Origin of the sequence: Arsukibacterium sp. UBA3155 (assembly GCA_002364615.1) — a bacterium.
Classification (GTDB): Bacteria; Pseudomonadota; Gammaproteobacteria; order Enterobacterales; family Alteromonadaceae; genus Alishewanella.
Genome location: DEYP01000015.1, coordinates 56,684 through 172,026, shown reverse-complemented (window position 1 = coordinate 172,026; position 115,343 = coordinate 56,684). Strand labels below are relative to the sequence as shown.

Annotated in this window: 103 protein-coding genes, 4 tRNA genes, 1 other RNA gene and 1 pseudogene (2 of these 109 running past the window's edge); 69 read left to right on the top strand and 40 right to left on the bottom strand. The window is 47.9% G+C overall.

Annotation, left to right across the window (positions count from 1 at the left end; all coding sequences use genetic code 11):
• From B2X65_RS05950 to queF, 9 genes are all read right to left on the bottom strand, one after another.
• Positions 1-728, bottom strand: partial view of a S8 family serine peptidase gene (locus B2X65_RS05950; RefSeq protein ID WP_290611276.1) — the 5' portion only. Its footprint begins 2,491 nt before the window's first position; the window shows 728 of its 3,219 coding nt (coding positions 1-728); the start codon lies at positions 726-728; its stop codon lies beyond the left edge, outside the window.
• A gap of 472 nt (positions 729-1,200) precedes the next feature.
• Positions 1,201-1,437, bottom strand: coding sequence for a VF530 family protein (locus tag B2X65_RS05945; protein ID WP_290611275.1), 237 nt, complete (start codon positions 1,435-1,437; stop codon positions 1,201-1,203).
• 69 nt (positions 1,438-1,506) lie between these two features.
• Positions 1,507-2,514, bottom strand: coding sequence for an isocitrate dehydrogenase (locus tag B2X65_RS05940; RefSeq protein ID WP_290611274.1), 1,008 nt, complete (start codon positions 2,512-2,514; stop codon positions 1,507-1,509).
• Between the two features lie 159 nt (positions 2,515-2,673).
• On the bottom strand, positions 2,674-4,359 hold the full coding sequence (locus tag B2X65_RS05935) for a hypothetical protein (RefSeq protein WP_290611272.1): 1,686 nt from the start codon (positions 4,357-4,359) through the stop codon (positions 2,674-2,676).
• Positions 4,346-4,744 carry a DUF3192 domain-containing protein gene (locus B2X65_RS05930; RefSeq protein ID WP_290611270.1) on the bottom strand — a complete coding sequence of 133 codons (399 nt, stop codon included), beginning with the start codon at positions 4,742-4,744 and terminating at the stop codon, positions 4,346-4,348. The genes B2X65_RS05935 and B2X65_RS05930 overlap by 14 nt, the downstream gene beginning before the upstream one ends.
• Complete coding sequence (xni, locus tag B2X65_RS05925; RefSeq protein WP_290611268.1) at positions 4,741-5,559, bottom strand: flap endonuclease Xni; 819 nt, start codon at positions 5,557-5,559, stop codon at positions 4,741-4,743. The genes B2X65_RS05930 and xni overlap by 4 nt, the downstream gene beginning before the upstream one ends.
• Before the next feature lies 1 nt (position 5,560).
• Positions 5,561-6,919 carry a nucleotide 5'-monophosphate nucleosidase PpnN gene (gene ppnN / locus B2X65_RS05920; RefSeq protein ID WP_290611266.1) on the bottom strand — a complete coding sequence of 453 codons (1,359 nt, stop codon included), beginning with the start codon at positions 6,917-6,919 and terminating at the stop codon, positions 5,561-5,563.
• Positions 6,920-6,955: 36 nt separating this feature from the next.
• Positions 6,956-8,509, bottom strand: coding sequence for a GGDEF domain-containing protein (locus B2X65_RS05915; RefSeq protein ID WP_290611387.1), 1,554 nt, complete (start codon positions 8,507-8,509; stop codon positions 6,956-6,958).
• Between the two features lie 438 nt (positions 8,510-8,947).
• Positions 8,948-9,793, bottom strand: a complete 846-nt coding sequence (gene queF / locus B2X65_RS05910) for an NADPH-dependent 7-cyano-7-deazaguanine reductase QueF (RefSeq protein ID WP_290611265.1) — start codon at positions 9,791-9,793, stop codon at positions 8,948-8,950.
• A 62-nt stretch (positions 9,794-9,855) separates the two neighbouring features.
• On the opposite strand from queF, the gene syd reads away from it, so the two are divergent.
• Positions 9,856-10,419 (top strand): SecY-interacting protein, encoded by a 564-nt coding sequence (gene syd / locus B2X65_RS05905; protein ID WP_290611263.1) that lies wholly within the window; start codon positions 9,856-9,858, stop codon positions 10,417-10,419.
• Here syd and B2X65_RS05900 read toward each other — a convergent pair.
• Both B2X65_RS05900 and B2X65_RS05895 read right to left on the bottom strand, forming a co-directional pair.
• Positions 10,407-11,183, bottom strand: a complete 777-nt coding sequence (locus B2X65_RS05900; RefSeq protein ID WP_290611262.1) for a DUF2310 family Zn-ribbon-containing protein — start codon at positions 11,181-11,183, stop codon at positions 10,407-10,409. The genes syd and B2X65_RS05900 overlap by 13 nt on opposite strands.
• Positions 11,170-11,487, bottom strand: a complete 318-nt coding sequence (locus B2X65_RS05895) for a hypothetical protein (RefSeq protein WP_290611260.1) — start codon at positions 11,485-11,487, stop codon at positions 11,170-11,172. The genes B2X65_RS05900 and B2X65_RS05895 overlap by 14 nt, the downstream gene beginning before the upstream one ends.
• Positions 11,488-11,678: 191 nt before the next feature.
• On the opposite strand from B2X65_RS05895, the gene B2X65_RS05890 reads away from it, so the two are divergent.
• Positions 11,679-12,047 carry a DUF3192 domain-containing protein gene (locus B2X65_RS05890; protein WP_290611259.1) on the top strand — a complete coding sequence of 123 codons (369 nt, stop codon included), beginning with the start codon at positions 11,679-11,681 and terminating at the stop codon, positions 12,045-12,047.
• Positions 12,048-12,110: 63 nt separating this feature from the next.
• Here the strand turns inward: B2X65_RS05890 and B2X65_RS05885 are convergent, their stop codons facing one another.
• Positions 12,111-12,341 carry a DUF2789 domain-containing protein gene (locus B2X65_RS05885; protein WP_290611257.1) on the bottom strand — a complete coding sequence of 77 codons (231 nt, stop codon included), beginning with the start codon at positions 12,339-12,341 and terminating at the stop codon, positions 12,111-12,113.
• Between the two features lie 155 nt (positions 12,342-12,496).
• Between B2X65_RS05885 and B2X65_RS05880 the strand changes: the two genes are divergently transcribed.
• The gene (locus B2X65_RS05880) at positions 12,497-13,186 is read left to right on the top strand and encodes a GNAT family N-acetyltransferase (protein ID WP_290611255.1); all 690 of its coding nucleotides are present in this window, start codon (positions 12,497-12,499) and stop codon (positions 13,184-13,186) included.
• Entirely contained in the window at positions 13,173-13,490 is a 318-nt protein-coding gene (locus B2X65_RS05875) for a DUF962 domain-containing protein (RefSeq protein WP_290611254.1), read from the top strand. The genes B2X65_RS05880 and B2X65_RS05875 overlap by 14 nt, the downstream gene beginning before the upstream one ends.
• A gap of 9 nt (positions 13,491-13,499) precedes the next feature.
• On the opposite strand, the gene B2X65_RS05870 is transcribed toward B2X65_RS05875, so the two are convergent.
• Positions 13,500-13,796, bottom strand: a complete 297-nt coding sequence (locus tag B2X65_RS05870) for a DUF3301 domain-containing protein (RefSeq protein ID WP_290611252.1) — start codon at positions 13,794-13,796, stop codon at positions 13,500-13,502.
• Between the two features lie 109 nt (positions 13,797-13,905).
• Here B2X65_RS05870 and B2X65_RS05865 point away from each other — a divergent pair, with 109 nt between their 5' ends.
• The 3 genes from B2X65_RS05865 to B2X65_RS05855 are packed head-to-tail and all read left to right on the top strand — an operon-like array spanning position 13,906 to position 15,463.
• Positions 13,906-14,226 carry a YqcC family protein gene (locus B2X65_RS05865; protein ID WP_290611250.1) on the top strand — a complete coding sequence of 107 codons (321 nt, stop codon included), beginning with the start codon at positions 13,906-13,908 and terminating at the stop codon, positions 14,224-14,226.
• Complete coding sequence (gene truC, locus B2X65_RS05860) at positions 14,223-15,035, top strand: tRNA pseudouridine(65) synthase TruC (protein ID WP_290611248.1); 813 nt, start codon at positions 14,223-14,225, stop codon at positions 15,033-15,035. Before B2X65_RS05865 ends, truC begins: the two co-directional genes overlap by 4 nt.
• Positions 15,017-15,463, top strand: a complete 447-nt coding sequence (locus tag B2X65_RS05855; protein ID WP_290611247.1) for a flavodoxin — start codon at positions 15,017-15,019, stop codon at positions 15,461-15,463. Before truC ends, B2X65_RS05855 begins: the two co-directional genes overlap by 19 nt.
• Here the strand turns inward: B2X65_RS05855 and B2X65_RS05850 are convergent.
• Both B2X65_RS05850 and cysZ read right to left on the bottom strand, forming a co-directional pair.
• On the bottom strand, positions 15,450-16,739 hold the full coding sequence (locus B2X65_RS05850) for an MgtC/SapB family protein (RefSeq protein ID WP_290611246.1): 1,290 nt from the start codon (positions 16,737-16,739) through the stop codon (positions 15,450-15,452). The genes B2X65_RS05855 and B2X65_RS05850 overlap by 14 nt on opposite strands.
• A gap of 14 nt (positions 16,740-16,753) precedes the next feature.
• Positions 16,754-17,515, bottom strand: coding sequence for a sulfate transporter CysZ (gene cysZ / locus B2X65_RS05845; protein ID WP_290611245.1), 762 nt, complete (start codon positions 17,513-17,515; stop codon positions 16,754-16,756).
• 228 nt (positions 17,516-17,743) lie between these two features.
• Between cysZ and B2X65_RS05840 the strand changes: the two genes are divergently transcribed.
• Positions 17,744-17,938, top strand: coding sequence for a hypothetical protein (locus B2X65_RS05840; protein ID WP_290611243.1), 195 nt, complete (start codon positions 17,744-17,746; stop codon positions 17,936-17,938).
• Between the two features lie 59 nt (positions 17,939-17,997).
• Here B2X65_RS05840 and dapD read toward each other — a convergent pair whose 3' ends face one another.
• From dapD to map, 3 genes are read right to left on the bottom strand one after another with little or no spacing between them, the layout of a single operon-like run.
• The gene (gene dapD, locus B2X65_RS05835) at positions 17,998-18,822 is read right to left on the bottom strand and encodes a 2,3,4,5-tetrahydropyridine-2,6-dicarboxylate N-succinyltransferase (protein WP_290611242.1); all 825 of its coding nucleotides are present in this window, start codon (positions 18,820-18,822) and stop codon (positions 17,998-18,000) included.
• A 9-nt stretch (positions 18,823-18,831) separates the two neighbouring features.
• Positions 18,832-21,456, bottom strand: a complete 2,625-nt coding sequence (gene glnD / locus B2X65_RS05830) for a bifunctional uridylyltransferase/uridylyl-removing protein GlnD (protein ID WP_290611240.1) — start codon at positions 21,454-21,456, stop codon at positions 18,832-18,834.
• A 30-nt stretch (positions 21,457-21,486) separates the two neighbouring features.
• Positions 21,487-22,275, bottom strand: coding sequence for a type I methionyl aminopeptidase (gene map, locus B2X65_RS05825; RefSeq protein ID WP_290611239.1), 789 nt, complete (start codon positions 22,273-22,275; stop codon positions 21,487-21,489).
• A gap of 332 nt (positions 22,276-22,607) precedes the next feature.
• On the opposite strand from map, the gene rpsB reads away from it, so the two are divergent.
• The 18 genes from rpsB (at position 22,608) to tilS (ending at position 43,367) form a co-directional block, all read left to right on the top strand.
• On the top strand, positions 22,608-23,336 hold the full coding sequence (gene rpsB, locus B2X65_RS05820) for a 30S ribosomal protein S2 (protein WP_019674885.1): 729 nt from the start codon (positions 22,608-22,610) through the stop codon (positions 23,334-23,336).
• 103 nt (positions 23,337-23,439) lie between these two features.
• On the top strand, positions 23,440-24,312 hold the full coding sequence (gene tsf / locus B2X65_RS05815) for a translation elongation factor Ts (protein ID WP_290611237.1): 873 nt from the start codon (positions 23,440-23,442) through the stop codon (positions 24,310-24,312).
• A 103-nt stretch (positions 24,313-24,415) separates the two neighbouring features.
• Positions 24,416-25,156, top strand: coding sequence for a UMP kinase (gene pyrH / locus B2X65_RS05810; RefSeq protein ID WP_217667330.1), 741 nt, complete (start codon positions 24,416-24,418; stop codon positions 25,154-25,156).
• A gap of 173 nt (positions 25,157-25,329) precedes the next feature.
• Complete coding sequence (gene frr / locus B2X65_RS05805; protein WP_290611234.1) at positions 25,330-25,887, top strand: ribosome recycling factor; 558 nt, start codon at positions 25,330-25,332, stop codon at positions 25,885-25,887.
• A 131-nt stretch (positions 25,888-26,018) separates the two neighbouring features.
• On the top strand, positions 26,019-26,780 hold the full coding sequence (gene uppS / locus B2X65_RS05800) for a polyprenyl diphosphate synthase (RefSeq protein ID WP_290611232.1): 762 nt from the start codon (positions 26,019-26,021) through the stop codon (positions 26,778-26,780).
• A gap of 5 nt (positions 26,781-26,785) precedes the next feature.
• Positions 26,786-27,646: a phosphatidate cytidylyltransferase gene (locus B2X65_RS05795; RefSeq protein WP_290611230.1), complete on the top strand. Its 861-nt coding sequence runs from the start codon at positions 26,786-26,788 to the stop codon at positions 27,644-27,646.
• The gene (gene ispC, locus B2X65_RS05790) at positions 27,646-28,839 is read left to right on the top strand and encodes a 1-deoxy-D-xylulose-5-phosphate reductoisomerase (protein ID WP_290611229.1); all 1,194 of its coding nucleotides are present in this window, start codon (positions 27,646-27,648) and stop codon (positions 28,837-28,839) included. The genes B2X65_RS05795 and ispC overlap by 1 nt, the downstream gene beginning before the upstream one ends.
• A complete protein-coding gene (gene rseP, locus B2X65_RS05785; RefSeq protein WP_290611228.1) occupies positions 28,839-30,194 on the top strand; it encodes a sigma E protease regulator RseP in 1,356 nt (451 codons plus the stop codon). The genes ispC and rseP overlap by 1 nt, the downstream gene beginning before the upstream one ends.
• A 26-nt stretch (positions 30,195-30,220) precedes the next feature.
• Positions 30,221-32,722, top strand: coding sequence for an outer membrane protein assembly factor BamA (gene bamA, locus B2X65_RS05780; protein ID WP_290611226.1), 2,502 nt, complete (start codon positions 30,221-30,223; stop codon positions 32,720-32,722).
• 16 nt (positions 32,723-32,738) lie between these two features.
• A complete protein-coding gene (locus B2X65_RS05775; RefSeq protein ID WP_290611225.1) occupies positions 32,739-33,263 on the top strand; it encodes an OmpH family outer membrane protein in 525 nt (174 codons plus the stop codon).
• Positions 33,264-33,267: 4 nt separating this feature from the next.
• Complete coding sequence (lpxD, locus tag B2X65_RS05770; RefSeq protein ID WP_290611224.1) at positions 33,268-34,323, top strand: UDP-3-O-(3-hydroxymyristoyl)glucosamine N-acyltransferase; 1,056 nt, start codon at positions 33,268-33,270, stop codon at positions 34,321-34,323.
• Between the two features lie 2 nt (positions 34,324-34,325).
• Complete coding sequence (fabZ, locus tag B2X65_RS05765; protein WP_290611223.1) at positions 34,326-34,778, top strand: 3-hydroxyacyl-ACP dehydratase FabZ; 453 nt, start codon at positions 34,326-34,328, stop codon at positions 34,776-34,778.
• A 1-nt stretch (position 34,779) separates the two neighbouring features.
• Complete coding sequence (lpxA, locus tag B2X65_RS05760; RefSeq protein WP_290611221.1) at positions 34,780-35,550, top strand: acyl-ACP--UDP-N-acetylglucosamine O-acyltransferase; 771 nt, start codon at positions 34,780-34,782, stop codon at positions 35,548-35,550.
• Between the two features lie 199 nt (positions 35,551-35,749).
• Complete coding sequence (gene lpxB, locus B2X65_RS05755) at positions 35,750-36,898, top strand: lipid-A-disaccharide synthase (RefSeq protein ID WP_290611220.1); 1,149 nt, start codon at positions 35,750-35,752, stop codon at positions 36,896-36,898.
• Positions 36,885-37,478 (top strand): ribonuclease HII, encoded by a 594-nt coding sequence (gene rnhB, locus B2X65_RS05750; protein WP_290611219.1) that lies wholly within the window; start codon positions 36,885-36,887, stop codon positions 37,476-37,478. The genes lpxB and rnhB overlap by 14 nt, the downstream gene beginning before the upstream one ends.
• Positions 37,478-40,948: a DNA polymerase III subunit alpha gene (dnaE, locus tag B2X65_RS05745; RefSeq protein ID WP_290611218.1), complete on the top strand. Its 3,471-nt coding sequence runs from the start codon at positions 37,478-37,480 to the stop codon at positions 40,946-40,948. The genes rnhB and dnaE overlap by 1 nt, the downstream gene beginning before the upstream one ends.
• A gap of 17 nt (positions 40,949-40,965) precedes the next feature.
• On the top strand, positions 40,966-41,922 hold the full coding sequence (gene accA, locus B2X65_RS05740; protein WP_290611217.1) for an acetyl-CoA carboxylase carboxyl transferase subunit alpha: 957 nt from the start codon (positions 40,966-40,968) through the stop codon (positions 41,920-41,922).
• Between the two features lie 152 nt (positions 41,923-42,074).
• Positions 42,075-43,367: a tRNA lysidine(34) synthetase TilS gene (tilS, locus tag B2X65_RS05735; protein WP_290611215.1), complete on the top strand. Its 1,293-nt coding sequence runs from the start codon at positions 42,075-42,077 to the stop codon at positions 43,365-43,367.
• Here the strand turns inward: tilS and B2X65_RS05730 are convergent.
• Positions 43,321-44,295: a GGDEF domain-containing protein gene (locus tag B2X65_RS05730; protein ID WP_290611213.1), complete on the bottom strand. Its 975-nt coding sequence runs from the start codon at positions 44,293-44,295 to the stop codon at positions 43,321-43,323. The genes tilS and B2X65_RS05730 overlap by 47 nt on opposite strands.
• Positions 44,296-44,415: 120 nt before the next feature.
• The gene (locus B2X65_RS05725; RefSeq protein ID WP_290611212.1) at positions 44,416-45,564 is read right to left on the bottom strand and encodes a patatin-like phospholipase family protein; all 1,149 of its coding nucleotides are present in this window, start codon (positions 45,562-45,564) and stop codon (positions 44,416-44,418) included.
• An 81-nt stretch (positions 45,565-45,645) separates the two neighbouring features.
• Here B2X65_RS05725 and B2X65_RS05720 point away from each other — a divergent pair, with 81 nt between their 5' ends.
• Both B2X65_RS05720 and ffs read left to right on the top strand, forming a co-directional pair.
• Complete coding sequence (locus B2X65_RS05720; protein ID WP_290611211.1) at positions 45,646-46,509, top strand: DUF3014 domain-containing protein; 864 nt, start codon at positions 45,646-45,648, stop codon at positions 46,507-46,509.
• A gap of 145 nt (positions 46,510-46,654) precedes the next feature.
• Positions 46,655-46,751, top strand: an RNA gene (gene ffs, locus B2X65_RS05715) — signal recognition particle sRNA small type.
• A 29-nt stretch (positions 46,752-46,780) separates the two neighbouring features.
• Here the strand turns inward: ffs and B2X65_RS17825 are convergent.
• Both B2X65_RS17825 and B2X65_RS05705 read right to left on the bottom strand, forming a co-directional pair.
• A pseudogene (locus tag B2X65_RS17825) lies at positions 46,781-46,954 on the bottom strand (DUF2496 domain-containing protein); the annotation flags it as partial.
• A 20-nt stretch (positions 46,955-46,974) separates the two neighbouring features.
• On the bottom strand, positions 46,975-47,235 hold the full coding sequence (locus B2X65_RS05705) for a late competence development ComFB family protein (RefSeq protein WP_290611210.1): 261 nt from the start codon (positions 47,233-47,235) through the stop codon (positions 46,975-46,977).
• A gap of 126 nt (positions 47,236-47,361) precedes the next feature.
• Between B2X65_RS05705 and B2X65_RS05700 the strand changes: the two genes are divergently transcribed.
• Positions 47,362-48,459, top strand: coding sequence for a tryptophan 2,3-dioxygenase family protein (locus tag B2X65_RS05700; protein WP_290611209.1), 1,098 nt, complete (start codon positions 47,362-47,364; stop codon positions 48,457-48,459).
• On the opposite strand, the gene B2X65_RS05695 is transcribed toward B2X65_RS05700, so the two are convergent.
• Genes B2X65_RS05695 through dinG form a run of 4 tightly spaced genes read right to left on the bottom strand, consistent with a single transcriptional unit; the run spans position 48,430 to position 52,820 of the window.
• Complete coding sequence (locus B2X65_RS05695; RefSeq protein ID WP_290611207.1) at positions 48,430-49,368, bottom strand: histone deacetylase family protein; 939 nt, start codon at positions 49,366-49,368, stop codon at positions 48,430-48,432. The genes B2X65_RS05700 and B2X65_RS05695 overlap by 30 nt on opposite strands.
• Positions 49,368-49,934: a primosomal replication protein PriC gene (gene priC / locus B2X65_RS05690; RefSeq protein ID WP_290611205.1), complete on the bottom strand. Its 567-nt coding sequence runs from the start codon at positions 49,932-49,934 to the stop codon at positions 49,368-49,370. Before priC ends, B2X65_RS05695 begins: the two co-directional genes overlap by 1 nt.
• Positions 49,931-50,716 carry a sulfite exporter TauE/SafE family protein gene (locus B2X65_RS05685; RefSeq protein ID WP_290611203.1) on the bottom strand — a complete coding sequence of 262 codons (786 nt, stop codon included), beginning with the start codon at positions 50,714-50,716 and terminating at the stop codon, positions 49,931-49,933. Before B2X65_RS05685 ends, priC begins: the two co-directional genes overlap by 4 nt.
• Positions 50,717-50,762: 46 nt before the next feature.
• The gene (gene dinG / locus B2X65_RS05680; protein WP_290611202.1) at positions 50,763-52,820 is read right to left on the bottom strand and encodes an ATP-dependent DNA helicase DinG; all 2,058 of its coding nucleotides are present in this window, start codon (positions 52,818-52,820) and stop codon (positions 50,763-50,765) included.
• Positions 52,821-53,343: 523 nt separating this feature from the next.
• Between dinG and B2X65_RS05675 the strand changes: the two genes are divergently transcribed.
• The 11 genes from B2X65_RS05675 (at position 53,344) to adk (ending at position 69,284) form a co-directional block, all read left to right on the top strand.
• Entirely contained in the window at positions 53,344-56,022 is a 2,679-nt protein-coding gene (locus tag B2X65_RS05675; RefSeq protein ID WP_290611200.1) for a TonB-dependent receptor plug domain-containing protein, read from the top strand.
• Between the two features lie 61 nt (positions 56,023-56,083).
• Positions 56,084-57,046, top strand: coding sequence for a class I SAM-dependent methyltransferase (locus B2X65_RS05670; protein WP_290611198.1), 963 nt, complete (start codon positions 56,084-56,086; stop codon positions 57,044-57,046).
• Between the two features lie 73 nt (positions 57,047-57,119).
• Complete coding sequence (locus B2X65_RS05665; RefSeq protein WP_290611197.1) at positions 57,120-59,069, top strand: alpha/beta hydrolase family protein; 1,950 nt, start codon at positions 57,120-57,122, stop codon at positions 59,067-59,069.
• Positions 59,070-59,187: 118 nt separating this feature from the next.
• On the top strand, positions 59,188-59,472 hold the full coding sequence (locus B2X65_RS05660) for a hypothetical protein (protein WP_290611196.1): 285 nt from the start codon (positions 59,188-59,190) through the stop codon (positions 59,470-59,472).
• Positions 59,473-59,628: 156 nt separating this feature from the next.
• A complete protein-coding gene (locus B2X65_RS05655; protein WP_290611195.1) occupies positions 59,629-62,160 on the top strand; it encodes a B12-binding domain-containing radical SAM protein in 2,532 nt (843 codons plus the stop codon).
• A 366-nt stretch (positions 62,161-62,526) separates the two neighbouring features.
• The gene (apt, locus tag B2X65_RS05650; protein WP_290611194.1) at positions 62,527-63,075 is read left to right on the top strand and encodes an adenine phosphoribosyltransferase; all 549 of its coding nucleotides are present in this window, start codon (positions 62,527-62,529) and stop codon (positions 63,073-63,075) included.
• 45 nt (positions 63,076-63,120) lie between these two features.
• A complete protein-coding gene (gene dnaX / locus B2X65_RS05645) occupies positions 63,121-65,247 on the top strand; it encodes a DNA polymerase III subunit gamma/tau (protein WP_290611193.1) in 2,127 nt (708 codons plus the stop codon).
• Positions 65,248-65,331: 84 nt separating this feature from the next.
• The gene (locus tag B2X65_RS05640) at positions 65,332-65,658 is read left to right on the top strand and encodes a YbaB/EbfC family nucleoid-associated protein (RefSeq protein WP_290611192.1); all 327 of its coding nucleotides are present in this window, start codon (positions 65,332-65,334) and stop codon (positions 65,656-65,658) included.
• 18 nt (positions 65,659-65,676) lie between these two features.
• The gene (gene recR / locus B2X65_RS05635; RefSeq protein WP_290611191.1) at positions 65,677-66,279 is read left to right on the top strand and encodes a recombination mediator RecR; all 603 of its coding nucleotides are present in this window, start codon (positions 65,677-65,679) and stop codon (positions 66,277-66,279) included.
• Positions 66,280-66,416: 137 nt separating this feature from the next.
• Positions 66,417-68,342, top strand: a complete 1,926-nt coding sequence (gene htpG, locus B2X65_RS05630) for a molecular chaperone HtpG (RefSeq protein ID WP_290611190.1) — start codon at positions 66,417-66,419, stop codon at positions 68,340-68,342.
• Positions 68,343-68,639: 297 nt separating this feature from the next.
• Positions 68,640-69,284 (top strand): adenylate kinase, encoded by a 645-nt coding sequence (gene adk, locus B2X65_RS05625; RefSeq protein WP_290611189.1) that lies wholly within the window; start codon positions 68,640-68,642, stop codon positions 69,282-69,284.
• 93 nt (positions 69,285-69,377) lie between these two features.
• On the opposite strand, the gene B2X65_RS05620 is transcribed toward adk, so the two are convergent.
• Both B2X65_RS05620 and tpx read right to left on the bottom strand, forming a co-directional pair.
• On the bottom strand, positions 69,378-69,875 hold the full coding sequence (locus B2X65_RS05620) for an Hsp20 family protein (protein ID WP_290611188.1): 498 nt from the start codon (positions 69,873-69,875) through the stop codon (positions 69,378-69,380).
• 198 nt (positions 69,876-70,073) lie between these two features.
• Positions 70,074-70,622 carry a thiol peroxidase gene (tpx, locus tag B2X65_RS05615; RefSeq protein WP_290611186.1) on the bottom strand — a complete coding sequence of 183 codons (549 nt, stop codon included), beginning with the start codon at positions 70,620-70,622 and terminating at the stop codon, positions 70,074-70,076.
• Positions 70,623-70,824: 202 nt separating this feature from the next.
• Here tpx and B2X65_RS05610 point away from each other — a divergent pair, with 202 nt between their 5' ends.
• Positions 70,825-71,829, top strand: coding sequence for a response regulator (locus tag B2X65_RS05610; RefSeq protein ID WP_290611185.1), 1,005 nt, complete (start codon positions 70,825-70,827; stop codon positions 71,827-71,829).
• Positions 71,830-71,831: 2 nt separating this feature from the next.
• Complete coding sequence (locus B2X65_RS05605) at positions 71,832-72,809, top strand: sensor domain-containing diguanylate cyclase (RefSeq protein WP_290611184.1); 978 nt, start codon at positions 71,832-71,834, stop codon at positions 72,807-72,809.
• A 22-nt stretch (positions 72,810-72,831) separates the two neighbouring features.
• Here the strand turns inward: B2X65_RS05605 and B2X65_RS05600 are convergent, their stop codons facing one another.
• The 4 genes from B2X65_RS05600 to sodB all read right to left on the bottom strand — a co-directional run bounded on the left by B2X65_RS05600 (position 72,832) and on the right by sodB (position 78,430).
• Positions 72,832-74,346 (bottom strand): SpoVR family protein, encoded by a 1,515-nt coding sequence (locus tag B2X65_RS05600; RefSeq protein WP_290611183.1) that lies wholly within the window; start codon positions 74,344-74,346, stop codon positions 72,832-72,834.
• Positions 74,347-74,355: 9 nt separating this feature from the next.
• A complete protein-coding gene (locus B2X65_RS05595; protein ID WP_290611182.1) occupies positions 74,356-75,621 on the bottom strand; it encodes a YeaH/YhbH family protein in 1,266 nt (421 codons plus the stop codon).
• Positions 75,622-75,634: 13 nt separating this feature from the next.
• Positions 75,635-77,557 carry a PrkA family serine protein kinase gene (locus tag B2X65_RS05590; RefSeq protein ID WP_290611181.1) on the bottom strand — a complete coding sequence of 641 codons (1,923 nt, stop codon included), beginning with the start codon at positions 77,555-77,557 and terminating at the stop codon, positions 75,635-75,637.
• 288 nt (positions 77,558-77,845) lie between these two features.
• A complete protein-coding gene (gene sodB / locus B2X65_RS05585; protein WP_290611180.1) occupies positions 77,846-78,430 on the bottom strand; it encodes a superoxide dismutase [Fe] in 585 nt (194 codons plus the stop codon).
• Between the two features lie 254 nt (positions 78,431-78,684).
• On the opposite strand from sodB, the gene B2X65_RS05580 reads away from it, so the two are divergent.
• Complete coding sequence (locus B2X65_RS05580; protein WP_290611179.1) at positions 78,685-79,035, top strand: Grx4 family monothiol glutaredoxin; 351 nt, start codon at positions 78,685-78,687, stop codon at positions 79,033-79,035.
• A gap of 74 nt (positions 79,036-79,109) precedes the next feature.
• Here B2X65_RS05580 and rnt read toward each other — a convergent pair whose 3' ends face one another.
• The gene (rnt, locus tag B2X65_RS05575; protein WP_290611178.1) at positions 79,110-79,763 is read right to left on the bottom strand and encodes a ribonuclease T; all 654 of its coding nucleotides are present in this window, start codon (positions 79,761-79,763) and stop codon (positions 79,110-79,112) included.
• A 168-nt stretch (positions 79,764-79,931) separates the two neighbouring features.
• Here rnt and B2X65_RS05570 point away from each other — a divergent pair, with 168 nt between their 5' ends.
• Positions 79,932-80,816: a flagellar protein MotY gene (locus tag B2X65_RS05570; protein ID WP_290611177.1), complete on the top strand. Its 885-nt coding sequence runs from the start codon at positions 79,932-79,934 to the stop codon at positions 80,814-80,816.
• A 40-nt stretch (positions 80,817-80,856) separates the two neighbouring features.
• Here the strand turns inward: B2X65_RS05570 and B2X65_RS05565 are convergent, their stop codons facing one another.
• Positions 80,857-81,186 carry a hypothetical protein gene (locus B2X65_RS05565; protein ID WP_290611176.1) on the bottom strand — a complete coding sequence of 110 codons (330 nt, stop codon included), beginning with the start codon at positions 81,184-81,186 and terminating at the stop codon, positions 80,857-80,859.
• Positions 81,187-81,338: 152 nt separating this feature from the next.
• On the bottom strand, positions 81,339-83,258 hold the full coding sequence (gene mnmC / locus B2X65_RS05560) for a bifunctional tRNA (5-methylaminomethyl-2-thiouridine)(34)-methyltransferase MnmD/FAD-dependent 5-carboxymethylaminomethyl-2-thiouridine(34) oxidoreductase MnmC (protein WP_290611175.1): 1,920 nt from the start codon (positions 83,256-83,258) through the stop codon (positions 81,339-81,341).
• 165 nt (positions 83,259-83,423) lie between these two features.
• On the opposite strand from mnmC, the gene fabB reads away from it, so the two are divergent.
• The 10 genes from fabB (at position 83,424) to purF (ending at position 95,696) form a co-directional block, all read left to right on the top strand.
• Complete coding sequence (gene fabB / locus B2X65_RS05555) at positions 83,424-84,638, top strand: beta-ketoacyl-ACP synthase I (RefSeq protein WP_290611172.1); 1,215 nt, start codon at positions 83,424-83,426, stop codon at positions 84,636-84,638.
• A gap of 128 nt (positions 84,639-84,766) precedes the next feature.
• On the top strand, positions 84,767-85,891 hold the full coding sequence (locus B2X65_RS05550) for a 4-phosphoerythronate dehydrogenase (RefSeq protein WP_290611171.1): 1,125 nt from the start codon (positions 84,767-84,769) through the stop codon (positions 85,889-85,891).
• A 2-nt stretch (positions 85,892-85,893) separates the two neighbouring features.
• Positions 85,894-86,937: an aspartate-semialdehyde dehydrogenase gene (locus tag B2X65_RS05545; protein ID WP_290611169.1), complete on the top strand. Its 1,044-nt coding sequence runs from the start codon at positions 85,894-85,896 to the stop codon at positions 86,935-86,937.
• Between the two features lie 202 nt (positions 86,938-87,139).
• Positions 87,140-89,797 carry a FimV/HubP family polar landmark protein gene (locus B2X65_RS05540; RefSeq protein ID WP_290611168.1) on the top strand — a complete coding sequence of 886 codons (2,658 nt, stop codon included), beginning with the start codon at positions 87,140-87,142 and terminating at the stop codon, positions 89,795-89,797.
• 85 nt (positions 89,798-89,882) lie between these two features.
• The gene (truA, locus tag B2X65_RS05535) at positions 89,883-90,662 is read left to right on the top strand and encodes a tRNA pseudouridine(38-40) synthase TruA (protein ID WP_290611167.1); all 780 of its coding nucleotides are present in this window, start codon (positions 89,883-89,885) and stop codon (positions 90,660-90,662) included.
• A 142-nt stretch (positions 90,663-90,804) separates the two neighbouring features.
• Positions 90,805-91,677 carry an acetyl-CoA carboxylase, carboxyltransferase subunit beta gene (gene accD / locus B2X65_RS05530; protein ID WP_290611166.1) on the top strand — a complete coding sequence of 291 codons (873 nt, stop codon included), beginning with the start codon at positions 90,805-90,807 and terminating at the stop codon, positions 91,675-91,677.
• A gap of 18 nt (positions 91,678-91,695) precedes the next feature.
• On the top strand, positions 91,696-92,970 hold the full coding sequence (gene folC, locus B2X65_RS05525; RefSeq protein WP_290611165.1) for a bifunctional tetrahydrofolate synthase/dihydrofolate synthase: 1,275 nt from the start codon (positions 91,696-91,698) through the stop codon (positions 92,968-92,970).
• Positions 92,967-93,617 (top strand): SPOR domain-containing protein, encoded by a 651-nt coding sequence (locus tag B2X65_RS05520; protein ID WP_290611164.1) that lies wholly within the window; start codon positions 92,967-92,969, stop codon positions 93,615-93,617. The genes folC and B2X65_RS05520 overlap by 4 nt, the downstream gene beginning before the upstream one ends.
• A 58-nt stretch (positions 93,618-93,675) precedes the next feature.
• On the top strand, positions 93,676-94,164 hold the full coding sequence (locus B2X65_RS05515; protein ID WP_290611162.1) for a CvpA family protein: 489 nt from the start codon (positions 93,676-93,678) through the stop codon (positions 94,162-94,164).
• Between the two features lie 20 nt (positions 94,165-94,184).
• Positions 94,185-95,696, top strand: coding sequence for an amidophosphoribosyltransferase (gene purF, locus B2X65_RS05510; RefSeq protein WP_290611161.1), 1,512 nt, complete (start codon positions 94,185-94,187; stop codon positions 95,694-95,696).
• An 81-nt stretch (positions 95,697-95,777) separates the two neighbouring features.
• On the opposite strand, the gene B2X65_RS05505 is transcribed toward purF, so the two are convergent.
• Complete coding sequence (locus B2X65_RS05505) at positions 95,778-96,377, bottom strand: Yip1 family protein (protein ID WP_290611160.1); 600 nt, start codon at positions 96,375-96,377, stop codon at positions 95,778-95,780.
• Positions 96,378-96,575: 198 nt separating this feature from the next.
• Here B2X65_RS05505 and miaE point away from each other — a divergent pair, with 198 nt between their 5' ends.
• Entirely contained in the window at positions 96,576-97,367 is a 792-nt protein-coding gene (gene miaE / locus B2X65_RS05500) for a tRNA isopentenyl-2-thiomethyl-A-37 hydroxylase MiaE (RefSeq protein WP_290611159.1), read from the top strand.
• On the opposite strand, the gene B2X65_RS05495 is transcribed toward miaE, so the two are convergent.
• The gene (locus B2X65_RS05495) at positions 97,345-98,094 is read right to left on the bottom strand and encodes a UDP-2,3-diacylglucosamine diphosphatase (protein WP_290611158.1); all 750 of its coding nucleotides are present in this window, start codon (positions 98,092-98,094) and stop codon (positions 97,345-97,347) included. The two genes, miaE and B2X65_RS05495, sit on opposite strands and share 23 nt — an antisense overlap.
• 13 nt (positions 98,095-98,107) lie before the next feature.
• Positions 98,108-98,602 carry a peptidylprolyl isomerase gene (locus B2X65_RS05490; protein WP_290611157.1) on the bottom strand — a complete coding sequence of 165 codons (495 nt, stop codon included), beginning with the start codon at positions 98,600-98,602 and terminating at the stop codon, positions 98,108-98,110.
• 141 nt (positions 98,603-98,743) lie between these two features.
• Between B2X65_RS05490 and cysS the strand changes: the two genes are divergently transcribed.
• Entirely contained in the window at positions 98,744-100,123 is a 1,380-nt protein-coding gene (cysS, locus tag B2X65_RS05485) for a cysteine--tRNA ligase (RefSeq protein WP_290611155.1), read from the top strand.
• 56 nt (positions 100,124-100,179) lie between these two features.
• Here the strand turns inward: cysS and B2X65_RS05480 are convergent, their stop codons facing one another.
• Complete coding sequence (locus tag B2X65_RS05480; protein ID WP_290611154.1) at positions 100,180-101,241, bottom strand: alpha/beta hydrolase family protein; 1,062 nt, start codon at positions 101,239-101,241, stop codon at positions 100,180-100,182.
• A gap of 280 nt (positions 101,242-101,521) precedes the next feature.
• Between B2X65_RS05480 and B2X65_RS05475 the strand changes: the two genes are divergently transcribed.
• Positions 101,522-103,474 carry a hypothetical protein gene (locus B2X65_RS05475; protein WP_290611153.1) on the top strand — a complete coding sequence of 651 codons (1,953 nt, stop codon included), beginning with the start codon at positions 101,522-101,524 and terminating at the stop codon, positions 103,472-103,474.
• Positions 103,475-103,487: 13 nt separating this feature from the next.
• Here the strand turns inward: B2X65_RS05475 and folD are convergent, their stop codons facing one another.
• Positions 103,488-104,348, bottom strand: coding sequence for a bifunctional methylenetetrahydrofolate dehydrogenase/methenyltetrahydrofolate cyclohydrolase FolD (gene folD, locus B2X65_RS05470; protein ID WP_290611152.1), 861 nt, complete (start codon positions 104,346-104,348; stop codon positions 103,488-103,490).
• Between the two features lie 188 nt (positions 104,349-104,536).
• Between folD and B2X65_RS05465 the strand changes: the two genes are divergently transcribed.
• The 12 genes from B2X65_RS05465 to B2X65_RS05410 form a co-directional block, all read left to right on the top strand.
• Positions 104,537-104,613 (top strand) — tRNA-Pro (locus B2X65_RS05465).
• Between the two features lie 115 nt (positions 104,614-104,728).
• Positions 104,729-104,805 (top strand) — tRNA-Arg (locus B2X65_RS05460).
• 25 nt (positions 104,806-104,830) lie between these two features.
• Positions 104,831-104,906: transfer RNA gene (locus tag B2X65_RS05455), tRNA-His, on the top strand.
• Between the two features lie 22 nt (positions 104,907-104,928).
• Positions 104,929-105,005, top strand: a tRNA-Pro gene (locus B2X65_RS05450).
• A gap of 512 nt (positions 105,006-105,517) precedes the next feature.
• Positions 105,518-106,639: a glutamate 5-kinase gene (proB, locus tag B2X65_RS05445; protein WP_290611151.1), complete on the top strand. Its 1,122-nt coding sequence runs from the start codon at positions 105,518-105,520 to the stop codon at positions 106,637-106,639.
• Entirely contained in the window at positions 106,636-107,889 is a 1,254-nt protein-coding gene (locus B2X65_RS05440) for a glutamate-5-semialdehyde dehydrogenase (protein ID WP_290611150.1), read from the top strand. The genes proB and B2X65_RS05440 overlap by 4 nt, the downstream gene beginning before the upstream one ends.
• 281 nt (positions 107,890-108,170) lie before the next feature.
• The gene (gene tig / locus B2X65_RS05435; protein ID WP_290611149.1) at positions 108,171-109,484 is read left to right on the top strand and encodes a trigger factor; all 1,314 of its coding nucleotides are present in this window, start codon (positions 108,171-108,173) and stop codon (positions 109,482-109,484) included.
• Between the two features lie 139 nt (positions 109,485-109,623).
• Positions 109,624-110,229, top strand: a complete 606-nt coding sequence (gene clpP, locus B2X65_RS05430) for an ATP-dependent Clp endopeptidase proteolytic subunit ClpP (protein ID WP_290611385.1) — start codon at positions 109,624-109,626, stop codon at positions 110,227-110,229.
• Positions 110,230-110,284: 55 nt separating this feature from the next.
• Positions 110,285-111,565, top strand: coding sequence for an ATP-dependent protease ATP-binding subunit ClpX (clpX, locus tag B2X65_RS05425; RefSeq protein WP_290611147.1), 1,281 nt, complete (start codon positions 110,285-110,287; stop codon positions 111,563-111,565).
• Positions 111,566-111,691: 126 nt separating this feature from the next.
• Entirely contained in the window at positions 111,692-114,088 is a 2,397-nt protein-coding gene (lon, locus tag B2X65_RS05420) for an endopeptidase La (RefSeq protein WP_290611146.1), read from the top strand.
• Between the two features lie 192 nt (positions 114,089-114,280).
• The gene (gene hupB / locus B2X65_RS05415; protein WP_420834571.1) at positions 114,281-114,571 is read left to right on the top strand and encodes a nucleoid-associated protein HU-beta; all 291 of its coding nucleotides are present in this window, start codon (positions 114,281-114,283) and stop codon (positions 114,569-114,571) included.
• A 141-nt stretch (positions 114,572-114,712) separates the two neighbouring features.
• A protein-coding gene (locus B2X65_RS05410; RefSeq protein WP_290611145.1) for a SurA N-terminal domain-containing protein crosses the window boundary here: on the top strand, positions 114,713-115,343 show its beginning. 1,274 nt of this gene lie beyond the right edge of the window; the window shows 631 of its 1,905 coding nt (coding positions 1-631); the start codon lies at positions 114,713-114,715; its stop codon lies beyond the right edge, outside the window.

Sequence of the window (115,343 nt, the reverse complement as noted above, 5' to 3'; positions counted from 1 at the left end):
GAGTCGTCATAAACGACTTCGCCACTTTCATTCACAAACGAACCAACGCTACCCACGTTACATTCACCCGCCCATCCTGCTGGTGCCGGGCCGTAGGTATTTTCCGGGCTGGTCCCCGCTGCGCTGAAAGAGGGGTTTTCAGGCCATACGCCAGAGTCAAGAATACCAACAATAACATCTTCGCCGACAATGCCAGTATCATGTAAGCCATCACCAGCATTACTAACTAAACCCAGAAATGTGGGTGTATTAGTGGTTTGGAGTTGATGTACTTCGTCTGGATATACTGCAGCAACATCAGGGTGCCTGCTTATTGCTTTTAGTTGCGTGGGCGATAAGCGGGCCGAGAACCCGTTAAAGGTATGAGCGTAGTTATGCAGCACTTTTACTGCACCAATGTCGGCAGCAACTGAGGCTTGCTTGGCTTTTACTGCCGCGACGTACGCTTCAATTTTCGGCGATTTTGCATTGTAATTATTGCCGACGTTAACAACCATTTGGTTACTTGGAATAAGCTCACCAAGCTTGGTGGCCATATTGATGGCCGTGGCGCCTTTCAATTCAACGATATACATGCCCGAGGCAGCTAAAGCCGGCGGGGCAGAATCGGTTGCGATAAGCTTGCTGGCATCAACCTGAATAATATGTGGCGATGCATCTGCATTGGCGTAGACACTCGTCAGCGCGGTTGTTAGAGCAATACCTAAGAGGTATTTTTTAAATTTCATTTGCTTCTCCCGTGTACATCAGTGTGATCTTCGGGTTACGCAGCCAAATTATCTTCCGATACTATCGGTACAACACAGGGTAGCTAGTCATTAGAAGCAGCAAGTTCTGCATACCTAAAGGTGCTATTAATGTTAATAATTAATTGATTTTTGTTTTGTAGCTTTTTTATCTAACTAGGGGGTTGCTGATAGCAAATAAGGCAATAATCGCGCCATCTAATTAAGTGATTGTTTATCCTGGATTGTTTACTATTTAACCGATTTTCTTATCAAATCTTGTAAAAAAGCCTGACACAAAACAGGCCGGACAATGAGTAACGCGTTCATGTCGGATCAGCAAACTGAAATTTATAAACAGGAAAACTGTAGCAATTACGCATATTTATGAATTATTAGTAATTATTAAGTTATTTAAAGTGAGCCTGACTGTGAGAGCTGGAGGGCATAGATATTTCTGCCAAGTGTTAACGGACTATTTTTGATCTGGCATGATATGAAGATTAGTGGCGATTAACAGCGCTTCGGTTTTTTCGCGGGCCCAGGGGGTGCGGCGCAAAAACTTCAGGCTGCTTTTTACTGATGGGTTTACTTTAAAGCAGTTAATATCAATGCGATTGGCCAGTTCCGGCCAGCCATAATGATCAACCAGTGCGCTGACAACTTGTTCCAGCTTAATACCATGTAACGGGTTGTTTTGTTGTTCGTTCATTTTTGCTCCTGCGCACTGACCGCTAAAAAAATAGCCACCTGCTGGCGGCTATTTCTGCCTGGAAAACGATTATAACCGTTCTAACATGGCGGCGGTAAAATCAGTGGTACCAAAGCTGCCACCTAGATCGCGCGTGGTTCTGTCGCCACTGGCTATAACGTCTGCCAGCGCTGCCCGAATTTTCTCTGCTTTGTCTTGCATTTGCAGGTATTCGAGCATTTGAATGGACGCCAGAATAACCGAGCTTGGGTTCGCCAGGTTTTTACCGGCAATATCCGGGGCACTGCCGTGCACGGCTTCAAAAATAGCGCAGTCTTTACCAATGTTGGCACCAGGTGCCATGCCTAAGCCACCGACTAAACCGGCACACAAGTCTGATAAAATATCACCAAACAGGTTTGTGGTAACAATCACGTCAAATTGCTGCGGGTTCATCACTAACTGCATGCAGGCGTTATCAACAATCATTTCCTGGGCGTCAATATCGGGGTAGCGCGCTGCGACTTCGCGTGCCGTTTTTAAAAACAAACCAGAGGTTGATTTCAGAATATTAGCTTTGTGTACAATCGTCACTTTTTTACGATTTTCACGGCGCGCCGTTTCAAAGGCAAATACAGCAATGCGCTCTGCGCCTTCGCGGGTGATAATACTACTGGCTTCGGCAATCAGGCCATCTTCGGATACCTGCTGACGATGACCAGAATACATTCCCTCGGTATTTTCGCGAATGGTAATAATATCAATATTTTCGTAGCGGGCTTTAGTGCCTTTGAACGAGATCACCGGCCGCACGTTGGCATATAAACTAAACTGCTTGCGCAACGTGACGTTAATTGAAGTAAAACCGTCACCTACCGGCGTCGTTAACGGGCCTTTTAAAGTGATTTTATTGCGGGCAATGGCATCCAGTGTGGCTTGTGGTAACAACTCGCCCGTTTGCTCCAGGGCTGTTAGCCCGGCTTCAACATATTCGTAGTCAAAATCACAACCGGCTTTGGTTAACACTTCAATGGCGGCCTCAACAATACTCGGGCCGATGCCATCACCTTTAATGACAGTAATGGTTTGCTTACTCATGTGGATCCTCAGGGTTTAAAAGGGGGAATACGGGCAGACGCTAACCGCCTGGAACCGCCGGAATATAGCAGTTTTAGCCAAATTTCGCCAGTTTGGTGAAAAGTTACGGTAGAAGTTAGCGTTATAGTGGCTATAACGGCTGTGAATGGTGTAATAAAACTAGATTTCAGGTAACGGATAGTAGCATTGACTGGCTGCTATTAATTGTTGCTGCCAGTATTGGGCCGAATGACTGGGCAGTTTAAGCCTGGCGCTGCCTGATGGCAGCAGTGCCGCAAGTTGTTGGGTATTGGCATCCGTGGCACAAAATACCGCCAGGGTTAGCTGCCAGCTAATGTTGAGCACTAAGCCTAATGAAGATGACGGGCTGTTATGCCAGTCTTGCACGGCCGTTGCCCAGTCAGGATGTTGGTAGTGCTGAAACAAGGCCTGTAGCTGGCCCGGATAGGTTTTACTTTGCCAGATGTGCCGCTGAATATGCAGGCCAAGGACAAGTTTTTGCTGTATGTGTTTTGCCAGGGGCAGTTGGGGCAGGGCAGCATGCTGCCACAAACTCACGCTGGCGCAACGCGCTACCAGCCCGGCTGTGCAAAGGGCTAATGGCTGCTGTGCCGCTGCGCTTATCAGCAGCAACGCCGTTGTCAGACAATGTTGCAATTGTTCAAGCCAGTTATGGTGAGGGTGAGCCTGAGAAACGCAATACTGCGATAGCTCAGCCTGGGCAACCCAATCACTTAAGGCATCCTGACCAAGCATCGTTATGGCATGTCGTAACTGGCTAACCGGGATTTGCTGGCGACTGATGTTGCCCGCCGCGCGTTCTAAATAACGGCTTATTTGCGGCTGGGTTTGCAACAGTTGCACTTGCTTGCTGATACTAAGCATGCCTAGCTGATTAAAGACAGACTGCTCAAGACAGTGCTTTAACGTCATCTGTGAGGTTGCAGGCAACAGGGCGTTGTCCGGTTCCAGTAATGCCAGCCAGGCGGGATCCCGAAAGTATTGCGGGCTTAACAGGCTTAACCGGGGCAGGGGAAGTTGGCTCACCTCATTCCCCAGCGTTTTAGTACTGGGGTCAAAGGCCCTGACGTACACTGTTGTGCTCTGTGGTGTGTCGGCAACCAAGCCGCTGATAAACCAATAATCAGAGGTAGTGGCCTTGGCTTGGCTATCTTTACCAAACCGACCGGGCAGCGCATTGTTGGCAACCAGCTGTTGTAGTAAACCAAACCACTTTGTTTTGATGCTGTCGCTTTGGTTGTTGCTCTCGTCTTGGTTGCGGCGATAGTAAAGCAGTACTTGCGCTAAACCAGCCTGATTGCCTGACTCTGGCAGCATTTGTTCGGCCAGCTGGCCAATCAGAGCCAGCAAAGGCCCATCGGGATGGCATTGCCATGCCGGGTGTCGTCTGGCATTGCAGGTAGCAATTAATAAAGGTAATAACGGATGTTGCTTGTCAAACTGTTGCAGCGCTTTGGCCAGCGCCAACGTGGCCTGCAACGGGTTGGACGCCATCGTTGCCATGGCTGCGTGTAGACAGATGGCTTGCAGAAATAGCTGACTACGCTGACTTTGCCAGCCAAAACCGCGACTGAATATCAGCCCCAGCGTCATCATTTTCGTTACCCGGGCGTGCACCAGTGATAACTGACGTAGTGTCAGGTTGAGTTGCGCCAAAACGCTAGCCACATTGTGCTCGGCTAACCCTAAGAACAATAAGGTCAGCTTATGGCTGTGTTGCAATACGCCGGAAAAATCACTAACGGTTACCGGCTGGGCGGCTGTCGGATCAAAACGTTGTAAGCCCTGATAAAACAGCGGCCATTGGCAATTAGCTGTTACCATGGCTGGCATGTTGCTGATATTGGGCTACTGCAGTATCACCTATGGCAACCAGTTGGCGGTTGATAAACAATAAGGCCGTGCATTCATCTTCGGTGGTAATACCATCAGGCAGTTTGCGATGGGTGCGATAAAAGAATAACTGGTATATTTCGCCATCAATTTTTACTGCCTGGGTGATATCCGGGCCGCCAAGCCTGTTGGTAATGTCATCTTGAGTATGGGCCGCAGTTAACTGATAACGACTGATCACTTTGGCGTTAAAATTTTCACGATGTTGCCAGCTCATTTGTTCCGGATCATCTTTGTAAAACATTAATACCGTTAGTGTCAGCAGCAAATAAACTACAAAACCAGCGATAAATAACATAACAGGTTTTAGCTTCATGACGTTTCCTGCTCTGATTCAGGCAGTCTTAAATCCTGCAGGTTAAGCCCAAGATCCAGTGAGGTCTGCAAACTCAGCACCTGCATGTAATTCATAATGGCATCTTTGTGGCTGATTATTTTATCGCGCAGTTTTTTCGGGCAATCGGGATGAGCCAGGGCGTCGGTCAACGTTTCACCTAAAGCCATCAGCTCTAATGCGGTTTTCGGGCCCACGCCACTGACACCGGCGATATTATTGGTACTGTCTCCAGTTAAGCTCCACAGCCGGACCAGTTGTTCCGGGGCAACTCCAAACTTATTTTTAACATAGTCAGGACTGAGTGACTGACGGGCAAAAGGATCGTACACGCTGATGCCGTGGCTTAACAGCGGCAGAAAGCCTTTATCAGTTGATACAATAGATACCTGTTGCTGATGCTGGCTTAGTTTACTGGCAATACTGGCAATAACATCATCGGCCTCGAGGCTGTTATCAATAAAACAGCGAAACCCTTGTTGCTCTGCGGCACGTTCTAACGCGGGTAGTGCTTCGGCCAATATCGCTGGCATCGGTTTACGGTTTGCTTTGTACTGCGGACAGCGTTGCTGGCGCCACTGGCTGTCACGGCCATCAAACACCAATAAGGCATGGCTTGGCGTTAACTCATGGCGCAGTCGCTGCAACGCTTGCAGTAGCATGCTCTGGGTATTATTGATAATTTGCTGCCTGGTGCCGTCGGTCACCTGCTCTGGTAATGGCAAGTAAGGCCTTTCCTGCACGGCGTAAAGGCGTCGGATAAGGTTAAGCGCATCAATCAGAACAAGGTGCATCATGCTAGCGAATAATCCGGTAGCACGGCACATACGCGGTGCCAGGTAATTTCATTCTGCCCTGATCAACAAAAGCTTGCAGCAAGGTATCCATCATTTTCATCAATACCGGTTCTCCTGACAACTGAAAAGGTCCATGCTTGCGAATAGCCCGGATCCCCTCGTCTTTAACATTACCGGCAACAATACCTGAAAATGCCCGGCGTAAATTTGCAGCAAGTTTCGCTTTGTCTTGTTCCAGGTGCAAGTCAAGTGCGGCCATATTCTGATGATTCGGGACAAAAGGCTGCTGGAACTGCGGATCAATATCTAAGGTCCAGTTAAAGTGGTACGCATCACCAACAGACTTACGATATTGCCTTACCTCAGCACAGCCTTGTTTGAGCTTGCGGGCAACACCAGCCGGATCATCGATGATAATGTCGATTAAATTTAATGCCTCGTCGCCGAGGGTGCTCTGAATAAAATTGGCTATCTCATTAAAGTAAGCTTCAGATTGGCGCGGCCCGGTAAGAATAATGGGCAACTGCTGCTCAGCATTACTCTTTTTCAACATAATACCGAGCAAATAAAGCAACTCTTCTGCGGTACCCGCGCCCCCCGGAAATACAATAATACCGTGAGCTACCCGGACAAAAGCTTCCAGTCGTTTTTCGATATCTGGCAGGATCACCAACTCGTTGACAATAGGATTAGGTGGCTCGGCAGCAATAATACTGGGCTCCGTTAGCCCCAGATATCGACCACTGCGGATCCGCTGCTTATTATGGCCGATGGTCGCGCCTTTCATCGGGCCTTTCATGGCGCCCGGGCCACAGCCAGTACAAATATCCAGACCACGCAGGCCCAGCTGGTAACCGACTTCTTTGGTGTACTCGTATTCCGTTTCGTTAATAGAATGCCCACCCCAGCAGACAATCATGCTTGGGACACAAGTGGCGTCAATTACTCTCGCGTTGCGCAGAATATCAAATACGGTATGGGTGAGTTGACGGGGTTCGAGCAGTTCTCTTGCCTTCGTTTCAGCAGAGCGACGGGTGTGATAAAACAAAATATCCCTGAGCACGGCAAACAAATGCTCGTGGATGCCTTTTATAATAACACCGTCGACAAAGGCACTGGCAGGCGGGTTGGTTAGCTCAATTTTAATACCCCGTTCACGCGCCAGTAAATTTACGCTGAAATCTTTATATTGTTCGTATATTTCAGCTGAGCTGTCGGTATGGCTGCCGACGTTAAGTACCGCCAGACAGCAATTGCGGAATAACGCGAACGCTTCTGACTCGGTGTTATTTTTTAAACGTTCAACTTCAAGTTGAGATAGTAAATCCATGGCGCCTAACGGGTTTAAATGCACCTGCATAGGTAACTCCAATACTGATTGTATGCTGCAGCAAATTCAGGTTTTTAAAATGACGCGATCGCGGCCGGCCTTTTTCGCTTCATAAAGTGCTTCATCGGCCCGGTCGAAAACCTGACGGCTGGTATCTTCAGCGGTTAATTGACTAGCCCCAAATGAAATGGTGATTGGGACTTTCTGATTTTTAAAAGTAAAAACAATACTTTTTATTTTTTCTCTAAGCTTGTTTAACGGGGCAGAAAGTTCTTCCAGCGCGGTTTCCGGAAACAGGATAACAAATTCTTCACCACCATAGCGGGCAATAAAATCGGTATCGCGTAAGCCGTTTTGCAACGCTCTGGCGATAACCTTCAGTGTTTTATCGCCGGCGCTATGGCCGTAATTATCATTAATGCTCTTAAAGTTATCTACATCGGCCAACGCGATGCATAACGGTTTTTGATAACGTTGCCAGCGCTTTATTTCTAACGCGAAACGCTCATCAAATGCTGCGCGGTTGGGGATCTCTGTTAAGGCATCCTGTAAGCTACGGAAATTTTGCTCTGCCAGTTTCGTTCTGAAGGCCTGGGCTTCACTTTCTAATTCTTTTAAACGCAACTCCATCCCTTGTAAGGTTGTTAGCATGGTCTGGCGTTCATGAGTTTCCAGTTGTTCCTTTGTCTTCAGTGCATCACTAATATTACCAAGACGCTGCGTGACCAGCTCTTTCAGTTGCTCCAACGATGTGGCACTTTTGGTGCTCTGGCCAAGTTGCTCAATTTGCTGCTCAATTTGCTGGTTTAACTTGTCCAGTTTTAAATGAAGCTGGTCGGTATTTTTTAAAGACAGGCTAACGGCATGTTGCACTGAAGAGAGGGCATCATTAAGCTTCAGCAAAAAATGCTCTGCGGATAACCGTTCTTCATTAATGCTGGCAACGATTATGGTAATGGTTTGCAGACAAGCATCCAGCAGAGCCTCGATGGACAGTGTGTCCAGTAAGCTCTGGCGGATCACTGCGATCTGCGGCGCACTTTTTTCAGCAAACGCTAATTCGCTCAGTAAATTCGTCAGTTCAACACTTATCTGACGACAAATATGGCCGTAACGAACGGCGTCGCTCTGTGCGTTATTATCCAATTGTTGTTTGGAATGTAACGCGGTTTGATACAGGTTTGCCAGGCTGGTTAAATGAGGTAAAAAAGCCTGTACCGTCGACGGTGGTTCAGCCACCTTGCTTAGTAACATTCGCAGATCGCGGCGTAATTGGTCGGGTAAGCCTTTTTGTTGCTGCAGTAACTTGCCTGCCTGATTCATTTGCTGCTGAATTTCTTTAATTTCACGTTGCTGCTTGCTATCAAGTAACTGCAGGCTTTGGGAGGTGTCGGAAATAAACGGAATTAGCTTTTCGAGGTCCGTGCCTCTGGTTAATTCGGTGCGTAATTTTGCCAGCCGGTTATCCAGCTCGAGGTCGATACCTTTGCAAACCAGAGATAAACGAGCAACAAACTGGGCCAAAATCTTAAACTGACTTTCGTAGGCATCTTCTAACGTCTTGCGCGCTTTTATCGCATTGGCCAGTTGTTGCTTTAGATCATCTTGCAATGGCTGCACCTTAAACATTTAAATGTTAAAAAAGCTGTTTAGATTTAAGTATATCCGTAAACAAACGAAATGCGATCACTGTTTTAAACATTTTATCCACAAATAAAAACAGCGAGCCGAAGCTCGCTGTTGAGTAGGGGACATTATTATCTTGGCTTACCTTATTTACACAGCTTACTTGTAATGCCTATTTGTAAAGATAGTAAGGTAACCAGGATGTTTCTTCTTCAGAGGTGAGATATTGCATAATTGGCGATCCTTCTGGTTACTGCTGCTGGTTAGTCCGTCTAACCGGCCACAATAGTAAAACAGAATTACGCCTTTTTTGAAAGTCTGACTGTAATAATACAAGCCGGCTTTCAGTATTTTTGCTGTATTTTTAGCTTTACAGTGATGATTTCGCCCATACAAGCTCAATTTCTGAAAGTCAGTCTGAAAGTTTACCGTTTACTGACGGCTTAATCGCAAATTTGGTAACTGATAACTGGCACTGGCCCGTACCGGGTTAATATCCAAGCCACCGCGGCGGGTGTAACGGGCATACACCAGCAAGTACTCGGGTGCACAACGTTGCCAGATATCCAGAAAAATACGCTCAATGCATTGTTCGTGAAACTCGTTGTGGCTGCGAAAGCTAATCAGATAGCGTAGCAGGGCGGCATGATCAATTGCATTGCCACGGTAATGAATATAGACGCTGGCCCAGTCTGGCTGCGAGGTGATCAGGCAATTTGACTTCAGTAAATGGGAGTGTACTTTTTCGTCAACAGGCTCAGCAGACGCCGAGAGTTGCAACAGGCTGGGATCATATTGATAACTGTCGACAGTGATATCCAGGTCATCAATACAGTGGCCTGGTATCCAGGTTGGCTGAAAAACCATGATTTCATTGACGTTATGCAGGGTAACCTTTACGGCACTACCCGCACAGGCAGCCAAATCGCGTTGCAGTGCCTGATAAACCTGGCGCAGGTCGTCAAACCTGCTTTGATTAAAGCTGTTTAAATACAGTTTAAAAGACTTGGATTCAATCAGATTTGCTGACGTTACCGGTACAACAAAGGTCGCGAGTGCCACCATAGGCTTACCTTTGGCGTTTAACCACGACAACTCATAGCCGTGCCAGATATCTTCGCCGATAAAAGGCAGCGCTGTTAAGTGGTCGAGGCCAAGACTGTCTCTGCCAACGGTGCGCGGCACAGGTTGCAGCAGGCTGGGGTCGTACTGTTCGGCATACGCCGTCATTTTGCCAAGGGTTAGCCCGGCCATAATTTCTGATTGGCTTTTTGTCATTTGGCTGGTAATCCGGTTAGAATGCGCCGATCTTAGCATAACTTCATGTCAGAGTAGAGAGGATGTCCGTGTTGTCATTAGCAGAAAGCTATCAGAATTTTATCAGCCAAACCCTGAGCTGGCATCAGCAACACAACCTGACCCTGCAGGCGTGGGCCGCTGAGCCCGCTAAACCGGCACCCTGTCAGCTAAAAACCCTGGATGATAATCTGGTAAGCTGGCAGCCGGTTTTGCAACAACCTCCCGCAGATTTCAGCAATGTAGAGCAAGCACTTGAGTTAGAGCTGCATCCGGATATTAAACAATTTTACAGTTTATATTATGGGGCCGGCCTGGGCGCTGATCATAGCCGGGGGCCATTACAACTGCTGATGGTATGGGATGAGGCTGATCTTGCCAGATTGCAGGAAAATATTATCGGCCATATTTTAATGAAACGGCGATTGAAGCAGCCTGAAACGGTTTTTTTTGCCTTAACTGATGATGACAGTATTGTATTATCGGTACTGAACCGTAGCGGTGAGGTATACCTGGAAACGGTTGGCAAAGAGGTTAAAGAAAAGCTGGCAGACTCGTTGGCCGCGTTTTTTACTCAACTGCAGCCGGCAGCCTATCAGGGCGTCTGACATTCCCAGGCAATATTGCTGACAAGCTGACAGCGGTCGCATTTAAAATCGAACAGCTCCAGTAGCGGTGTTGTTAAGCGCCAGGCATTACCACAGCCAGGACAAGGTTTCACCGGATCAGCCGCACAGTTATTGCTGCTGCCACTGTACATGGCATAGTAAACCGGCAGGGCATTGTGCTGGCTTATTTTTTTCGCAAGCAGGCGGCCTTGCCGGTTAAGCGCACTATTAAACTGCTGCAGACTGTTCTCAGCGGTTTTCTTTAACACCCGTTGCTGCTGTTGCTGAACTTCATCCAGCGCCTGAAACTGAATTTGCCAGCGGATCAGACTCTCATGATCGACGCCTTCTGCCGGAAGCAACTGATACAGTGGCACAGGCGCCAGATCAGCCAGGTTGCGAAGCGGTGAGCAGTTATCACTAAAGGTGGTAAACAACACCAGCGTTTCAGTATCCTGGTTGCTGCTGTGCTGCGACATAATATCCATTCCCAGCACTTTTACCTGCGGATAGGCTAACCCCGCTGCCATCAGTTGTTGCTCTGCCTGTAATACTCTGGCACTGAGATGGGGGCGTTGCAGGGCATCGGCAGCCGGGATCACCAGCCTGGCGCAAAAGCGGTCCTGCTGCCAGGCCGTCGGAAATTCCCGGCCGAGAACATTACCGTTAAAAATCAGCGCCTCAGTAAATGCGCGGATCGTGGCCTCAGCCTGGCTGAAACTGGTATCGGCAATAACTTTATACGTTAGTTCAGCCAGATACATGCTGTTGCTCCAGCAATGCCAGAATTTTATCAAGCTTAGCTTCTATCCGCTGCAGTTGTAACAGTTGTGAAGGTTGTGAGGCTTCAGTGTCAGCCCGCGGCTCTGCCAACAGCTGACCAGCAGGGGGCAATTGTGTAAGATCGGGCAATGACGGTTGCTTACGCCACTGCTGGTACGCGGAAAATAACGCCGGCGCAGTAAGCTGGTTACTTAACCTGGCTTTAAATAACGCCAGACTGGGGGTTTTGCCCTCTTGATGCAAACGGATGGCGACCTGGTTAAGTAAATCAATGGCTGATGGCATACAAGGTACTTATTTTGACTACTATTTGGCGAAATTTAGCATTTACATCCGCAGATAGATAGAGCATGAAATTTAACGTTTTGATTTAAAACAAAAAAATAATTGGTATCTTATTTGCTTTGTCAAATGACGTATTGGTTAACTCAGCTGATACAATATCAACATAAAACAATAATGATTGGAGTAAGAATATGATAGTAAAATCTCTTAGCCTTTTAATAGCGGCTAGTTTATTGACCGGCTGTGTGGTGGCCATTGGCGATAAAGACTATGAGGATAGCGATAATGCTGACAGCGAATGGCGCAGTACCCAGCAAGCAAACCTGAAGCAAATTAATCAGTTCCAGCCGGGTATGGCCTTTAGTAATGTAGTGTCGCGCATGGGCAATCCGGATTTCACCGAATTTCTGATGAAAGATGAGCAGCAGGTGCAAGTGTTATTTTACCGGACGCAACACAAACGCAGCGATGGTAAAACCACCAAAGACGAATGTACCCCACTGGTTTTTATCGATGGTCAGTTGCACAGCTGGGGTGATAAAGCGTACCAGCAATTGTAACAATGTGGGCTTAGTTTGCCTGATCCCAGCTGGCACACCGGTTTTTTACCTAATAATTCCGGGTTAATTGTGCAGCTGGGCATTCAATTCATCAATCGTCATAACCCAATCGGCGTCCTCTTTGAACGATTCTTTAATAAAATTGGCCTGGGCCTGATTCCAGTAAGGCGCATCCACCAGCGCCACATTCTCCGGCAACTTATGGTTACTGATAAAGCGCTTAATATCATCAGGTTTATTGTCCAGTCCCAATTGCATAAATAAGTTCGCCATACTGTGCTCAGAGGTATCCATGGTTGCTCCTGTCATCTTTGTAACGGAATGTCATTAAGCATAGACAGTACCCTGCAATATGGCTAATGCGGGCAGAAGGTAACGCCAAAATGCTGCTTGGCAATGGCATGACCGGCTGCTATTGTGATTGAAAAAACAACAATAAGAGAGCCACGATGACTGCAATACTGAGCACATTTAATCCGGAGCATTTAAAAGCTGCGTTGCTAAACGGAGAAGAGCTGAAGCTGGCCGCTTCTTTACTGTATCAGTCGTATCATGATGATCCGCTTTTTTTGACAATTTTCCGCGGCGATACGCCTGATTACGAGCAACGGCTGCGCTCTGCGATTCGCGAGGAGCTAAACACGTTCTGGCAGGCCGGGCAGCCGGTGGTTGGCCTGTTTCATGCTGAGCAATTATTGGGTGTTGCCTGTGTAGTGGGGCCCGATTCCGGCATTGGTAGTGGCCGGCTCTGGCATTGGCGGTTAAAGATGTTACTGACTGCCGGCTTTGTTTCTACCCGCCAAATGCTCGAGAAAGAACAGCGTATTCATGCCGCTATGCCTTATGATCGCTATCATATGCTGGCGTTTATTGCGGTCTCCCCAAAATATCAGCACCTTGGCCTGGGCCATTATCTTATCCATGCCGTTGATAGCATTGTCGACCAGGATACAAGCTCAAGTGGCATAGGTGTTTTTGTTACGCTTGCAAAATATCAGCCGTTTTTTGCCGACGATCACTATCAGAAAGTCACCGAACTGGCATTTGGTTCCGTCAGTGGCAGCCTGATGTTCCGGGCACGACAGGCTGAAGTAACTGCTGATGCAAATAACGGAAATACCGCTGATGTCGCGGTTTAACAGTTTTAAGGCGTTTTATCCGTACTATCTGAGTGAGCATCGCAACGGACAATGCCGAGCCTTACATTATATTGGCAGCACGCTGGTTATTGCGGTGCTGCTTTATAGTGTGCTCAGCGGCCAATGGCTCTGGCTCTGGTTGCTGCCATTAATCGGCTATGGTTTTGCCTGGCTTGGCCATTTTATATTTGAACATAACAAGCCTGCGACCTTTAAATACCCGTTGTACAGCCTGTTGGCTGACTGGGTTATGTTTAAAGATTTTTTAACCGGCCAGTTAAAACATAAAATGCCGCCCCGATAAAACGGAAATTTAAATGCGATGCGCTGGCAGATTAAATGCAGCCAGGCGCATACCTGCCAGCAGCAGTTCTGCAGGGTAGCGGCTTTCTCCGTCAGCGCTGAAGTCGACCTGATACAACGTAATAAAACGAAGCCTGCCATTAATTTTACGAAAGCTGTGGCCATTACGGCCACAGTCGAGCATTTGCAATTGTTGCTGCTGACAAAGTTGTTTTGCCAGCAGTCTGGCGCGCTCGTCCTGTTTGCGTTGCAGCCAGAACACATAGCAAATGGTGCTGATTAACAGCAGCAATAATACCGGGCCCATAAACGTCTCCTAAAATGGTCAGTTGATAATGCTGGTGAAATTACGCTTTTACAAGGGCTGGCTGGCGTTTAAGCTTGTGGTAAACTGCGACCCTTAAAACGAGGTCGTTATGTCAGATGCGATAAGCACTTTACTTGATCAGCTAGAAACCGAATTAAAACAACAGCAATTGTGGAGTGATTTGCCGCCCGACGCGTTGGCTATGGCGAGTACCTTGCCTTTTTGCTGTGACACGCTGCGCCTTGAGCAATGGTTACAATTTGTATTTTTGCCAAGGGTAAGGCTGTTGTTGAAAACCAGCCGGCCCATGCCCGCGAAAGTCAGTGTGCTGCCTTATGCGCAAGAGGCCTTTAAAGCGCAGTATCCCGGTTTATGCCCATTATTAAACCTGATTGCACGGATTGATAGCGCGTTAACGGATGCTCCATGAGCTCAGCCGAACCTTTTGTGCTGGCAACACCCCTTAACATTCTTTATCAGGATCAGTACCTTGTTGCCGTGGATAAACCCAGTGGTATGCTGGTACATCGCTCATTTTTAGATAAGCACGAAACCGTGTTTGTTATGCAAACGCTGCGCGATCAAATTGGCCAGCATGTGTTTCCGGTGCATCGCCTGGACAGGCCTACCTCTGGTGTATTGCTGTTCGCGTTATCGGCAGACGTTGCCCGTTTGCTGGGCGAACAGCAAGAGAAGAAGCAATGGCGTAAACATTATCTGGCGGTGGTTCGTGGTTTTATAGCGCAGGGCGGCGAACTGGATTACCCGTTAAAAGAGCAGCTGGATAAAATTGCTGATAAATTCAGTCGGGATGACAAAGCAGCGCAAGGCGCCATTACCCGATATCAGCCGTTACAGCAGATAGAACTGCCGATCCCGGTCAGTAAGTATCCGGCGGCCCGTTATTCGTTGGTGGCACTACAACCGCTTACCGGACGTAAACACCAGCTGCGCCGGCACCTGGCACATTTACGCCATCCTATTGTTGGGGATACCAGTCATGGTGATGGTAAACATAACGCATTATTCAAAGATAATTTTAATTGTCGACGTTTGTTACTGGTGGCAAAACAGCTGCAGCTTGCTCATCCGGTTACTGGCGAAACTTTAGTGTTTAACGCCGGTCTGAACGAACTTGAGCCACTGTTTGACCAATTTGGCTGGCCTGTGGACGAGCACTATTATCAGCAGCAATTCGCTGCGTACTTTCTGGAGGAAAAATGGCAAAAATCGCCCTGATTGTTGGTTCTGTTTATGGTGGCGCACAGTATGTTGCTGAGCAGGCATTGCCGTTATTAACCGAACTGGGTCACGAGATCGCCATATATGAAGAGCCGAAACTGGATGAAGTGCTGGCGTTTGAACCGATGGTGTGGCTGGTTATCACCTCTACCACGGGGCAGGGCGATATTCCTGATAATTTGCTGCCATTTTATCTTGATGTTAAAAGCCGCTTCCCACTGCTAACCGATAAGCAGTTCGCGGTAATTGCGCTGGGCGACAGCAGCTATGACACCTACTGTGGCGCCGGGGAACAGATGCGTGAACTGTTGTTAGAAGTCCAGGGCCGCGAACTGGCACCGATGCTGCGGATTGATGCCTGCGAGACCCTGGAGCCGGAAAGCGTTGCCTTACCCTGGTTGGAACAACAGGCTAAAAATATCTAAGTAAACCGATGCTAATTCCACCACTTACGATAATAACAGTGGTGGAAAGAACCAGTTTTTTTGCCAGTGCTCTGCTGCCCAATAGCATCACCATGCCGCATTTTACCAGGGTATTACTTAAGGCTGCTACGGTGATAGCGCCTGCAGCCAGGGTAAGCTGTCCGGTGGTTGAACGGGCAAAGTCAGCCATTGACAAGGTTATTGCATCGACATCGGTTAGTCCGGCAACGGCAGCCAGTAAGTACAGAGTTTCCGCTGGCGTATACAGCTGAACAAATTTCACCAGCAACAGTACCGTCGCAAATAGCAGACCAAATTTTATCGCGGCAATCAGGCTAAAAGGGTTCTTCACGGTAACTTCACTCTGCTCCGGACGGTCGGGGTGACTGCTGCCCCGCCAGTAGTAAAGTCCGGCCAATGCTGCAGTAGCGGTTGCCATTGCCCCAAACGGGATCAGTAGCAATGGCAGCAAAGGTTTAAATACGATGGTGATCGTGACCATGACCCGGATAAACATCACCAGCCAGGCAAGTAAAATACCTGTTGCCTGCGTATTCGCAGCGATGTTGCTGGTGTTAGCTTTACTGTTTCTGGCGAAGCTTAGTGTGGTCGCGGTCGATGACGCCAGGCCGCCGGTAATGCCCGTGACAACAGCGCCATGTGCTTCACCTAACCAGCGCACCGCAACATAGCCAAGCAACGACATCGCAGATATTAATACCACCAGCAACCATAGACGGTAAAGATTGATTGCCTGCCAGGGGTCAACCGGCTCGTTAGGTAGCAGCGGCAGCACAATAAAACTGGCGATTAACAGCTTCATGATGGCATATAAGTCGTCATTACCCACTTTATCAACCAGCCCATGCAGTGGCTGCTTAAATGTCAGAATGGCCGAGGTTAAAATGCCCAGCATCACGGCCAGTTCTGTATAGCCATACATCACTGCGCCACCGAGCAGGCAAACGGTAATTGCACTGATTTCACTGGTTAAGCCACCAAATTCATCGCGACCACGGTTTTGTATAACAAAGGCAACGGCTGCAACTATGCCCACAATCAGCGTCACCATAATGAACAACCAGGGGGCCTGAAGATGTAATGATAACCAGGCTGATATGGCCCCAGCCTGCGCGACCAGAATAAAGGTACGCAAACCGCCAAAACTGCCTGGCTGAACATTACGCCGGTGCTTTTCGCGCTCCATGCCCACCAGAGCACCAAGCAACAGAGCGATGAGGAATTTCTGAACCAGTTCAAAATCAAATGCATTCATGTTATCAATAGCTCTTAACAATATTTGTCGAGTTTACGGTATTGCGCCTGGCCTGGACGTTGTTGCTCCGGATCGTTCTGCAAAGCCAGCTTATCAACCCACATCGCGGTGGCGCCGCAGACCGCGATGGGCATAACAAATAAGTTAAACAACGGGATCATGCAGCCAATATTTACCATGATACCGAAGCTGAAGCTACTGGCCGGCTGGGCGCGTAACTGACTGCGCATGGTGTCGAAGTCAATTTTATGGTTATCAAACGGATAATCCAGATACTGGATTGCCATTAACCAGCTGGTAAACAGGAACCACAACACCGGGCCAATGACCGGCAAAAATAAAAACAGTACGAATAAAACAATAGCCCGCGGCAGTGCATAACGTAATTTTTGCCATTCGCGAAGCAGCATGCGGGGGATATCCCTGATAAAACCACCGAGGCCAACCTGCGGTAATGGTTTACCAGTCAAATGCGCTTCTACTTTTTCGCTTAGCAAGCCATTAAAAGGCGCAGCAATAAAATTGGCAACCATGGTAAAGCTGTAAGCCAGGCCGATCACCAGCGACATCACACCCAGTGGAATAAGCAGGTACTCCAGCCAGTGCAACCAGCTGGGCAGGTAAGTTTGCACGGCAGCAATCATTGCTGCGACTTGTTGTAACAATAGATAAAAAGCCAGCGAGAATAACACCAGGTTAATCAGTAAAGGGATCAGCACAAAGCGCTTTAGCCCTTTGGTACCCATAAGTGTGGCGCCCTGAAAGAAATAATGCACTGGACCTCCGTTTTGCCCGCTTTATGCTTGTTTGCGGCTAGTATAACGGCTTGGCCGCAAATTTTGCTTAAATGATACGGTTAATATGGTAACAGAATATAATAATCGCATCAGAATGGGACTAGTGCGCACAGTGCTGGCCTAACCGCTGGTTTTTTATGCTAGAATGCGGCCTGTATTTTGTCGCAAGGCGGCTTCACCGGTTCGGTTAATAACTAAGGGTAAAATATGGCAATGTTGGGCTCGACGCTGGTATTTGGTTTAACCACACTTTCTTTCCTGACAGGTTTAACTTGTCTGATATCGGCTTTGCTGGTGCCGGCTGATATTGGGCCAGAGCAACGTTTTGAAAAGCGTCTGGAATATAGCATTTTCGCCGTCGCCGGACTGGTGTGCTTTGCCGTATTGCAGATATTTGGCTAACGACAGTTAGCGGATAAAAAAAACGGCAGGATAACCTGCCGTTTTTTCGTTTGTACGTACTATTCTACACTGCGCAGCAGGGCATTAATTCCCACTTTAGCACGGGTTTTCGCATCCACTTTTTTGACAATTATCGCCGCATAAAGATTATGGCTGCCATCTTTAGCCGGTAAGGTGCCGGGTACTACCACAGCACCCGCAGGCACTCTGCCATAGCTGATTTCGCCGGTTTCGCGATCATAAATCCGGGTGCTCTGGCTGATGTAAACGCCCATCGATAAAACAGCACCTTCTTCAACAATAACGCCTTCCACCACTTCTGAGCGGGCGCCAATAAAACAGTTGTCTTCAATAATGGTCGGGTTAGCCTGCAATGGCTCCAGTACACCACCAATGCCGACACCGCCAGAGAGGTGGACATTTTTGCCAATCTGGGCGCAGCTACCGACGGTTGCCCAGGTATCAACCATAGTACCCTCGCCAACATAAGCACCAATGTTGACATAGCTTGGCATCAGCACCACATTTTTGCCAATGTAACTGCCCTGGCGTGCGGCCGCAGGTGGTACCACCCGTACGCCATCGGCGCGGAACATGGCATCTGTATAATTGGCATACTTCATTGGTACTTTGTCAAAAAAACGGTTCTCTGCGCCGTCCATCACTGCGTTGTCGTTTATCCGAAAAGACAATAACACAGCTTTTTTCAGCCACTGGTGGACTACCCATTCGCCTGCGATTTTTTCGGCAACCCGTGCCTTGCCACTATCGAGCAGCGCAATGGCCTGCTGCACAGCTTGCTTTACTTCGGCCGATACAGTGCTTGGGGTAATGTCGGTGCGAAGCTCGAATGCATTTTCAATAATGCTTTTTAATTCAGACATGGTGATAGTTCAGCCTTCTGTTTCCTGAGAGAGTTGTGAAATCAGGACCCGTTTAAGCTGGCTTTGTTCATCGCTGCTTAATGCCTGGTCCTGAGCGTTAGATATCATAAAAAAGTCTTCGGCCCGCTCGCCGATAGTGGTAATTTTGGCAGCGTGAATATTAACCCCGCTGCGCTGAAATACCTCTCCGATATCTGCCAGTAATCCGGGCGTATCGAGTGCGGCTATTTCAATCATAGTGCGTGCTTTGGTGTTGCCGGGCAAAAATACGACCTTTGGTGGCACATTAAATTGGCGCATCTGGCGGGACAGACGTGGCTTTTGCCGGGATAAGTCCGGTTTGCCGGCAATATACAGTTCTAACGCCCGTTTTATGCTGGTAAGTCGCGACGGTGAACTGACCGGTTCGCCATTTTGTTCAAGAATAACAAAGGTATCCATGGCGTAGCCATCTTTGTTGGTCATTATCTGGGCATCAAAAATATTCACTTTTTTACTGTCCAGAGCGGCGACCAGTCGAGCGAATAACCCTGGCTGATCCGGCGTATGAATAAATACCTGGGTGCCACCACGAATAGGGGTCTTACTGATTAATACCAGCGGCTCTGCCCGGTCTTTATGGCGCAGGATATGCTCGCAATGCCAAGCAATTTGTTTAGCACTGTAGCGGGCAAAATAGTCCGCTTTTATTCTGCTCCACAGCTGCAGTATTTCCGTTTCACTAAAGGTTTGTTTTAACAGTAATGGTAAGGCTTCACTCTGGTTTTCGCGAATAAGATCGCGTAAATCCATTGGTTTTTCCAGGCCGCGGCGAAATGCTTTTTGGGTTGCCAGGAATAACTCGCGCAGCAATGAGCCTTTCCAGTCATTCCACAGATTATCATTGGTGGCGCGGATATCGGCCAGCGTTAAACAATAAAGGTAATTGAGCCGGGTTTCGTCCCGCACTTTTTCGGCAAATTCGGTAACAACCGCCGGGTCGTGGATGTCCCGGCGCTGCGCGGTAACGGACATCAGTAAGTGGCTTTCTACCAGCCAGGCAACCAGTTTGCTGTCGAACTCACTGAGCTTATGCAATTTAGCAAATTCACGCACGTCCATGGCGCCGAGTTCGGAGTGATCGCCACCTCTTCCTTTGGCAATATCATGAAAAATGCCAGCCAGATACAGTAGCTCGGGTTTTTCCATCCGTTTGACGATGTCAGTACACAGCGGAAACTCACTTTCATGCTCGGGCTGGGTATACTTATAAAGATTCTTCAGCAGGCGGTGGGTATGTTCGTCAACCGTATAGGCATGAAATAAATCAAATTGCATCTGACCGACAATATTACGCCACTGCGGTAAATACGCTGCCAGCACGCCATAGCGATGCATCAGGGTAATGGCTTTATCCATACCCCTCGGGTGGCGCAGTAATGCCAGAAAGAGCTGACGACACGCTTCATAGTCTTGTAAGTCACCCATTAAACGGCGGCGCACCTGTCGCAGTAAACGTAAGGTGGTAGAGTGAATACCGGTAATGTTGGAGTTATTAGCAATATGCCAGAACAGCCGTAACAGGTTATCCCGGCGCGCAAAAATGGCATTGTCCCGCGCTTTAATTAAGTGGCCGCTCAGTTCAAAGTAGTCGTCCAGTTGCTGAACTTTTACCTTGCTGCCCTGATTTAAAATACTGCCTTCAAAATGTTGTAACAACATTTCGTTTAATTCACTGACTCGCTGCACGGTGCGGAAAAACCGCTTCATCATCCGTTCTACCGAGGCTTTGCCATCTGCGCCAAAGCCTAAGCGCTCTGCCGCTGCTGGCTGATAGTCGAATAAAATCCGGTTTTCATTGCGTCCAGCTTCGATATGCAGGGCAAAACGCATTTGCCACAGGTAGGCTTCACATTCCATCAGTTCCTGATATTCGTCTTCTGTCAGGTATTGATAGGCCACCAGTTCGCGCATGGTGCGGGTGTTAAAATGTTTTTTTGCCACCCAGCCGATGGTTTGAATATCGCGCAGTCCACCGGGGTTAGCTTTAAGGTTAGGCTCTAAATTATAGGCAGTGCCATGATACTGGGCGTGGCGCTGTTGCTGTTCGTGCCTTTTTGCCTGAAAAAACTGCTGACTGCTCCAGAAATCGTCACCGTTAATTTGCTGTTGTAACTGTTCAAACAACGGCTTGTTGCCGGTAAGCAAACGCATCTCCAGCAAATTTGTGGCAATGGTAATGTCGTCTTTACCCAGCTTTATGGTTTCTTTTAAGGTGCGGACACTGTGGCCAACTTCTAAACGCAAATCCCACAAACTGGTGATAAAGCTGGCTATAGCTTCTTGTTGGCTGTTCGTTAAACGCCGGTCAGATAAGATCAATAAATCAATATCGGAATACGGATGAAGCTCGCCGCGGCCATACCCGCCCACAGCGATTAAGCTCAGGTTGTGTTCTTTAGAGAGCCCAAAGTGTTGCCACAGCTGGCTTAGCACAGTGTCAACAAAACGGGCTCGGGCTTTTACCAGGCCATTAATCGGTTGGTGCTCAAAACTGCGCACCAACCAGTCATGAAAGTCGTTAAAATGCTTTTTATAATTTTCCAGGGTAAAGCTGGCGGGCAATGTCCGGTTAAATTGTAATGTTTGCGTCATACGACTTCCTGCTGAACGATTAGTGAGCGGTTACTCTGCTATTAAGTGGCGTTCCAGCGTCTCGTCACTGCGCAAAGTCAGAATTTCACAGCCATCATCAGTAACCAGCAGGGTATGTTCAAACTGGGCGGACAGACTGCGATCCTTGGTCACGACGGTCCAGCCATCTTTTAACATTTTACTGTGACGGCCACCGGCGTTAATCATCGGTTCTATGGTTAAGCACATACCGGTTTTCAGCACTTCGCCCGTGCCCGGTTTGCCATAATGCAGAACTTGTGGGTCTTCATGAAAAACTGCACCGATACCATGACCGCAGTATTCACGCACGACAGAGTAACTGTGCTTCTCGGCGTGCTGTTGAATAACATGGCCAATGTCGCCCAGCCGTACACCGTTTTTCACCAGCTTTAAGGCCAGATATAAACATTCCTGGGTGACTCTGATCAGCCGCTCAGCCATGATGCTAGGTTTACCAACCACAAACATTTTCGAAGTATCACCATGGTAGCCGTCTTTGATCACGGTAATATCAATATTAACAATGTCACCTTCCTTTAGCGCTTTGTCATTTGGAATGCCATGGCAAATCACCTGGTTAACTGAGGTGCAAATAGACTTAGGAAAACCATGATAATTAAGCGGAGCAGGGATACCCTGCTGCTGATTGACGATATAATCGTGGCACAGCGTATTTAATTCATCAGTGGTGACGCCGGCCTGGACATGCGGTCCAATCATTTCTAATACTTCTGCTGCCAGGCGGCCAGCGACGCGCATTTTTTCTATTTCGGCGGCGGTTTTAATATTTGCTGTCATCACTCTCTCTCGGTCACTACGGTTGCGGTGATCAGTAGGGTTACTAATACCGCTGGAAAAATACACATTTCATTGTGTTTGGCAGCTTACTATGGTATAAAGCGCGCCGCAAATTAGCAAATTGCATTGTACTTTTCTTTTCCGGGCACCGAAGCTTATTTTTGATAACTTCTGGTTCTTAGTTATAAAAAGCTGATGCACTGGTTTGCGAAACTAAACTTAAATTTTAAATAACACACATGCATCGACACATAGTCCGGGGTGCCTGCGCAATAGCAAAGGTCGGGATATGGGATGCATGGAGGCCTAACCCCCAAACAGGAATTAATATCATGGCAAAAGTTTCTATGCGCGACATGCTCCAGGCGGGCGTGCACTTCGGTCACCAAACCCGTTACTGGAACCCAAAAATGAAGCCGTTCATTTTTGGTGCCCGTAATAAAGTTCATATCATTAACCTTGAGCAAACCGTACCAATGATGAATGACGCATTAGCGTTTATTCAACAGGTATCTGCCAAGAAGGGTAAGATTTTATTCGTTGGTACCAAGCGTGCCGCGTCTGAAGCCATCAAAGAAGCGGCAGCGAAAGTTGACCAATTCTATGTTAACCACCGCTGGTTAGGTGGCATGCTGACTAACTGGAAAACGGTTCGTCAGTCAATCAAACGTTTAAAAGACCTGGAATCGCAAAGCCAGGACGGTACTTTCGACAAGCTGACCAAAAAAGAAGCTTTAGACCGTACCCGTGAAATGGATAAGCTGGAAAAAAGCTTAGGCGGTATCAAGGACATGGGCGGTTTACCAGACGTACTGTTCGTGATCGACGCTGACCATGAACACATCGCGATCAAAGAAGCCAACAACCTGGGTATTCCAGTAGTATCAGTTGTTGATACTAACTCTGATCCTAAAGGTGTTGACTACGTGATCCCAGGTAACGACGATGCTATCCGCGCTATCCAGTTATATCTGGCAGCGGTAGGTCAGGCTATCCAGGAAGGTCGTGACAAAAACATCGAAGTTCAGGCAGAAGCCGAAAGCTTCGTTGAAGCAGAATAATTTTTCTGACATTTAAGTTTTAACGCTTAAAACAGAAGACCTTTGCAACAGGGGCAACTCTTGCCCCTGTTTGTCCAACCGGAATTAATACGAGGAAGCTCCCATGGCTGTAACTGCGGCTTTAGTAAAAGAACTTCGCGAGCGCACTGGCGCTGGCATGATGGATTGTAAAAAAGCATTGGAAGAAACGGGCGGCGACATTGAAGCGGCCATTGATGCCATGCGTAAAAGCGGCTTAGCAAAAGCGGCGAAAAAAGCTGGCCGTATTGCGGCGGAAGGCGTTATTATTACCCGCGTTGCTGACGGTTACGGTTTAGCTGTTGAGTTTAACTGTGAAACAGACTTTGTTGCCCGCGATGCAAACTTCCTGGCATTTGCCAACAGCGTTGCTGATTTAGCGCATGCTAACAAGTTATTCACTGCTGAAGCGATTTTAGCCGCTGATTTAAACGGCACTTCAGTTGAAGATACCCGCGCGACGCTGGTTGCCAAAATTGGTGAAAATATCAACGTACGTCGTGCAGCTGTTGTTGAAGGCGCTGTGATTGGACAGTATGTTCACTCTGGCCGTATCGGTGTGTTAGCGGTGCTGGAAGGCGGTAACGAAGACGTTGCAAAAGATGTTGCTATGCATGTTGCAGCGAATAACCCAAGTTATGTTAATCCGGAAGACGTCTCAGCTGAAGTGGTTGAGCGTGAGCGCCAAATCCAGATCGACATCGCAGTTAACAGCGGTAAGCCAAAAGAAATCGCTGAGAAAATGGTTGCGGGCCGGATGAGCAAGTTTACTGGTGAAGTAAGCTTAACCGGACAGCCTTTTGTGAAAGATCCGTCAATGAGCACTGGCGAATTCTTAAAGCAAAACAGCGCCAAAGCAATCTCTTTCATCCGCTTAGAAGTGGGTGAAGGCATTGAAAAGAAAGAAGAAGATTTTGCTGCTGAAGTAGCTGCACAGATCGCCGCGGCGAAAAAGTAATTTGCGCTTTAGCAAATTGGCAAAACCCGCTAGAATAACCGCGACCTAAGGTCGCGGTTTTTTTATGTCTTTTATCCAGCACTATTCAGCACTAGGGGCACTCATGAGTATCAATCCAAAACCAACCTACAGACGCATTCTGCTAAAATTAAGCGGTGAGGCCCTGATGGGCGACGAAGGCTTTGGTATCGACCCAAAAGTATTGGACCGGATGGCGCAGGAAATTAAAGAGCTGGTTGAGTTAGGGGTGCAAGTCGGTATCGTCATTGGTGGTGGTAATATTTTCCGCGGTGAAGGCCTGGCGAAAGCCGGCATGAACCGGGTGGTCGGCGACCATATGGGCATGCTGGCAACGGTAATGAATGGACTGGCGATGCGCGATGCGCTGCACCGGGCTTATGTTAATGCCCGGATGATGAGTGCTATTCCTTTAAATGGCGTTTGCGACAATTACAGTTGGGCTGAAGCAATCAGCTATTTAAAGTCAGGCCGGGTAGTGATTTTCTCTGCTGGCACCGGTAACCCGTTTTTTACCACCGATTCTGCCGCCTGCTTACGTGGTATCGAAATTGAAGCTGATGCCGTGTTAAAAGCCACGAAAGTGGAGGGGGTATATTCCGCTGATCCGGTTAAAGACCCGGCCGCCACCTTGTATTCTCAGTTAACCTATACTGAAGTGTTAGATAAAGAACTGAAAGTGATGGATTTAGCGGCGTTTACGCTTGCCCGGGACCATAATTTACAAATTCGGGTGTTTAATATGAATAAGCCGGGTGCCTTAAAACGGGTCATTATGGGCGAACAGGAAGGCACCGTTATCGACCACGCCGAGAATTTACAGTAAACTAGCCGCCATCTTGGCCGCGGCATAGCCAAAATCATTGAAGTTGCAGGTAGGCGGCAAGTGAGTGAAACCCCATGAGCATAGCTATCTATGCGATTGGGTTGAGCGAGCGATGCCAACACCGCTGCAGCTTCAAGGATAACGGATATCTATAAAAAATAAGGATAACGATCGTGATAAACGACATTATTAAAGACAGTAAAGTAAGAATGGAAAAAAGCGTTGATGCGCTTAAATCACAATTAAACAAAGTGCGCACCGGTCGCGCACATCCGAGCTTACTTGATGGCATTCAGGTTTCTTACTATGGTGCAGACACCCCGTTGCGCCAGATGGCCAATATTTCTATTGAAGATGCCCGTACCCTGAGTATCAGTGTGTTTGACAAAAGTTTAGTGCAAGCGGTTGAGAAAGCTATTATGTCGTCCGATTTAGGCCTGAACCCGATGTCAGCCGGAACCAGCATTCGGGTGCCTTTACCCGCGCTGACTGAAGAACGACGTCGCGATTTGGTAAAGGTCGTGCGCGCTGAGGCCGAAGGTGGCCGGGTAGCCGTTCGTAATATTCGCCGCGATGCCAATGCTGAATTAAAAGCCCTGTTAAAAGACAAAGACATCAGCGAAGATGACGAGCGCCGGGCAGCTGACGAAGTGCAAAAAGTGACGGATACTTATGTTAAAAAAATTGACGAAGTATTGGCTGATAAAGAAAAGGAACTGATGGAGGTTTAACCTAACTAACCTCCTATCAGTTGATAGCGCCGTATCGGCTAAGCTGTGCGGCGCTTTTTATTATGGTTTGACACAACATTGTCGAACGATAAAGCAGTATAAAAGCAATTCAAAAGGACAGGTCTTATTCTATGACTGCAGAGTCGCAGATCGGGCAGCAGACGTTACCCCGCCATGTGGCCATCATTATGGATGGCAATGGACGCTGGGCGCAACGTCAAGGGAAGCCAAGGGTATGGGGACATAAAAAAGGGGCGGAAGCGGTGCGCCGGGCAGTCAGTTTCTGCCGGCAACTCGGTATTCCATCACTTACCTTATTCGCTTTTAGCAGTGAAAACTGGCGTCGTCCACAAACGGAAGTTGATACCCTGATGCAACTGTTTATGCTGGTGCTAAAAAAAGAAGTTAAAAGCCTGCACAAGCATAATGTTAAGTTACAAATAGTAGGCGATTTGTCAGCCTTTGATCAAAAGCTTAGGGCCAGTATTAATGCTGCCGAAGCATTGACCGCCGGCAATACCGCTATGACATTAAATATTGCAGCAAATTATGGTGGCCGCTGGGACATGCTGAACGCCGCACGTCAGCTCGCTGTGAAAGTCCATGCGAACGAACTGCTGCCTGAGGCGATTACTGAGCAAATGCTGGCAGAGCAGATGCAGTTGCATGATCAGCCGGAGCTTGATTTACTTATTCGCACCGGTGGTGATTTACGGATCAGTAACTTTTTATTATGGCAGGCGGCTTATGCTGAGTTGTGGTTTACAGAAACCTTGTGGCCAGACTTTGATAAAACAGTATTTGCTGATGCGATAGCGGCATTTGTCAACCGGGAACGTCGCTTTGGATGCACAGGTGAGCAAATACAGGCTTTGCTGCACAATAAAGGATAACAATATTGTTTAAACAACGAGTTCTTACCGCATTATTGCTGGCACCTCTGGCTTTGCTGGCGGTGTTCTATTTGCCGCTAAGCGGCTTTGCGTTGTTTGTCTCTGTGGCGTTTCTGTTAGGGGCCTGGGAGTGGAGTGGTTTTTGTGGCCTGGCCAACCGGACGATGCGTGCTGTGTATACGGTGCTTACTGGGGCAATACTGTTGGCGCTGTATTATATTCAGCCGATCGCATTACAGTATCTATTCGCTGATGCCTTTACCCTAACACTGGTTGTTGCGGGGGTAGTGTGGTGGCTGCTGGCCGTAGTATTGGTGCTGACGTTTCCTCGTAGTCAGGGATTCTGGGCCGGTCGAGACTGGTTAAAAGCACTAATGGGTTGGCTAACGTTATTACCTGCCTGGAGCGCGATTGTTTTTGTGCGGGGTCTGGAATACCCGCAGTCTGAATTTACCGGTGCCTGGTTGTTGTTTGGCTTATTGGGTCTGGTTTGGGCTGCTGATATTGGCGGTTACATCATTGGCAAGCCCTTTGGTAAAACCAAATTACTGCCTAAAGTCAGCCCGGGGAAAACGCTGGAGGGCATGCTCGGTGGTATGGCGCTGGTGTTAGCGCTGGTGAGTGCCGTAGGGTACTGGCAAGACTGGCCAAATCAAATGTTATATTGGTATATCGCTGCTGTCGTTTTAACGGCATTGTCGGTGTTCGGTGATTTAACGGAAAGCATGTTTAAACGGGCGGCGGGCAAAAAAGACAGTGGCGCCTTTCTACCAGGACATGGCGGTATTCTTGATCGGATCGACAGCTTAACTGCCACTGCACCATTGTACGCGTTACTGCTGGCATTATTTGGTGGCTTTAATTGATGCGACACGTGGTTATTCTGGGCTCTACCGGTTCTATTGGTTGCAGCACTTTGTCGGTGCTGGCGATGCACCCACAGCAGTTCAGCGTATTGGCACTAACGGCCGCGACGCAAACCAGCAAGTTGTTAGCACAGTGTCTGGAGTTCAGACCACGTTTTGCGGCCATGCTATGCCCCAGCGCCGCCGCTGAACTTAAGGCGGCATTAAAGCAACAGGGTTGTGCAACTGAAGTAATGGCTGGCCCGGATGCATTAAACGCGCTGGCAGCGCACCCGGATGCTGATATTGTTATGGCTGCTATTGTTGGTGCTGCGGGGCTATTGCCAACCTTAGCCGCGGTAGAGCAGGGCAAAACGGTATTACTGGCAAATAAAGAAGCGTTAGTGATGTCAGGTGAGTTGTTTATGGATAAAGTGGCGCGCCATGGCGCAACCCTGTTACCCATTGACAGCGAACATAATGCCATTTTCCAGTGCTTGCCAGCCGCATTTCAGCACGCTAAAAAGCGACCGGCACTTGCTGAGATGGGCATCGCCAAATTGTTATTAACCGGCAGTGGCGGGCCTTTTCTTAACAGAGCTCTGGAAAGTCTGGCCTCGGTAACGGTGGCAGAAGCAGTTGCTCACCCTAACTGGAGCATGGGACAGAAAATTTCAGTCGACAGTGCGACGATGATGAATAAGGGCCTGGAGTTTATTGAAGCCCGCTGGTTGTTTAACTGTGCGCCGTCCGATATTGAAGTCGTGATTCATCCACAAAGTATTATTCACTCGATGGTGCAATACACCGATGGCTCCGTACTAGCCCAGCTTGGCCAGCCTGATATGCGTACGCCGATCGCCCACGCACTGGCGTTTCCAGAGCGGATGAGCAGTCCGGTGCAGCCGCTCGATTTTAGTCAGCTTGCCAATTTCAGTTTTAGTAAACCAGAGCCGGAGCGCTATCCCAATTTATATCTGGCCATTGCCGCCTGTGCGGCCGGGCAGGGTGCGACCACAGCATTAAATGCAGCGAATGAAGTGGCAGTTGGCGCGTTTATTGGCGGCCAAATTCGGTTTACTGACATTTGTCGCGTAAATGAAAAATGTCTGGCACATTTCCTTAACTATGCTACCCGCTCGCTGGATGATATAGTAGCGCTCGATTTTGAAGCCCGCACTTATGCGCAGCAGTTGCTAAGGACACTAAATTAATGGCGGTATTTTTATGGAATGCCTTTACCTTTGTCATTGCACTGGGGTTATTGGTTACCGTGCATGAGTTTGGTCATTTCTGGGTTGCCCGGAAAAATGGCGTACTGGTAAAGCGTTTTTCAATTGGCTTTGGTAAGGCAATATTCAGTTGGCGGGATCGTCAGGGCACTGAATTTGTTATTGCTGCAATTCCACTCGGTGGCTACGTGCGGATGTTGGACGAGCGAATTGACCCCGTATTGCCACAGTTTGCCGATCTGGCGTTTAATCACAAAACCGTATGGCAGCGCATGGCAATCATTGCCGCGGGACCCGCTGCAAATTTTATATTTGCCATTTTTGTGTTGTGGCTGATGTATCTGATTGGGGTGCAGGAAGCCAAGCCGGTTATCGCAGCAGTGCAACCGCAGTCTATTGTGGCTGAGGCCGGCGTGCGGGGCGACGAGCAAATTATCAGCATTAATGGCCATAGCGCCAGAGATTTACGCAGTACTAATTTACTGTTGGTTGAACAGCTTGGCAGGCCAGGAATGACGGTAGGCTTGCAAGATGTGGGGTCTGGTCAACAGCGGCAAGTTGAGCTTAACCTTAGCGATTGGCAATTTGATCCTGAACAGCAAACCGTTTTTGACAGCTTAGGCATTAAGCTGATGCAGCCTGAAAGAACAACGGAATTATCACTGGTAGTGCCTGAATCGGCTGCAGAGCGGGCAGGTTTGCAAAAGGGTGATATTATCAGGCGGATCGATGGACAGCAGATTACTGACTGGCCAATGCTGGAAAAGCTCATCCAGCAAAATGCCGAGCAGACTCTGATAATTGAGATCAGCAGAGCAGGCCAGATCATTGAACTTGAAGCCATACCTGATTTGTTAACCCGGGAAGATGGTTTTACTCAGGGCATGTTAGGGATCCAGCCGGTTGTTACCCCATGGCCCGAGGGTATTGTCTACACCCAGCGTTATGGGGTAGTGGGTGCCATAGGTGAAGGCCTTAGCCAGACCTGGCAACTGACCCGTTTAAGTTTTGCGATGGTTGCAAAGCTGCTGACCGGTGATGTGTCGGTAAAGCATTTAAGCGGGCCTATCTCGATTGCGCAGGGCGCAGGAGATACCGCCAGTATGGGCCTGATAGCTTTTTTAGCGTTTCTGGCGCTAATCAGCGTTAATCTGGCTGTTATTAATTTATTGCCGCTGCCCATTTTGGATGGTGGCCATTTAATGTATCTTGTGGTGGAACTAATACGCGGTAAACCTGTCTCTGAGAAGGCGCAGGAAATAGGTTTTCGCTTTGGAGCTTTAGTCCTGCTGATGTTAATGGGAATTGCGCTGCTCAACGATATTTCTCGTTTGTAATAAACTAATCATAAGTAGTTCAAATAATGACAATTAAACGATTAGTAGCTGCGATGTTACTTGCCACTGGCAGTAACTCGGTGCTCGCTGAAGAATCATTTACCGTTCAGGATATTCAGGTTGAAGGCTTGCAGCGCGTTGCGCTCGGTGCCGCCCTGAATAACCTGCCGTTTACTATTGGTGACACTGTTACTGAGTACAGTTTGTCTCGTAGTATTAAAACTTTATATGGTGCTGGCCATTTTGACGATATCAAAGTGTTTCGCGATGGTAATACGGTTATTTATCGCTTGAAAGAACGGCCAACCATCAGTAACATCGAATTTGATGGCAACAAAGACATCAAAGAAGAGCAATTAAATGAAAGTCTGGCTGGCAATAAAGTTCAGGTTGGCGAGCCATTAGATAAAACGATCCTGAAAAGTATCGAAAATGGCTTAACCGAATTTTACCACGGGGTGGGCAAATATCAGGCGAAGGTTGAAGCTAAAGTGACCTATTTGCCACGCAACCGGGTAAACCTGAAACTGGAGTTTGATGAAGGCGATGCCGCGTCAGTTCGCCAGATTAATATTGTCGGTAATACCATCTTCTCTAATGAAGAGTTGCTGAATCAAATCGAATCGAAACAGGATTTACCCTGGTGGCGCTTTTTATCCTCTGACCGTTATCAGAAGCAAACCTTGCAGGGCGATTTTGAAACGATCACGAGTTATTATCTGGATCGTGGCTACCTGCAGTTTGATATCGAGTCGTCACAGGTGTCAGTAAGCCCTGATAAAACCTCGGTGTACGTTACCCTAAATGTAACTGAAGGTGAGCAGTACAATATCCGTGATGTAAGTTTTGTCGGCGATTTAATTGGCCAGGATGCTATTATCGAAGCGATCCTGCCACTGAAAGAAGGGCAGCTGTATAACGGCGCGCTGGTGACTTACACCGAAGAGAGCATCGCCAAATTACTCGCACGTTTTGGTTATGCTAATTCTAAAGTACGGACCATTCCCAAAGTTGATGAAGCAAGCAAACAAGTTGATCTGACCATCAGTGTTGACCCGGGTAAACGTGTCTATGTGCGCCGGATTGATGTGCAGGGCAACACCAACACCCGCGATGAAGTTATCCGGCGTGAACTGCGCCAGATGGAAGGAGCCTGGTTATCGAACGATTACCTGGAGCTCTCTAAAAACCGGATCCAGCGTTTACCTTACATTGAAGATATTGGCTTTGAAACCGTACCGGTCACCGGTAGTGATGACCAGGTCGACGTGCTGTTTAACATTAAAGAACAACCGTCAGGTAGCTTTAATGCCGGCATTTCCTATGGTAGCTACCAGGGGTTATCGTTTGAAGTGGGTGTGCAGCAAGCTAACTTTTTTGGTACGGGCAACAGTGCAGGCATCAGCTTAAGCACCAATAAATATCAGAAGAGTATTAACCTCAGTTATACCGACCCGTATTACACCTTAAATGGCGTGAGCTTAGGTGGTCAGTTATTCTATTCCGATATCGATTACAGTAGTGCCTCCTCTAACCTTGAAGCATACAACCAACGCCGTTATGGTTTTGGCACAAACGTCGGTTATCCGATCAACGAATTTAACCGCTTAAATTTTGGCGCCAACTATGTGGTCAATAAAATAAACTCTATTCAGGAGTATGACCAGCTGCGCCATTTCAGGGCCGTGTTGCTGGATGAGCAAAACCCCGATGGTGGTTACAACTTTACCAATTATGAATTTAGTACCGGTTGGAGCCATAGCACATTAAACCGGGGTTTATTCCCAACCGCAGGCCGGATGCTGAATTTAGTCTTAAAGGCAACGACCCCGAACTCCGATTTACAGTATTATAAACTACAGTTTGAAGCGCAGAATTATATTCCGCTAAGCAACGATCATCGCTGGTCGTTCCGCAGTAAGCTGGAGCTTGGCTATGGTAATGGTTACGGTGACAAAGATGGCTATGATTACACCCTGCCATTTACCGAAAACTTCTATGCAGGTGGTTCTAACCTGCGTGGCTTTGAAAACCGGATTATCGGCCCTCATGCTATTTTCCGCTTTCCAGATTTCGTGCCAGGTATTTCTGATCCGCTTAATGGCATTGGCAGTTATCCGCAAAATCCGAATGGTGACAATTACATTGTGTCTTCGCGCTCTATTGGTGGCAATGCCATGGGTGTGCTTACCCTGGAACTGATTACGCCAACACCATTTCTAAGTGAAGATTATCGAAATTCGGTAAGAACCAGTTTGTTTGTTGATGCTGGTAATGTCTGGGATACTGAGTTCGATTTAGACCGTTACGCCAATCTGACTCAGGACAGAGGCGCATCGACAGGACGCGGGGTACAACCTTTTCTGATAGATTATTCAGACCCGAGTTTGATTCGCGTTTCAGCTGGTGTATCGTTACAATGGATTTCACCAATGGGGCCGTTAACCTTCAGCCTGGCGAAAATCATCAAAAAACAAGAAGGTGATTTGCAGGAAAACTTTAGTTTTAATATTGGTACAACTTTCTAACAAAGGTATAGGGAAAATGATGTTTAAAAATACAGTAACTAAAACCGCCATTGTATTAGTCGCCGCGATAGTGATGGCTGGCACTGCAGTTGCGAAAGAAATGAAAATTGCATTTGTTGATATTCAGGCTGTTGCCGCGCAAATCCCACAGTCAGCCACCATTCAGGAGAATATCCGCACTGAGTTTGCTTCTAAAATTGATGCGATGAGCCAGTTAGAAAAAGATATTAACTTTAATATTGAAAAGTTGCGCCGCGACGGCCCGACCATGAGTGAACAACAACAGCAGGAGCTGGCAACTAAAGTGCAGCAGCAACGTCAGCAATATGAAGCGACCGCACGGCCGTTAGATGAGCAAATTCGTGCCCGTCAGAACGAAGAGCGTAATAAAATTCTCGCGATGATTAAAACCGCCATTGATGTGGTTGCTGAGCGGGAAAAGTTTGATGTTGTGTTAAATGCTGGTGCTGCGGTATATGCCAAGCCAGAGTATGATATCTCTGACGCGGTGGCAGCCCAGGTAAGCAAAGCTAAGAAGTAATACAGTGAAGTTATTATCAGAACTGGCTGAGCAGCTTAATGCTCAGCTTGTCGGAAACGCCGCTTGCGGCGTTTCTGCCGTTGCAACCCTGGAGCATGCAGGTCAGGGTACTATCAGCTTTCTGGCCAATAGTAAGTATCGTAAATTCCTTAGTCACACCACTGCCAGTGCGGTATTAATTAAAGCAGATGATTTACCATTTATGGCACCAGGCGTTAGCGCGTTAGTGGTAGCCGATCCTTATGTTGCCTTTGCCCAGATTGCCCAGTTACTTGACTCTACCCCAGCTGTTGCTGATGGCATTCACCCATCTGCTACAATTGATGCGTCAGCGACAATAGGCGAACACTGTGCCATCGGGCCCAATGCGGTGATAAGTGCAGGTGCAGAGCTTGGCAAGGGAGTGCAGGTTGGTGCTGGCACTGTCGTTGGTAAGGCAGCAAAAATTGGCGCGGGCAGCCGGCTGTGGGCAAATGTGACGATTTATCATAATGTTGTCATAGGTAGCGACTGTTTAATTCATAGTGGGGCGGTAATTGGCTCGGATGGTTTCGGCTTTGCCAATAAAGCAGGAAACTGGCTGAAGATACCACAGACCGGTACTGTGGTGATTGGTGACAATTGTGAGATAGGCGCCAATACCACTATCGATCGTGGTGCAATAGAAGACACTATGGTGGGCAACAACGTTATTATTGATAACTTATGTCAGCTTGCCCATAATGTTCAAATTGGTGATCATACGGCAATTGCCGGTTCTACCAGTATTGCGGGCAGTACCAAAGTAGGTCGGTATTGTGTTTTGGGTGGTGGCGTTGGCGTCAATGGCCATATTGAAATAGCAGATGGTGTGCAAATTACCGGCATGTCAATGGTTACCCGTTCGCTTACTGAGAAAGGGGTGTACTCATCGGGTATCCCGGCAGCAACCAATGCGGAGTGGCGCCGTAATACCGCGCGCCTGCGGCAGGTTGAGCAATTATTTCAGCGGGTAAAACAGCTGGAACAACAATTACAGCACATAAGTCATGATGGACAACAGCCATCGACAGAGGATTAATTTTGGCCAATCAACTTAATAGCCTGCAAGTGCAGGAAATTATGGCGTTATTACCGCATCGCTATCCGTTTTTGTTAATTGATAAAGTGCTGGACTACACGCCGGGCGAATCGTTAACAGCGCTTAAAAATGTAACGATCAATGAACCAATATTTACCGGGCACTTCCCTGGCATGCCCATTTTTCCTGGTGTGCTGATCCTTGAGGCATTGGCACAGGCAACGGGGATCCTGGGTTTTAAAACGGTAACCGAACGCTCAGAGAATGAGCTGTATTTGTTCGCAGCAATTGATGATGCCCGTTTTAAAAAGCCGGTAGTGCCGGGTGATACGATGATACTGGAAGTGAAGTTTTTAAAAGAGCGCCGTAATATGTGGAAGTTTTACGGAGAAGCCAAAGTGGATGGCGTTATAGTGTGCTCAGCTGAATTAATGTGTGCCAGAAGAGAGTTATAACGTGATTCATCCATCAGCGGTAATCGAAAATGGCGCTAAACTGGGCCAGAATGTAAAAGTGGGGCCCTTTAGCTATATTGGTCATGATGTTGTGCTTGGCGATGATTGTATTATCGAGCCTCACGTGGTGATCAAAGGCCCTGCGACCATTGGCAAAGGGAACCATTTTTTTCAGTTCACCAGTATTGGTGAAGCTTGCCAGGACAAAAAATACAAAGGCGAGGCTACTGAGCTGATCATTGGCGACTTTAATGTCTTCCGTGAAGGCTGCTCTGTCCATCGTGGTACGGTGCAGGATCAGGGTAAAACCATTATTGGCAGCCATAACCTGTTTATGAATACCACCCATATTGCCCATGACTGCGTTATTGGCAGCCATACTATTTTTGCCAGTGGCGCGCAGGCTGCCGGCCATGTGCATGTCGGCGACTGGGCTATTCTGGGCGGTATGACGGGTGTGCATCAGTTTGTGCATATTGGCGCGCACAGCTTTTGTGGCGGCGGCTCTATCGTGCTAAAAGATGTCCCTCCTTACGTAATGGTGCATGGCGCCCCATGTCAGCCAGCCGGTATTAATGTTGAAGGACTTAAACGCCGTGGTTTTAGCAGTGATGCGCTGTTAGAGATACGACGTGCTTATAAAGAAGTCTATCGTAAAGGCCAGACCGTTGCCGAAGCATTAGCGGCACTGGAAACAAAGTCAGCAGAGTATCCAGAGTTGAAAGCCTTTACTGATTTTATTGCTAATGCCAGTCGCGGTATTGTGCGTTAAGCACCACGATAAACAGTTTTTTAAGAAACGGAGCCTGCAGGCTCCTTTTTTATAGCGCGGTAACACTGCGATAGCCTGTTTCGGCGCTACTGGTTAACGCGGTAAGTATTTCAACATGGTAAAGGCTTGAAGTAAGCGCTATTTCCTGTGATAGAATCAAACAACGATAAGAATTATTAGTTCATAAACGAGACTTGCTTTGTCACATCTTAATATTGCCATCATTGCTGGCGAACACTCGGGCGATATCCTCGGTGCCGATTTAATGGAAGCGCTTGCCCAGCGTCACCCTGATGCCCATTTTTATGGTATTGGTGGCCCGCGCATGCAAGCGCTGGGTTTCAATGCCTTGTTTGAGATGGAAGAGCTTGCCGTAATGGGGATTGTTGAAGTGTTGGGCAGGCTACCGCGTTTATTAAAAGTCAAACGCGAGATACTTGCTGCATTGCTAAAAGATAAACCCGATGTGTTTATCGGTATCGATGCTCCGGATTTTAACTTGCCGGTCGAGCTTGAATTAAAGCAGGCAGGCATTAAAACGGTGCACTATGTCAGCCCCTCTGTCTGGGCCTGGCGGCATAAACGTATTTTTAAGATTGCCAAAGCCACCAATATGGTGCTGTCATTATTGCCTTTTGAAAAAGCGTTTTACGATAAATATCAGGTTCCCTGTACCTTTGTTGGCCATACCATGGCCGACACCATGCCGCTGGTGGTTGATAAAGCAGAGCATAAAATAGCTCTGGGGCTGGACCCAACCCGGCCGGTACTGGCGCTGATGCCAGGCAGTCGTAGTAATGAAGTTAACTTGTTAGCGCCCGATTTTCTCTCTGCTGCTATTTTATTACAGCAACAACAGCCGCAGTTGCAACTTATTGCCAATATGGTAACCGAGCAAAAGGCTGCGCAATTTATGGCCATTAAACAGCAGTATGCACCTGATTTAGAAGTAAAGGTTCATATTGGTCTGGCCCGCCAGGTGTTGCTGGCCGCAGATGCCACCTTTATCACCTCTGGTACCGCTACGCTTGAAGCCATGCTGGCCAAATGCTTGATGGTGGTGGCGTATCGGGCTAACTGGTTAACGTATCAGATTGGCCGGCGGCTGGTTAAGCTGGCGCATTTCAGCCTACCCAATTTGTTAGCCGGACGGCCGATGGTACCCGAACTGCTGCAACATCAGGTAACCCCTGGGGCTTTGCTGGCGGCAATGGCGCCTTTGTTACAATCGGACAATAGTGCCTTACTGGCCGAGTATCGTGATATTCATCAACAAATTAAATGCAATGCCAGCGTCCGCGCTGCCGAGGCCATTCTGGAGGTAGCAGGTTCTGATGCAGTGGCATAGACCCGATGTAAAACTACTATGTGGTGTAGACGAAGTAGGTCGCGGCCCATTAATTGGCGCCGTGGTAACGGCGGCAGTCATTCTAGACCCTTTGCGGCCGGTCAACGGTCTGATGGACTCTAAAAAACTCAGTGCAGCACGGCGCGAAGCGCTGGCAGAGGAAATAAAGGCCAATGCCCTGTGCTGGGCACTTGGCCGGGCAGAGCCGGCAGAAATAGACGAGTTAAATATCCTGCATGCCACGATGCTGGCAATGCAGCGCGCCGTGACGGCATTAACCATTCAGCCACAGTGGGTAATGATAGATGGCAACCGTTGTCCCTCTCTGCCCATGCCTGCCACCGCGGTAATTAAAGGGGACAGTCTGGTCGCTGAAATCAGCGCAGCGTCAATTTTAGCTAAAGTAGCCCGTGATGCGGAAATGGCGGCGTTAGCTCAGCGCTACCCCCAGTTTGGTTTCGCTGCTCATAAGGGCTATCCGACAGCACAGCACCTGGCAGCGATCACGGAGCATGGCATTTTGGCTGAGCATCGTCGTAGCTTTAAGCCAGTGCGGCTGATCGCTGAGCAATTGTCCTGATGAATACCCCGGCATTTATTCACCTGCGGGTCCATAGTGACTTTTCCATGATTGATGGCGTGGCTAAGGTTAAGCCGATAGTTAAAGCGGCTGCGGCAGCCGAAATGCCGGCGCTGGCCTTAACCGATCAAATGAATTTTTGTGGTCTGGTCCGGTTTTACAGTGCAGCCCATGATGCCGGGATTAAACCGATAATTGGCGTTGATTGCTGGGTACAGCATCCGCTGCTTGGCAGCGAAAGCGCCCGACTGTTGCTGCTGGCAATGGACAATGAAGGTTATCAGAACCTGACCATGTTGATCTCCAAAGCGTATCTGCGAGGACATGTTGCAGGTAAGCCACAGCTTGACCATCAATGGCTGGCAGAGCATAACCGTGGCCTTATTGTGCTGTCTGGGGGCAAAGACGGCCCGCTTGGCAAAGCGCTGGTAAAAGAAAACCCGCAATCGGTAACGGAATTAGTCAATTTTTATCAGCAGTATTTTCCTGAGCGTTTTTACCTGGAGCTGATCCGCACCGACCGACCTGATGAAGAGCGCTATATTCAAAAAGCCGTGCTGCTGGCCGAGCAACACCAATTGCCCGTTGTTGCTACCAACGAAGTGGTATTTTTAAAAGCCACTGACTACCCGGCGCATGAAATCCGGGTCGCCATTCATGATGGTTTTACCCTGGACGATAAACGCCGTCCGAAGCACTACTCAGAACAGCAGTATTTGCGAACAGAGCAGGAAATGGTGGCGTTATTTGCTGATATTCCTGAAGCTCTGGAAAATAGTGTTGAAATTGCCCGCCGCTGCAACGTGACTATCCGGCTTGGTGAATACTTTTTACCTGCCTTTCCTACTGGCGGCATGACCGATGGCGATTTTCTGGTATTAAAATCTCAGGAAGGCCTGGAGCAACGCATGCTGCAGCTATTTCCGGATGAGGCTGAGCGTGCTGCTAAGCGAGCACCCTATGATGAGCGCTTACAGATTGAGCTGGACGTGATTAACCAGATGGGTTTCCCGGGTTACTTCCTGGTAGTTATGGAGTTTATTCAGTGGAGCAAAGATAATGACATTCCCGTTGGCCCAGGTCGTGGCTCGGGTGCCGGCTCGCTGGTGGCTTACGCGCTAAAAATTACCGATCTTGACCCGCTGGAATTCGACCTGCTGTTTGAACGGTTCTTAAACCCGGAACGGGTATCGATGCCCGATTTTGACGTCGATTTTTGTATGGACCGTCGTGATGAGGTGATTGACCATGTTGCCGACATGTATGGCCGTGAGGCAGTGTCACAAATTATTACCTTTGGCACCATGGCGGCCAAAGCCGTTATTCGTGACGTAGGCCGGGTACTTGGCCACCCTTATGGCTTTGTCGATCGCATTTCCAAACTTATCCCACCCACACCTGGTATGACGCTGGAACAAGCGTTTAAAGAAGAGCCACGTCTGCCTGAGCTGTATGCCCAGGATCAGGAAGTGAAAGATTTAATTGATATGGCCCGCCAGCTGGAAGGGGTAACCCGAAATGCCGGCAAACATGCCGGAGGGGTGGTTATTGCGCCCACTAAAATTACTGATTTTTCGCCGCTGTATTGTGATGATGAAGGCAATAACCCTGTTACTCAGTTTGATAAAAACGACGTTGAATATGCCGGCTTAGTGAAGTTCGACTTTCTGGGGTTACGCACGCTGACCATTTTGCAGTGGGCGGTCAATATGGCCAACAGCCGGTTGCAAAAGGAGGGGCGTAAACCGGTTGATATTAATAGCATCCCGCTGGTTGATAAACGTAGCTTCGATTTGCTGCAGCGCGCCGATACTACGGCTGTGTTCCAGTTAGAATCGCGCGGCATGAAGGACTTAATCCGTCGCCTGCAGCCCGACTGTTTCGAAGATATGATAGCGCTGGTGGCATTATTCCGTCCGGGGCCACTGCAATCGGGCATGGTAGATAACTTTATTGACCGTAAGCGTGGCCGTGAAGAAATCTCGTTTCCCGATGCAACCTGGCAGCACGAATCTTTAAGGCCTATTCTAGAACCAACCTACGGCATTATTCTGTATCAAGAACAGGTAATGCAGATAGCGCAGGTGCTTTCTGGCTACTCGCTAGGTGGTGCGGATTTACTGCGCCGGGCCATGGGTAAGAAAAAGCCGGAAGAAATGGCCAAGCAGCGCGATACCTTTCAGGAAGGTGCTGCAAAAAATAATATTGACCCTGAGCTTGCTATTAAAATATTCGACCTGGTAGAGAAGTTTGCCGGCTACGGTTTTAATAAGTCGCACTCGGCAGCGTATGCACTGGTGTCTTATCAGACGCTGTGGATGAAGGCGCATTTTCCCGCTGAATTTATGGCGGCGGTCATGTCGGCCGATATGGATAACACGGATAAAATTGTCACGTTGGTGGATGAGTGCGAACGGATGAAGCTGAGGCTTAATCCGCCCGATGTTAACTCGGGACAGTATAAGTTTACCGTTAATGAGCAGGGCCATATCGTTTATGGCATTGGCGCGATCAAAGGGGTGGGTGAAAGCCCGATAGATGCCATTATTGAAGCGCGTAACGAGTACGGCAGCTTCCATGACTTATTTGATTTCTGTGCCAAAGTCGATTTAAAACGATTAAACCGCCGGGTAATGGAAAAGCTTATTTTATCCGGTGCGATGGACCAGTTGGGGCCACATCGTGCCGCGCTGATGGCCAGCTTAGAAGAGGCAATGAAAAAGGCGGAGCAACACGCCAAGGCACAAGCGGTGGGGCAGGACGATTTATTTGGCTTGTTAAGCCCGGAACCAGAACAGGCGGCCAGTGCATTTAAGCAGGTGCCACAGTGGCCGGATGAAGTCTGGCTCGATGGCGAGCGGGAAACGCTCGGGCTGTATTTAACCGGTCACCCGATTAATCGATACGCGGATGAAATTCGCCACTATGTTTCCTGCCGCTTAGTTGAACTGCAGCCCACCAAAAAAGATCAAAGTGTCCAGGTAGCCGGTTTAGTGGTGTCAGTGCGGGTAATGATTAATAAAAAAGGCCGGCGCTGGGCCATTGTGACGCTGGACGATAAATCGGCACGGCTGGATGTGCGCTTTTTCCCGGAACAGCTGGAAACGTTTGAGGAATTGCTGCAAAAAGACCGTATTCTGGTAATAACCGGACAGGTCAGCTTTGATGATTTTAATGGTGGCCTTACAATGTCGGGCCGCGATGTCAGTGAAATAACTGCTGTGCGGGAAAAATCGCTGAAATCTTTGAATATCACTGTACAATCGGCGCAAATAGACCACAATTACCTGCAAAGATTGCAACACGTGCTCGATGAATTCAAAGCTGGTACGGTACCGGTAACAATCAGGTATCAACGACAGGAAGGGCAGGTAACACTGCAGTTAGGGACAGCCTGGTGGGTGACGCCCGCCGACGCTTTGTTGCATCAGTTAAAACAATTAGCAACAATAGAACTGGAATTTAATTAATTAGGTAGTGATAGTCGATGATGCTGAATTATTTAGAGTTTGAGCAGCCGATTGCTGAACTTGAAGCAAAAATAGACGAATTGCGTAACGTCAGTCGTAATGGCGACTACGATCTTGGTTTAGAAGAAGAAATAAACAAACTAAAAGAAAAAAGTCTGGGATTAACCAAGAAAATATTTTCTGAGCTGGGTGCCTGGCAAGTTGCCCAAATGGCCAGGCATCCACGCCGGCCCTACACTCTGGATTACCTGAAGCATATTTTCACCGATTTTGACGAGCTGGCAGGCGATCGTACCTACGCGAACGATAATGCGATTGTCGCAGGTACTGCGCGGCTGGGTGAGCACACCGTTATGGTAATAGGCCATCAGAAGGGCCGCGATACCCGGGAAAAAATTCGTCGTAATTTTGGTATGCCAAGACCTGAGGGCTATCGTAAAGCACTGCGGCTGATGGAAATGGCTGAACGCTTCAATATGCCTATTATTACCTTTATTGATACTCCGGGTGCTTACCCGGGCATTGGCGCTGAAGAACGTGGCCAGTCTGAGGCGATAGCCCGTAATTTAAAAGTGATGGCAGGGTTAAAGGTACCGGTTATCTGTACGGTGATTGGTGAAGGTGGTTCGGGTGGTGCGCTGGCCATCGGCGTGGGCGACCGGGTAAATATGTTGCAATTTAGTACCTACTCGGTTATTTCACCGGAAGGCTGTGCTTCTATTTTATGGAAGAGTGCTGAAAAAGCGCCATTAGCTGCTGACGCGATGGGAATTACCGCGGAGCGACTAAAAGAGTTGGATCTGATTGATGCCGTTATTCCAGAGCCGCTGGGTGGCGCGCATCGTGCACCAGAACAAATGGCGCAAACCCTTAAAAAGACCTTGCTAAAAGATCTGGATAGCTTAAAAAAACTTGATACCAAAACACTACTTGATAATCGTTATAAACGACTGATGTCATTTGGCTACTGCTAAAGCCGGTAGCTTTAACAGAGAACCAGCGCTTGTCGCTGGTTTTTTTATATGGATAATACGTGTCACGCGCGACGATATCTGTTGAACGACCAAAACCACTTATGGATACAATAATTGTATGCAACAACCGGGGCGGGGCAGCCTGAACATTGATGTTAAGCATAACTGAACTGGCAGCAAAAATTAGCGATTGCGGCGCCGCTAAGGTGGTGCTGGCGCTCAGTGGTGGCCTGGATTCTATGGTACTGCTTGATCTGCTTTGTCAGGCGAGAAAGCAACATGTTTTCCAGTTGCAGGCCGTTTATGTCAATCATGGTTTGAGCGCTGACGCGCAGGGTTGGAGTGAGCATTGTCAACGCGCCTGTATCGCCCGGGACGTCGAATTTTTTAGTAGGCAGATTAACATTGAACGTAGCGCAAATATTGAAGCCGCTGCGCGCGAGGGGCGCTACCAGGCATTAGCCTCTTTTGTTGATTCAGCCACGACGATACTCGTGACAGGGCATCATGCGGATGACCAGCTTGAAACCTTAATCCTGGCGTTAAAGCGCGGCGCCGGTGCCGCTGGTTTAAGTGGCATGGCAGAGCAACGTCCCTTCGCCGCTGGCAGCTTGCTACGGCCATTATTAAGCAGCACCCGACAACAGATCCAACATTACGCGACAACGCATCAGTTGCAGTGGGTTGAAGATAGCAGTAATCAGGACAATCGATTTGATCGTAATTATATTCGCAATGTTGTTGCCCCGTTATTAACCGGGCGCTGGCCAGCCTTTGCTGATACCGCGCGACGCAGTATGCAACATCTGGCACAGCAGCAGCAGTTATTGGATGACTATACCGAACAGGCATTGCTACTGTGTGCCGATGGCCGTCGGTTAAATTTAGAGGCATTAACGCAGCAGGTACCGGCCCAGCAGGATTTAGTGATCCGCCGCTGGCTGGCGCGCTATAAACTGAATCCCTCAAGCCAATGGTTGCAAACCCTAAGACAGCAGGTTATTAACGCCCGTCAGGATGCTATGCCGCAACTGGTGTTGGGGCAATGCCTGCTACGCCGTTACCAGCGCCAATTGTATCTGGAGTACCACACTACCTTAGCGACACCAGAGAGCGGTCTGCTTTGGACGATGCAAAATAATCTGAATTTGCCAGCGGGACTGGGTGAGCTGGCAGTGTATCAGACGCCCTTGGCTGGGCGACAGGCCATGCAGCAATGTGAAGTGACCATTGTTTTTGGGCAGTTAAGTCTGCCTTTTAAACCCGCTGATCAACCTCATCATAAACCGCTTAAGCAATGGTTTAAACGCTGGCAGCTGCCACCATGGCAGCGGGAGCAGGTGCCATTGCTACTGCATAACGGAGCTTTGGTTGCGGTGGCAGGCTATGCCTCTGCCATTAGCACGACAGAGGCGGATTGCTGGCTTGGCTGGGCACGAAATTAGCGGTTGGCGCCACCTTTAACGCCTCTCTGCCGGTTTGTTTTAAGTTGGCTTTACCTGACGCTTTCGCTTCATAAAGCGCCCGGTCGGCGGCGGCAAAAAAATGTTCAGTCGCTTGCATGGGTTGCAAGTAGGCCAGCCCGGCGCTGGCACTAATACCGTATTGCACGCTTTTGTGGTGCTGATTTATGGCTTTTAATAGCCGGCGGGCCACTAAGTCGGCGCTATCGGCATCTTCTTCTGCAAGAATGACCGCAAATTCATCGCCGCCAAACCGGAATAAGCTATCCGTTTGGCGCAATGTGTCACGCATGCAATCTGCTACCACAATAAGCAGCTCGTCACCCATGGCGTGGCCATAGTTGTCATTAAGTTGTTTAAAGTTATCAAGATCCAGCAATAACAGCGCACAGGTTTGCTGCCGACGCCGCGCCAGTTGAATGGCTTTGGCAAAGCTGTCGTCAAAAAATCGCCGGTTGCCAAGCGCCGTGAGTGGATCTTTCAGCGCCATTTGCTGCAAACGTGCCACAACCAGTGCATTGCGCAGCGCAAATAACCATTCGCTCTCAAGCAGCACAACATCACGTTGCTGAGTGGGGCTAAACGGCTGATCACTGTGGTAATGCACTTCGGCCAGACATTGCTGGTTTAACACCAGCAGGCTTTTGTAGGTGTGGCTACCGTTACTGGAACCAGCAGCCTGGTGTTCGCCAAACGCGGTATTGAGCCGGATACCGGTAACACTGAGCAGCCGGCCGACATACATCGAAAAAATGTCCAGTTGCTGCTGAATATCCAGGCTGGTTTGCAGCTGGCTGGTCAGGGTTTGCTCGCTGCAATCGGGCAGGCTTTCAGTCTGCTGACAGCGATTTAAGGCTGCATAGCTTGGTGCTGCATCAAGCGCAAGTTCCCGGTTCATTATTGCGTCCATTACCCGTCCTTCTTAAACAGTGATAACGGATAAAAGCAATTTTCGCGCCAAATGTTAATTGTGTTTTATTTCAAAGGCTTGAAACTGAAATGTTTTTAAGGTCAAGGATTTGACGAAACATCACTCCGGTTCAGCGGCAAGAAATTGCACAATCTGATCCATTTGCCGGCAGCCGTCGGCAAAGCCAAGCTCAATCAGGCGTCGGGTGTATTTCTGTTCAAACAATAAATAGCTCGCTAAGCTTGATTCAGAATGCTGACGGATCCCCAGCCCCCGCAATAACGTGCGCACCGCCAGGGGTAGACAAAGATAATATTCGCTTGCCAGTAAATTAAAGTTTTGACTTGGGTTTATCAGCAGGCTTTGCACCGGTTTAAGCTCGGTCTCAATATTGTTGGCGTGCAGGGTTTCGACGGTCTTATTTACCCGATGCATACGCTCCAGATCAGAATTCAGCGTATCCGTAAAAATGGTATCTAATAAGTGGCCCGCTACCGTCGCTAAATCAGGATGATGCAAACTACGCCGGCTGGCCTCTTCTTTACGGGGATCTTCTACCCCGATAATCAGAATTTTATCGGCGCCTAAATGAATAGGAGCGCTAAGGGGGGCTAACTGATTCACCGACCCGTCGCCGAAATATTGCTGATGGATCCGTACCGATGGAAAAATAATCGGAATAGCGGCTGACGCCATTAAGTGATGCACTCCAAGCAGGGTGCGTTGACCGCAACGTTTTGCCCGGCGCCATTCTTCGGCATGATCCGACTGAAAAAACGTAATGGAGTCGCCGTTATTATAGCAAGAGGACGTGACGGAAAAGCTGGATAAATAGCCGCCCATAATATTCCGGTCAATTCTTTGCAAATCAAGGATCCGACCCAGCAATTGCTTTAACGGCTTATTGTCGAAAACGCTGACTGGTTTCTTATTAGCGTAATCGGCCTGGAACGCCCCAAACACATTTTGCATTAAGTGCCAGAATACTCTGGGGTAGTCAGAATAATACACCTGGTTGGTGTGAAAATGACGCCAGACCGATTCTATTTTTTTGACACCCAAATGAAAACAGGACGCATAACAGGCAATGCCAGCAGCATTAATTGCCCCTGCCGAGGTACCACTGATAATGTCAAAAGGTGTAGGGCTGGTTCTGGGATAGTGCTGGGCAATCGCTTTTAATACGCCCACCTGATATGCAGCGCGAGCGCCACCGCCGGTCAGTAACAGGGCCGTTTTTTTACCGCTCAGTGGACGTTGTCGTACCATAGTGTTATTGAACTTTTCTACTGTATACTGCTCTGTGTTGCTATATTGCAATATATCTTAGTCACTAACAAGGAGTCACTTATGACGGCGCAACCATCGGGTAGCGGGCAGCAGCTGTATTATGCAGGTATTGCAGCAGTCGTTATTGTCATTTTACTGGCATTGTGGATGTTATTTAGACCCGCATCAGAAACAGAGCCTGAAGTTATTACCCCGGCACCGATCCCCGCTGAAGTGGTGGTTGAACCAATACTGCCGATGCCAGTTGATGAGCCGCTGACCGAACAGATAACAGAAACAGAGACAGAAAGTGAACCTGAGCCAGTCATCAGCGCGCCGGAACCTGAACCCTTACCCACGCTCGAAGCATCTGATCCGGTGTTAAAACAAGATGTGTTGAAACTGAATTGGCAACCGGGTCTGGCAGGGTTAATTAATACCAGGCAGATGATCCGCAACCTGGTGGTAACAGTCGATAATCTGGCGCAAAAACAATTGGTTGCAAAACACCCTGTAGTGGTGCCGTTAGACCAGCCATTTGTTACCATCGCGGATCCGGAAAGTCAGACCTATCAGATTGATCCGGCGAGTTACCAGCGGTATGAGCCTTACATCCGGTTGCTTGAAAGTGCAGATCCGGAGCAAATGTTACCGATATTTAAGCGCTATCAGCCTTTGTTTGAGCAGGTCTTTGGCGAACTGGGATATCCTGAATTGAGCTTTCAGCAACGTATGCAACAAGCTTTAACGACATTTCTGGCCATTGCACCTATGTCGGTAGATACCACACTGGTTCGTAAATCAGTGGCTTACACTTACGCCGATCCGGCGGTAGAAAGTTTAAGTGATTTGGAGAAACAAGTTATCCGTTTAGGCCCGGATAATCATCAACGTTTGCGCGCGGTGGCCAAAAACTACCTGACTTTACTGGAAAGCCGCGAGTGAAATAAGCGTTGATTAACCGCTCTGCTGCTTAAACATTAAGCAACAAAGCGGTGTTGCGGCTAAATCACTTGAAACCTGGCAGGCCATTGCGCATAATGCGGGCCTGCCGCTCTGGTGTAACTTGTGCGGCACTCAATGGTAACTCCATTGGTCCTCTCGCAATGCTAGTAGGTTAACCTGGTCAGGTCCGGAAGGAAGCAGCCACAGCTTATGATGCAGGTGCCGGGATGTGGCTGGTGGAGTTGCCACCCACCTTGAGTTTTTTCTTATAATCTGCGCTGACAATATCCAGCGCGGCTAAAATGTCGCTATCCGATAGCTGCTGCTGTTCTAACAACATAATTAAATCAACGGCCAGTTTAACGTGCACCGGCGCATTGGCTAAACTGCTGTTATTATTCTGGCTATCGTCAGTATCGTCAGTATCGTCAGTATCGTCAGTCATTTACTGGCACTCGCAACGCGTCACTTATTGTCGTCCAGAAACTGCCTGGCCCTGCTGACGGCCTCTTTTACTTTCATTTGCATTTCAAAGCGTTCACTTTGCGGTAAGTAAAACGACATATCCACCTCATAGCGAATATAGCGTGGTGGCAGTAAATTCAACGATATACAGCATAAATCTGCCAGATATTCACTGTCTTTGCTGCTGTCCAGTTCCAGCTCTACAATATGGTCAAGTAACAGCTTTTCATAAAAATTATGAATATCATCATCCAGTTTCATAAGGGCCTCTGTCTGCTAAAGCGTCAGGCCAAAGCATAATCAGCTTTACGTAAAAACACCACCTAAAGATTGAGTTAACGAAGTACGCTGTTACAATGCACGGGTCAAGACTAGCGGATCCCTGTAATGCAAAAGAATACCACCCCCTGTTACTATGGCGATTATCTGCAACTGGATAAAATACTCACCGCCCAGGCGCCAGAGAGCGCGAAATATGCCAACGAAGCGCATGATGAAACCCTGTTTATTGTGGTTCACCAGGTATATGAATTATGGTTTAAGCAAATACTGCATGAATTAAAAGCCGTCATGGCGGTATTTGCAGAAGCTGAAGTAAAAGATCAGCAGTTAACCGGTATCGTGCATAAATTAAAACGGGTGATCAGTATTCAGCAATTGCTGAATCAACAGATAGCCATCATCGAAACAATGACGCCACAGGATTTCATGTCGTTTCGGGACTATCTGGTGCCCGCTTCAGGTTTTCAGAGTGTTCAGTTTAAAATGCTGGAAATTGGTCTTGGCCTGAAAAGCGAATATCGGATTGATTTTGATAAGAACTCTTTTTACAGCCGCCTGAATGAGCAAGATCGTCAGTTTTTAGAAGCGCTGGAAACAGAGCCAAGTTTGTTTGAGCGCATAGAGAAATGGCTGGAACGAATGCCGTTTCTGCAACTTGAAGATTTTAGTTTCTGGCAGATGTATCATAATGCCACCGCGCAAATGTTAGATGACGATGCGCGCACCGTGACCGGTATTGAGCAGATATCCGAACCAGATCGCCAGTTGCAGCTGGCAGAAATTGAACGCACCAGAGCGAAGTTTGCCGCATTGCTCGATAAAGATAAATATCAGGAGCTGCAGGCGCAGGGCACGTTCCGGCTCAGTCAGCGTGCCATGCTCTCGGCGTTATTTATTAGCTTGTATCAGGAAGAACCGGTGTTTAATTTGCCATTTCAGCTATTAACCTGTTTAACTGAAATTGATGAAAACCTGACGATATGGCGTTACAAGCACGCGATGATGGTGCAGCGCATGCTTGGAACTAAAATTGGAACGGGTGGATCCTCGGGCCACGATTATTTAAAGCGGACCACTGAAAAAAATCGGATTTTCACTGATTTGTTTAATATGGCGACCTTTTTACTGCCAAAATCGGACTTGCCGCTTTTGCCGGTGCAGGTTAAACGGAAGCTAGGTTTTTATTTCGGCCCTGAGCGCTAAATCACAAACTGAAAATGCCGCCTTAAACAACTGTAAATGCAATTGGGTCAGGGCGGTAACATCTCGCTGGTAACCCCCGCCAATGACTGCCGCGACCGGTATGTTCCGATTACGGCAGCTACTTAGTACCAGCAGATCCCGCTGATAAACTGCCTCAGTTGAAATATTAAGCAGGCCTAACTCATCTTGTTGGTGAATATCGACACCGGCGTCATAAATGACCAGCTCAGGCTGATGCCAGTTTAATAAGGTTTCCAGACTTTGGTTAACGGCTTCAAGATACTCCGCATTATTACAGTGTTTCGCCAGGCCTATATCCCAATCCGAGCTGATTTTCCGGGCCGGAAAGTTCTTTTCGCAGTGAATTGACGCGGTGATAATGGCCGGTTCTGCATTAAAAATACCCGCGGTGCCATCGCCCTGATGCACGTCCAGATCGAAAATCAGGATCTTACTCAGCCCTTTAGCCAGCATAGATTGCGCGGTAAACGCCAGATCATTGAACACACAAAACCCCGCGCCTTCACTTCTTCTGGCGTGATGATAACCGCCACTTAAATGTAGAGCGATCCCGCGGTTTAACGCCAGTTCAGCACAAAGCCGGCTGCCCGCTACCGACACCAGGGAGCGGTCGACCAAAGCTTGCGACCAGGGGAAGCCAATCCGGCGCATGGCCTGGGGGCTGATAGTGCCCTGACAAATACTGTCGATATAATCGGTGTCGTGAATACAGTTAAGTTCTGAAGCACTAATGGGCTCTGGGGTACTGAACGCCTCTGGTTGCACGCCTGATGCCAGTAATGCCTGATACAATGCCTGATATTTGGTTATGGGATAGCGATGGCGCTCAGGCAAACTGAGTGCGCTGTAGCAGGGGTGATATACCAGGCCAGGAGCTGACAACGCCATCAGGGTATTTGCCGCTCATGTTGTAAAATGGCGTGTTCTACTTCAGTTATTGCCCGCCTGCAACGGCCCAGTCTGGCGTGTAGTGCCAGGATCCGGTTCGCATTATCATCGCCACGGTAACGTTCTGCTTGCTCAATCATATCCAGTAAGCGGCGCTCGAACTGCTGAAACTCTGTCAATTGCTGATACAGGCTTACCGTGCTGCTGTGCAACGTTGTCGGTTTTTCAGTTTGCTTACTGCCAGGCTTATTGAACCCAATAGCGCGTTGAAACTTGCTGCGGGTTTGCTGGTTGCTAAATGCGCGGGTTAATGCGTTCACCTGGGCGGCTAAATGCTCGGCTAATCGTTGCTGACTTGCCGCAGACAGCGTGTTTTGGTTATCACTTAACCGTTGCAGGTTGCGGCAAGCATCTGCTACATAATCAGCAAGATCCGGCGAGTGACAACTGAACAGACCGCTTTCAAACCAGTCTTGTGGTTTGCCTGGCTGACGCTTTGCATCTATCGCAGAGGCGCGCTGTTGCAATTCATTCAGCTGACTGGCTAATACCTGCAGGGCGCTCATGTGCTACTCCAGGCCTGCCAGGCCAGACGCAGGGCTATGGCTATCACGACACTAATAAATACCGGTCTGATAAATTTACTGCCAAAGCGAATAGCGCTGTGCGCACCTAGAAATGCGCCCAGCATCAGACATAAACCCATGGCAATACCCAGCACATAATTGACATGGCCCAGCGCCATAAACGCCACCAGCGAAAAACCGTTACTAATAAAATTCATGGTTCTGGCGACACCGCTGGTCAATAGCAGATTTATTTTATACATGGCCATGCTGGAGACCATCCAGAAGGCTCCGGTTCCAGGGCCTGCCACCCCGTCATAAAATCCCAGCGTTAAGCCTTGCAGCCGTTGTTGCCAGAATAATTTCGCGTTCTGTTGCGGTAAGTGCAGCCGATCATCAGGCTGAATACGGTTAAACAGAGTATAAATTGCTGCCAGTAAGATCAAAATTGGCAGCAGTTTTTCCAGTAGCTCGGTACTTAGCTGGTCGACCACCAGCGTGCCAAGCAAGGCGCCGATAGCCGTATATCCAATACTACGGCGCCAGTAACGCGGGTTAAATAATCGCTTGCGATAATACGTGAGCGACGCAGTAAGTGAGCCAAAAGTGGCCGCCAGTTTGTTGGTACCCAGCACCAGATGGGGCGGCAAACCAGCGGTTAATAATGCCGGCACAGTTAATAAGCCGCCACCGCCGGCAATGGCATCAATATAGCCAGCGACAAAAGCGACTATACAGAGGATCAGCAGTAAGTCGGTGGCGGGCAGCAGTTCAGTTAGCACCTGGTGGTATCCTGTCTGTACGTATTTATTAACGTGTTCAATTTAGTTAATACTCAATCTGGCGCCGAAAGGGCGGTAGGGTATCGAGCATGGCTTTGCCATAGGATTTCGTCACCAGCCGGCGGTCCAGAATAACAATCCGGCCCTGATCCTGCTCCTGGCGCAGCAGTCTACCACAAGCCTGCACCAGTTTCCTGGCGGTTGCCGGGATCGCCAGTTGCACAAACGGATTACCCCCCTTGCGGGTTACCGCTTCGCTCATTGCGGCTTCTAGGGGGGAGGTGGGTACGGCAAACGGCAACTTGGTGATGATAAGATTAGTGAGTAGCTTACCTGGCAAATCTAACCCTTCAGAAAAACTCTGGGTGCCAAATAAAATACTGGTTTTATTATGCTGACAGTTTTCCCGGTGTAAGCTGAGTAATGACTGGCGGGACGCTTCCCCCTGAACCAGCAAGGAAAAGCCCTTGGCCCGCAATGCCTGTGCTACCTGCTGCATTTGCCAGTAAGATGCAAACAGCACCAGTGTTCCCTGATGTTGGCTGAGGTAGTCAGGAAGTATCGCAATCAACTCATCGGTATAGGCATTGGCTGTCGGCTCGTGCTGCATTTTTGGCAACAGTATTACGCCGTTTTGTTGATACGCAAATGGCGAGTCAACCCGCACGGTCTGTAAGCCGGGATGTTCGTGCAAACCAAGCTCGTACTTTATATGCTCAAAAGAGTTCAGAACGGTCAGGGTTGCAGAACATAAAATACTGGCATAGGCCTGAGAGAACAGCATGTGCTCCAGGCTTTGCGCAACGCTTAACGGACAGGCATGGGCCGTTAACTGCTCATTGTCGTCTTTAGCTACCCAACGCGCCTGGTAAGCCGGTTCTTTCTGAGGCTGGGCGTACAGTTGCCATAACGCATGTTGCTGCTCCAGCTTCTGTGCCAGCTGGCTTAGTTCCTGCAGCAACTTGCTTTGATTTTTTTGCTTGCTGGAAGTTAATGCTACCTCGCCCACCGCTGAACTGATTTTATCAAGTACCCCCAGAGTTTTCAGAGCGCAACTGGCTATAGGTTCTGCTTGCTTTTGCCATAGCGCAGGCAGTGCTGCATGCTCAAAGCGATATTCGTTCTGACTTGTCTCAGTAAACCAGCGGCTTTGCCATTCACTCAGGCTGCGCTCAATCGGTTTTAATAAACCAAGCAGCTCGTTACGATAATCGTCCAGTTTAAGTAAGTCTTTTAAACTGCTCTCAGGTAAAGTTTGTATTAACTGATGACTTAGCTGCCCTAGTTTATCCAGCCATACCTGGGGCTGGCTCAATTGCGCCAACGCGGCAAAGTAATCTCGCCCACATGCCGGCAGGTGATGGGCTTCATCAATCACATAAATACAGTCTTCCGGCGGCGGCAGTATGGCGTTGCCTGCGGCTAAATCTGCCAGCAGCAAGCTATGATTTACGACAAGTATCTGAGCTTCTTTAATTTCTGCCCGGGCCAGATGGAACGGACATTGCTGATGACGCTTAAGGTGTTTACTACAGTGGTAGGGGTCGGCGCTGATGCTATGCCATAGCGCATCATCGACTGCCAGTGGCAGAGTATCCCTGTCGCCCAGCCAGCTTCGCTGTTGCCATGCTTGCTGCAGTGTTTCCAGCACAGTGAACTGATTACGCTCAGTGCTGGTTAACAAGTCTGGTTGGATTAACTGCTGTTTTAATCGTTCCATGCAGGCATAGCGTGAGCGCCCTTTCACCAGATTGTATTCAAACTCAATGTCACTGTGCTGGCGAAAAAAAGGAATATCTTTGTTCACCAGCTGCTCCTGTAGAGCCACCGTTGCAGTGGCAATCACCAGTTTTTTCTGGCGGGCCAGGGCAATGGGCACCGTCGCCAGTAAGTAGGCCAGCGACTTGCCCGTGCCGGTGCCCGCTTCTATCAGACCAATCCGATCGTGCCGATGGTAGTGACCCGCAACAATATTCGCCATTTCGGCAATCAGTTTATTCTGACCGGGCCGGTTATGGTAATTGGGCAACGCTTTTTTCAGCTTCTGCTGCGCGTCGCGAATTTGTTGTTTTAACGTTTCAGAGAGCATCTGTGCGGTTGACATAAGTGGGCAGTTTGCCTGTATAGACGTACAGTTTTGCAATTCTAACCAGCAAATTGTTTTTTAGCAAAGGCACTAATGAGCGTAAAGCAGGATGAATGGCGCTTAAAGTATATTTAGTTCTATAAAGCCAGAAGATGGAATTCTGCAGTTATAGCCGTTATGTAAACAATTAATTACGTGCAATTAGCCGGTTTTACTGGCGGCCTGCTGAAAAAAACGACACTAAAGCCTGATAATCGGGCTAATTTGTGGCTAAATGAGGTAATTAATGCCGTTTAGCGCTATTTTAGAGCAAAACTGCCCCAAATGCGGGATTGACTAAATATCGGTCAAAACGGAGGGAAGACAGCTGCCAGACGAAAATGTTCAATAAAAGCTGTTGACCCTACCGAAAAATACCGTTTATTATCAGGTCGCGACAAATCGGATAATATCCGGGATGAATGGAGTGCCAATTGCCTAAAAGATTGGTAACTGTTTAAAAATAGAATCACTAGCGAGATAGTGGTCCAGGGAGAAATACATGTATACAAATAATAAATTAAATAAAGCTGTGCGCTTAGCTATCGCCTTCGGCGCAGCTTCAGCTACTGCTTTTACTGCTTCAGTAACCGCAGCAGAAGAAGATGAGTCGGCTAAAGTTGAACGTATCGAAATCACCGGTTCGCGGATTAAGCGTACCGATTTAGAAGGCGCACTGCCGGTAACTGTTATTGACCGTGAGGCAATTGAGTTATCAGGTGAGATTTCTGTTGCAGATTTAATCCGGAATACCACTTTCAACAGCGCTGGTTCTTTCCGTCCTCAGTCAGGTAGTTCTGCTCAGGGTGTAAGCCAGGTAAACATGCGCGGTCTGGGTGCCAGCCGTACTCTGGTTCTGGTAGATGGTCGTCGTTTAACTATGTCTCCTTCAACAGGTTCATCACAGGATTTGAACTCAATTCCTATGGCGGCAGTTGAGCGTATCGAAATCCTGTCTGATGGTGCATCAGCAGTATACGGTTCAGACGCTATCGGTGGTGTAATCAACGTTATTACCCGCAGAGACTTCAACGGCGTAGAACTGAGCGTTGGTGCTGCTGAAGTTAGCATCCCGAGTGAAGGTGGTGAGCGTGAAAACGGTTCAGTAGTTTTCGGTTCAGCTAATGACACTACACAGATCATCGGTGGTGTTTCATGGAACAAGCGCGATATCATTTTTGAAAACGCGTTCCCTTGGGTTGAGCCAGGTAGCTCAATCTACGGTAATAACTACCGTGGTGCTGCATTCGCTGGTTTCAAAGCTGTTCCTGGTGGTTGTAACGAGACTAACTTCATTCCAGGTCCTATCGCTGGTTTTGAACGTTGTCAGTTCAACTTCAACGCAACCAACGCCAACGAAGCATCAATCGGTAACGAATCATTATTTGTTAAGTTAAACCACCAAATCAATGATGACTGGTCTATCTATGCTAACGCCAGCGTAGCTAAAACCAGCTCTTTTGGTCGTTATGCACCAGCTCCGGATTCAAACATTTTCTATGACGGTTTAGCGACACCGGTTGACAGCTACAACAACCCAACTAACCCTGATGCCTGGATGTATGATGCGAACAACCCAAATGCGGTTGCATTTGATCCGGTTCTGGCTGGTCCTAACCAGGAAGTGTTCTTCTATCACCGTTTTGCTGCCATGGGTAACCGTGACAACACAATCGACAACGAAAACGTAGATTTCTTAGTCGGCTCTATGGGCCGGATTGGCGAAATTGATGTGGATTTCGGTGCTCGTCGGGTTCGTAACCAAACTTTAGGTTTAGGTGATGGCTACCTGGCTGCAAGCACTGCATGGGGTAACGTAAACAACTTTAACCCTGGCTACTGTGATGATGGCTCGTTTAACCCTGCTTCTTGTCGTTTTGGTTACGACATTCAAAACCCAGGTTCAAACCCAAGCAATGTTTTACAGGCAGGCGTAGTAACAACTGCTCGTAAATCACAGTTTGATATCAACGAGTATTACGCCAGCGCATCTTTCGACCTGTTCGAAATGGCCGGTGGTATTTCTCAGGCGTCTGTTGGTGTTGAGCGTCGTGAAGAAGTTTACTCTGATAAGTACGATTCACAGTCTGCTGCAGGTTTAGTAGGTGGTTCATCAGGTAGTTCAGCTGGTGGTGACCGTTCAGTAAACGCGGCGTTCTTCGAAACCTTATTACCTGCCACTGATGATTTAGAAGTGTCTGTTGCTGGTCGTTTCGATAACTATTCAGACTACGGTTCAGATTTCTCACCTAAAGTAGGTGTTAAATATACCGCAATGGACGGTTTACTGTTACGCGCCTCTTACGGTTTAGGTTTCCGTGCCCCGTCACTGGATATCTTAACTCAGGCCACTTCTTTCTCTGCTGACTCAGTAGCGGATCCGGTAACCTGTTTAGCTTTAACCGGTGATGCTGATGACCCATGTCAAATTAACGCGTACTATATTGCTAACCCTGACTTAGCGTCTGAGAGTTCAACTCAGTATGCGTTTGGTGCGGCTTACTCGTACGACGACTGGTTCTTTGTTAAAGCCGATTACTACAATATCGAAATTGAAGATCGGATCCGTCAGTTTGATTCACAGACGCTGATTAACCGTCAGGCATCTGGTGACCCAATCCCAGCTGGTTTAGGTGTAACTCGTGATGCAAGTGGCCTGATTACCCGCATCGATGCTGGTTACGGTAACGAAGGTACTCTGGAAACTTCAGGTGTTGATTTAAACATCCGTACCAGCTTTGACTTCGGTAACGCTGGTCGCTTAATCAACAACTTGTACGTGTCGCACATCATTGATTATTCAGTGGATGGTGGCCGTAACAACGTTGAAGACCCAGGCTTACCACAGCAGCGTATTAACCTGAACAACCAATATGTATTCGGTGATTTCGACTTCGCGTGGAACATCAACATGATTGGTTCTCAGTTCAATACCGTAGCAGCTGCTGACGGCGGTGGTGTAGTTCGCGAAGGTCATATTGCAACCTGGACTACTCACGATTTGCAGGTAACTTACAATGCACCTTGGAACGCCAAAATTTCAGTTGGCGCTCAGAACGTGTTTGAGAAAGAACCACAGTTAGGCACTTCTGCCGCAGCGCGTGGTTCACGTTCTTACAACTTCGACTTATACAACGCTTTTGGTCGTATTACCTATATCCGGTATACACAGAGCTTCTGATAAGTTAATGAGTTAAAACTAAAGGCAGGCTAACCCCTGCCTTTTTCTTTGGGAAAACAGCATGACTTCAACAGCGCACTGGGACAGTTACTGGCAAGCCAGCCGCAGCCTGAACAGCTTTGGTGAGGGTGAAGCCGCCAGCGGCTACGAAGGGGAACTGTTAGCGCTCTGGAATAACAGCTTTAAGCAGCTGGCTGATAATGCTACGGTGCTCGATGTAGGCACCGGCAATGGGGCTATCGCTGTCGCGGCCAGAAAGTATTCAAACCTTACGCAACGCCGGTTTACCATTTATGGCGCAGATGCCGCCAACATTAAGCCCTTGCAGGTATTTGCCGACAATTCTGAAATTGCGGGCTTATTAGCCACTATTACGTTTTACCCTGAATGTAAAACTGAGGCATTACCCTTTGCTGATGCATCGGTAGATTTAGTGACCAGCCAATTTGCTTTTGAATATGCCGAACGTGACGCTGCGCTGCATGAGTGCATCAGGGTGTTAAAACCTGCAGGCCAATTTATGGCGATAATGCATCATACTAATTCAGATATAGCCAAAGACAGTGCTGCAGGAGTGGCGGTCCTTAATCAATTTTTAAATGCTTCGGCGTTTTTTAAGCACGCACGTACATTATTGGCCTGCATGGCTGAGCAAGCTCAGCGGGCAGAAACGCCAGCGCTTGTGCAACGAACCCAGCAGGCCAACCAGTCGGTTTTAAACTGTAGCCGACAGATTAAACAGCAATTGGGCCCGGAAAGTTTAGCCTGGTATAACGATGTTATGGCCAGAGTTGCTAAATTAATTGTCAATTTTTCTGTGACCAGCATGACGCAGCTCGATATCGAGCAGCAACGTCTGGCATTATTTTTAAAGCGCTTAGTGGATCAGCAACAGGCATCCCTATCCACGGCAGGGGCGGCAGAGCTTAGCGCGCTACTGACCGCACGGGGATATGCTTACCAGTTAACCGAACTGAATATAGAAGAACATTTGTTTGGCTGGTTATTAAAAATTAAGAAATAATTTGTAATAGTTTTATGATTATAACGACAGAAAATTTATAGTATTATACAAAAAAATAAAACAGGGGTGTCGTGTGAAAAGATTTGTAGCAGTATTTTTGGTGTTAATGCTGACCGGGTGGTCCGCCTTTGCCAATGAGTCGGCCGTTGCTAAGGAGTTAGTACCGGTTCGTCATTATTTTGAGCATGCTAAATTCGACAATATGAAGATCTCGCCAGATGGCAAGCATATTGCGTTTACGTTTCAGGAAGATACCGAAAAGAAACTGGCGGTAATGAAGCTAAGCAATATGGCGGTTACCGCTAGTTTTGCTTTCGGCGAAAATATGCACGTGGTTAATTTTTACTGGGGAAATAAAACCCGGGTACTGATGGAAGTGGCAGAAGTAACCGGCAATCTGGTTAATATGAATGGCAGCCCGGTTAATTTGTATGCGGCTAATATTGACGGTACCCGTCGCTTAGAGTTGTTCCGCACTGGTATGTCAGGCTACACAATTTTGCACTTATTGCCTGATCAGCCAGATCGTATTCTGATCGGCAAACGCCATTATGCTGAAAAAAATGGTATGCGCGCCTTTACCATTGATATTAACCGGGCTAAAGAGCGCTATCTTGACGATCAGCCACAAGGCGTAATTGCGGGTTTAATTGCTGACAATAGCGGAGACATTCGGATAGGCGTGGAGTATATCGAGGGGAAAACCTTCGATGAAAACAAGACTGTTATTCACTACAAGAAAAATGATAGCTGGCAGAGGCTCGATTTACCGTCTAAGCGTGCTAATCCTCAGGTCAGACCCTTAGGGTTTTCAGCGGACAACTCCCTCGCTTATTTTTCGTCAAACCATGACATGGCTGAAGGCGATGTGGCCGGCGTGTTTGTGTACGATTTTACCACCTCAGAGGTAAGCCTGATTGCAAGGCATGCCTATTCAGATGTTGGCCGGGCCTTTCACAGTCACCAGGGCGATGTGCTGGCGGTAAGTTACATGGCTACCAACAACGAAGTGGAGTTTATCAACCGTGAACATCGGGATGCGAAGCTACTGGCCGGACTGCAGGCTGCGTTTCCGGGGCAGGCGGTTTCGATCACCTCATTCGATAGGGCCGGTAAAACTGCTTTATTTCGGGTAAGCAGCGACCGTAATCCGGGTGAATTTTATTTATACGACACCGAGCAAGGTCAGGCCCGTTATTTAGCCTCTGCCCTTGGCAAACTTGACAATGAACAGTTGCAGCCCATGCAGCAGATTAGTTTTACGGCGCGTGATGGCAAAGTTATCCGTGGTTTATTAACCTTACCGCCAGAGGGTAATAAGAACTTACCGTTAATTGTAAACGTGCATGGTGGTCCTTTTGGTCCGTTTGATAGCTGGGGCTTTAATAATGAAGTACAGTTTCTGGCCAGCAGAGGGTATGCAGTATTGCAGATAAACTTCCGTGGTTCGGGTGGCTATGGCGATGATTTCCAGCGCGCAGGTCGCTTACAATGGGGCCATGCCATGCAGGACGATGTTACTGACGGTACCTTATGGGCGGTAGAGCAGGGCATTGCCGATAAAGAACGTATTTGTATCTATGGTGGTAGCTATGGTGGTTACGCTGCTTTGTGGGGCGTGATTAAAGAACCAGATCTGTATAAATGTAGTGTGGGTTATGTCGGCGTTTATGATATGCCGCTATTTTTTGATGGTGATGGTTCCGATGCGAGTAGAAGCAGAGGCATTGAGCAGTATATTAGCTCACACGTCGGAGAAGGTGATGACTACATGCGCTCTATTTCTCCGGTGCATCACGTAGATAAAATAAAGGCTGAGCTGTTTATTGTGCATGGCTCCAGAGATGTGCGGGTGCCGATTGTTCATGCAAATAATTTGAAAAAAGCGCTGGATGATATCGGTAAGCCTTATGAGTGGTTAGTGAAAGAAGATGGTCACGGCTTTTTTAAAGTGGACCACAGAGTTGAGCTTTTTAGTCAAATGGCTGAATTTTTTGATAAGCATATAGGTAAAGCAGATTAAAGTATTAGTTAATCAACATGTTGTATTCAGATAACATGTTTTAACAATTATGGTTTGCACTTTGTCAAATGTTCCGATAATGTTTAACCGACAGTTGAAATAGCAGGGAGATAGTAGGTTGAAAATTAAATTATTGGCGGTATGTTTTACCAGCGTGTTGTTAGCAGGCTGTGCCAGTACGACGGATGTTTCAGATAATCGCGCTTCGCGTAACTTTGAATTTGAAGTCGTGGATGAAAACGACAAAGTGACTCATATTTGCCGTAACGAACGTGCTACCGGCAGCAATATCGGCCGGCGTAATTGCCGTACCATTGAGCAGGTTGAAGCGGATCGTGCTCAGGCCCGTATGGAGCTTGAACGGGCCCAGGGGTCGCTGGTGACCCCACCTCCAGGTGGCTAATGTATTCGCTTATTAAAAAAACCACTGTTGCAGTGGTTTTTTTTTGCCTGAGATAAACGCATTTAGTGCGAGGAATACTGCTGAAACGAACAGAGTTAAGTGATAAATTGTGGCATAGACCTGAACACAGCATTTTATTTTTCGGAGTTAACCGTTTTGTACCTGAATAACCAGTTTATCATTATGCAACGTGGCGGCCAGTTGATGCTTAGCCAGATCTCCGGTGTAACCAAACCTTTTCTGGTGCATGAGCTGGATATTCTGTTGTTGTCTTTGTTTATTGAGCATCAGGACAAAACGACGGTAAGTGATGCTTTCGTTACCAATGTGCTGGTAACGAAATTGGCTCCCCAGATAACCGCTGCCGCAGTAGCTAACCGGATCCATCAGCTACAACAAGCGGGAATATTAACACCGGAGCCTCCCAAAGCAGCAGAGGCTATGGCAGCAGTGGCGGTGCCGTTAAGTGAAGCTACGTTCTCTGGCTTAGTGTCGGCTAACAATGACGAAGTGCCAGAAGCATTGTCTGTCAGTATACATTTTGCGGCGTTAATAGGGCCCGCTGGCTTTAGCGCTTGGTCAGCACAGCAACAGCGGCAACTGGCATTGCCTGTCGCTTCGCTATTAGTTTTATTGGCCTTTGCTGACGGTAAAAAGCAAACAGAGATCATTGCTGATAAAGCTGAGCTGTTTGAACAACCCCAGCAGGCTTCTCAAATAATTTCAGATCTTTATCGCGCTGGCTTACTAATCAAGAAAAAACGTATTGTGCAAAGCAAAGCGGATGACATTCCGTTATTTAACCCGGTATCACCAACGCCGGGTATTGTCAGCAGCTGGCAGGATATTCAACCGGATGGCAGAATTCCGGTCTATTTTGTTCCTCATATGGAGAATCATCTGCCGTTAGCGTTAGGTGTTTTATATAGCGCACTGCAGCATTATGAAAACGGTGCACTACTTGAACGATTTGTACTGATCCCGATAAACTTTCTTAATCCAAATGATCTACTGAATGGTCCTTACCGCCGCTTTGGCCCCGGCGTCTGGCTGTTTTCAAATTATATGTGGTCGGTAGACTTAAATCTGCAGATCAGTCAGTCAATAAAACAACATAATCTGACGAACCTGACTATTCATGGTGGGCCTAGCACCCCGGATTATCCGCAAGCTTGTAAAGATTTTATGCACAGCCATCGTTCTGTTGATATTGCGGTGCATGGTGAAGGGGAGGTGGCCATTGCCGAGATTTTTGAAACTATCTTTAAAAACCCTCAGGGTAACGTCGAGGTTGATGACTTTGCCCTGACCAATGTCACGGGTATAACGTTTCGCAACGCACTGAGTCAGAGCATCGTGCATACGGCGGGCCGCACCCGGATGAAAGAAGTTGATGTCATTCCATCACCGTATTTATCTGGTTATTTTGATGGCTATGGTGGCCGGGTAGAAGCAGCTATTATAGAGACTAACCGCGGCTGTCCGTACGGCTGTACATTTTGTGACTGGGGTTCAGCAACCAATCAGAAAGTGCGTAAATTTGATATAGAGCGGGTCAAACAGGAAATTAATTGGATAGGCCAGAATAAAATAAAAGTGATGTGGATAGCCGATGCAAACTTTGGCATGTACGAAAGAGATATTGAGATTGCCAGGGACATTGTCGCGGTCAAAAAGCAGTACGGGTATCCCAATGAAGTGGTTGTAAATTACACCAAAAATTCAACCTTAAAACTGGTCGAAATCATCAAAATATTTACTGATGGCGGTATTATTAGTCAGGGTATTATTTCCATTCAGACCACGGACGAAGATACGCTGGATGTCATTAACCGTAAAAATATTCGTACCGAGCGTTATGACGAACTAACCCAGATATTTGATGATTTAAAGCTACCGTTATCTACTGATTTAATGATTGGCTTACCTGGTATTACGGTGGCTGCGTTTGATAATGATCTACAGCGTTATATTGATATGGACGTATCGGTAAAAGCCTATCCTACCCAGTTATTGCCCAATAGCCCGATGGCTGATCCTGCTTATATTGAAAAGCATCAGATAAAAGTAGATGCCAATAATTTTCTGATTGCCAGTTTTAGCTACACTGAGCAAGATTTAATTCATATGAAAGCGATGTATCAGATGTATGTCATGGCAGATGGGTATTCATTGTTACGTTATGTCATGCGTTATTTGCAGTGGGAACATGGCATACCCGCTATCCGGTTTTTACGGGATCTACTGCAACAGGTGACCGACACCCCAACCCGTTATCCTCAGATTAGCTGGGCGGTACGGTTTTTTAATCAGGACAAAACAATGCCAGGTGGCTGGGCCACTTTCTATCAGCAGATAGCCATGTTTATTCGGCAGCACTATACATTACCAGACAGTACTGCATTAGCTACGGTATTAGAGGTTAACTTACTATGTATGCCGGACGATACCCTAAGTTATCCACTTACTGCTCAGCTGGCGCATGATTTTCAGCGATACTTCAAAGAATTTAAGCAGTTAAAAACACCATTAGCGAGTTATCCTCCTGCCACCTTTGAAGTTACCGATCCAAACTCAATGGTTAGTGTCGATATGAACTACCTGCAATACGACACCCATCAGTTTTTCTGGGAGTTACATTCAGAGGTGGCACGGCCAAAGTCAGTTTCAGACTTTGCCGCGGCCTGAAAGCTTGCCTCAATATCCAGTTGAAACAGGATATTGAAGGTAGTGATGTCAGCCATGAGTGAAAGTGGCCGTGATAGTGGTGATCCCGTAGCGCCAAAGCGGGTGTTCTTTTTGGGATATTGACGTGGAATGCTTTCCAAACGCCTTTAAATTCATTACCATTAGCGCCCTTAAAAATGTTCATTATCAGCAAAGAGTGGATTGCATGGCCGACGAAAATTTTAAAGATTCATTTAATTTTTGGCAGTTTCTGGCTTTTGTAGCCGTTTTTGTCACGCTGCTGTGTCTGGTGCCAATTGTGCGCTGGGTACAACTTTTGTTCTGATTTAAAAACGCCAGCGAATACCAGTCTGAAAAGGTAGCATCATGAATTTGCAACAATTAGCTTCTGAATTAAAAGCCGTTATTAAAACCGTGCCGGATTACCCAAAGCCGGGCATTACCTTTCGCGATGTTACCAGCCTGATGCAGGACGGTCCGGCCTTTAAGAAAGTGATTGATGCTTTTGCGGCATACTATGCTGACAAAGGTATAGAGAAGATTATTGGTACTGAATCCCGTGGTTTTATCTTTGGTGCGCCACTCTCTTATGCGCTGGGTATTCCATTTGTGCCGGTTCGTAAACCCGGGAAACTGCCACGGGAGCGTATTTCTCAGAAGTATATTCTGGAGTATGGTGAAGATGCGCTGGAATTACATGCTGATGCAATAGAGCCAGGTGATAAAGTATTACTGGTTGATGATTTACTGGCAACCGGCGGTACCATAGATGCCACTGTGCAGTTAGTGCGGCGTTTAGGCGGCACTGTAGAGCATGCGGCCTTTGTCATTGCCTTACCTGAGCTTGGTGGTGTAAGCCGGTTGCAGGCATTGGGTTTAAATATTTTAAGTCTGGTTGAGTATAGCGGCGAATAAGTTTAGGCTGGTGTCAGATCCCCTCTTTAAGCATCAGGCTGTGGCATGAGTTATCAGGTTTTAGCAAGAAAATGGCGGCCAAAACAGTTTAGCGAACTGGTTGGCCAGGCTCATGTCAAGGTGGCGCTGAGTAATGCGCTGAGCAGTAGCCGGCTGCACCATGCCTATTTGTTTACCGGCACCCGCGGCGTGGGTAAAACCACCATAGCCCGTATTTTTGCGAAAAGTTTAAATTGCGAAACTGGTATTACTGCTACCCCTTGTGGTGTATGCGGCGCCTGCGAAGAAATAGACGCGGGCAATTTTGTCGACTTACTGGAAATTGATGCCGCCTCCCGCACAAAAGTAGAAGATACCCGCGACTTACTCGATAATGTGCAATATGCCCCCAGTCGTGGTCGTTTTAAAGTTTACCTGATTGACGAAGTGCATATGCTGTCGCGCCACAGCTTTAATGCTTTGCTGAAAACCCTGGAAGAACCTCCGCCTCATGTGAAGTTTTTGCTGGCGACAACTGACCCGCAAAAGCTACCGGTGACAGTGTTGTCACGCTGTTTACAATTTAGTTTAAAAGCGCTGAGTCCTGATCAGATTGCAGGCCATCTGGCGCATGTATTGACGCAAGAGCAAATCCCGTTTGAAACGGCTGCGCTGACGCTGTTGGCTAAAGCCGCCAAGGGCAGCTTGCGTGACTCGCTAAGCCTGACCGATCAGGCGATTGCGCAAAGTAATAGCCAGCTAAATCTTGACGTGGTGCGTGAGATGCTGGGCTTTTTAGATCAACAGTTTGCCAGTGCAATACTGCGTGCCATTTTGCAACAGGATTTTCAAGCCTTGCAGGCTGAACTACAGGCATTGATAAGTCAGCATAACAGTTACAGTACGGTACTGGATGATATGCTGTGCCTGCTTCATCAGGCGGCATTAACCCAGCTGGAGCCAACTGCAGCGCAGCTGTCAGAGCAGCCTGAGTTTGTCGGGGAGCTGGCTGCTGATCAGAGTCCGGAAGCATTGCAGCTGTATTATCAGCTGTTAATTAGCGGTAAACGCGAATTACGCTATGCCCCGGATGAACGCACAGGTTTGGAGATGGCGTTGTTGCGGGCCCTGGCGTTTGTGCCTGCGCCTGGCGGCGCAGCCACTGCTACTTTGGGTAAGCCCGTCATGACTCCTGCAGCGCAATCTACCGACGCGCAATCGGGCCCAGTACCAACAACAACAGCGCAAACAACAGCACAAGCTACACCAACGCAAGAGCCTGCAACTCACACTGCTGAGCCTGAAAGTGCCGGAGTTATCTCGCAGGCTAAAGCCTCACCGCAGCCTGTTCCGCCAGAAACTGCTCCAGTGCAGTCTGCGCCAGTCGACAGTATCGACCCCCTGACTGCCAGTATTATTAAGCGCCGGGGACTGGCTGCAGATACAGGTGGTTTACCGCCAAAAAAGTCTGAGCACCGGCCTGCGCCGGTGCCATCAGCCGGGTCTTTGCCATCACCCACGCCGTCGCCATCAATAGCGTCACAGCAGGTGAGCCATCAGCACCTCGTAGCCGTAAATAAAGCGGCAGGTCAGTTGCAACCGGTCACACCGCTCGATAGCGAGCCGGCTGCCAAGCAGCAAGCCCTGGCAACTTATCCGGATGAGGCAGAGCCGGAACCAGAGCAACTTTATCCGGAAGACCCGGTAAATCAGGCCATGCTTGATTCGTTGTGGCAGCAAAGTCACCAGCAGGCAGAGCCCGGTAAGCAGTTTGATGGAGAGATCAATGAACAAAACTTCTCGGTCCGGTTTGCGGCTGAAGTGGATAGTTGGGCCGCCCTTATCGAAAAAATGCCGGTAGGTGGCCTGATGCGACTGTTTTTGCTTAACAGTGCGATGCAATTGGATCATCAGACGCTGACCTTGCAGGTGCAGCAGAGCCAACAGCACCTTGATAACGAGGATTTTCGCAGCCAGTTACAGAGTTTATTGTCTGATGCCATGGGCCAGTCTTTGCAGTTAGCAATCCATTATACTAACAACGTGGAGCAGTGCCCGTTAGCTATACAGCAACGCATTGAACAGGAGCGGCTAGGTTATGTCAGCAGGTTGCTGCAGCAAGACCCGAACGTTCAACAAATACAGCAACAATTTGATGCCAGCTTGTTGTTAGACACCTTGCAGGTAAACTAGCCTCTGCACCAGCGGGGCTTATCTTGTAATTTATGGCGTTACTGATTATCGTGACGTCAGCAAAGTAAAAAGAGAGATGAAATTATGTTTAAAGGTGGTATGGGCAATATTATGAAGCAGGCGCAAGCCATGCAGGAAAAAATGCAGAAGGTGCAAGCCGAAATTGCCAATATGGAAGTAACCGGTGAGTCGGGAGCCGGCCTGGTAAAAATTACCATGACAGGTGGCCATAATGTGCGCCGGGTTGAGATAGATGACAGCTTGCTGGCGGATGATAAGGAAATGCTGGAAGATTTAGTGGCAGCGGCCTTAAACGATGCGGTGCGCCGGGTTGAAGAAAATAACAAAGAGCAGATGGCCAAAGTGACCGGTGGTATGCAATTACCGCCCGGTATGAAATTACCATTTTAATTAAGGTAATTACGCCGTATGAGTAAATTGGCCCCTTTAGTTCAGCAATTAATAGAAACCTTGCGGGTGCTACCCGGCGTGGGGCCTAAGTCTGCACAGCGTATGGCTTTTCAGTTACTGGAGCGCAACCGTGAAGGCGGCGCAAGACTCGGTGTGGCATTGACAAAAGCCATGGAAAAGGTGGGGCATTGTCAGTGCTGTCGTACTTTCTGCGAAACAGATTTGTGTGCGCTTTGTGCCGATCCGGCCCGAGCGCAGGCAGGCACCTTGTGTGTGGTGGGCTCTGCTTCCGATCAGCTGGCGATTGAACATACCGGTCAGTTCAACGGCCTGTATTTTGTGTTGATGGGCTATATTTCGCCACTCGATGGCATTGGCCCCGCTGAGCTGGGGCTGGACCGTCTGGATAAGCAGTTAGCTAAAGGCCACATTAGTGAAGTTATCCTGGCAACTAACCCGACGGTGGAAGGCGATGCGACGGCCTATTTCCTGGCAGAGCTGTGCCGTAAGTATGCTATTCCGGTAACCCGTTTAGCTCAGGGGGTACCAGTGGGTGGTGAGCTCGAATATATCGACGGCACCACCTTGTCCCATGCTTTTAGTGGCCGGAAATCCTTCTGATCACCTTATACCCGCATATTGTACCTGCGTATTTTTTATAGCTTGAATTTTGTTGCCGGTTACCCCATATAACTGGCAACTGATCAACGCAGCCGCGTTTTATTATTTTTGCTAACACTACGTTCGAGGACCTAATAATGAGTGATAATACTGCCACTAACCCTGGACAGAAACAGACTCATGGCTTTCAGGCTGAAGTAAAACAACTACTGAACCTGATGATCCATTCACTGTATTCCAACAAAGAAATTTTTCTGCGTGAATTGGTATCAAATGCTTCCGATGCCGCCGATAAGCTGCGCTTTCTGGCCTTGTCTGATTCCAGTCTGTATGGCGAAGATGGTGATTTAAAAGTCCGGATCAGTCTGGATGAAGCCAACAAGACCCTGACCGTCAGTGACAACGGTATCGGCATGACTGAGCAGGAAGTCATTTCTCATTTAGGCACTATAGCAAAGTCAGGCACCAAAGAGTTTTTCTCTCAGTTATCTGGTGATCAAAGCAAAGACTCTAAGCTGATCGGTCAGTTTGGCGTCGGGTTTTATTCGGCCTTTATTGTTGCAGACAAAGTGACGGTGCGTACCCGCAAAGCCGGAACTAACGAAGCTGTTGAATGGGAATCTGCCGGTGAAGGTGAGTATACCCTGGCACCGATTACTAAAGACAGCCGCGGTACCGATATTATTCTGCACCTGAGAGAGGGTGAAGATGAGTTCTTAAGCCGTTGGAAAGTGGAGAGTATTATTACTAAATACTCTGACCATATCAGCATTCCGGTAGAAATGTGGCAGGAAGGCTCGCCTGAGCGTGAAGAAGAAGGTGAGACTATCGCCGCGACTGAAGGCAGCTGGCAGGCGGTTAACAAAGCAACTGCACTGTGGACCCGAGATAAGTCTGAAATTACCGAGCCTGAATATCAGGAGTTTTATAAGCATATCTCTCACGATTGGAGTGAGCCCCTTAGCTGGAGCCACAACAAAGTTGAAGGCAGCAGCAATTACACCAGCCTGTTGTACGTGCCGAAAAAAGCACCGTTCGATATGTGGAATCGCGAAGCGAAGCATGGCCTGAAACTTTATGTACAGCGCGTTTTTATTATGGATGACGCTGAACAGTTTATGCCAAGTTACCTGCGCTTTATCAAGGGCGTGCTGGATTCCAGTGATTTACCGCTGAACGTGTCACGGGAAATTTTGCAGGATACTAAAGTTACCCAGAGTTTGCGCAAAGGCTGCACCAATCGCACCTTGAAAATGCTGGATAAACTGGCAAAAGATCCTGAGCAGTATCAGGTGTTCTGGGACGAGTTTGGCCAGGTGCTCAAAGAAGGTCCGGCCGAAGACATGGCTAATAAAGAGCAGATTGCCGGCTTATTGCGCTTTGCATCTACTCATAATGATGATGCAACGCAGAACGTATCGCTGGCCGATTATCTTGGCCGGATGAAAGAAGGCCAGGATGAAATTTACTACGTGGTAGCCGATAGTTATCAGGCAGCTAAGCACAGTCCTCATCTGGAAGTGTTCCGTAAAAAAGGCATTGAGGTGTTGCTGCTCTCTGATCGGATTGATGAGTGGTTAATTCAGCACTTACCTGAGTTTAGTGAGAAGAAACTGCGCTCCGTGGCGAAAGGTGGCTTAGATTTAACTAAGCTGGACGATGAAGAAACTCAAAAAGCCCAGCAAGAAACAGCCGAAGCATTTGCCAGTGTGCTGGCGCGTTTTAAAACGGCGCTGGGTGATGAAGTAAAAGAGGTTAAGGTTAGTCACCGCTTAACCGACAGCCCGGCATGCGTGGTTACCGATGAACACGATATGAGCACCCAGATGATGAAACTGATGGAGTCAGTGGGCCAGAAAGTACCGGACGTGAAGCCAATTTTTGAGCTGAATCCTGAACATCAGCTGGTAAAACATATTGCCGACGAGACGGATGATGCACGGTTCAATGAATGGGCGCAGGTGTTGTTTGAGCAAGCGTTGCTGGCAGAGCGTGGCAGTTTAAAGAATCCTGCCAGCTATGTAACACGGTTAAATAACTTACTGTTATCGCTGGCCAAGTAACAAAGCCATCGCTCAAATAAACCCGCCCGGTGCGTTAGCCTGAGCGGGTTTTTTATTATAGCCCTCAGACTTTAGTCGGGATCTAAGGGTAATAGTGGGTAGAAAAGCGTTAGTTTCTGTCGTTTTAGGATGTAAACGGCGTCAGACCCTGCTGATATCAAGGCTATCGACTAAAGGCTAGTAAATACGCCACCTCAGGTAGCACCAGTGGACAAAATTCTTGTTTCAGCAGGCGCATTGTGTAAAGATTCAGATATTATAAATATTGGAATAATCCGAGAACACGAGGGTGTTGCTATGCGTATCATTTTGTTAGGGGCCCCGGGTGCCGGAAAAGGAACCCAGGCTCAGTTTTTAATGAATAAATATGGGATCCCACAAATTTCGACCGGCGATATGTTGCGCTCGGCCATTAAAGAAGGGTCTGAGTTAGGGCTGGCAGCAAAGCAGGTGATGGATGCCGGGCAGCTGGTTTCAGATGATATTATTATTGGTTTGGTAAAAGAGCGAATTGCGAAAGACGATTGCAGCAAAGGATTTTTACTGGATGGTTTCCCCCGGACCATTCCTCAGGCCGATGCGATGCGGGAACAGGGTATTGAAATCGACCATGTAATTGAATTCGATGTGCCAGATGATGTTATCGTGGAGCGGATGAGTGGCCGTCGGGTACATCCGGCGTCCGGCCGGGTTTACCACACTACTTATAATCCACCTAAAGTGGCAGGAAAAGACGATGAAACCGGTGAGGACCTGATTATTCGTCCAGACGATATAGAGGCTACTGTACGTAAACGTCTTGCCATATATCATGAGCAGACTGAGTTATTAGTGGGGTACTATCGCAAAGCGGCCGCTGCTGGCGAAACTCAGTATCATTATGTCGAAGGCACCAAACCTGTTGAAGAGATTAGTGCGCAATTGGTTAAACTTTTAGATTAATCTTAGTGAGCTCCCAGCAGCAAGATCCGCTGGGTTATAAGAATAAGCCCTCAATTGAGGGCTTATTCGTTTATTGCAACAGTTACTTGCTTATTAGCCGTTTACAGCAGTTTTTACCTTGCTGTTTTCAGCTCGGTTGTTATTGGCCTCAGTAACCAGATGTGGCTGGCTACTATTACCAATAGTAATTTTCCTCGGTTTTAACGCCTCAGGTACCTCACGTACCAGGGTGATGTGCAACAAGCCATTGCCAAGCGATGCGCCCGTTACTTTTACATACTCAGATAACTGAAACTTGCGTTCAAAGTTACGTTCCGCTATTCCCTGATGGACAAAGTGTCGGCCATTATCCTTACTGTCTCTCTGGCCTTGCACCACTAAGGTATTGTGCTCGGTTTCGATTGACAACTCCTGTTCACTAAAGCCAGCGACGGCCATGGTGATGCAGTACTCGTCTTCACCGGTAACCTCAATATTGTAGGGCGGATATGCAGGTTGTTTTTCGTTGCGGGCAGCTGCATTCATCAGGTTTGCCAGGTGGTCAAAACCGATAAAAGAGCGGTAAAACGGAGTAAAATCTAAGTTGTTCATAGCCAAATCCTCTGTAGATAGCAAAATGGTTGGTTAATACCCTTCTTTTGAACGGGTAAGCAGCAAGTCAGCTTTTGTGCTGATACCAGGCTGTAGCAGGTGCCTTATCAGGCCACCTGCTTAATAAATGAGGCTGGATAGTTATTTTTCAAGAGAGGATGTTAACTTTTTTGAGGGACTACGTTTAAACAACAACGACTAGGGCTGTTTTAATAAGCCAGTCAGTGCTGCCAGTGCCGCATCATAATCAGGCTCCTGCGCCAGTTCTGGTACTAATTGTTGATAGTGCAATTTACCCTCGTTATCAATTAATAAAATAGCCCGGGTCAGCAAGCCCATATCTTTAATCAGCAAACCATAGCTGCTGCCAAAATCGCGCCATACTGCGTCTGATAAAACCGCCATGTCTGCGACTTGTTCTTGCTCGCAGTAACGTTTCTGAGCGAAAGGTAAATCGGTGCTGATGGTAAGCAACACCACATTTTCGGGTAAATTGGCGACTTCATTGTTAAAACGCTTAGTTTGCAATGAGCAGATACCGGTATCAATACTTGGTACTACGCTGATCAACAGGGTCTTACCCCGAAAATCTTGTAACTGCACCGTTTTAAAATTATTGTCAACAACTTTGAATGCCGGTGCGCGCTGGCCAGTTTTCAATTCCTTGCCCAGCAATACGACTTGTTGATTACCCGCTTTAACCTCACTTATTCTGCTCGGTAATTTGGCCGTGAGATCTGCTGCCATTACTGGTAGACTAAAAACGGTGCTAAATAACACTGTGCTTATGATTAAAGATTTTCTAAACTGGATTAACATAGTGAATATCCTAATTATCTGGAATGTAATAGTAATTAAAGCAATAACACAATTTATTTGCCGTTAGTGCTGTTATCTATAACAGTTTTGCGTCTATTATAAACGGAAGAAGTATTAAAGTGAGTGCTCAATGACCGCCGCAGTACTAATATGTGATGATTCGAATCTGGCTCGCAAACAACTTGCAAGGATCTTACCACAGGATTGGCAAGACAGCGTTCATTTTGCTGGTCATGGTGCTGATGCTCTGGCGACCCTGGAGAAAGAGCAGATTGACTGGCTGTTTCTCGATTTAAATATGCCGATAATGGATGGCTATCAGGTGTTAGCCGAGCTGAAAAGGCGCCAGCTTAATGTCAATGTTGTGGTGGTCTCCGGTGACGTTCAGCCTGAAGCGTATCAAAGGGTAATGGAACTGGGAGCGATTGATTTTATTCGCAAACCTGTTGATACCGCTAAATTGCAGGTTATTTTTCAAAACGCGACCTTACGTAAACCTGCGCCTGTACAAGCCGTTAAGCGGCCTGCTGACACAGAGCTCAATGCAGAAATGCGTGATGTTTTCCAGGAAATTACCAATGTAGCGATGGGGCAGGCAGGGGATTTACTGGCCAGGCTGCTGAATGTTTTTGTGAAGTTACCCATCCCTAACGTCAATGTTATTGAGGTCAGTGAGCTACATATGGCGCTGGCGTCAGTAGAGCAACATTCTTCTACCTCTGCAGTATGTCAGGGCTTTATCGGCGGCGGCGTTGCCGGTGAAGCACTGCTTATCCTCACGGATTCCAGTTTTAAAGATATCGCCGGCTTGCTGAATTTTCAGGGGGAGTTGACCTCATCAACTGAGTTGGAATTGCTAATGGATGTCGCCAATATTTTAATTGGCGCTGTACTAAAAGGTATTGCTGAGCAACTCGATATGAGCTTTAGTCAGGGGCATCCGGTCGTGCTTGGTCAACATGCGCCGGTGAGTGAGCTGATTAAAACAAACGCCAGGCGCTGGCGCAAAACGCTGGCAATAGAGCTAAGTTATGGCATTGAAAATTATAATATTAACTGTGACTTACTGTTGTTGTTTACCGAAGACAGTGTTAAAACCATGAAGCACAAAGTTGCTTTTTTACTGGAAGAATAGCCATGAGTTTAACCAATGCCGAGTTTGATGTTTCTGAAGTTCATTGGTTGATGGACATGTTTCAGACCGTGGATGTCGGACTGGTTGTATTAAACAGTGACTACCGGATCCAAGTCTGGAATGGTTTTATGGAAAGTCATAGTGGTTTAACACCACGTCAGGTAAGAGAGCGCTATTTATTTGATTTATTTCCAGAAATTGACGAGGATTGGTTGCGACGTAAATGTGATCCCGTTATTTTACTGAAAAACCGGGCCTTTACTATCTGGGAGCAACGTCCCTACATTTTTAAGTTTAAGAATTACCGGCCTATTACCGGCAGTGCTGAATACATGTACCAAAACAGTACTATTTTCCCACTGACCGACACCCGGGGGCAAGTGACCCATCTGTGCATCATCATTTACGATGTAACCGACGCCGCCGTCAGTAGGTCTGAGCTCGAGTCGATGAATGGTCGGCTGAAGCAGTTATCGAAAACAGATTTTCTGACGCAGCTAAGTACCCGCGGGCACTGGGAAGATGCACTGATTCAGGAGTTTAACCGGTTACAGCGTTATACCCAGCACCATAGCACGCTGCTAATGTGTGATATTGACCATTTTAAGCGGGTGAATGACACTTACGGTCACAGCGCCGGTGATGAAGTGATTCGTAAGGTTGCGGATGTCATTAAAGCCAACACCAGAACCACCGATTTGGCTGGCCGCTATGGTGGTGAGGAATTTGCTGTTCTGCTGGTTGATACCTCTATAGAGCAGGCGGTCTGTCTGGCAGAAAGGATCAGACAGCAAGTCGCAGTGTTAGCGATTGCCTATAACAAAACCGTGCTGAATGTCACTATCAGCCTTGGATTGGCAGAGCGTGACGTCAGCATGCAGGAACACCGGCACTGGATAGAAGCCGCCGATAACGCCTTGTATAAATCCAAAGTTGATGGCCGAAATAAAGTGACGTGCTACAGTCCGGATGAAGAGTGAAGCACCGCTTATCGGTTGCTATTTAGCCCGGTGGCGGTGGACAACGCAGTAGCAATTCGCCGTTGCCATCTTGATTTAACTGCTCGAGAATGACCTCAAAGCCCCATAACCGATGTAAGTGCTTTAACACTTCAGCTGCATTTTTAGCCAGCGGCACCCGTTGCTGTGGGATATAACGCAGGGTTAATGCGCGGTCAGTATTAATGTTAACGTTGTATACCTGAATATTGGGTTCGATCTGGCTTAAATTATACTGAGCGGACAGCATCTGCCGGATCCGCTGGTATCCTTGTGCATTATGTATAGCGCTGACTTCAAGACTGGTTGCCTCGTCATCATCCACAATGGCAAACAAATGAAAATCACGGATCACTTTGGGTGATAAATACTGGCTGATAAAGCTTTCGTCCTTAAAGTTCTCCATCGCAAAATGCAGCGTTTCAACCCAGTTGCTACCGGCGATATCAGGAAACCATTCTTTGTCCTCAGCGGAAGGCTGTTCGCAGATCCGACGAATGTCGGTAAACATGGCAAAGCCCAGGGCGTAGGGGTTAATGCCTGAATAATGCTTACTGTGGTACTCCGGTTGTGCGACTACATTGGTATGGCTGTGCAGCACTTCCAGCATAAAGCGGTCGCTAACTTTACCCTCATCGTATAAGTGCTGCAAAATAGTATAATGCCAGAATGTTGCCCAACCTTCGTTCATTACCTGAGTTTGTTTTTGTGGATAAAAGTACTGAGATATTTTGCGGACTATCCGGACAATTTCCCGCTGCCATGGCGTCAGTAACGGTGCATTTTTCTCGATAAAATACAGCAGGTTTTCCTGTGGCTCTGCCGGAAAGCGAGCCAAGTCTTCAGCTGCTGTGGGCGCCTTAGATGGGATGGTCCGCCATAAATCATTTACCTGACTTTGCAGGTAGGCTTCGCGTTCCTGTTGGCGTTTTTGCTCTATTTCCAGCGATATTTTCTGAGGACGCTTGTAGCGGTCTACACCATAGTTCATCAGCGCATGGCAGGAGTCGAGCATATCTTCCACTTCTGTAATGCCATATTTTTCTTCACACTGGCTGATATAATTTCTGGCAAAAACCAGATAGTCGATAATGGAACCCGCATCGGTCCAGGTTTTAAAAAGATAATTATTCTTAAAAAAGGAGTTATGTCCATAACTGGCATGTGCCATCACCAGCGCTTGCATTGTGATGGTGTTTTCTTCCATCAGGTAGGCAATGCAGGGGTTGGAATTAATGACGATTTCATAAGCGAGTCCCATGTAGCCTCGTTTATAGTTTTGTTCGGTTTGGATAAACTTTTTACCATAGGACCAGTGATGATAACCCAACGGCATGCCGACACTGGAGTAGGCATCCATCATTTGCTCGGCAGTAATCACTTCGATTTGATTGGGGTAGGTATCCAGCCGGTAAATGCCGGCAACCCGGGCAATTTCCTGATGGTATTGTTCGAGCAAATCGAAGGTCCAGTCCGGACCGTCGGACAGACAATGAGGGCGGACGTGTGCTTTAGCCATAGTATCTCCTCAGGCTGCCTGCTTTTTAAATAGCTGGCGAAATACCGGATAAATATCAGCTAATTCTCTGATATGCTCAATGGCCATATTATCGTGTTGAATCAATAGTTTTTCATACTCGTGCCACAGGCTCTGATGGGCCCGGGGGCTGATTTCAATGTAGGCATAATAACGAACCAGTGGCAGTACTTTATTGGCGAGCAGCGCCGCACAGGGCGCGCTGTCATCAGTCCAGTTATCACCATCTGATGCCTGAGCGGCATAAATATTCCACAAGGTGGGGTCGTACCGATCGGTAATAATCTCGTGCATCAATTTCACGGCTGAAGACACAATGGTGCCGCCGGTTTCCTGAGAGTAAAAAAACTCTTGCTCGTCTACTTCTTTTGCCTGAGTGTGATGCCGGATGTAAACCACGTCGACATTTTTATAGCTACGACTTAAAAATAAATACAACAGGATATAAAAGCGTTTTGCCATATCTTTGGTAGGCTGGTCCATCGAGCCGGAGACGTCCATCAGACAAAACATAACCGCCTTGCTGGTAGGCTCTGGCTTTTTTTGGTAATTTCTAAAGCGTAAATCAAAACTGTCAATAAACGGTACTGCAGCAATGCGGGCCTTCACCGTCGCAATCTGTTCGAGCAGTTGCAGCCGTAGCTGCTGATCGGGTACTGGCTCCCGGTCCAACGTCTGAAGTTGCTGCTCAAGCTCTGCTAGGGTTACTTTTTTACTGGCGGTTAATGCCACGCGCCTGGCCAGTGAGCCACGAAGGGAGCGCACAATATCAATAGTGCTTGGTACACCATCGGCGCGAAACCCTGCTCTGACGTTTTTATACTGAACCAGTTTATCCAGTTGATTTTTCTGCAGGTTTGGCAGGGCTAAATCTTCAAACAGTAAATCCAGGTATTCATCTTTAGAAATGGAAAACACAAAGTCATCGCTGCCTTCGCCATCTGCGCTGGCGTCGCCTTGCCCTGAACCCTGACCACCACCTTGTGGCCTGGCAATGCGGTCACCTTCACTAAACTGATCATTGCCCGGATGAATAATCTGCCGACGTCCGCCTTTTCCCTGATGAAAAAAAGGTTCAGTGATATCTTTATGCGGGATAGTGACGCTTTCGCCACTGCTGATATCGGTAACACTCCGATCGCTGATAGCATCGGCTACTGCTTTTTTAATCTGCTGCTTATACCGTCTGATAAAGCGCTGCCGGTTGACAGCACTTTTGTTTTTGCCATTAAGTCGTCGGTCAATAAAGTGCGCCATACTACCTCCGGCATTATTGTGATTTGCGAACCCGCAAATACCATTCCGACAGCAGCCTGACTTGCTTACGGGTGTAGCCTTTTTCCATCATCCGGTTGACGAAATCATCATGTTTTTTCTGATCCTCGGTAGAGGTTTTGGCATTAAATGAAATTACCGGCAACAGCTCTTCGGTACTAGAAAACATTTTCTTCTCAATCACAGTGCGAAGTTTTTCATAACTGGTCCACAGCGGATTCTTGCCATTGTTTTTTGCTTTGGCTCGCAGTACAAAGTTGACAATTTCATTGCGAAAATCTTTTGGGTTACTAATACCTGCGGGTTTTTCGATTTTCTCTAATTCGGCATTTAATGCCGCTCTGTCGAACAATTGCCCTGTTTCCGGATCGCGGTATTCCTGATCCTGGATCCAGAAGTCAGCATAAATAACGTAGCGGTCAAAGATGTTCTGGCCATATTCGGAGTACGACTCGAGATATGCGGTTTGGATCTCTTTGCCGATAAACTCAATATACTTCGGAATAAGATAGCCTTTTAAATGCTCCAGGTAGCGCTCTGCGGTATCAGCGGCAAATTGCTCGCGTTCTATTTGTTGTTCCAGTACATAAAACAGGTGCACTGGGTTGGCGGCGACCTCAGTACTGTCAAAGTTAAATACCCGGGATAGAATTTTAAAGGCAAAACGGGTAGAGAGTCCGGTCATGCCTTCATCTACGCCAGCATAATCGCGATATTCCTGATAAGATTTGGCTTTTGGATCGGTGTCTTTCAGGCTTTCCCCGTCGTACACCCGCATTTTTGAATAAATGCTCGAGTTTTCAGGTTGTTTTAACCTGGAGAGCACCGCAAATTGAGCCAGTGAACTTAAAGTGCCCGGTGCGCAGGGCGCCGCATTTAACTCGCTGTGCTCCAGCAGTTTCTGATAGATTTTCTTCTCTTCATTCAGGCGCAGGCAATATGGCACTTTGACGATATAAACCCGGTCCAGAAACGCTTCGTTGTTTTTGTTGTTACGAAAAGTCTGCCATTCCGACTCATTGCTGTGCGCTAAAATAATACCGTCGAAAGGCAGGGCAGCCAGACCTTCTGTACCATTGTAGTTACCTTCCTGCGTCGCCGTTAATAGCGGATGCAGGACTTTGATCGGGGCCTTGAACATTTCCACAAATTCCATCAGGCCCTGATTCGCCCGGCACAGGGCGCCCGAATAGCTGTAGGCATCGGGGTCGTTCTGAGCAAAATGTTCTAATTTGCGGATGTCTACTTTACCAACCAGTGCTGCAATGTCCTGATTGTTCTCATCACCAGGCTCCGTTTTGGCGATAGCGATCTGGTCTAAAATTGACGGATATTTTTTAACTACCCTAAACTGGCTGATGTCTCCATTGTATTCATGCAACCTTTTGGTCGCCCATGGCGATAGAATATTACGCAGGTAGCGGGGTGGGATGCCATATTCCTGCTGTAACAAGCGGCCATCTTCGCTGGCATCAAATAATGAAAGGGGGTGATCACATACTGGTGAGCCTTTAAGATAGTAAATTGGCACTTGTTGCATCAGGTGCTTAAGTTTTTCTGCCAGTGATGATTTACCACCACCGACCGGGCCTAATAAATATAAAATTTGCTTACGCTCCTCCAGACCCTGCGCTGAATGCTTAAGGTAGGACACGATTTGCTCTATCGCATCTTCCATGCCATAAAACTCAGAAAAGGCGGGGTAACGGGCAATGACGCGGTTGGAAAATAACCTGCTTAGCTTCGGATCCTGAGCTGTATCGATAAGCTCAGGCTCGCCAATGGCCAGCAATAATCGTTCTGCTGCCGTGGCGTAGCAACTTTTATCTTCTTTACAAAGCGCCAGATATTCCTGAATACTGAACTCTTCTTCTCGGGTGGCCTCATATCGTGATTTGTAGTGCTCAAAAATGCCCATACGCACCTCCAGCCATTGCTCGTGGGGAAAACAGATGTCGTTGCTGTTGCTTTAAGGTTAGACAGTAAAAATCATCTTCGCCTGTTTAATTCACCGAAAAATGTTAAGATTTAATGGCACACGCACTTAGCAATACGTAAAGGCTTCGCAACAGTATTACCGCAAAAAAGTGAAAAGTGGCAAGCGGGGAAGGGAGCTTTGGCTGAGCACGGATAAAAAATACCCGGCAAAGCCGGGTATTCAAAACATACTGTATTTTGCAGTGTTAACTAATAAAAATCAGTTAACTTATTTAGCGAAGTTATCGCCAGCGAACTGCCAATTTACCAACGCCCAGAATGCGTCAAGGTATTTAGGGCGAGCATTGCGGTAATCGATGTAGTAGGCATGTTCCCATAAATCGACAGTCAGCACCGGAGTTACGGCGGCATCCTGAATGGGTGTTGCAGCATTGCTGGTGTTAACAATATCCAGACTGCCATCGGCTTTTTTGACTAACCATGTCCAGCTTGAACCAAAATTATTTACTGCTTTATCATTCAGTGCTTTTTTAAACTCAGCAAACGAGCCCCACTTTGCATTAATTGCGTCGGCTAGGTGGCCAGTCGGTTCACCGCCACCGTTCGGTGATAAGCAGTGCCAGTAAAACGTATGATTCCAAACCTGAGCGGCGTTGTTGAACAAGCCACCGTCCGAACTCCGGATAATTTCTTCCAGCGATTTGCTGGCGTTCGGTGTGTCTTTTACTAAACCATTTAATTTTTCCACGTAAGTATTGTGGTGTTTGCCATAGTGATATTCCAGCGTTTCTGCTGAAATATGCGGGGCTAATGCGTCTTTCGGATAAGGTAATGCGGGTAATTCAAAGGCCATTGTTGTGCTCCGTTATCGTTGTTAAAGATGTCTGCATCGCGTAGACTACAAAACCTGACTAATTTACTCAAGTTTTAACTATGTCGGTTTTACGCTTCACATGCTGTGCTGGTTCTTAGACAAAACCAGCAATTATTGTTAGTAATAATTGTAATTGTAGAGCAGATATTGGGTTTTTTTTTATGAACTCAAGTGTTAGTCGCGAAAGATAAGCGTAAAATGGTTCAACTTTTTAAGTTTCTGCAGAGGTAAAAATGGAGACATTGGATAAAATTAAGCAGCAAATTGCTGAAAACCCCATTCTGTTATTTATGAAGGGCTCGCCTAAATTCCCAAGTTGTGGTTTTTCTGCTCAGGCTTCTCAAGCACTAATTGCCTGTGGTGAACAGTTCGCTTTTGTCGATATTTTGCAACATCCGGATATCCGGGCTGAATTGCCAAAATACGCTAACTGGCCAACGTTTCCGCAATTGTGGCTTGATGGTGAGTTAATTGGTGGCTGCGATATTATTCTGGAAATGTTCCAGCGGGGCGAGTTGCAGCCTCTGGTAAAAGATACTGCTGCTAAATCAGCAGGCACCGATACCACAACCGACGCTGAGTGAGTACAAACCCGGGTTCGTGATGGGTGAAGTGACGTTAGAAAAGCAGGGAGCAATGCTCCCTGTTTTTTTAACAATTATTCAGCGTCTTCGGCGTTGTCCGGTATGGGCAGGGGCCACCCCCCTAACTGCTGCCACTTGTTGACAATATAACAAAATAACTCGGCAGTGCGCTCGGTATCGTAGAGCGCGCTGTGGGCTTCTTTACTGTCAAAAGCAATACCTGCTTGCTGACACGCTTTAGCCAGCACCGTCTGGCCCAATGCTAATGCAGCCAGGCTGGTGGTGTCGAAAGACACAAAAGCATGAAAGGGCGAACGTTTGTAATTGGTGCGGGCAATAGCCGCATTAACAAAACCCTGATCAAATGCCGAGTTATGAGCCACAATCACCGTGCGCTGGCAGCCGGCTGCTTTTTGAGCGGACCGTACTGCTTTACAAATCTCAGTCAAGGCTTCCCGCTCACTCACGGCGCCGCGCAAGGGATTAAAAGGGTCGATGCCATTAAACGCCAGTGAGCTGGCATCCAGGTTAGCACCTTCAAAAGGAGCTACATGATAATGCAGGGTTTCGCCCGGGATGAGTCTGCCCTCGTCATCCATTTGCAGCAGGTTTACTGCAATCTCAAGCAGCGCATCTGTCTGAGCATTAAAGCCTGCGGTTTCAACGTCGATAACGACGGGGTAATAGCCACGAAAGCGTTGCGCGAGCAGAGATGTTTTGTCTGTCATAAGCCAACCATTAAAAAAGCAGAGCGCATTATGCCAAAAAAAAATGCCAGCGTCTTGTATTCGGCATAGTGTTTGCTTATTAAAACAAACGGAGGCTGGCTTCCTGTTAAGGTTTGCCGCAAGCTGAGCGGGTTAATCAATTTGCCAATAGGTGACAAGGTAGAGTAAATGCATAATTATGGCTTAGTATTTATATCGTTAGCGTGCGTTTTGGTCACGGGTAGCAGTGTTGCCGCTGCTAAACAGTTACGTCAATATTCTGCCAGTATTGAACAGTCAGTGTGGCAATTAACGGAACAAACGCCGTTGCTCTGTCAGTTGGAACATGCCATCCCTAATTTTGGTAATGCCGTTTTTCAGAGTAAAGCCAGCAAAGCACTCAACCTGAATTTCGAACTAAAAATGCTCAGGCTGCCAGATGCCTATAGTCTGGCGGAGGTGTTGTCTTTGCCACCGGCGTGGCGGGCGGGCGAACCTGGGAAAAACTTGGCAAGCATGACCTTGCTGAAGCAATTTAATGGCGAGCTACCCAAAAAAACGGCCTGGACATTGTTGACGGAATTGGAGCAGGGGTTTAGTCCCACCTTCTACTACGCGGATTGGTATAGCCCTTATGATCAGGTCGCCGCTAAGCTTAATCCGGTGCAGTTTGGGCCTGGCTATTTTGCTTTCACAGAGTGTGTTGCCAGTTTGTTACCTTTCAGCTTTGAAGATATTGCGTTTACGGTGCTGAGCTATGAGTCGGGTAGTGATCAACTGACGCCTGAGTCAGAACGTCGTCTCGGTCAGATTGCAGAGTATTTACAGCATGATTCACAGATTGAATCTATTGAGTTGCAAGGTTACACAGACAGTTATGGTGGACGTTGGATGAACGAGCAGTTGTCTGTCAAGCGGGCAGAAAAAATTAAGCAGTTCTTAGCAGAAGCCGGCGTGGCCGGCGACAAAGTTCAGGTAGATGGCTTTGGTGAACGACGTCACGTTGCATCGAACCAGACTAGTCTGGGGCGGGCCACTAACCGCCGCGTAGTGCTGCAAATGGCCAGACCTTAATGCCAGAACGCAATAATTCGTTGGTTCATGGTAAATTGCTTTATTGCACCATGATATCAATCTGGCGCCAGTCATTTTGCTCAGAGATCAGTATTCTGACTTGCTGCTGATCAACCCGGTAATATAAATTTAACCGATTGTGGACCATCGCACTGTTGTCAGGCTCTCCCAATTGCTGGCGGTAAAAGTCTTGCAGCTCGGCCATTGACTGGCGGCTAAAGTAGCTGAGCACTGCTGGTAGTTTATTTTCAAGCCTGGCAAACTCACGAGCGTCAGCAGTCAGCGGAACCTGATAAAAACTGTCTGCAGAGACATTAAGTGAGACTGAAGCAAACAGAGCAGAAGCCAGAAACAGAGCTAAAGATCGCATTTTTATTTCCTTGTGTGCAGTGCGATAGTACCTGCTAACCATACCAAACTTTAGCCGACTTTGACCAGCAGAAACAGCGGTTAGGCTAAATAGCCATCATCAGATAGTTTTCAGCAGATAATTTTCTGCAGATAGTTTTCTGCAGATAGTTCTCAGGCTTTTGCTACCGCAGTAAATCGGTCAGGAGCAATGGCCGCTAAATTAGCTGTTGTCATGGCGGCGGGTTGACCTGCTATCTGACAGGCCAGGGTTTCTGCCAGCAAGGGTGCCAGTAAAATTCCGCGCGCACCCAAGCCGCCAAATACGTGCAAGCCGTCCTGATGAGCCAGCGCTCCGAGCAGGGGCAGGTGGTCGGGTACCGTTGCTCGAAATGCCGCTCTTGCATCGGTTGCTTCAGCATCGGAAAACCACGTTGGCTGTTGCAACTGCTGGTTAACCAGGGCCAGATTTTCTTCATTGTCAGCTGCTGAAATAAAAGCTGTGCTGGCTTGACGATCAAAGGTGGCGCCTACCGCATGGCATTCATTCAGCGCCGGTGTGATATAGCCTTTATGACATAACACGGTTTTTAGCGCCTGCATGCCATTACTCTTAACATGACTAACCTGGCCGCGCACCCGGTTAACCGGTAAATGGCTGGCAGCACTAAATTGCGTGATATCGGCACCGTTGGCCAATACCAGTTGTGAGCACGTGCTGGGGACGGCAGTGTCCTGACACCATACTTGCCAAAGTGGTGCTTGCTTGGTACCGGACTCAATGGCACTTATTGCAGTGACTTTACTGTTAAGTTTTACCTGAAATAGCGTGGACTGCTGCAAAAAGGCCAACGCCGCCTGGCAAAATTGTTGCGGACTCAGCCAGCCGGCTTGCGGCAAAAAAATGCCGCTATGCTCAAGTGTCACCCCGGCAATCTGACTTGCCTGTTCTGCAGTTACCGGATAAACCAACTCGGTTGGCCACGAAGCGTGGTCGATTATCTTTTGCTGACGTTGCACAAGGGCCGGATTCGTCGCAAGGTGCAACACACCGCACCACTGCATTGCGAATGCCACGCCCTGTGCCGCCAGGCGTTGATAAAAATGCCGGGCAAAATGAAATGCCTGGCAATGTAGCAGACTGGCTGTAGTAGGTAAGGGATGCAGGTTTGGATAGACGGCGCCCTGCAGATTATGAGACGCACCCTGAGCCACGGTATTATCTGCACAAATAAGCTCGGTAGCAATGCCTTTTTCGACCAGCTGCAATGCTAGACAAACTGAGGCAATACCACCGCCTACAATACATACTTTCTCTGTGACACTACTTTTTTCTGCTGCAGCCTGCGCTTTAAGGTCAGCCTCTGGCACTTTAAACGACGCGGTGAGCATCTCGCGTTTACGGCCAAAGCCTTTTACTTTTTTAATGGCAAAACCGCTTTGTTGCAGACCACGCTTCACCACGCCGGCACAGGTAAACGTAGCAACGGTTGTCTCGTCATGACTAAGCCTTGCCATATTGTCAAATAAGGTTTGTTGCCACATTTGCGGGTTTTTATCTGGTGCAAAGCCATCGAGAAAAAAGGCATCCGCGCGGCTTTGCGCGGGCAGTTGTGGTAATAGCTCGTTGACATCGCCCAGCCACAAATCTAAAACAACACTGCCCTCATCAAAAATCAGCCGCTGACATCCGGTTACCGCCGGGGGATATTGTTCCAGCAACAACCGACACTGTTCATTAAGTGCGGTATGTAGCTGCAATGCCTGGCTAAGATCACGGTAAGTAAGGGGATATTTTTCAAAACTTGAAAAATAAAGTTTGCGACACTGTGCCGCGGGATGTCGCTGGCGAAACTGGCGAAAGCGTTGCCAGCTCAGTAAAAAGTTCGCGCCGGTGCCAAAGCCAGTTTCTACTATATGAAAATAGTGTTGGTGATGATGTTCAAAGCGCTGAGGCAGCCCGTTATGGTGTAAAAAAACATAGTCTGTCTCTGCCATGCCACCATCATTAGAAAAATATATATCATCAAAATCAGTGGCAACTGGGGTACCCTGTTGGTTAAAGTGGATATTGGCATGGTTTAGCGATGGCATTATGGTATCCGGCTGAAAAATCGACTTGTAGTTTAACCGAAGCTGACGCAAAATTGAAAAAAGTACAGCTGTACGCTGAAAGCTGACCAGTTTTTACTGCAAAGTCCGTACAATACGCGGCACTATAATTATTTTCTCTGCCGATGAGCAGACATGGGAGCAAAGATGAAAAGAGCCGTTATCACTGGCATGGGTATTGTTTCAAGCATTGGCAATAATCAGGAGCAAGTGCTGGAGTCGTTAAAAGCAGGCCGCTCTGGTATCACGGCGTCGCCCGAGTTTGTTGAATTTGGTTTACGCTCGCAGGTCTGGGGTAACATTAAAATGAACCCCGCAGAACATATTGACCGCAAAGCTATGCGGTTTATGGGCGATGCGGCTGCTTATGCCTACATTGCCATGCAAGAAGCGATGACGGATGCCGGCTTAACCGCGGAGCAAATTTCTGATCCACGGGTTGGCCTGGTTGTCGGCTCTGGTGGCGCATCTTCAAAGACTCAGATTGAGGCGGCAGATACCCTTCGTGAAAAAGGCGTTAAACGCGTTGGCCCTTATGCTGTGCCAAAAACAATGTCCAGTACCTGCTCTGCCTGTCTGGCAACGCCGTTTAAAATAAAAGGGGTGAACTACTCCATCAGTTCAGCCTGCGCAACCAGTGCCCATTGCATCGGTCATGCAGTTGAACTTATTCAGCTGGGTAAGCAAGATGTGGTCTTTGCCGGTGGTGGCGAAGAAGTGCACTGGACCCTGGCCATGGAGTTTGATGCGATGGGCGCCTTGTCCAGCCGCTACAATGAAACCCCACAGCTTGCGTCCCGCACTTATGATGCGCAGCGGGACGGTTTTGTAATAAGCGGTGGTGGCGGTATTGTGGTGGTTGAAGAACTGGAGCATGCTCTGGCCCGTGGCGCTACAATTTATGGTGAAATTGTGGGCTACGGTGCAACGTCAGACGGTTTTGATATGGTTGCCCCCAGTGGTGAAGGTGCAGTGCGCTGTATGGAAATGGCGATGCAAGGTGTCGAAGGCCCGGTTGACTACGTTAACACCCATGGTACCAGCACCCCGGTAGGTGATGTAAAAGAGCTTGCCGCTATTCAGCAGGTGTTTGCCGGTCAATCACCCGCAATCAGTGCCACCAAGGCCATGACCGGTCATGCGCTGGGTGCGGCAGGGGTGCATGAAGCTATTTACTCTTTACTGATGATGAAGCACAATTTTATTGCGCCCTCAATTAACATCACTGAACTGGATGATGCTGCCGCTGGCCTGAATATTATTAAACAAGTGCAAGAGGCCACCCTTAACACTATTATGTCGAACAGTTTCGGCTTTGGTGGCACCAATGCCACGTTAGTTATGCAACGTTATCGCCCCTGAGTTGCTTAACAGCTGCAGTGTAGAAAGCCAGGCGAACATTCGTCTGGCTTTTTGTTTTATTGTCAGGCTTTGCCCGTACCAGGATGACGCCAATTATTTGGTCATTTAAAAGAAGAAAACGAGTGTCGATGAAAATATACGCTGATGAAAATATGCCGCTGGTGGCGGAATTTTTTGGCCATCTCGGGCCGGTAACCCTTTTTAATGGTCGTACGGTGCAAGCCAGTGAGTTAGCTGACGCGCAAATATTGCTGGTGCGCTCGGTGACAACAGTTGATCAGAGCTTACTGGCCGGGAATAAGATATTACGCTTTGTCGGCACGGCGACCATTGGTATGGACCATATTGACCAGCGTTATTTGAGCGAACGTGGGGTAAGTTTCAGTTCAGCGCCAGGATGTAATGCCCAGTCTGTGTTGGAGTATGTGCTAAGCGCATTGTGGTATCTGGCTGACAAATATCAGTGGCAACTGAGCAGCAAAACGCTGGGTATTGTCGGCGTCGGTAATATTGGCCAGCGTCTGGCTAAGGCAGCGGCGGCGCTTAACATAACAGTGCTGCTCTGTGATCCGCCACGGGCGAGTGCCGAGGCGGATTTCCCTCATACGCCATTTGCAGAGGTGTGTCGCCAGGCCGACATTATCAGTTTTCACGCACCGATGGTAAACGCTGGGTCGACGCCAACCCGACACTTACTAAATTCAGATTCTCTGGCGTTGCTAAAGCCAGAATGTGCACTGATCAATGCAGCAAGGGGAGCTATCATCGATAACCAGGCTCTGCTCAACGCACTGCAGCAGCGTCACCGGCCAGTAGTGCTGGATGTCTGGGAGAATGAGCCGGCGATTTTGAACGCATTGTTACCTTATCTTGATATTGCCACGGCCCATATTGCCGGCCATAGTATTGAAGGTAAGGCCAGGGGCACCGCGATGCTGTATCAGCAGGCTTGTCAACTATTAGAGCAGCCCCCGCTATGCCAGCTTGAACACCTGTTGCCAATACCCGCCATAGACAAAGTGCAATTATCTGGAAATTTTGGGCTTCCAGATGTCCAAAATCTGGCAAGGATGTTATATGATGTGCGTCGGGATGATGCGTTATTCCGTTTTCATATTCAGCGGGAAGGGTTTGACTGGTTGCGAAAGTCATATCCGGCGCGACGTGAGTTCAGCTCAGTACAACTGACTGGCACGCAGATACCGGCCTGGATGATGCAGTTAGGCTTTATAAGTCAGCAAAAAGGGGTTTAAGCATGACATCGCAAGACACATCGCAATATTCATCACAATACAATGTGGCGATTTTAGGCGCAACTGGTCTGGTTGGGCAACATTTGATAGAAATTCTGGAACAACGTGATTTCCCGGTAGCACAATTATTTCCGCTGGCCAGTAGTCGTTCTGCCGGTGGCAGCGTCACCTTCAAAGGCGAGAAAATAACGGTACTGGATGCCGACAGCTTTGACTGGAGTCAGGCGCACATTGGGTTGTTTTCAGCCGGAGGTAGTGTTTCTGCTATTTACGCACCAAAAGCCGCCGATGCCGGCTGCGTCGTTATCGATAATACGTCACACTATCGCTACGATGCAGATATTCCGCTGGTGGTACCCGAGGTGAATGCTTCGGCCATTGCAGATTTTCGAAACCGCAATATTATTGCAAACCCTAACTGCTCAACGATTCAGATGTTAGTGGCGTTAAAGCCGATTTATGATGCGGTGGGGATCAGCCGGATTAATGTGGCAACGTACCAGTCGGTAAGTGGGGCGGGTCAGTCAGCTGTCGATGCCCTGGCAGCAGAAACGGTGCAACTGATGAACGGCCGGCCACTGGAAGGTGAAGACCAGTTTGCCCGTCAGATCGCGTTTAATGTTATTCCGCAAATTGATGTTTTTATGGATAACGGCTACACCAAAGAAGAAATGAAAATGCATTGGGAAACCCAGAAAATATTTGCCGACAGCAGTATTGCAGTAAATGCGACGGCGGTAAGGGTACCCGTATTTTATGGCCATGCAGAAGCAATACACATTGAAACCCGGATGCCGATTAGCGTTGAAGACGCCAAAGCATTACTGGCAGATGCACCGGGCGTTGTGCTGCTTGAGGATAACACTGACTTTCCGACCCAGGTTTGCAGTGCTGCGGGTAAAGACGAGGTATTTGTTGGTCGGGTACGGCAGGACATTTCCCATGAAAATGGTCTTAATTTGTGGGTGGTTGCCGATAATATTCGTAAAGGCGCCGCGACCAACAGCATTCAGATTGCTGAGCATCTTATTCGCGATTATCTGTAATAAAAGGCTCCAGTTGGAGCCTTTTTTCTGGTTTAGGGTTATGCTGGCAACAATATTGTTACTGTTTTATATTTTGCAGAACACATTTTTGGTCAATACTGTATTAATCTTGGAACGCTGTTTGCATTGATTTTTTAGAATGAACCAGTGTTGTCATGCATAAAGCATAACTCAGCTTAAGTTGCCCGGGTAAGGAAAGGTAATGCCACTTCGTCTCTTGTCTTTATTGTTAGTTGTCAATTTTTCGGCGCTGTTAGCGGCAAGTGCGTTCGCTGATGAACCCGCGTCAACCGCTTTACGTGGCCCAAAAGGCACTGATACCGCACTAATGCAGCGGCAATTAGGACCGCTAAGTGCTACCGACACCTTGTGGCGAATTGCTGAGCAGGTTAAACCTGAAGGCGCTAATGTCAGCACTTATCAGGTCATGTATGCCATTTACCTGAAAAACTCTGAGGCCTTCATTGATGGCAATCTGAACCACCTGCGTCCAGGCTCTACCATACAGCTACCTCAGCTGCGGGAAATCCGGCTGGTGGATAATAACGTCGCACGTGCCAAATCAGATGCAGACGACAGGGCCTGGGCGGCGCGCACCAGCCGTCAGGCCAATACTCAGCAAAATAGTGCTCAGCAAAATAATACTCAACAGGCCCAGAGTTCCGCGGTGTCTGCTGCACAATTACAACAGCTTACTGAATTAAAAGACCAGTTTGGTAATTCGTTACTGATGATAGAAGCGATTGCCAGAGAAAATAATCAGCTGAAGTCCACCCTGACTGATGTTCAGACCGAATTGTTAGCGCTGCAGCAGCAACTAGGCGAAGACAGTAGTTTGCAGCAGCAACTAAACTTGTTGTTAAAGCAACAGGCTGACATCCTTGCCGCGCAGCAGGCACAGGAACAGCAGGCAGCAGCGGCCGCCAAAGAGTTGGCCGCGCAGCAAGAAGAAAGTGCCAGTATCTTCACTAACCCAATAACATGGGTGTTGGCGGCGTCCATTCCAGCGCTGATTATCCTGTTGCTGGTTGTGTTATGGTTAAAACGCCGTGGCCAGCAAACGGAGGCTGCAGTAGTTGCCGCTAGCAGTGCCGCTGTGCCGCCAGCGGACTACAAGTCGCCTTTACCGCCGCTGGACGATAATGATGCAGACGATAGCGGCTTATTTGATATTGATGAAAGCTTGCTCGATGACGCGTTCGCAGATAGTGGTGATTTTGGCGCAGCCGAAGAACTGGACGATAGTCTGCCCGACTTTAACGATGATGCCTTGCTTGATGATGATGATCTGTTAGACGACGATATCCTGCTGGATGACGACAGTTTACTCAGCGCCGGCGGCCAAAATACTACAGCCGCTGAAGATGATTTGCTAAACGATGTGCTGGGCAATTCTGAACTTACTGATGATACGGCAGCCACTGAATTTGATGCCAACAATATTTTATCAGACAGTGATTTAAATGCGTTGCTCTTAGCAGAAGATGACGACGATACGATTATAGAACTGGATGAAGACGAATTTGACCTTGGCAGTGCCGAGGATGATACGTCAACCGGTGCGCCGCAACTTGATGAGGCGGATGAGCCGGTAAGTCAGGAACTGGTCAGCGCCGACGATGACGATGTCATTGAATTTGATCAGCAAGAAACTAGCGCGCAGCAGGACAATGAAGATGACTTGCTGGAAGAAATTGAACTAGATCTTCCGGATGATTCACCAGACAGCATGCCGGTGACTGAAGCAGAACAGATTGCCGAGCCGGTAACCGAACTGGATGACAAGACTGATTTTACTATAAGCGAGGATGAACACATCCTGGTGGAAACCGATAACGGTAGCGAGGCGTTAGTCGGTGAGCATTTTGCCAGTGATTTGAGTAGTGATGAATTAACGGATGCCCAGATTAGCAGCCTGGTTGAAGACCAGAATTTTGATCGAACTGAGCTTGATGCATTTGCAGAATCTCTGGCGTTAGAAGGCGATGAGCAGAGTGAGAGAGCGGATGTCACAGATGATGACCAGGCCTCTGAGTTACTCAGTGCAGAACTTGATGAGTTGTTACAACAAGTTGAAGCCGGTGGGCCCGAGTCCACAGCAAACGACGGAACGACAACCGACACTACAGAAACTGAAGCTGATGAGTTGGCTGACGATATCGATACCATTTCTGATAACGAGGGCCCCGATAACGAGGGTCCAGATTTACAAAATAACGAAGATGACTCTGTTTCAAAACCATCGGAAGCGGCCTTATCCGTTGAGAATCCGAGTAAAATACTAGATAGCTATCCGGATCTTGAGTTAACCGACGATGATGCTGACTCCGATGTCACCTTGTCCGATGACAATGTAAGCGTCACGGTTGAGGCCGCGGATCCGGAGGCAGATCAGAGCCTGGCAAAGCTCGATGACAGTCAGTTTGACAACCTGCTCACTGAACTGGAGGCCATGGCACAAACAACGGCTAATGATAGTGAAGAATTAAGCCTGGATGTTGACTCGGTATTTAACCCGGCAACGGATGACGATAGTGCAATGGCGCTGTCTGATGACGATTTTGTCGAGATTGATAATTTGTTGGCAAGCAGTGAACAAGCGCAGCAGGACGATGGCCGCTTTGAACAATTAAATGTGGATGTGGGGCTAGACGAGTTTGCTGATGTGATTGGCAATGACAACCCGCAGGATGTGGATAAAGAAGATAATGGATATGGCGCCAAACTTGATCTGGTGCGTGCTTATATTGAGATAGATGACCTTGAAAGTGCCCGTCATATTATTATTGAAATGCTTGATTCAGATGCCCCCGAGCATGTTAAGACTGAAGCAAAAGCGCTTCAGCAAAAAACCGAATAAAGCCAACCCAGAGCCCGCTTGATTGCAAGGCTGCTATCCTCTGGACTCTGCGCTATAATCGCCGCGGTTTATCAGAGGGGGCCCCATGCGAATAGCACTTGGAATTGAATATGACGGCACCGGCTTCTTTGGCTGGCAGCGTCAGCGAGAAGTAAATAGTGTGCAGCAAGAGCTGGAAATGGCGCTGGCTAAAGTTGCCAATAGTCCGGTTGAAGTGTTTTGTGCAGGTCGCACTGATGCCGGTGTGCACGCTACCGGCCAGGTGGTTCATTTTGATACTGACGCACTGCGCGATGCTAAAGCCTGGATAATGGGTACCAATAGTCAGCTACCCGATCAAATCGCGGTGCGCTGGGCGAAGCCGGTACCTGACGATTTTCATGCTCGTTTCAGTGCCACCGCCAGGCGCTATCGTTACATTATTTACAATCAAAAGTTCAGACCCGCGATTTTACGCTCGGGACTGAGTCACTATCATCAGTCCCTGGATATCAGCCTGATGCAACAAGCAGCGCCAGCATTAATTGGCGAACATGACTTCAGCGCGTTCCGGGCTATGCAATGCCAGTCAAAAACGCCATACCGCAATGTTCATCACTTGCAACTAAGCCGGGTAGGTGACTATGTGGTGCTGGATATTAAAGCGAATGCCTTTTTACATCATATGGTGCGTAATATTACCGGAAGTCTGCTGGAGATAGGCATGGGACGAAAGCCTGTCGGTTGGTTGAACGAATTGCTGCAAAGCCGCAATCGGAATCTGGCAGCGGCCACCGCGAAGCCAGGCGGGCTTTATCTGGTTGATGTCGACTACCCTGAAGCTTATGCAATCCCTAAGGCTGCACCAGGCCCATTATTTTTATAACTGCTGCTAAGACCAGTTTTCTATATTCTGACAGCGGGTATTTATGCTTTAATAGCAGCCGTTTAGTTTTATTTCGGCGTTTTTTGACGTATTTTGTCTATTATTAGGTCTAACGCCTTATCCCTGTTGATAGGAATGTATTATGAGTTGGTTAGAAAAAATCCTGCCCAGAACCTCTACCTCGGCGCGCCGTAATATTCCCGAGGGCGTCTGGACCAAATGCAGCGCCTGTGACGCGGTGTTGTACAAAGCCGATTTGGATCGTAATTTAGGCGTATGTCCTAAGTGTGATCATCACATGCGGGTCAATGCCCGGACACGCTTAACTCATTTTTTCGATAGCCATTCGACGAAAGAACTGGCGAGCGAATTAGAGCCACAGGATTTACTTAAGTTTAAAGACAGCAAGCGCTACAAAGATCGGATAACCGCGGCCCAGAAACAAACCAACGAAAAAGATGCCATGATTGTCATGCACGGAACCCTGCATGGTATGCCAATGGTTGCTGCGTCGTTTGAGTTTGAGTTTATGGGCGGGTCCATGGCATCGGTAGTCGGTGCCAAGTTTGTCGCAGGTGTAGAATATGCACTGACGCATAAAGTTCCTTTTGTTTGTTTTTCAGCCAGTGGTGGTGCCAGAATGCAAGAGGCATTGTTCTCCTTAATGCAGATGGCTAAAACATCCGCCGCGCTGGCTAAGCTCAGTGAGCAGGGCTTACCTTATATTTCTGTGCTTACCGACCCTACCATGGGCGGCGTATCTGCCAGTTTGGCGATGTTAGGTGATATTAATATTGGTGAACCAAAAGCACTGATTGGTTTTGCCGGACCGCGGGTTATTGAGCAGACCGTTCGGGAGAAACTGCCGGAAGGGTTTCAGCGCAGTGAATTTTTACTGGAGCATGGTGCGATTGACATGATTGTTGACCGGCGGAAAATGCGCGATACTATTGCCCGTCTTGTAGCCAAGTTTATGCAGTTGCCAGCTCCGGTATCTGAGCACGACGCTGCGTAGGAATATGCTTAGGAAAATATGCCTGATACGTTAACGTCAAGCCAATCGTGCCACACTTTGGCCGATTGGCTTTATTATATTGAGCAAAGCCATCCCATCGACAAAATTGAACTGGGCCTGGGCCGGGTAAGTGAAGTTGCCGGGCGCGCAGACCTGGCGCAGCTACCTGGCAAAGTGATTCTGATTGCCGGCACCAACGGCAAAGGTTCTACAGCGCGCACGCTGGAGCAATTATTATTAGCTCAGGGTTATCGGGTCGGGGTATACAGTTCACCTCATTTGTTGCGATTTAATGAGCGTCTGCGGATCAATGCTCAGGATGTTGACGACGATCTTTGGGTTGAAGCCTTAAGCAAAGTTGAGGTATTGCGGAAAAATATTGGCCTGACGTATTTTGAGTTTACCACGTTGGCGGCGTTCGCTATTCTGAAAGGGCAGCCGGTTGACTTCTGTTTAATAGAGGTGGGGCTTGGCGGGCGACTGGATGCAACCAATATTGTCAGTCCTGATATCAGTGTTATCACCACTATCGATCTGGATCATCAGGATTGGCTGGGTAACGATCTGGATAGCATAGGTTTTGAAAAAGCGGGAGTGTTTCGCCAGGACCAATCGGTGGTTATTGGCGATTTACAGCCGCCGCAAAGTGTTCTGGCCAGAGCTGCTGCGCTAAATTGCGCTGCACTTCGGGTTAATCAGGATTATTTTTTTCAGCAAGCAACAGATAGCTGGAACTGGCAATGTGGCTCTGCCAACTACCAGCAACTGCCACTGCCGGGACTGCCGGTACAAAATGTCGCGACCAGTTTGGCCGTATTAAGCCAGCTATCATTGTTACCTGAGCAGGCAGAGTTAGCCAGAGTGCTGACAACGCTTAGCTTGTCAGGGCGAATGCAGTTTTTGCAACACCAACCCGCGATCATGATTGATGTAGCGCACAATCCGCAATCGACCCGTTATCTCGCCGACAGGCTGGCAGAGCTAAAGCCGGCATACAACAGAGTTATTGCGTTGGTTGGCATGCTAAAAGACAAAGACATTGCCCAGGCCCTGGCGCCCTTGACCTCTGTAATTGATCAATGGCATCTTAGCAGTCTGCCTGGTCCACGCGGCGCCGCAGCATCACAGCTGGCGCAGGTACTGGCACAGACTGATTGTCAACAGCATCCTGATGTCGCCAGTGCATTTAATGACGTACGTAACTTGCTACAACAGGACGATTTACTTGTTATTTTTGGCTCATTTGTCACAGTTTCAGCGGTGCTGGCAAGCTACCATCAGGAGGCAACATGACCGCAGGCTTTAAGCACAGATTACTGGGTGCCACTATTTTAATACTAGCCGGTATCATTTTTTTGCCTGATTTACTCGATGGTGAAAAACAAGTGGTAAAAGATGATTTTAAAGTGATCCCCGATCGCCCCGAATTTCAGGGAGTCCAGCAGGCTGACGCTTTTGATCAGGCAGAATTTGACCGCGCCAGCAGTGTTGCTAAAGCAAGTGAGGTACAGGAAAATGCGTTGGATAGCGAAACTTCTGACGGTTCAGCAACCTCTCAGAACGAAGCAGAGGGCTTGCCATCGCAAGCGTACGCGCAGGTAACCGTAAGCGCGCCAGGCGACGCTACCGCGGCTGCAAAAGCGGTAACGCCGACAGAGCCTGCTGCAGGTAACCTGATGGCGGACAATGCCTGGGTGGTTAGGGTTGGCAGCTTTAGTAATCCTCAAAACGCCAATGCGCTGGTCGCGAAACTTCGTCAGGAAGGTTATGCCACGTTTACCCGAAATATTACCAATAGCAATGGCCAAAAGTTAACCAGTGTTTTGGTGGGGCCTGAGCTTCGAAAAGCGTCTCTTGAACAACAGGTTGAGCAATTACAGCAGCTCACCGGGATAGCCCGCCTGGTGGTCAGCCGTTATCAGGTGACTGAAAATAATTAGCCAAGTTAAAGCCGGTTTGATAGAATGCGCGCCGTCATCAGGCATCCTTTGGTAGCAAATGGTTTGGGTTGATTTTGTTATACTGGCAATTATTGCCTTATCGGCTGTTATCAGTCTGATCCGCGGTTTCGTTAAAGAAGCTATCTCTCTGGTAGTATGGTTTCTGGCCTTTTTCATCGCCAGTCAATACTATCCAAAACTTGCAACACTCTTTACTAATATTACTGATCCTACCATTCGCAATGCGTCGGCTATTGCCATTCTCTTTATTTGCACGCTGATCCTGGGCGCTCTGATTAATTTTGTTATCGCTAAATTAGTGCAAAGTACGGGCTTGTCGGGTACCGATAGGGTGCTCGGGCTGGTATTTGGCGCACTTCGCGGCGTACTGGTTGTCAGTGCCGTATTGTTTTTTATGGATGCGTTCACTCCGGCTGCACAAGCGTTGTGGTGGCAGCAGTCTGTGTTGATCCCCGAGTTTGGTTTTATCATCGAGTGGTTTTTTGAATATCTGGAAAACCATTCAAGTTTTATGCAAAAGCCTTAAGGCTGGCGAGGAAATAATCAATGTGTGGTATCGTTGGAATCGTAGGTAAGTATCCGGTTAATCAGGCGTTGTATGATGGCCTGACAGTGTTACAACATCGGGGCCAGGACGCCGCAGGTATTGTTACAGTTGATAACAATACCCTCAGATTACGCAAAGCCAATGGTTTGGTCAAAGACGTGTTTGAAACCCGTCACATGCAGCGGTTATCCGGTAACATAGGCATCGGGCATGTTCGTTATCCTACCGCAGGGTCTTCCAGCACGGCGGAAGCACAGCCATTTTACGTCAACAGCCCATTTGGTATTGCCCTCGCTCACAACGGTAACTTAACCAATTCTCACGAGCTGAAAGAAGATATGTTCAGGCTGGCTCGCCGTCATATTAATACCACCTCTGATTCTGAAATTTTATTAAATATTCTTGCGCATGAACTGCAAGCAAAGTCGACGATGCAGTTGGAACCCGAGCAGATTTTTAATGCAGTGGCCAGCGCGCATCGCAAAATACGGGGCGGTTATGCGGCGGTAGCATTGATTATCGGCCATGGCCTGGTGGCATTTCGTGATCCAAACGGCATCAGGCCGCTGGTAATGGGTAAGCGGGAAACCGCCGCGGGTACTGAATACATGGTTGCCTCTGAGAGTGTCGCGCTCGATGCAGACGGCTTTACCGTATTGCGGGATGTGTCTCCGGGGGAAGCGGTTTACATTACCGAGCAAGGAGAGTTATTCAGTCAGCAGTGCGCCGAGAACCCAAGTTATACCCCATGTATCTTTGAATACGTTTATTTTGCCCGTCCTGACTCTACCATTGATAATATTTCAGTATATGCCTCCAGAGTGGCGATGGGTAAGGTGCTGGGTGAGAAAATTAAGCGGGAGTGGGCGCATCTTGATATTGATGTAGTAATTCCTATTCCTGAAACAAGTAATGATGCTGCATTAGAAATAGCCAATGAACTTGAGTTGCCATTTCGCCAGGGTTTTGTAAAAAACCGCTATATTGGTCGTACTTTTATTATGCCAGGCCAGGTGCAACGGAAAAAATCGGTTAAGCGCAAACTTAATGCGATATGGCAGGAATTCAAAGGTAAAAATGTATTGCTGGTCGATGATTCAATAGTGCGTGGCACCACCTCTGGCCAGATTATTGAAATGGCCAGGGAAGCGGGCGCTAAGAAAGTCTACTTTGCATCTGCAGCACCGGAAATCCGCTTTCCGAATGTGTACGGTATTGATATGCCCTCGGCCAATGAGTTGATTGCTCATGGCCATGATGTGGAAAGTATTTGCGAAACCATTGGCGCGGATGGCCTTATTTTTCAGTCATTGCCGGATCTGATTGCTGCGGTCCGCTCTGAGAACCCGGAGATTAAACGCTTTGAAACCTCGGTGTTTGATGGCCATTATGTGACCAATGATATTGATCAGGATTATTTAAACCGGCTTGATCAGTCTCGCAGTGACGATGCCAAAGCCCATACTGCGATGTCTATGGCAACAAATCTGGAAACCTATAACGAAGGTTAAATTCGGTTTAGTCTGCGGATTCGACATTAAAAAAGGCGCCTTAAGGCGCCTTTTTAGTATGTGGTTGTTTCAGTAAGCTTGTCAGTGAGTATAGGTTGGGCCAAAGCCCGACATCCACAAAATAACCGTTGTCGCCATTAATACCGCTAACAAGGTTAAACCACCGGTAACCACGGAGCTGGCATAGATAAAGCCGCGCTCTTCCGGAATGTGCATTAAAATAGGGATGCCCACGTACAGCAGGTATACCGAATACGCTAAGCCCACCAGCCCGACACTGACCACAAACCACAGCTCAGGATACAGTGCGGCAAAGCCTACCATAAACAGAGGGGTAGAGGTGTAAGAGCATAATTCTACAGTCTGGGTATACGTTGGCTCAGCGCCAAAAGTATGCGCCATCCAGTGTGCCAGTAACGCCAGGGTAAATACGCCGATGATTAAAGCAAAATACATTGCAACAGACATAATTAACGCACTTTGCGAGGTGAGCTTAATGGGGTCTCCGACTCCAATACTCCAGCCTAAGTGGACGGCAGAGAAGTAGGCACAGATTGCCGGTATCAGCGCCACAATCATGATGTGCGCCATGCTGTAGCGGAAACTTTCGTGTCTGGCATCTATAGTGTGCCATTCTTCTTTCGGGTGGGCATATATGCCCCATAAATGGTTTAGTATCATAATTATTATCCTTTTTACTACGCCCCTCATATCGGGCAACTACGTTACTAAGCCACCCTTAACTCAGTTATGACTAAATCTTATGCATTCGTCAAGCAACTTGCACTAATTTTCAACAAAGCACCGATTCAGATCAAACTTGGTCGTTGCCGGTGCTTTGGGTATAATACGGTAACTTTTTAAGGCACAGTTCAAACTATGCAACGCAGTGAATGGCAACAACTGTTACAACCGATAAACCACTTTTTAGGTTGCAGAACACCAGACTCCTGGCTGGAGCAAGCTTCACGACCAGAGAATCTGCCGACCTTGTTGCGGGACCATCTGATTTGCGAATTAAAAGCGGCGCAAAGTGCCATGTATCTTATTCGCCGCTATGCGGTGGATGACAGCAGTGCTGATGCGTTGCTGCAATGGTTTAAGCCGTTTGAGGATTTCACTTACCGCCAGCAGGGTGACTGGCAGGCTTTAGCCGGTCTTAGCTTGAAAAAGTCAATGATCCCGCAGGCCAGCAGCCAGTATGCTCAGGATTTAATCGACAAAATGGTGCTGCTGATTAAAGAAGAGCTGCATCACTTTTATCAGGTACTTGAGGTGATGGCCGCTAATGGCATTAGCTATGAGAAAACCACGTCCAGCCGTTACGCAAAAGGCATGCTGCGCCATGTCCGCACCTATGAGCCACAGGCGATGGTTGATAAACTGATATGCGGTGCTTACATTGAGGCACGCTCCTGTGAGCGTTTTGCCAGGCTGGCGCCGTTACTACCTACCAAAATTGCTGAATTTTATATTTCGCTGCTGCGCTCTGAAGCACGTCATTATCAGGACTACCTGACGTTAGCCGGGCAAATTGCTAAGTCGGACATTAGTGAGCGGATCGCTTTTTTTGGTGAGGTTGAAGCAGAATTAATTAGTAGCCCGGATACTGACTTTAAATTTCACAGTGGCTGTCCAAAGCATGCCGCTAGTGATCAGTCAGCGGCGTAAATACCAGTTGCCAGTTTTCCGCCGATACGCTTAAGTAACTACTCTGACTATACCAGTCACCTAAAACATAGCGCTCACCAGGCTTGCCGTCGACGTCCACCTGATGCACTGCCGGGCGGTGAGTATGGCCGTGGATTAGTTTCAGTACGCCGGCGTCTGCCATCAGTTTAGGCACTTCTTCTGGCGTCACATCCATTATTTGCACTTGCTGCTTCGCTGCGTAATGTGCTTTGTTCGCTGCGCTTTTACGCCGGGCTTTAGCTGCAATACCCTGACGAAACTTTAACGGGGTTTTTAGCAGTAACCATTGCCACCAAGGCTGGTTCCACCACTTACGAAACCGCTGATAAGCAATGTCCAGGGTGCATAAGCTATCGCCATGCATAATTAAAGTAGGGGTGCCATACAGGTCAATGACCTGCTGCTGTGGTAATAACTGCATACCGGCACGATGGGCGTATTGCTGGCGCAATACAAAGTCGCGGTTGCCGTGAATAAAGTATATCGGGACGTGCTGGCTTAATGCAGACAGAGCCGTTGCTACGGTGTCGAGCAGCGGCTCTGGATTATCATCGCCAATCCAGACTTCGAATAAGTCACCCAGAATATACAGTGCATCAGCGGCAATGGCTTTATCGCTGAGAAACTGCAGAAAGGCCGCAGTAATGTCGGGCCTGTCTGCCGCTAAGTGCAAGTCTGCAATAAACAGAGTGTGTGCTGTTGGCATTGGCAGCGCTGACTTACGCCAGCAGTTCCGCTTTTTCAATAACTACCGGCTCAAGCGGCACATCGCTGTGGCCAGCAACGCGGCCGGTTTTTACCTGGCGAATTTTATCTACCACGTCCATTCCCTCGCTCACTTCACCAAATACGCAGTAGCCCCAACCCTGGCTTGATTCAGCGGTGTGGTTTAAAAAGCTGTTGTCGGCAATGTTGATAAAAAACTGGCAGGTGGCAGAATGCGGATCGTTAGTCCGCGCCATGGCGATGGTGCCTTTTTTATTAGGTACTTTATTGTTAGCTTCATTCTTAATGGGGGCTTTAGTTTCTTTTTGATCCATATCCGGGGTAAAGCCACCGCCCTGGATCATAAAACCATCAATAACCCGGTGAAAAATAGTGCCATCTAAAAAGCCATCTTTTACATAACTCATAAAATTCTCCGCGGTTTGCGGGGCTTTATCTGTAAAAAGATTAAGAGTAATAACGCCATAGTTGGTATGTAAGTTAATCATTAAATTGTGTCCTCCGTTTGAATGCGGCCATTGTAACTCAGGAGCCGCATTTCATAAAGCAAGGATAGCGGCTGCAGTTTGCCGGTGGTACACTAGCGAGCTGAATACAAAGCCTTTATAACGTCGTTTTTGAGGATACTCATGTTACAAATCTACAATACCCTAAGCCGTAAAAAAGAAGTGTTTAACGCGATTGAGCCTGGCAAAGTTGGTTTGTATGTTTGTGGTATCACCATTTACGATTATTGCCATGTCGGCCACGCCCGTACTTATGTCGCCTTTGACGTGATTAACCGTTATCTGCGCTTTTCTGGTTATGATGTCACTTACGTGCGAAATATTACCGATGTCGACGATAAAATTATCAAGCGCGCTAACGCCAATAACGAAAGCTGTGATGCGTTAACCGAGCGCTTTACCGAGGCAATGCATGCCGATTTTAACGCTTTGGGCTTATTGCCTGCGGATATAGAGCCTAAAGTAACGACGCATATGGCTGAGATAATTAGCCTGATTGAAACCCTGGTAGCCAAAGGCTTTGCCTACGTAGCCAGTGATGGCGATGTATTATTTGATGTCAGTAAATACGATGCCTACGGCGAGTTGAGTCAGCAAAACCTGGAGATGCTGCAATCGGGTTCGCGGGTAGAGGTTGCTGATAATAAAGACGACCCACTGGATTTTGTACTGTGGAAAAGTGCTAAGCCAGGTGAGCCCTTCTGGCAGTCACCCTGGGGTGATGGCCGTCCTGGCTGGCATATTGAATGCTCGGCCATGAGTGCCAAGCACTTAGGGCAGCATTTTGATATTCACGGCGGCGGCTCTGACTTACAGTTCCCGCATCACGAGAATGAAATTGCCCAGTCGACCTGTGCTCACAACCATAAGTATGTTAATACCTGGGTTCACACTGGTATGGTGCAGGTAGATAAAGAAAAAATGTCTAAATCCTTAGGCAATTTTTTTACGGTTAAAGACGTGTTGGCGCAATATAATGCTGAAGCGGTGCGCTACTTTTTATTATCCAGCCATTATCGCAGCCAGTTAAATTACTCAGCCGAGAACCTGGAGCAGGCGCATGCTGCGTTAGGCCGCTTGTATACCGCACTGCGTAATGTGACACCAAGCCACAGTATTGACTTAAACAGTCCGTATATCGTCCGGTTTAAGGCGGCGATGGACGATGACTTTAACACCCCGGAAGCTCTGCCTGTGTTGTTTGAATTGGCCCGTGAGGTAAACCGCTTTAAAGAAGCTGAGCCGGCCAAAGCGGCTGAATTAGCCGCCTTGCTAAAACTGCTAGCGGGTGCGTTGGGCATGCTGCAAGGCGATGCGGAATCGTTCTTACAAAGCGGGGCATCAACAGATGATGTCGCAGAGATTGAAGCGTTAATTGCTAAACGAAATACTGCCCGCACCAACAAAGACTGGGCGGCAGCAGACGCCGCACGTGATGCGTTAACCGCTAAAGGTATTATTGTTGAAGATAAGAACGGCATAACCAGCTGGCGTAAAGCCTAACGTTTGTCAGTTAGCAGCCAATAAAAAAACCGCCAGTTGGCGGTTTTTTTATTGGCTTAATCTACCCGAGCAACTAAGTCTGAACGAATAAACTGCGATAACACTGCTTGATGTTGTTGGGCCCACAAGCTCATTGCCTGGCCGTTATCCGTGGTTATTTGTTCAATAAAAGCACTGGATAACGCCTGGGTCGCGGCTTTGATCACCTGCTGCTGTGTCTTGGTATCGTTACCACCGCGCCAGCCTGAAAAAATATTGTGGCTGCCTGAGCTAAACACCGCCAGCACTTTGTAGCGGCTGGCCATGGCGTTATACAAATCAAACCTGTCTTCTGGCGATGAATAATAACCAGGCACCCGAATTTCATCTTCGGTGGTAGTGATATGCAAAGTGGGAATGTTCACTTCAGCCAGCACTTTATTCAGCGGCTGATCATTATAAAAAGGCGGCGCTGAAATTAAAATAGCCGCTTTAATGCGTTCGTCTTTCAGGCTGACCAGGGCGCCATTTTGCTCAACTTGAGCACCGCTTAATAACATTGAGGTGTTCGCACCATATGAATGACCAGCCATCACAATATTTTGCTTATCAAAATACGCCGCATGTTCTGACGCCAGGATCTGGTCCAAAGCAAACTTTACATCCTGAACTCTGGCTAATGCTTCGGGTGTATCTGCCGCGTCCATCAGCCGAAACGGTAACGTTAGCCTGCTGCCGCGCCAGACTTTTCGATCGCTGCCGTCATGCTGAACATGCAAACTGGCATAGCCTTGACTGGCCCAATACTGGCCCAGGTAAGCATAACGCTCTTTAGAACCCCCTAAGCCATGAGAGAACACAATCAGTGCTTTGGCTTTTTGCTGACGCGCGGGTTTAAACAACAGCGCCGGCACAACCCGATCCCGGTTTTGGTCCAGCCAGTCAAAACTGATTTGCTCAATAGTTAACGACAAGCGCCTTGTAACTTCAGCCGAGTACTTTACCGATGGCAAACTCAGTTGTTGTTGCCAGACAACATTATCTGGCTTCGGCTTTTGTGCACATCCGCTTAAAGCCATCAGTAAAGAAACGATAAGTGCGGTGGCACCTGATGCTTTTATCTTAAAAAGAGATGGCATAAAAATCCTCGTCGCTATAACTAACATCCCTGATACGCACAAAACTGATTTAGGGTTTTGTATCAGCAACTAGCTCCAGAAATACTCGTTGCTCGTGTTCTGCATGAGGACATAGATGCTCCTCAACGGCAGCTGAAATAGCGGCTATGTTCTTCAGTTTTTCCTACAGGCTTGTTTTGGGTCTTGATCTCACAGTGCCTTCGCTTTATGTTAGCTGTTTACCACGGTGCATTATCGTTAATGCAATTTATTAACCCTTATCAAGTAGAACAATCCCGTGATGAGTCGGTTCGGCGATAATATAAAGAGCAATTCTGGGAAATGGGTATTTACTGTAGTAGCGCTTGTTTTACTCCCACTGATTTTATTTGGATTTTGGCCTGCGAGCGAACAGTCGGAGACGACTAGCGATTCGAGTTTTAAGTCTGATTTTCTTCAAAAAAGTGACGGAAACGCAGTAAATATAAGCCGTTCAGATAACAATAATTCTAATGCAGTCGTAAAAATTGATACGACCGATTACGTGCAGTGTCAGCAATTTACCCAGGAGTTTCGTTCCACAAGTGTTGGTTGGGGCTATGAAAACCATAAGGAGTGGGACAGCTATCTTGATCAAGGCTACTCACTAGATGAAATCACCCTGGCTGTAGATCATTTCGCAAACTCAAACTTTGCAGCCAAGTTCCGGGTTGAGCAGCTACGCAAAGGCACTGAAATCTCGTTGTCGAATCAGCAGTTAAATGAACAACTTCGACAGCAATTTCCAGAGCTGGCAAATTCGGGTTTCTCAGTTGAACGAGCCATTCCACTGCCTGTATTTGCATCATTTGAAAAGATGACTGACCAAGAAAAGAAACAAGTTCTGACTGAACACGAAATCGGTGTGAACGATGTTGCTTATTTTATTCATTCGGGGCTACCTGACGACGATATTATGATGATGCTTAGTCACATTAGTGACCCGGCGGCCATGGTAAGTTATGAGCGGCTTGAAGCGACCTCTTTAATTGATTTTGCTGTAGCGGCCTCCCGGCCGGTATTGGTCGAGAGTTTACTGAAAAGTGGCTTGTTGCCATCTTCAGATGCCTATTTAGGTTCTTCTATGGAATGGGCATTAAGCAGGCTGTCCTATGCCAATGAAAATACCCAGAAGAATGCGGTTGATGTCGTTAAACTACTAAAGCTTTATGGAGCAAAAGCGAAGTTTAGACTGAAAAGTCAGGCGAGAATCGAGGGTAATTTTCCACGCAACTATTTTCAATTCAATGAACAACAAATTTTATCAATATTACAGGATTATCAGCTCGACCTGACACTAATAGAGCAGCGTCAGGTGCCTGTATTGTCGGAGCAGCATCCACTGATTGAAAACCTGGAAGCTCAGCGAGCCACCTTTCTTACTAAACAGTTTACTGACGAATATCCCGTGCAACTGAACGCTTGTGAACGGACATTAGACTCGGTAAATACTCAGTGGCAGCCGGAATCAGCATATGACGTTGTAAACCGCATCGGGAAGTTGTACGAAGGGTCGCCAGAAATTGTCATTAGTGAATTAGCCGATATTGATCCCCTGCTGGTTGATATATATCGAGAGCGGCTGGACAGGATCGCCAGACCAATGACAATAATAAGCTTTCCGCCAGAAGCAAGTGCGTTATTGCAGAAAGGTGATATAAGGCAAGCGATTCGTTATTTCGAAGCGCAATCCTATAGTGATGAGGTAAAGCGCTGGCTTATACCCCAACTTTTGGGGTTCAACGTTGAGTACTACTCAGAAGTAAGGCAGAGCTCATTGTGGGTCGGTGATCTTCAACTTTCTGATCTGATGTTGTTACGGGTTGGTGCTGAGAAAATTCAGGCGCTTGAGCAGGCAGGCGCAAATTTACGCGGCATGGACAGCAGGCATAAAACCTTGATGCATTATGCTGCTGAACAATCTGACGTAAATTTAATGTCGTTTTTAAAAACGCAGGGCTACCCATTTTCATTAGACGACCAAGGACAGGACCCGCTTCATATTGTGCTGAGAGCTGATCAGCCGAGACTATCAATGCAGAGCATCGAAACACTTGTTGATATCGTTATGGATTACCAGCCTGACATAGACGTTTTTCATCACAGCAGAATGGCTCTTATTAAGCTAAAGTACCCACAGCTATATCAGTCACTGACAAGTCGGCACGCTGAGCTTGCAATTACGGGTGAGACACCATTACCGCAAGTTCGATAACTGACAACTAAACTTAATGTTTATCGTGGTATAGCTCGCAGGCTTCCAGCGTGTTTTCAATTAAGCTGGCAACGGTCATTGGCCCAACGCCACCGGGTACCGGGGTAATATAGCGTGCGTGTTTTACCGCAGTGCTATATTCAACATCGCCGACCAGTTTGCCGCTGTCCAGCCGGTTAATACCGACGTCGATAACCAAAGCACCCGGTTTTACCCAGTCACCGGGAATAAACTCGGGTCGGCCTACGGCAACCACCAGTAAATCAGCCCGGCGTACCTGGGCTTCCAGATTTCTGGTAAATTTATGACATACCGTCGTGGTGCATCCGGCTAATAACAGCTCTAACGCCATGGGGCGGCCGACGATATTCGATGCCCCAACCACAACGGCATCCATACCTTTTACATTAACCCCGGTGCTTTGCAGCAGCGTCATAATGCCTTTTGGCGTGCAGGAACGCAGGGCGGGCATGCGCTGGGCCAGCCGGCCAATATTATAAGGGTGAAAGCCATCGACATCTTTATGTGGGACTATCCGCTCCAGAATAGCCGATGAATCAAGGCCTGCAGGTAACGGCAGTTGCACCAGAATGCCGTCTACCGTGTTGTCGTTGTTCAGTTTATCAATTAAGTCAGTCAGTTGTTGCTCTGTGGTATCTGAAGGCAGGTCATAAGAGACTGAATGAAAGCCCACTTCTTCGCATGCTTTACGTTTGCTGCCCACGTATACCTGTGACGCTGGGTCGACGCCTACCAAAACGACAGCTAACCCTGGTGCTCTTTTTCCTGCCTTTACTCGTGCTCTGACCTGAGCGGCGACTTTATCTTTTGTTGCCTGGGCTACTGCTTTGCCATCAATAATTTGTGCTGTCATGTTGGGGCTTCTCTGTCACTTTTTTAATCCCGCTATTTTCGCACAGCCGCTGCCAGAACTCCATCCTGCGTAATTAATACGAAGAAAGGTTCAAATAATCAGCAATCGGCTGATTATTGCAAAAAAAGGTTTGACGCTTCAGGTGGCGGGCGTTAATATTCCGCCCCGTTGCAGCAGTGCAGCGAAGTCGGTGATTGGCGCAGCTTGGTAGCGCACTTGGTTTGGGTCCAAGGGGTCGCAGGTTCAAATCCTGCATCACCGACCAATTTTAAATTGGTAAGGTATACACGTGGTTTGGGTACTTTTAATCCACGGGTCGCAGGTTAAAATCCTGCATCACCGACCAACTATTTTTATAGCTTGGTAGGGCTTTCGATTTTGCGCCCGTAGCTCAGCTGGATAGAGCAACGCCCTTCTAAGGCGTGGGTCATAGGTTCGAATCCTATCGGGCGCGCCATAACAAGCGCAAAACAGTTTCAGTGGTGGTTGTAGCTCAGTTGGTAGAGCCCCGGATTGTGATTCCGGTTGTCGTGGGTTCGAACCCCATCATCCACCCCATCTTTCCCTGAGTTTTTATTGTCGGTGATTGGCGCAGCTTGGTAGCGCACTTGGTTTGGGTCCAAGGGGTCGCAGGTTCAAATCCTGCATCACCGACCATCTTTCCTCTCAGTTAAATCAGCGCACCTGGTTTGGGTATTCTCAATCCCACGGGTCGCAGGTTCAAATCCTGCATCACCGACCATCTTTCCCCTAAGTTAAATCAGCGCACCTGGTTTGGGTATTCTCAATCCCACGGATCACAGGTTAAAATCCTGCATCACCGACCATTTTTCCCCAAAGATAAATCAGCGTATTGTCAGCGCGGTTCATTTCATTTCCTTATTTTATCTCGTTTATACCAGGTATTCATCAAATCTATAATGGGTTGCTTTATGCATTGGTATTCATCTTTATTTGCAAGCCACAAATATTGGCTAAAACGGTAATTTAATTACAGTTTTACTGGTTGAAAAGTAATCAGTCACTGGCCGCAAGGAGCCTGAATAAATGCTAAATTAATGAATATTAATGCTTATTTTACGTTGGCGAGCCTGGTTTGTTGCTGCTTGCCGGTGGTGCTGGTTAGGCGTTTTTGCTATACTGCCGCCGGTCAAAATACCGGAGGAGTTATGATAAACCCAAGCTGGCGTCGGGTCGTACTAAAGGTGGGTAGTGCCCTGATAGCGCCAGACAACGAAGGATGTAGTGAACAATATTTACGTCCAATCGCTGAATTTATCCACCAATGCAGAAAGCAAGGCCGGGAAGTTATTCTGGTGTCTTCTGGTAGCGTGGCGGCGGGCCGTCACCATTTTAATTTCTCGCACCAACGGGTACCTATTGCGCTCAAACGCGCCATGGCTGCTGTTGGTCAAAACCAGATGATGAATTTCTGGACTAACTGTTTTGATTTCCCTTGTGCGCAGGTATTGCTTACGCATGGCGACCTTAGCGACAGAGTGCGTCATGTTAATATTCAAAACACGCTACGAAAGCTGCTTGACCATCAGGTGCTGCCTATTGTTAACGAGAACGATACGATCGCGACAGATGAGCTGAAAGTCGGTGATAACGATAATCTTGCTGCCATGGTTGCGACGGTTGTGCAGGCTGATGCGCTGATTATCTGTTCTGATGTAAAAGGACTGTATACCGCTGATCCTAGTAAAGATCCGTTGGCAACGTTGATCCCGGAAGTAAGCAAAATTGATGCTGCTATTTACAGCCTGGCAGGTGGTGCTGCGTCGGCGGTTGGTACCGGCGGTATGCGAACTAAAGTAGAAGCTGCTGAGAAAGCCACAGCGCAGGGCGTTGATACCCTGATAGTTGATGGTCACCAGCTGGAAACGTTTGAGTGTCTTTTAGCGGGTGAGAATCCTGGCACAGTGTTTTTTGGCCAGCATAAACCGTTACCGGCTAAAAAGCATTGGGTTCGCCATACTTTGCGGGCGAAGGGCGAAATATGGGTTGATGATGGCTGCGTTGAAGCGCTTAGTCAACATGGCGCATCGCTGCTTAGTAGCGGTATTGTGCGCGTTAAGGGTGAATTTGATTCTGGTGATGCGGTTATTATTCGTTGTGCTAAGGGCACCCGTCGTATCGCCAAAGGTGTAAGCCGTTTTAGTGCTACGGAATTGTTTTCGATTAAAGGACAGCAGAGCCGCGATATTCCCAAACGTCTGGGCTATTGCCCGGCAGGCAGTGATGCTGTAGTCCACCGTAGTGAAATGATGTTATTGGAGAAATTATGATTTCTGATGTCGCAGCCACACTGGCTGCTCAGGCAGCCAAAGCTGCCAAAGCTGTTGCTATCTTATCAACAGAGCAAAAAAACTTTGTATTACAAAGTGTTGCTAATCGCATCCGTGAAGCGACCGGTGCCATTATTGCAGCAAACAAAGATGAAGTTGCCCAGGCGGGCAGTAATGGAACCAGTGCGGCAATGATTGACCGGTTAACCTTAAACCCGGAACGCATTGAAGCCATGGCTCAGGCAATTGAACAAATTATCCAGCTGCCCGATCCGGTTGGTTCTACCCGGCAAATTGAGCAGCGCCCTAATGGCATAAATATCGCCAAAACCCGCATTCCGCTTGGTGTTATCTGTATGATTTACGAAGCCCGGCCCAATGTAACAGCTGATGCGGGGGCATTGTGCTTTAAATCTGGTAACGCGGTAATTTTACGTTGTGGCCGCGAAGCCATCAACACCAGCCTGGCAATTGCGGCAGCGATGCGTCAGGCATTGCGTGACCATGATTTGCCAGAAGAAGTTATTACCATAGTGCCGGACCCTGATCGGGATTTATTGTTAGCATTGTTAAAACAGGATCAGTTTATAGATTTGGTTATTCCCCGTGGAGGTGAAGGCTTAATCCGTTTTGTTACTGAGCAAAGCCGTATTCCGGTCATTCAGCACTTTAAAGGTGTTTGTCATTTGTATGTTGACCAATCTGCTGATTTGAACATGGCACTTAACTTACTGGTAAACGGCAAAGTGCAACGGCCAGGGGTGTGTAACGCGCTCGAAGGCTTGCTGGTCAATAAGCACCAGGCGGCTGATTTTCTGCCGATGGTAGCCAAGGCGCTGGCGGAGCATCAGGTTAAGGTGCATGCCTGCAAACAAAGCGTCGGTTTTTTTAGTGGTGCTTCGGCCATTGCTGACGATGAATTTGGTCAGGAGTATCTGGCGCCGGAAATCGCTATCAGAGTGGTGGATGACATGGATGCGGCAATTGATCATATTGACCAGTTTGGTAGTCAGCACACAGAGGTGATTTGCACCGCTGACCAGGCCAATGCGGATCGGTTTATCCGTACGGTTGATACAGCCGTGGTGATGCACAATGCCTCTTCGCGTTTCTCAGACGGTGGCGAATTAGGATTAGGTGCCGAAATAGGGATATCGACCAGCAAGCTGCACGCTTATGGTCCAATGGGCCTGGAAGCACTCACCACTGAAAAATATGTCGTTACCGGCAGTGGCCAAACGCGTAGTTAATTTAAAGTTGCAGTGCCAGCGGGTAAATCTGCCGGGTAATGTACTATAGATAATTAGCTAACTTATTGAACAGACTTAGCTTTAACAGGTTAAGTCTGTTTTTTATTTTTTGTCAAGATAAACAACGAAAACAAGCAGGGCTAAAGACTCGACTATGAGGATTTAGCCCGCTATAATGCCGCGTCCAATTTTATAACAGGTCAGGTTCAGCTTAAGTTTTTCGAGTCCAGACCATACAAGCACGGCGTATTTCAGACGCCTGATTTTGATTTCGAGGTAGCATGATGCAAGTTTCTGTGGAAACCACCCAGGGTTTAGAGCGCCGTTTAACGATTACTGTACCGGCTGACAAGATTGATTCAGAAGTAAAAAACCGCTTGCGTGATCTGGCGAAACGCCAGCGTATTGATGGTTTTCGCCCGGGTAAAGCACCGGTGTCAATTATCCAGAAACGTTTCGGTCAAGCTGTGTTGCAGGAAGTGGCTTCAGAGCAAATGCAACGTTCATTTTACGAAGCGGTAATTGAAAACAAGTTAACCCCAGCCGGAGCGCCTACTTTTGCACCAGGTACTTTGGCGGCGGGTAAAGATTTAGAATTCGCAGCGACATTCGAAGTTTATCCGGAAGTGACTGTAGCGAATCTGGAAAAAATTGAAGTTAACAAGCCGAAGGTTGACATTGGTGAAGAAGATCTGGCAAAAATGCTGGAAACACTGCGCAAACAACATGCTAAATGGCAAGAGAAAAAAGGCGCTGCCGCTACTGGTGACCGCGTAACAATGGATTTCGTCGGTTCTATTGACGGCGAAGAGTTTGAAGGTGGCAAGGCCAGCGACTTCCAGTTAGAGCTGGGCCAGGGCCGGATGATCCCAGGTTTTGAAGATGGTGTTGTTGGCAAAAAAGCAGGCCAGAAAGCTACCGTTGAAGTGACGTTCCCTGAAGATTACCATGCGGAAAACCTGAAAGGTAAAGCTGCCAGCTTTGCTGTTACCGTTAATACCGTAGAAGAACAGGTTTTACCGGAATTAAACGATGAGTTTGCCACGCTGTTTGGTTTAGCTGAAGCCAATGTTGACGCCCTGAAAACTGAAGTGCGGAAAAATATGGAACGCGAGCTTAAGCAAACCATTAAAGGCAAGGTTAAAGAGCAGGTGATAAAAGGCTTGCTGGCGAATAACGAAGTAGAAGTACCACAATCGTTAATTGGCGGTGAAGTTGAAGTATTGCGTAAACAAGCTTTACAGCGCTTTGGCAATAACGTTGATCCTAAGCAGTTACCTGAATTACCCGCCTCATTGTTTGAAGAACAGGCTAAAGATCGGGTTAAAGTCGGTTTATTGTTAGGCGAAGTGATCAAGACAAACGAATTGAAAGTAGACAATGCGAAAGTTGAAGAATTAATTGCCAACGTCGCGTCTGCCTATGAAGACCCAGCTGAAGTTGTTCAGTACTACCATAGCAACAATGAATTAATGCAAAGCATGCGCAATGTGGCACTGGAAGAGCAGGCTATTGAATTAATTCTGGCTAAAGCTAAGGTCAATGAGCAAGCTGCAGCCTTTGACGAGATAATGAACCCGCAAGCCACCAACTAAGATTGACTTATCGTGGTATGACGGTTTTAATGGCTCGAACAGCAGTTCGGGCCATTTTATTTTCCGGCCGCTTTTATTTTCCGGCAAAACTACACCGAGTTTATTTTAAGGGACCCCATTTATGCCAATGTCACGTGATATGACTGACATCGTTAACGCCTTAGTACCTATGGTGGTTGAGCAAACCGCAAAAGGTGAACGCTCTTATGACATTTTCTCCCGGCTGTTAAAAGAGCGGGTTATATTTTTAACTGGCCAGGTTGAAGACCATATGGCTAACCTGATTGTGGCTCAGCTTTTGTTTCTTGAATCGGAAAATCCGGAAAAAGATATCTACATTTATATCAATTCACCAGGCGGTTCAGTGACGGCGGGTTTATCAATTTACGACACTATGCGCTATATTAAACCTGATATCGCGACAGTATGTGTTGGTCAGGCTGCCAGTATGGGTGCGTTCTTATTGTCAGGTGGTACCAAAGGCAAGCGTTACTGTTTACCCAATGCCCGGGTGATGATTCACCAACCATTGGGTGGCTTTCAGGGCCAGGCGACCGATTTTGAAATTCACGCCCGCGAAATCCTGGGCATAAAGGAAAAATTAAACCGCCTGATGGCTGATCATACGGGCAAAACGTACGAAGAAATTGTCAATGATACTGAGCGCGATCGTTTCTTAAGCGCACAGCAAGCCTTGGATTATGGCCTGATTGATACCATATTAAGTAAAAGAGACGCGAAATAATTAAAGCAGGGTGGCCAGTATTGCGGCTACCAGCGACGTAAAAAGAGGTAGTTACATGTCTGATCACCGCAATGACGGCGATAAAAGCGGCAAATTATTATATTGCTCGTTTTGTGGCAAATCACAGCATGAAGTGCGTAAGTTGATCGCAGGTCCGCAAGTGTATATTTGCGATGAATGCGTTGATTTATGCAACGACATTATTCGTGAAGAAATTAAAGATATTTCGCCCAAACGTGAATCTGATACCTTACCCACGCCACGTGAAATACGCTCCCATCTGGATGACTACGTTATTGGTCAGGAGCATGCTAAAAAAGTATTGGCTGTTGCTGTTTATAATCATTATAAACGTCTGCGCAGTGCTCAGAACAAACAGGAAGTTGAGCTGAGTAAAAGCAACATACTGCTGATTGGCCCAACCGGAAGTGGTAAAACGTTGTTGGCTGAGACACTGGCGCGACTACTGGACGTGCCCTTCACCATGGCCGATGCCACAACCTTAACCGAAGCCGGTTATGTTGGTGAGGACGTTGAGAATATCATCCAGAAGCTGCTGCAAAAATGTGATTATGACGTTGAAAAAGCCCAGCGCGGCATTGTGTATATTGATGAAATAGACAAAATTTCCCGCAAATCAGATAACCCGTCAATTACCCGGGATGTATCGGGTGAAGGTGTGCAGCAAGCCTTGTTAAAGCTGATTGAGGGCACTATTGCCTCAGTGCCGCCGCAAGGGGGTCGCAAGCACCCGCAGCAGGAGTTTTTACAGGTTGATACCTCGAAAATTTTGTTTATCTGTGGTGGCGCGTTTGCCGGCCTGGATAAAGTGATTGAACAGCGCAGCGCCAAAGGTGCCGGTATTGGTTTTGGTGCCACGGTGAAGAGTAAGGAAAGCACCCGCAGTTTAAGTGAATCGTTCCGAGATGTGGAACCTGAAGATTTAGTTAAATATGGTTTGATTCCAGAGTTTATTGGCAGGTTACCGGTGGTGGCCACATTAACAGAGTTGGATTTAGACGCGTTGGTTCAGATACTCAGTCAGCCGAAGAATGCGCTGGTGAAGCAATTTGCAGCGTTATTTAAAATGGAAGACGTGGAACTTGAGTTTCGTGACGATGCATTAAAAGCAATTGGTCAAAAAGCCATGGAGCGAAAAACCGGCGCCCGGGGGTTACGGTCAATTGTTGAAGGTGTATTACTTGATACCATGTATGAACTGCCATCGATGGAAGATGTCAGCAAAGTGGTGATTGATGAAACAGTGATCCGTGGCGAGACTCAGCCCATACTGATTTATGAAAATAGCGAACCGGAAGTGGCGCAATCAAAATAACGCAATAACACTACCGAAAAGGAGCTGAATCAGCTCCTTTTTCGTATACACAATTGAAGTTTGCCAAATTAACCCCATATACTGGCTATCAGGTGTCGCCCGCAGTATTAATTCGAGAGATAATCAATGACAGTAGAACAAACTGAACGTTTGCATATGCCGGTATTGGCGTTGCGTGACGTCGTCGTTTACCCCCACATGGTGATCCCCCTGTTTGTTGGTCGGGCTAAGTCTATAAAGTGTTTAGATGCGGCAATGGACAATGACAAGCAGATTTTTCTGGTCGCGCAAAAAGACGCAACCCTGGATGACCCCAGTGCAGATGATTTGTATCAGATAGGTACGGTTGCCACTATTTTACAATTGCTGAAGCTGCCAGATGGCACCGTCAAAGTGCTGGTCGAAGGTGCCAAGCGTGCCAGACTAACCGAGTTTACCGAAACGGAAGATGCTTTTGCTGCCCATGTTGAGCTTATTCCCTCTATCGATATTGATAGCAGCGAACAAGAAGTATTTTTGCGCTCGGCAATTAACCAGTTCGAAGGTTATATCAAGCTTAATAAAAAGATCCCGCCAGAAGTGCTTACCGCGTTAAGTGGTATCGACGATGCCGCACGGCTTGCCGATACCATGGCAGCCCACATGCCCCTGAAGGTAGATGACAAACAGAAAGTCCTGGAGCTGGTTGATGTAACCGAGCGTCTGGAATATTTGATGGCCATGATGGAAAGTGAAATCGACATTTTGCAGGTTGAACGGCGCATTCGTAGCCGGGTTAAAAAGCAAATGGAGAAGAGCCAGCGCGAATATTATCTGAACGAACAGATGAAGGCGATACAGCGTGAACTTGGCGATCTGGAAGACGCGCCTGACGAGTTTGAAGCACTGGCAAACAAGATTGAAAATGCCAAGATGCCGGTTGAGGTGGCCAATAAAGCAAAAGCTGAGCTGCAAAAGCTGAAAATGATGTCGCCGATGTCTGCTGAAGCCACGGTTGTGCGCAGTTATATTGATTGGTTAGCCACCGTGCCATGGAAAGCCCGCAGCAAGGTGAAGAAGAACTTGGCGGCAGCAGAGCAGGTTCTGGATGCCGACCATTATGGTCTGGAAAAGGTCAAAGAACGGATTATTGAATATTTGGCAGTGCAACAGCGGGTTAATAAATTAAAAGGTCCGATTTTGTGTCTGGTTGGCCCGCCAGGGGTTGGTAAAACCTCTCTGGGGCAGTCGGTAGCGAAAGCGACAGGGCGCAAGTATGTGCGAATGGCGTTGGGTGGCGTGCGTGATGAGGCTGAGATACGTGGTCACCGCCGAACGTACATTGGCTCTATGCCGGGTAAGATTATTCAGAAAATGGCTAAGGTTGGCGTTCGTAACCCACTTTTCTTGTTGGATGAAATTGACAAAATGGCCTCTGATTTCAGAGGAGATCCCGCAGCAGCGCTGCTGGAGGTGCTGGATCCTGAACAAAATGCGACTTTCAGTGATCATTATCTTGAAGTTGACTATGACTTATCGGATGTGATGTTTTTTGCGACATCAAACAGCCTGAATATTCCGGCAGCATTATTGGACAGAATGGAAGTCATTCGTTTGTCGGGCTACACCGAAGATGAAAAACTGAATATCGCTAAACAGCACCTTATTTCGAAGCAAATCAGCAGGAATGGCTTGAAGCCACACGAATTGACTATCGAAGACAGCGCTATTATTGGTGTCATTCGTTATTACACCAGAGAGGCGGGAGTGCGCAGTTTAGAGCGGGAGATCTCTAAACTATGCCGTAAAGCGGTTAAACAGATATTACTGCATGCCGATACCAAGCAAGTTGTGATTAACGCTGATAATCTGGAAGAGTTTCTGGGTGTGCAGCGCCACGATTACGGTAAAGCTGAAGATAGCAACCGGATTGGTCAGGTGACAGGTCTGGCGTGGACTGAAGTGGGTGGTGACTTACTTACCATTGAGGCCGCTTCAGTGGTCGGTAAGGGCAAGCTTACCTATACCGGCTCGCTGGGTGACGTAATGAAAGAATCTATTCAGGCGGCGATGACAGTCGTTCGTAGCCGGGCTGAAGTGTTGCGGATAAACGAAGACTTTTACGAGAAACGGGATATTCACGTGCACGTACCGGAAGGGGCGACCCCTAAGGACGGACCGAGTGCTGGTATTGCCATGGTAACGGCGCTGGTTTCAAGCTTAACCGGCAATCCGGTGCGGGCAGATGTAGCCATGACGGGTGAAATTACCCTGCGCGGTGAAGTATTACCGATAGGAGGCTTGAAAGAGAAGCTACTGGCAGCGCATCGCGGCGGGATCAAGCGCGTTTTGATCCCCCATGACAATATTCGTGATCTAAAAGAAATACCGGATAATGTAAAAGGTGATATTGAAATTAAGCCGGTGAAGTGGATTGAAGATGTGCTTGAATATGCTCTGCAGGAGCCTACAGACCGCATTAGTGCGGTAAATACGGCAAAAAAACCAGCAAATAGCAAAAAAACCACAAAAAATCCTGCTTAGGGGCTTTTCATTCCCGTTGGCTGTGCTAAGTTATGGTCAGTTTCGACCCAGCCCTTATATAATAAGGGCTGCGGTTAAAGCAAAAAAATATTAGTTTGAAAGCGTCTTCTACTTGCAAGACATCAAGATGCTTGTTATAACGAAGCGCAGTCTAGAAAAGCTAATAACTACTAGTTGTAGAAAATAATAACAATTGAAGGGGATGATATTGTGAACAAGTCTCAACTTATCGACAAAATTGCTGCTAACGCAGATATATCAAAAGCGGCAGCTGGTCGTGCACTGGACGCGTTCATTGACGCTGTTACTGATGCTCTTAAAGAAGGCGACTCTGTAGCTTTAGTTGGTTTTGGTACTTACAGCGTACGTGAGCGTGCTGCCCGTACAGGCCGTAACCCGCAAACCGGCGCTACTATTCAAATCGCTTCTGCGAAAATTCCTTCTTTCAAGCCAGGTAAAGCGTTAAAAGACGCCGTAAACTAACTGGTTGCTTGCCCCGGCGCGCCGGGGCAGCCTGTAAAGCCCGGATGTTTTATCGGGCTTCATTAAAAAAGGCGCATCTGTTAAGATGCGCTTTTTTTTTAAGACAACTTACCGTAAGTTGAATATAGAGATGTCGCGAAGATGTTAGAGAGAATCAGAGAAGGCTCCCAGGGGGTTGTCGCTAAAACCATTTTGGGTTTGGTCATTCTTACTTTTGCCCTGGCAGGAGTTGGCAGTTACTTAAGCTCGCCAACCGACGTTGCCGTGGCAGTAGTAAATGGCGAAGAAATTAATCAGACTCAGTTCGAACAAGCGTTACAACGTGATCGTGCCCGTATGCAACAGCAGTTTGGCGAGATGTATGAAACCATTGCGGCCGATCCAGCTTATAACAGCCGTTTTCGCGGTGAAGTGCTGGAGCGCCTGATCGATGAAACGTTGCAGCAGCAATTTGTTCGCAAACTTGGCATCCGGGTGGGTGATGATCAGGTGCGTGATACTATCCGAAGCCTGGGCGAATTCCAGGTAGACGGTACTTTTAATAATGACCGCTATATCGCCTTATTGCGGCAGATGGGCTACCAAAGTGCCGATTTCCGTGAAATGGTGCGTGAGGATATGGCTGCAAGCCAATTCCGGGCTGGTGTATTTGCCAGTGAGTTCTATTTACCCTCTGAAATACAGCAAATTCGCAAGCTTGAGCAACAAAGCCGTGATATCAGCTATTTCGTGGTAAAAGCAGCGAATTTTGCTGATCAGGTTACAATCAGTG

Bases quoted from the DNA above. Each gene is read 5' to 3' on its own strand.
- B2X65_RS05945 (WP_290611275.1), bottom strand. From the start codon at position 1,437: ATGAACGAACAACAAAACAACCCGTTACATGGTATTAAGCTGGAACAA.
- B2X65_RS05940 (WP_290611274.1), bottom strand. From the start codon at position 2,514: ATGAGTAAGCAAACCATTACTGTCATTAAAGGTGATGGCATCGGCCCG.
- B2X65_RS05935 (WP_290611272.1), bottom strand. From the start codon at position 4,359: ATGGTAACAGCTAATTGCCAATGGCCGCTGTTTTATCAGGGCTTACAA.
- B2X65_RS05930 (WP_290611270.1), bottom strand. From the start codon at position 4,744: ATGAAGCTAAAACCTGTTATGTTATTTATCGCTGGTTTTGTAGTTTAT.
- xni (WP_290611268.1), bottom strand. From the start codon at position 5,559: ATGATGCACCTTGTTCTGATTGATGCGCTTAACCTTATCCGACGCCTT.
- ppnN (WP_290611266.1), bottom strand. From the start codon at position 6,919: ATGCAGGTGCATTTAAACCCGTTAGGCGCCATGGATTTACTATCTCAA.
- queF (WP_290611265.1), bottom strand. From the start codon at position 9,793: ATGACAAAAAGCCAATCAGAAATTATGGCCGGGCTAACCCTTGGCAAA.
- syd (WP_290611263.1), top strand. From the start codon at position 9,856: ATGTCCGTGTTGTCATTAGCAGAAAGCTATCAGAATTTTATCAGCCAA.
- B2X65_RS05900 (WP_290611262.1), bottom strand. From the start codon at position 11,183: ATGTATCTGGCTGAACTAACGTATAAAGTTATTGCCGATACCAGTTTC.
- B2X65_RS05895 (WP_290611260.1), bottom strand. From the start codon at position 11,487: ATGCCATCAGCCATTGATTTACTTAACCAGGTCGCCATCCGTTTGCAT.
- B2X65_RS05890 (WP_290611259.1), top strand. From the start codon at position 11,679: ATGATAGTAAAATCTCTTAGCCTTTTAATAGCGGCTAGTTTATTGACC.
- B2X65_RS05885 (WP_290611257.1), bottom strand. From the start codon at position 12,341: ATGGATACCTCTGAGCACAGTATGGCGAACTTATTTATGCAATTGGGA.
- B2X65_RS05880 (WP_290611255.1), top strand. From the start codon at position 12,497: ATGACTGCAATACTGAGCACATTTAATCCGGAGCATTTAAAAGCTGCG.
- B2X65_RS05875 (WP_290611254.1), top strand. From the start codon at position 13,173: ATGTCGCGGTTTAACAGTTTTAAGGCGTTTTATCCGTACTATCTGAGT.
- B2X65_RS05870 (WP_290611252.1), bottom strand. From the start codon at position 13,796: ATGGGCCCGGTATTATTGCTGCTGTTAATCAGCACCATTTGCTATGTG.
- B2X65_RS05865 (WP_290611250.1), top strand. From the start codon at position 13,906: ATGTCAGATGCGATAAGCACTTTACTTGATCAGCTAGAAACCGAATTA.
- truC (WP_290611248.1), top strand. From the start codon at position 14,223: ATGAGCTCAGCCGAACCTTTTGTGCTGGCAACACCCCTTAACATTCTT.
- B2X65_RS05855 (WP_290611247.1), top strand. From the start codon at position 15,017: ATGGCAAAAATCGCCCTGATTGTTGGTTCTGTTTATGGTGGCGCACAG.
- B2X65_RS05850 (WP_290611246.1), bottom strand. From the start codon at position 16,739: ATGAATGCATTTGATTTTGAACTGGTTCAGAAATTCCTCATCGCTCTG.
- B2X65_RS05840 (WP_290611243.1), top strand. From the start codon at position 17,744: ATGGCAATGTTGGGCTCGACGCTGGTATTTGGTTTAACCACACTTTCT.
- dapD (WP_290611242.1), bottom strand. From the start codon at position 18,822: ATGTCTGAATTAAAAAGCATTATTGAAAATGCATTCGAGCTTCGCACC.
- glnD (WP_290611240.1), bottom strand. From the start codon at position 21,456: ATGACGCAAACATTACAATTTAACCGGACATTGCCCGCCAGCTTTACC.
- map (WP_290611239.1), bottom strand. From the start codon at position 22,275: ATGACAGCAAATATTAAAACCGCCGCCGAAATAGAAAAAATGCGCGTC.
- rpsB (WP_019674885.1), top strand. From the start codon at position 22,608: ATGGCAAAAGTTTCTATGCGCGACATGCTCCAGGCGGGCGTGCACTTC.
- tsf (WP_290611237.1), top strand. From the start codon at position 23,440: ATGGCTGTAACTGCGGCTTTAGTAAAAGAACTTCGCGAGCGCACTGGC.
- pyrH (WP_217667330.1), top strand. From the start codon at position 24,416: ATGAGTATCAATCCAAAACCAACCTACAGACGCATTCTGCTAAAATTA.
- uppS (WP_290611232.1), top strand. From the start codon at position 26,019: ATGACTGCAGAGTCGCAGATCGGGCAGCAGACGTTACCCCGCCATGTG.
- ispC (WP_290611229.1), top strand. From the start codon at position 27,646: ATGCGACACGTGGTTATTCTGGGCTCTACCGGTTCTATTGGTTGCAGC.
- rseP (WP_290611228.1), top strand. From the start codon at position 28,839: ATGGCGGTATTTTTATGGAATGCCTTTACCTTTGTCATTGCACTGGGG.
- bamA (WP_290611226.1), top strand. From the start codon at position 30,221: ATGACAATTAAACGATTAGTAGCTGCGATGTTACTTGCCACTGGCAGT.
- B2X65_RS05775 (WP_290611225.1), top strand. From the start codon at position 32,739: ATGATGTTTAAAAATACAGTAACTAAAACCGCCATTGTATTAGTCGCC.
- rnhB (WP_290611219.1), top strand. From the start codon at position 36,885: ATGCAGTGGCATAGACCCGATGTAAAACTACTATGTGGTGTAGACGAA.
- dnaE (WP_290611218.1), top strand. From the start codon at position 37,478: ATGAATACCCCGGCATTTATTCACCTGCGGGTCCATAGTGACTTTTCC.
- accA (WP_290611217.1), top strand. From the start codon at position 40,966: ATGATGCTGAATTATTTAGAGTTTGAGCAGCCGATTGCTGAACTTGAA.
- tilS (WP_290611215.1), top strand. From the start codon at position 42,075: ATGTTAAGCATAACTGAACTGGCAGCAAAAATTAGCGATTGCGGCGCC.
- B2X65_RS05730 (WP_290611213.1), bottom strand. From the start codon at position 44,295: ATGGACGCAATAATGAACCGGGAACTTGCGCTTGATGCAGCACCAAGC.
- B2X65_RS05725 (WP_290611212.1), bottom strand. From the start codon at position 45,564: ATGGTACGACAACGTCCACTGAGCGGTAAAAAAACGGCCCTGTTACTG.
- B2X65_RS05720 (WP_290611211.1), top strand. From the start codon at position 45,646: ATGACGGCGCAACCATCGGGTAGCGGGCAGCAGCTGTATTATGCAGGT.
- B2X65_RS05705 (WP_290611210.1), bottom strand. From the start codon at position 47,235: ATGAAACTGGATGATGATATTCATAATTTTTATGAAAAGCTGTTACTT.
- B2X65_RS05700 (WP_290611209.1), top strand. From the start codon at position 47,362: ATGCAAAAGAATACCACCCCCTGTTACTATGGCGATTATCTGCAACTG.
- B2X65_RS05695 (WP_290611207.1), bottom strand. From the start codon at position 49,368: ATGGCGTTGTCAGCTCCTGGCCTGGTATATCACCCCTGCTACAGCGCA.
- priC (WP_290611205.1), bottom strand. From the start codon at position 49,934: ATGAGCGCCCTGCAGGTATTAGCCAGTCAGCTGAATGAATTGCAACAG.
- dinG (WP_290611202.1), bottom strand. From the start codon at position 52,820: ATGTCAACCGCACAGATGCTCTCTGAAACGTTAAAACAACAAATTCGC.
- B2X65_RS05675 (WP_290611200.1), top strand. From the start codon at position 53,344: ATGTATACAAATAATAAATTAAATAAAGCTGTGCGCTTAGCTATCGCC.
- B2X65_RS05670 (WP_290611198.1), top strand. From the start codon at position 56,084: ATGACTTCAACAGCGCACTGGGACAGTTACTGGCAAGCCAGCCGCAGC.
- apt (WP_290611194.1), top strand. From the start codon at position 62,527: ATGAATTTGCAACAATTAGCTTCTGAATTAAAAGCCGTTATTAAAACC.
- dnaX (WP_290611193.1), top strand. From the start codon at position 63,121: ATGAGTTATCAGGTTTTAGCAAGAAAATGGCGGCCAAAACAGTTTAGC.
- B2X65_RS05640 (WP_290611192.1), top strand. From the start codon at position 65,332: ATGTTTAAAGGTGGTATGGGCAATATTATGAAGCAGGCGCAAGCCATG.
- recR (WP_290611191.1), top strand. From the start codon at position 65,677: ATGAGTAAATTGGCCCCTTTAGTTCAGCAATTAATAGAAACCTTGCGG.
- htpG (WP_290611190.1), top strand. From the start codon at position 66,417: ATGAGTGATAATACTGCCACTAACCCTGGACAGAAACAGACTCATGGC.
- adk (WP_290611189.1), top strand. From the start codon at position 68,640: ATGCGTATCATTTTGTTAGGGGCCCCGGGTGCCGGAAAAGGAACCCAG.
- B2X65_RS05620 (WP_290611188.1), bottom strand. From the start codon at position 69,875: ATGAACAACTTAGATTTTACTCCGTTTTACCGCTCTTTTATCGGTTTT.
- tpx (WP_290611186.1), bottom strand. From the start codon at position 70,622: ATGGCAGCAGATCTCACGGCCAAATTACCGAGCAGAATAAGTGAGGTT.
- B2X65_RS05610 (WP_290611185.1), top strand. From the start codon at position 70,825: ATGACCGCCGCAGTACTAATATGTGATGATTCGAATCTGGCTCGCAAA.
- B2X65_RS05605 (WP_290611184.1), top strand. From the start codon at position 71,832: ATGAGTTTAACCAATGCCGAGTTTGATGTTTCTGAAGTTCATTGGTTG.
- B2X65_RS05600 (WP_290611183.1), bottom strand. From the start codon at position 74,346: ATGGCTAAAGCACACGTCCGCCCTCATTGTCTGTCCGACGGTCCGGAC.
- B2X65_RS05595 (WP_290611182.1), bottom strand. From the start codon at position 75,621: ATGGCGCACTTTATTGACCGACGACTTAATGGCAAAAACAAAAGTGCT.
- B2X65_RS05590 (WP_290611181.1), bottom strand. From the start codon at position 77,557: ATGGGCATTTTTGAGCACTACAAATCACGATATGAGGCCACCCGAGAA.
- sodB (WP_290611180.1), bottom strand. From the start codon at position 78,430: ATGGCCTTTGAATTACCCGCATTACCTTATCCGAAAGACGCATTAGCC.
- B2X65_RS05580 (WP_290611179.1), top strand. From the start codon at position 78,685: ATGGAGACATTGGATAAAATTAAGCAGCAAATTGCTGAAAACCCCATT.
- rnt (WP_290611178.1), bottom strand. From the start codon at position 79,763: ATGACAGACAAAACATCTCTGCTCGCGCAACGCTTTCGTGGCTATTAC.
- B2X65_RS05570 (WP_290611177.1), top strand. From the start codon at position 79,932: ATGCATAATTATGGCTTAGTATTTATATCGTTAGCGTGCGTTTTGGTC.
- B2X65_RS05565 (WP_290611176.1), bottom strand. From the start codon at position 81,186: ATGCGATCTTTAGCTCTGTTTCTGGCTTCTGCTCTGTTTGCTTCAGTC.
- mnmC (WP_290611175.1), bottom strand. From the start codon at position 83,258: ATGCCATCGCTAAACCATGCCAATATCCACTTTAACCAACAGGGTACC.
- fabB (WP_290611172.1), top strand. From the start codon at position 83,424: ATGAAAAGAGCCGTTATCACTGGCATGGGTATTGTTTCAAGCATTGGC.
- B2X65_RS05550 (WP_290611171.1), top strand. From the start codon at position 84,767: ATGAAAATATACGCTGATGAAAATATGCCGCTGGTGGCGGAATTTTTT.
- B2X65_RS05545 (WP_290611169.1), top strand. From the start codon at position 85,894: ATGACATCGCAAGACACATCGCAATATTCATCACAATACAATGTGGCG.
- B2X65_RS05540 (WP_290611168.1), top strand. From the start codon at position 87,140: ATGCCACTTCGTCTCTTGTCTTTATTGTTAGTTGTCAATTTTTCGGCG.
- truA (WP_290611167.1), top strand. From the start codon at position 89,883: ATGCGAATAGCACTTGGAATTGAATATGACGGCACCGGCTTCTTTGGC.
- accD (WP_290611166.1), top strand. From the start codon at position 90,805: ATGAGTTGGTTAGAAAAAATCCTGCCCAGAACCTCTACCTCGGCGCGC.
- folC (WP_290611165.1), top strand. From the start codon at position 91,696: ATGCCTGATACGTTAACGTCAAGCCAATCGTGCCACACTTTGGCCGAT.
- B2X65_RS05520 (WP_290611164.1), top strand. From the start codon at position 92,967: ATGACCGCAGGCTTTAAGCACAGATTACTGGGTGCCACTATTTTAATA.
- B2X65_RS05515 (WP_290611162.1), top strand. From the start codon at position 93,676: ATGGTTTGGGTTGATTTTGTTATACTGGCAATTATTGCCTTATCGGCT.
- purF (WP_290611161.1), top strand. From the start codon at position 94,185: ATGTGTGGTATCGTTGGAATCGTAGGTAAGTATCCGGTTAATCAGGCG.
- B2X65_RS05505 (WP_290611160.1), bottom strand. From the start codon at position 96,377: ATGATACTAAACCATTTATGGGGCATATATGCCCACCCGAAAGAAGAA.
- miaE (WP_290611159.1), top strand. From the start codon at position 96,576: ATGCAACGCAGTGAATGGCAACAACTGTTACAACCGATAAACCACTTT.
- B2X65_RS05495 (WP_290611158.1), bottom strand. From the start codon at position 98,094: ATGCCAACAGCACACACTCTGTTTATTGCAGACTTGCACTTAGCGGCA.
- B2X65_RS05490 (WP_290611157.1), bottom strand. From the start codon at position 98,602: ATGATTAACTTACATACCAACTATGGCGTTATTACTCTTAATCTTTTT.
- cysS (WP_290611155.1), top strand. From the start codon at position 98,744: ATGTTACAAATCTACAATACCCTAAGCCGTAAAAAAGAAGTGTTTAAC.
- B2X65_RS05480 (WP_290611154.1), bottom strand. From the start codon at position 101,241: ATGCCATCTCTTTTTAAGATAAAAGCATCAGGTGCCACCGCACTTATC.
- B2X65_RS05475 (WP_290611153.1), top strand. From the start codon at position 101,522: ATGAGTCGGTTCGGCGATAATATAAAGAGCAATTCTGGGAAATGGGTA.
- folD (WP_290611152.1), bottom strand. From the start codon at position 104,348: ATGACAGCACAAATTATTGATGGCAAAGCAGTAGCCCAGGCAACAAAA.
- proB (WP_290611151.1), top strand. From the start codon at position 105,518: ATGATAAACCCAAGCTGGCGTCGGGTCGTACTAAAGGTGGGTAGTGCC.
- B2X65_RS05440 (WP_290611150.1), top strand. From the start codon at position 106,636: ATGATTTCTGATGTCGCAGCCACACTGGCTGCTCAGGCAGCCAAAGCT.
- tig (WP_290611149.1), top strand. From the start codon at position 108,171: ATGATGCAAGTTTCTGTGGAAACCACCCAGGGTTTAGAGCGCCGTTTA.
- clpP (WP_290611385.1), top strand. From the start codon at position 109,624: ATGACTGACATCGTTAACGCCTTAGTACCTATGGTGGTTGAGCAAACC.
- clpX (WP_290611147.1), top strand. From the start codon at position 110,285: ATGTCTGATCACCGCAATGACGGCGATAAAAGCGGCAAATTATTATAT.
- lon (WP_290611146.1), top strand. From the start codon at position 111,692: ATGACAGTAGAACAAACTGAACGTTTGCATATGCCGGTATTGGCGTTG.